The following is a 112,222-nucleotide window of genomic DNA, read 5'->3' as shown; positions in this document are numbered from 1 at the left end:
ATAGCGTGGCGCTGGGCCGCAGCATCCTTGGCGGCAACGGAATCGTGACCGACTTCGAGATGGCCAAGATCTTCGCCGACGCAGAGGCCATCTACTCGTACGAGGGCACGGCTGAAATCAATACCCTGGTGACGGGCCGGGCCATCACGGGCATCTCCGCCATCGTCTAGCTTCGATCCTGGGTCCGCTGCGTCACGGCGGGCCCGGCAGCGGAAGCAGGACGGACGGGCGAAGGTCCAGGACGAACTGCAGCGGATTGACGTATTCGTCCCCGTTGCGGACCCCCCAGTGCAGGCACTGGGCCGCGGGGCAATGTCCCGGCAGCACCGTCCCGACCACCTGGCCCGCCGCAACGGCTTCGCCCACCGTCAGGGTGCTGTCCACGGGTTCGAAGCTGCTGCGCAGCCCGCCGCCATGGTCAATGGTGATCACAGGCCTGTCCACCACGACGCCGGCGAAACTCACCGTTCCCGCCGCAGGCGACATAACGGGGGCTCCGGGTGCGCCGAAACCCAGGTCAACGCCGCGGTGCCCGCCGAGCCAGGGCTTTGGCGGGGGATCGAAACCGCGCAGCACCGGCGGGCGCGGCGCCAGCGGCCACTGCCAGGAAGGCGCTGCACCCGCTGCGGCAGCCGCCGTCGTACTGTTTCTCTGGGAGACGGTGCTGTGCGTGACGGTGCTGTGTGTGACGGTGCCATAAGGGAGGGCCGGACCGGCGGAGGCAACGGATGCCGGCAGGAGCAGGAGCGAGGCCAGGAGAACTGGTGGTTTCATGTCACCAGCCTGCAGGGCTCCGTACGGTACCGGCAGGGGCGGTTCCTCCTATGTGCACAACCATCGGGACGGGCAGGCCGGCAGCCGCAGCAGTGTCCGGCGGGCGGGGGCGCCTGTAGTACACTTGATGGAGCAGTTTGCTGCGCCCTCAACGTTTCCCGTCCCAGTGGTCTACCCCCGCGGTAGATGGCCCTGTCCGGATTGCGTCGGCACATCTCATTCAGGAGTGTGGGGGAGCGGCGGCTGACTACGCGCATCCAGCCCTCCGGCAGGCGACGCCCCGGCGCCGTCCATGGAGGATCGCGCTTCCTTCGGTCAGGCTTCGATCCTGATGGGAAGTGCGGGGGATGCCAGGAGCACGGCCCGTCCGGGCCACGCTGATCAACCGTCAACTATTGGCAGGGTAAGAAGCCTTCGGGTTTTCTCATGAATGACCTGCCGGAAAATAAGGAGCGCCGGAATGCCCGTCGTAACCATGCGCCAGCTGCTTGACAGCGGCGTCCACTTTGGACACCAGACCCGCCGTTGGAACCCGAAGATGAAGCGCTTCATCTTCACCGAGCGCAACGGCATCTACATCATCGACCTTCAGCAGTCGCTGTCCTACATCGACCGTGCCTACGAGTTCGTCAAGGCCACTGTTGCGCACGGCGGCACCGTGCTCTTCGTCGGCACCAAGAAGCAGGCCCAGGAAGCCAATTGCCGAGCAGGCAACCCGCGTGGGCCAGCCCTACGTCAACCAGCGCTGGCTCGGCGGTATGCTGACCAACTTCCAGACGGTCGCCAAGCGCATCCAGCGCATGAAGGAACTCGAAGAGATCGACTTCGACGACGTCGCCGGTTCCGCGTACACCAAGAAGGAACTGCTGCTCCTCAAGCGCGAGCTCACCAAGCTGGAGTCCAACCTCGGCGGTATCCGCAACCTGACCAAGGCTCCGTCCCTGCTCTGGGTCGTGGACACCAAGAAGGAACACCTCGCCGTTGACGAGGCCAAGAAGCTGAACATCCCGGTTGTGGCCATCCTGGACACCAACTGCGATCCGGACGAAGTCGACTTCCCGATCCCGGGCAACGACGACGCCATCCGCTCCGTGAACCTCCTGACCCGCGTTGTCGCCGACGCCGTTGCAGAGGGCCTGATCGCCCGCAACAACCGCGGCGCGGGCGCCACCGAAGCTCCGGAAGAGCCGCTGGCCGAATGGGAGCGCGAGCTCCTCGAAGGCAGCAAGGCCGAGGAAGCTGCTGCAGCCCCCGCTGCTCCGGCTGAAGAAGCCGAAGCTCCGGCCGCCGCCGAGGCTCCCGCCGAAGACGCCAAGTAACACACTTCAATCCGGATTTTCCGCGCTGTCAGCAGCCGGAACTGCTGACAGGATGGCAGCCCACCTGCGTGGGCGGCCGTCCTGTCAGTCCGTACACCACCACACATTTTCTAGACAGAGGGGTTCACATGGCGAACTACACTGCCGCGGACATCAAGGCCCTGCGCGAGCGCACCGGCGCCGGCATGATGGACGTCAAGAAGGCTCTTGACGAAGCCAACGGTGACGCCGAGAAGGCCATCGAGATCATCCGCATCAAGGGCCTCAAGGGCGCTACCAAGCGTGAAGGCCGCTCCACCGCTGAAGGCCTGGTGGCCGCCAAGGTCAGCAACGGCGTCGGCGTCATGATCGAGGTCAACTGCGAGACCGACTTCGTTGCCAAAGCTGACAAGTTCATCCAGCTGGCAGACAAGGTCCTGGCCGTCGCCGTCGAGTCCGGCGCTGCCGACCTCGAAACCCTGCTCGCCACCGAGGTGGACGGCAAGCCGCTGTCCGAGGTTGTCGTCGAAGAGGGCGCCGTCCTGGGCGAGAAGGTTGTTGTCCGCCGCATCTCCCGCATCGAGGGCGCAACGGTCGACGCGTACCTGCACAAGACCTCCAAGGACCTCCCGGCCCAGGTTGGCGTGCTGTTCGCTGTCGACGGTGAAGGCGAAGCCGCTGCCACCGCCGCCCACGACGTCGCCGTCCACATCGCCGCCATGGCTCCGAACTACCTCACCCGTGAGGACGTTCCCGCCGAGCTCGTCGAGTCCGAGCGCCGCATTGCCGAGGAAACCGCCAAGGCCGAGGGCAAGCCCGAAGCTGCCCTCACCAAGATTGTGGAAGGCCGCGTGACGGGCTTCTACAAGGGCGAGGTCCTGGTTGACCAGGCATTCGCAAAGGACGCCAAGAAGTCCGTGGCACAGGTCCTCGAAGAGGCCGGTGTCAAGGGAACCGCGTTCACGCGTTTCCGCGTCGGCTCCTAGTCGATTCTGCATGGGGGTGGCCACTTCGGTGGCCGCCCCTTTTGCATGCGCACAGTCCACATGGAGCGCGGCCGGTTCCGACCAACGGATCCGGCAGGATACCCTTTTTTCAGAGTCACCAACCGGAAGGCATCATGGAAGCCGTCAACACTGTCATCCATTCCGAGAAGAACAAGCGGCGGGTCCTCCTGAAGCTCTCCGGCGAGGTCTTCGGCGGCGGAAAACTGGGTGTCGACCCCGAGACCGTCCGCGACGTCGCCAAGCAGATCGCCGCAGCCGTCCCGCAGGTGGAAGTGGCCATCGTAGTGGGCGGCGGAAACTTCTTCCGCGGCGCTGAACTCTCCCAGAGCGGCATGGACCGCTCCCGCGCCGACTACATGGGCATGCTGGGAACGGTCATGAACTGCCTGGCACTGCAGGATTTCCTGGAGCAGGCAGGCGTGGAAACCCGCGTCCAAAGCGCCATCACCATGGGCCAGGTGGCCGAGGCCTACATTCCGCGCCGCGCCATCCGCCACATGGAAAAGGGCCGCGTGGTCATTTTCGGCGCCGGCGCCGGCCTGCCCTACTTCTCCACCGACACCGTGGCAGCACAGCGGGCCCTGGAAGTCCACGCCGACGTGGTGCTGATGGCCAAGAGCGGGGTGGACGCCGTCTACACCGCTGACCCCAAGAAGGACCCCACCGCGGAACGCCTGGAAACCCTCAGCTACGACGACGCGCTGCGCCGGGACATCCGCGTCATGGACCAGACCGCCATGACCATGTGCAAGGACAACAACCTTTCCATGGTGGTCTTCGGCATGGAGGGTGAAGGCAACGTCACCCGCGCCATCCTCGGCGAAAAGCTGGGCACGCTGGTCACTGCCTAGCTGCGGCTAGGATGAATCCAGGACAGTTCCGTTCCTGCCCTTCCCGGCGGGAACGGAAACGGCAACAAAGAACCACGTGAGTGCAGGGAACCGGCGCCCCGGACTGCACCAGAACCGTCAGGAGAGACCGTGATCGAAGAAACCTTGCTCGAGGCCGAAGAAAAGATGGACAAGGCGGTTGAAGTAGCCAAGGAAGACTTCGCTTCCATCCGTACCGGCCGCGCCAATCCCGGTCTCTACAACAAGGTCCTGGTGGACTACTACGGCTCGCCCACCCCGCTGCAGCAGCTCGCGTCCTTCGCCATCCCGGACGCCCGGACCATCCTGATCACCCCGTTCGACAAGACCGCCATGCGGGACATCGAACGCGCCCTGAGCGACTCCGAGGTTGGTGCCAACCCGTCCAACGACGGCAACGTCATCCGGATCACCATTCCGGAACTGACCAAGGAACGCCGCAAGGAGTACGTCAAGATCGTCAAGACCAAGGGCGAAGACGCCAAGATCTCCATCCGCAACATCCGCCGCAAGGCCAAGGAAGCCCTGGACCGCCTGGTCAAGGACGGCGAGGCCGGCGAAGACGAAGGCACGCGCGCCGAGAAGGAACTGGACAGCCTCACCAAGGCCCACGTGGACGGCATCGACGAGCTGCTCAAGCGCAAGGAAGCAGAGCTGCTCGAAGTCTGATGGGCCAGGCAGATCAGGCCCCCGCACCAAGGGCGCGCACACGGGGGAAGCAGCCCAGGAGCAATCCGACGCCAAAGGCGGGGCGGAACCTGCCCGCCGCCGTCGTGGTGGGCCTGGCCATGCTGCTGGCCGTCCTGGGCGGGCTGCTGTTCCTCCCGCTGGCTTTCGTGGCAATCGTCACCGCCTTCGCGGTATTCGGCGTGTGGGAGATCTACCGGGCGCTGGAGCACAACGGAACCAGGATGCCCATCGTGCCGGTCATGACCGGCACGGTGGCCATGCCGTTCGCCGCTTACTTCGGCGGCATCGAGAGCCAGCTCTTTGCGCTGCTGCTCAGTGCCGTGGCGGTCCTGCTGTGGCGATCGATCGAAAGTGCGGCGGGATCGGCCAACAGCATCTTCGCCGGCGTCTTCACCCTGGGCTGGGTACCGTTCTTCATCAGCTTCGCCGCACTGCCGCTGCATGCCGCCGGCACTACACCGCTGGGGCTATGGCCCGGCGGCGTAGCCCCGATCGGGGCATGGGAGATTGCCGTGATGCTGCTGCTGGTGGTGTCCAACGACACCTTCGGCTACCTGGTGGGCGCGTCCATTGGCAAGCACCCCATGGCGCCGAAGATCAGCCCCAAGAAATCCTGGGAAGGTTTCGCGGGGTCCGCAGGAGGAGCCATGCTGATCGGCGTCCTGGCTGCCCTCTTCGTGCTGGATAAGCCCTGGTGGGTTGGCGTGGTGCTGGCAGTGGGAACCGTAGCCGCGGCCACGGCGGGGGACCTCGGCGAATCCATGGTCAAGCGTGAACTGGGCGTCAAGGACATGAGCAGCATCCTGCCGGGACACGGGGGAGTCATGGACAGGCTGGACTCCATTGTCTTCGCCTCGCCGGTGGCCTTCATCCTGTACGGGCTCGTGGCCAGCGCATAACCCTGTCCGGCCCGGCGCAGCCCGGCATCCGACACAAAAAAGGCCCGGGCGGCTGGACCAGCCCCGGCATCCTAAACTGGTGCGCAAGCACTACGGCTGAAGAGCATCGAAGGAATCGAAGTGGCATTGGACATTCATCGGCAGATCCCTGCGTCCTTTGAGCGCGTGCAGCGCAATGAGTACGGGTACAACGCCAAGCAGGTGGACCAGTTCCTGCAGCGGGCACGGGTCTCCCTGGAAACGCCGCAGGCCGCCACCGACCCCGTCAGCAGCGCCGATGTCAGGGCCGTGTCCTTCGACCCCGTCAAGGGCGGCTACTCTGCCGCCGTGGTGGACGCGGCCCTTGACCGGCTCGAGGACGCCTTCGCCCGCCGGGAACGGGATGAACTGATCGCGGCCCACGGGGAAGAAGCCTGGCTGCGCGAAATCGGCAACCTCTCCGGCATCCTCCGGGGGCGGCTGCACCGGCCCGACGGAGACCGCTTCCGCCGGCCCACCGGCAGGAAAGCCCGCAGCTACAACACGGACGACGTCGACCGGCTGTGCCACGAACTCATTGCCTACCTTGAGCAGGACAAGCCGTTGAGCGTGGACAGCGTCCGCCGTGCAGTCTTCCGCCCGGCGGTTGGCCGGGACGGGTATGAGGAATCACAGGTGGACGCCTTCCTGGACCGTGTCGTTGAACTGATGGCCGCCATCGACTGACGGTCCGCGGCCGGAAGCGGCGCTTATTCCGCTGCCGGCGGAGTGGGGGAGAGGGGCGTGAAATGGCGCCACAGAGCGCGGTAGCGCCGACCCCCGCGCACGACGGACACGGCGAGGAACCCAGCTCCGCACCCCGCGCCCGCCACGAAGGCAACTGCCGTGCCCGCCCCCGCCAGCGTCACCAGCAGGCCCGCAAGGATGGCAATCAAGGCAGCGTTCGCCGTCGTCATGAAGATCATGCTGCTGCCGGCCACTTGGCTGAAGTTGCCACGGCTTCCAAAGAAATAATAGGTTTGGTGGGCGCCGGCCTCGTCGTCGTGGTGTGCGGCCATGAGGTAGGGAGCCACGCCCGGGTCAAGGTCCACGTACGCACTCCGCAGCCGGTTCATGGCGGTGACGTACATGAGGTCCTCGTAGGCAACGTTCATGACGCGGAGCTGGGTCAGCAGTCCGATTGCCACATCGATGAACAGGACCACCACGGCCAGCAGGACAAAGGCATCCGAAAACCCCGTGGCCTGCCCCACCAGCGCCACGCTGACCAGGCTTGCCGACGTGAAGGTAAGGAACATGCTGATCCGGGTCAGCACCTCGCCTTGGGCCGTACTGCGCGATGCCAGCAGGCCCCAGTGTTCCGTGGCGAGCAGCTGGGCCCGCACGGAGGCCGGGACCGCACCCTGCCGGTGGGACATACCGCCGTCCTCGATGGACATGGCGTTATTGTCCTCCCGATCCCCGTTCGGTCGCCAGCGGCCGCTCCGGAGTATGGAGGCGGGACATGGTCCGTGGCATGGTGGCGGGGATCCGGTGGGCGGTGGCCCGGGACACGATGACCATGACGGCGAAGGCGGCAGGAACGCTCCACGCCGCAGGCTGCGCGAGCCAGGCAGGGGTCTGGCCTAAGCCGGACATGCCTAAACCGGACAGGCCGGCACCGGACAGGGAGCCCACAATCATCGCCCCTCCGCAGAGCATGCCGCCGGTCAGCATGCCGGCAATGGCCCCCGCGTCCGTCAGGCCGCGCCACCAGATGCCGAGCAGCAGGACCGGGCACACCGTGGAGGCCGTGAAGGCGAACACCAGGCCGACGCTGCCGGCCAGTGCCAGGGAGCCGGTCATGAAGGCAAAACCCAGGGGGACGACGGCGGATACGACGGCGGCGAGGCGGAACCCGCGGACGCTGCCGCCCAGGACGTCCTGGCTGATGACGCCGGCGAGGGACACCACCAGGCCGGAAGTCGTGGACAGGAACGCGGCGAAGGCGCCCGCCACCACCAGGGCGGAGAGCAGGTCCCCCGGCAGCCCGCCCACGAGTTCGCCGGGCAGCCGCAGGACCATGGCGTCCGGCTGTCCCGATCGGGCCAGGCCCGGCGCGTACATTCGGGCCACCAGGCCGTAAGCGGTGGGGAAGAGATAGAACACGGACAGCAGGCCCAGGACGATCAGCGTGGTGCGCCGGGCCGACTGCCCGTCCGGATTGGTGTAGAAACGCACCAGCACGTGGGGCAGCCCCAGGGTGCCGAACAGCAGCGCCACCAGCAGGGACACATTCTGGTACAGCCCGGCCGGCGCCAGGTCCGTGGGATTGACCGCCGGCAGCGACTGCGGCTCGGCACCGTTCCCGGCGAGCACGAAGATGATGAACAGGATGGGCACCGCCAGGGCCGTGAGCTTGAGCCAGTACTGGAACGCCTGGACAAAGGTGATGGACCGCATCCCGCCCGCCACCACCGTCAGGCACACCACCACCACGACAGCCACGGAGCCCACCCAGGGCGGCAGACCCGTGGCGATCTGGATGGTCAGCGCGGCTCCGTGGAGCTGCGGAACAATATAGAGCCACCCGACCAGGACCACCACCACGCTGGTGACCCGGCGGACCGTCCTGGACGAAAGCCGGGATTCGGTAAAGTCCGGGATGGTGTAGGCGCCCGAACGGCGCAGCGGGGCGGCGACGAAGAGCAGCAGCATCAGGTAGCCGGCCGTATATCCCACGGGGAACCAGAGCGCGTCGGTCCCGGACAGCAGGATGAGCCCGGCCACGCCCAGGAAGCTGGCGGCGGACAGGTACTCGCCGCCGATCGCGGACGCGTTCCACCACGGGCGCACAGTGCGCGAGGCAACGTAGAAGTCTCCTGTAGTGCGTGAGATCCGCAGCCCGTAGAAACCGATAATGGCAGTGGCGAGGGACACCACCGCCACTGCTGTTATGGCGACCCCGGCATTCATGGGCGCCTCACTGCTCACCGGCAAGGTCGCGGTACCGGGCCTCGTTGCGGGCCGCCGTCCTGACGTACAGCCAGGCACTCAGTCCGATCACGGGGTACATCCCGGCACCCAGCAGGAGCCAGCCGAAGGGGACACCGGCGATCCGGGCTTCGGCCAGGCCGGGCACCATCACCAGGATCAACGGGAACGCGGCAAGGATCAGCAGGAAGCCGCCAGCCACCACCAGGGCCAGCCGCAGCTGGGACCTGATCAGGGAGCGGACGAATACCTGTCCCACTTCGGAATCCTGCGCCGCTTCGCGTGACTCGAGCGGACGCCGCCCGCCCGGCACCGGGGACCGGGGGGACGCGTGCGGGGCGGTGACCCGGACGCGGGTCATGCGTGTGGCCTGATCCTGGTGGCCTCCAGCTTCTCCCGCACGGTGGGCAGATGCCGCCGGCTGATGGGAAGGCCCGCGCCGGCCACCGTGACGCGCGGCCCGTCAGCCGCCAGCTTCATCGAGGACACATGCTTCAGGGCCACCAGGTAGGAGCGGTGGGTGCGGATGAATCCGGCGTCCGCCCACTGCTGTTCAAGATCTGCCAGCGGCACCCGGATGAGGTAGCTGGCGTCGGCGGTGTGCAGCCGCGCGTAGTCCCCCTGGGCCTGGACGTAGGTGACGTCGTCCCGGCGGATCATCCTGGTGGTCCCGCCCTGGTCAACGGTGATCATCTCAGGTGCCGCACCGCCGTCGCGCAGTTCGCAGATCCGCCCCACGGAACGGGCCAGCCGTTCGGCGCGCACCGGCTTGAGAAGGTAGTCCACGGCGGCGAGTTCGAACGCCGCCAGGGCGTGGTCCTCGTCGGCGGTGACAAAGACAACGGCCGGGGGATTGCTGTTCCGGGCGATGGCGCCGGCGATGTCCAGGCCGGACACGGCGGGCATGTGGATGTCCAGGAAGACGGCGTCGATGCTTCCGGCAGAAAGGGCCGTCAGTGCTTCAGCGCCGGACGTGGCCCGCAGCACCTTTCCGATGCGATCGTCCCTGCCCAGCAGGAAGGCCAGTTCCTCAACGGCGGGCAGCTCATCATCAACGACGAGGACGTTAATCATTCTCCTAGGGTACTTCCAGCTGGGGTGCCGGCCTCACGCATCGTGCCCGGGCTGGGACTTTGGCACCCGCATGGTGATCAGCGTTCCCTCGCCCGGCGCCGTCTCCACCACCAGTCCGTGGTCGTTGCCGTACACCTGGCGGAGGCGGGCATCCACGTTCCTCAGCCCCACGTGGTCCCCGTCGGCGTGTCCCGCCAGCACCGACCGGAGCTGCTCCGGATCCATCCCCACGCCGTCGTCCTCGATGGTGACCTCCGCGAAAGCGCCGGTGTCCTCGGCGGTGATGGTGATGTGGCCGGGCCCGGCCTTGGCCTCAAGCCCGTGCCGGACGGCGTTCTCCACCAGCGGCTGCAGGCTGAGGAAGGGGATGACGGTGCTGAGTACCTCGGGCGCCACCCGCAGGCTGACCTGGACCCGCTCACCGAACCGGGCCCGTTCCAGGAGCAGGTAGCGGTCAATGCAGCGGAGCTCCTCGGCGAGGGTGGTGAAGTCGCCGTGCCTTCGGAACGAGTACCGGGTGAAATCGGCAAACTCCACCACCAGCTCCCTGGCCCGCTCCGGATCGGTGTTGATGAAGGACGCGATGGCGTTGAGCGAGTTGTAGATGAAGTGCGGGCTGATCTGGGCGCGCAGGGCCCGGACTTCCGCCTCCATCAGCAGGGTCCGGGAGGCGTCCAGTTCGGCCAGTTCCACCTGGACCGCCACCCAGTCAGCCACTTCCCCCGTTGCCCTGACCAGGCCTGCCCCCGCGGAAGGGGCGAAGGCGGCCACAGCGCCCACGATCCGGGTGCCCGCCCGTACGGGGGCAATGACGCCGGCGAGGCGGCCGCCGGTCCCATCGCCGCCCGCGGACAGGACGGCGGTCCGGCCGGAGGCAAGGACCCCTGCGGCAAGTTCCATCAGGCGCGGCCTGATGTCCTCGGCTCCGCCGTCCCAGGCGAGTACGCCCGAGGTGTCCGTAATGGCCAGGGCATCGCAGGCCAGGAGGGCGCGCAGCTGACGGCTCGCTTTCGCCGCCCCGGCGGGGTTCAGGCCGCGGCGCAGGTGCTGCCCGGCCTGGGAGGCCGCGTGGAGCGTGTGGTAGGTGGCGCGCTCGGCGTCAGTGCCCAGGTCCCGGAAGGAGCGGAGCACCTTCAGTCCCACGCCGACGACGACGGCGATGGCCATGGCGATCACCGCAACGGCCGCAGCGGTGAGGAGGGGGGAGTCCGGCATGGTGCCCAGCGTAGCGGCGGGTGCCGTTTGCCGCAGCATCGCAACCGTTGAGCGACCGTGGCGGCCAGGTTATGGAATGGACAGGGCAACGGACGGCAGAGTGATTGGTGTCACATCTCAATGAGGAGGAACGATGGGTCACGATGCCCATACTCCGGACGCAGCGGCGTCCGTGGACTTCGAACAAGTCCAGTCGACCGGGCAGTTCCAGGAATTGCGCAAGCGACACCGCAGCTTTGTCTTCCCCATGGCAGTGGCCTTCCTGCTGTGGTACTTCGCCTACGTCCTGCTCGCCGACTACGCGGTGGGCTTCATGTCCACCAAGGTATGGGGCAACATCAACGTCGGCCTGATCCTGGGCCTGCTCCAGTTCATCTCCACCTTCGCCATCACCGGCTGGTACGTGCACTACTCCAACCGGAAGCTGGACCCCATCGCCTCCGAAATCAGGCATGAGATCGAGGGCCACGAATTCGATAAGGACGGAAACCGAGTGGGCGGAACCAACAAATGATCACAATTCCAGCTGCGGTGGACGTCGCCGCCCTCAAGGACACCACCCTTTTGAACATGGGCATCTTCGGCCTGTTTGTGGCCGTGACCATGGTGATCGTGTTCCGGGCCAGCCGCAACAACAAGACCGCCGCCGACTACTACGCCGCCGGGCGCTCCTTCACGGGCTCTCAGAACGGAACCGCCATTGCCGGCGACTACCTGTCGGCGGCATCCTTCCTGGGCATCACCGGCGCCATCGCCATCAACGGCTATGACGGGTTCATGTACTCCATCGGCTTCCTGGTGGCCTGGCTGGTGGCGCTGCTGCTGGTGGCCGAACTGCTGCGCAACACCGGCAAGTTCACCATGGCGGATGTGCTCTCCTTCCGGCTGAAGCAGCGCCCCGTGCGGATCGCGGCAGCCATCTCCACGCTGGCCGTCTGCTTCTTCTACCTGCTGGCCCAGATGGCCGGCGCCGGCAGCCTCATTTCGCTCCTGCTGGGCATCAGCGACTGGGGCGGACAGGCGCTGGTGATCATCGTCGTCGGCGCCCTCATGATCATGTACGTCCTGATCGGCGGCATGAAGGGCACCACCTGGGTGCAGATCATCAAAGCCATGCTGCTGATCGCGGGCGCCGCCGTCATGACCCTGTGGGTCCTTGCCATCTACGGCTTCAACCTTTCCGCCCTGCTGGGCGGCGCCGTGGAAACCGCCAACAACCCTGCTGTCCTCAACCCGGGCCTGCAGTATGGCAAGTCGGACACCTCCAAGCTGGACTTCATGTCCTTGGGCCTCGCCCTGGTCCTGGGTACGGCAGCCCTGCCGCACGTCCTGATGCGCTTCTACACCGTTCCCACGGCCAAGGAAGCCCGCAAGTCAGTGGTCTGGTCCATCTGGCTCATCGGCCTGTTCTACCTCTTCACGCTGGTGCTGGGCTACGGCGCCGCCGCGCTGGTGGGTGCCGACACGATCAAGAGCGCCCCCGGCGGAGTTAACTCGGCCGCGCCGCTGTTGGCCTTCCACCTGGGCGGCCCGCTGCTGCTCGGCTTCATCTCCGCGGTGGCGTTCGCCACCATCCTGGCGGTGGTGGCAGGCCTGACCATCACGGCCGCCGCTTCCTTTGCGCATGACATCTACGCCAACGTCATCGCCAAGGGCAAGGCCGACGCCGCCACGGAAGTCCGGGTGGCCCGGCGCACCGTGGTGGTGATCGGCATCCTGGCCATCCTTGGCGGCATCTTTGCCAACGGCCAGAACGTGGCCTTCCTGGTGGCACTGGCCTTCGCCGTCGCTGCATCAGCCAACCTGCCCACCATCATCTACTCCCTGTTCTGGCGGAAGTTCACCACCCAGGGCGCCGTGTGGAGCATGTACGGCGGCCTGGCCTCGGCGATCCTGCTCATCGTGTTCTCCCCGGTGGTTTCCGGAGCCAAGACCTCGATGATCCCGGGCGCCAACTTCGCCCTCTTCCCGCTGAGCAACCCGGGCATCGTGTCCATTCCTCTGGCCTTCTTCCTGGGCTGGCTGGGGACCACCCTGGACAAGAAGAAGGAAGATCCCGCCAAGCAGGCCGAAATGGAAGTCCGCTCGCTTACGGGCATCGGGGCCGAAAAGGCCGTGGACCACTAACAGGTGGACCACTGACCGATATGCCGGCTTTACCGGCGTAGACGGAAGGAGCCTCCAGCCGCAGAGACCGCGGTTTGGAGGCTCTTTCCGTGCCCCCTGGCTTCCAGGGAGGAGGTTCAGCGCCGGTGGTGGTCGTCCGGCCCGAGGTTCCCGTGGCTGCCGTGCGGGACGGCGTGCTGGCCGGCCGTGGAGGCGGCGAGGCCCGGCGTCGTTATTCCTGCCACCAGGACGGCGCCGGCGAAAGCTGCCAGCAGGAGCCGGCCAGGCCGCATTCCGGTCCCCGCCGGAGCAGTGGGAACCGGCTGCCGTTCCCTGTACTGCAAATCACCGCGTTGCCGGACGGCGACCCGCCGGAGCCACCCGAGCGATGCAATGATCATGAGCGTGAGCAGCAGCGCCGAAAGCTGCGTAAGGCTGAGGTTGGCGGCGGCGGGGGCAACCGGCGTGAATGCTATCGCGGCCAAGTGGACGGCGGCGGCGCTGGCCAGTACATACCGCGCCCAGGGCCCGCCGGCCAGCCGGTCCCTGGCCAGGAACATCACGGCGCCGGCCAGCAGTGCCAGTCCCCAGGCGCCGGCCACCGTGCCGGCAAAAACGGCCGGTGGCGCCGCAGGTCCCGCTGATGCCGCAAAGACACTGGACGAGATGGCAAGGTTGAGCGATCCTGCTCCGAAGCCCGCGAATCCGGTGAGCAGGCGAACGGCAGGGCCCGCTTGGGACGTCTGGGCCTCCGGCACGGCTGTCAGAGCTGTTGGTGCGCTCCGGCCAGCCGGGGCAGCCGGCCGGAGCGATGCCATTCCCGGCGACGCCACGGCTAGGCCCGGGCGGCGGCGGGGGACTTGTCCAGGGACAGGCCCACGCCGAGGAGGAGTACGGCGCTGGCGAGGTGGAGGACGTTGTCGGCGCCGTTCAGGGCGATGATGTTCAGCGGCGAGTTCAGCAGGAACAGTCCAACGATGCCCACCAGGAAGTAGACGGCGCCCACGGTCGCGTTAACCGTGCGGGCACTGTCCGTCCCGCGAAGCCCGGCAAGGAGCAGCGCGGCGCCGATAGCCAGGTGGATGACGTTGTGCAGTGGGTTGACTTCGAAGATGATCAGGTTCGCGCCCTCGGTGGCGACGAACCCGACGCCGGACGTGACAGCGAAGCCCAGCAGGCCCACCAGGAGGTAGACGGCTCCGAAAATGGTGGCGACGAGGCGGTTGGGTGAGTTGCGCATGGCCAATTCCTTCCGATGGGGCGGGCAACAGTTCCCGCCGGACCAACAGGCCCCTGGGCGGGACCCTCGGAAGCAATTCGAATCATGGCCGTGGGTGGATGGGTAAAAAGATCAGTACCCTTTCCACTTTCCTGTCCGTCTATGCCGCCGGCCGCAGCTTGATGTTGGTCATGAGGGGCTTGTCCTTGCCTTCGAAGCGGTACGCCAGGTCCACTTTCTTGCCGGTGCAGCTGATCTGGCCCACCACATCCGCCGACTTGATCCCGTTCTCCGTGGAGACCTTAAGGTCGTTGTACGCGGGCTGGCAGGAGCTGTCCATTTCCAGGCTCTTCACCCCGGAGATGAAGGCTTCCTTGGAGAGCTGTTTCTGCAGGGCCGGGTCGAGGTATTCGTCGTAGGCGCGGGAGGTGTCGCCGGCGATGACCTTCCTGGTGAAGTCGTCCGCGAGTCCCCGGGCCTGGTTGGTTGCGCTCCCCACCACGTTCACCAGGATGACGACGCCGAGGATCACCAGGAGCAGCACCCCGCCGATGCTGCCAAGAATGATCCACAGCTTCCGCCGGTTCCGTTGCCTGGGCGGTTCCCCCGGCAGTCCGAACGGGGCGGGCTGCTCCGGCAGCGGCGGTAACTGCCGAGGTGTGTAGCCCGTCCGGCCCTGCTGGTACGGATCCTGGGAACTGCTCAAAAGTGGAGCCTTTCGGGAACTGGCGCGGCGGCGCCGGCGAACTGGCCCGGGCCCTTCCAGGCCCGGCGATGACTGCAACCAAGCCTATAACCCCGCCTGCCGCCGTCGTGCGTGCAGCATGTGTGGAAGGTCCGTTGGTGGCGTTAACCGCCTTCTGAACTATGTGCCTTTTGAACTATCCACCTTCTGAACCGCGGTCCAGCAGGGGCTGCACCCGGAAGGGGATCAGTTCGCCCATGGCCAATGCGGTGTCAGCCCGTTCCACGCCATCGCAGGCAAGGATCTTGCCGTTGATCCGGAACAGGTCCTCGGCATCCCTGGCCACCACGCGCAGCAGCAGGTCCGCTGAGCCCGTCAATCCGTAACCCTCCAGGACCTCGGGGATGGCTGCGATTTCCTCCGCCAGGTGCCCAAGCTTCTGCTGCTGCACGTGGACGGAGATGAAAGCCATGAGCGGATACCCCAGGGCGGCTGGATTGATGCGCCGTTCGAAGGACAGGAAGACGTGCTTTTTCTCCAGCTGGGCCATGCGCGCCTGGACCGTATTGCGGGACAGGCCCAGCTTCTGCGCCAGGGCCACCACCGTGCGGCGCGGATCCTGTGCCAGTGCTGCCAACAGGCGGGTGTCAGTGCCATCCAAAGCTCGCATAATGCGCAACGCTAGCACGGTCCCAGTGCCCCATATAGGGCACTCTGCTCAACTTGATCCGCAGTGGTTGTACCCGATGGCCATTGTGAGTAGGGTCACAGTATCTGGGGCAATGACGCCCGGAAGGCCGGTGGCGGCAGGGCCAAAAGCTTCGAAAACCACAGGTCAACGACGTACGAAGGTTGCGGCAATCGTGTCTACAGACGAAACGGGCCCTGGCGGCGCACAAACCCCCGAGATCGCAGGAAACCCCGGCGGAACGGGGCCGGATCTCCTCCAGCTGATCACCCCGTCGGGTGAGCGCATCAGCCACCCGGAATTCGATTTCTGGGTCAGGGACATTACCGACGATCACTTGTGCTCCCTCTTCGAGGACATGACCGTCATCCGCCGGATCGACGTGGAGGCCACGGCCCTGCAGCGGCAGGGTGAGCTGGCCCTGTGGCCCCCGCTCCTGGGCCAGGAGGCGGCCCAGATCGGGTCCGGCCGGGCGTTGCGGGCGGACGACTTTGTCTTCTCCAGCTACCGCGAAAACGGTGTGGCGTACTGCCGCGGTGTAGACCTGACGGACCTCCTGCGGGTGTGGCGTGGGAACGCGTCCGGCGGCTGGGACCCGTACGGCATCAACATGGCAACGCCGCAGATCATCATCGGCGCCCAGACATTGCACGCCACCGGCTACGCCATGGGGATCCAGAATGACGGCGCGGACGCGGTGGCCGTCGCCTACTTCGGTGACGGAGCCACCAGCGAGGGCGACGTCAACGAGGCCATGGTGTTCGCCGCCAGCTTCCAGGCCCCCGTGGTGTTCTTCTGCACGAACAACCACTGGGCCATCTCCGAACCCGTGCGCCTGCAGTCCCACATCCAGCTCGCGGACCGGGCCACCGGCTTCGGCATCCCCAGCCTGCGCGTGGACGGCAATGACGTCCTGGCAGTCATGGCGGCCACCCGGCTGGCACTTGACCGCGCCCGCCGGGGCGGCGGCCCCACCTTCATCGAAGCCGTCAGTTACCGCATGGGACCCCACACCACCGCCGATGATCCCACCCGCTACCGCGATGCCAACGAACTGGAGGACTGGGCCGCCAAGGACCCCATTTCCCGGCTCGCCGGCCTCCTGGGCCGGAGGGGGATCCTGACCGCGGAACTGCAGCAGCAGGTCAAGGACAAAGCCGACGCCGTTGCATCTGACATGCGCCGCGGCTGCACCACCATGCCGGAACCCCGGCCCATGGACATCTTCAAGCACGTCTACAGCACGCCCAATTCCTGGCTGGAACGCCAGCAGGACCATTACGCCCGTTACCTGGCGACCTTCGGGGACCCCGACGGAGCCGTTTCCAAGGAAGGTGCACGCTGATGACCCAGTTGACCTTTGCCCGTGCCATCAATGCCGGGCTGCGCAAGTCGCTGGAAAACGACTCCAAGGTGGTCCTCCTCGGCGAGGACATCGGTACCCTGGGCGGCGTGTTCAGGGTGACGGACGGCCTGCAGAAAGACTTTGGCAAACACCGCGTGGTGGACACGCCGCTGGCGGAGTCAGCCATTGTGGGCACCGCAGTGGGCCTGGCCTACCGCGGCTACCGTCCCGTGGTGGAAATCCAGTTCGACGGCTTCATCTACCCGGCGTTCGACCAGATCGTCAGCCAGGTGGCCAAACTGCACTACCGTACCCGCGGGGCCGTCAGGATGCCCATCACCATCAGGGTCCCGTTCGGCGGCGGCATCGGCTCGCCCGAGCACCACTCGGAATCGCCGGAAGCCTACTTCACCCACACCTCCGGCCTCCGGGTGGTCACCGTGGCCAACCCGCAGGACGCCTACACCGTAATCCAGCAGGCCATCGCCTGCGACGACCCCGTGCTGTACTTCGAGCCCAAGCGCCGCTACCACGACAAAGGCGACGTGGACGAGTCAGTGGACCCGCGTTCCGCCCTGCCCATGGACAAGGCCCGGGTCCTGACCGACGGCAGCGACGTGACCCTGGTGGCCTACGGCCCCCTGGTCAAGACGGCCCTGGACGCCGCCTCCGCCGCAGCGGACGAGGGCATCTCCATTGAAGTCATCGACCTGCGCTCGCTGGCCCCCGTTGATTATGAGCCCGTGGTGGCGTCCGTGCGGAAGACCGGGCGCCTGGTGGTGACGCACGAGGCCGCGCAATCCGGCGGGCTGGGGGCGGAAGTGGCCGCCAGCATCACCGAGCGGTGCTTCTACCACCTTGAGGCGGCTCCCGTGAGGGTGACGGGATTCGACATTCCCTACCCGTACTCCAAACTGGAGATGCACCACCTGCCGGGCCTGGACCGCATCCTGGACGGCGTGGACCGCGCCCTGGGCCGCCCCAATTCCCTGAGCGGGCTGGAAGGATGAGGGCAACCATGATCAAGGAATTCCGGCTCCCGGACCTGGGCGAGGGACTCACAGAGTCTGAAATCCTCAGCTGGAAAGTGGACGTTGGCGACACCGTCAGCCTGAACCAGGTCATCGCCGAAGTGGAAACCGCCAAGGCAGTGGTGGAGCTTCCGTCACCGTTCGCCGGCGTCATCAAGGAACTCCACGAACAGCCCGGTTCCGTTGTGGAGGTGGGCAAGCCGATCGTCTCCTTTGAGGTGGCGGACGACGACGGCGCGCCACCTTCACCACCGTCCGGCGCCTTTTCGCCCGGGGCGGGGGAGTCCGCCGGGGAAACGCCGAAGGCAGGGGAAAGCCTGAAGCGGGAACCCAACCTGGTGGGGTACGGCGCCGTCGTGGAAGCTTCCGGGCGGCCAACCCGGCGGCCGCGGAACCTTGCCCCCGTGGAGCCAGCCGCAATCCGGCCCCACGTGGTTGAGCACGTGGAAGACAAGCCCGTCCACTCCACCCCCATGGAGACCGGGCCAGCCGAAGACCACCACGCAGAGCGCCCCCGGTCCACGCCTCCTGTCCGGAAGCTGGCCAAGGACCTGGGCGTGGACCTCACGCAGGTAACCGGCACCGGTCCCGGCGGGTTGATCACGCGGGAAGACGTCCAGGGCTTTGCGGGGCATGCAGGAGAACCTGCCGGGGCCACGGCCGGGCAGGTGACCATCGCCAGCGGAACCCGGACGGGGGAGCGGGAGACCCGGACTCCCATCAAGGGCGTGCGCAAGCACACTGCGGCGGCAATGGTCCAAAGCGCCTTCACCGCGCCGCATGCCACCGAATTCCTCACCGTTGATGTCACACCCAGCCTTGAGCTGCTGGCAAAACTCAAGAACAGCAGAGACTTCGCCGGAACCAGGCTCAGCCCGCTGACGCTCGCCGCCAAGGCCGTCCTGGTGGCCCTGCGGCGGAACCCGGCCCTGAATTCCCGCTGGGACGAGGACAACCAGGAGATTGTCACCTTCAACTACGTGAACCTGGGCATTGCAGCGGCCACGCCCCGCGGACTCACGGTCCCCAACATCAAGGCCGCCGACGCCATGGCGCTCCCGCAGCTGGCGCAGGCGCTGACGGCGCTCGCAGATACGGCCAGGGCAGGCAAGACCACGCCCGCAGACCTTGCCGGCGGCACCATTTCCATCACCAATATCGGCGTCTTCGGGATCGATGCGGGTACCCCCATCCTCAATCCCGGGGAGGCGGCGATCCTTGGTCTGGGCGCGGTCCGGACCATGCCGTGGGAGTACAAAGGCGAGGTGGCGCTGCGCCAGGTGCTCACGCTCAGCCTGTCCTTCGATCACCGTCTGGTGGACGGCGAGCAGGGGTCCCGGTTCCTGGCCGACGTCGGAGCCATCCTGGCCGAACCGGGAATAGTCCTCGCGATGGTCTAGCGGCCTGCTCCAAGCTAGGGGGCGGGCGCGCTGTCCACCATCAGCGCTGCCAGTGCCATCCGCTCGAGCAGGGGGCGGGCCGCTCCGGCCGCCAGCCTCCTGCCATGGCTCCGGACCGAGTGCGGGGTGGAATTGATCAGGCCGAACGTGGCATGGGCACGCATCCGCAGCTCAGCGGCATCGGTCCCCGGGTGGACTTTGGCCAGGATGTCCACCCACACCTCCACGTAGCTGCGCTGCAGGGTACGCACCGCGGACTGGTCCTGCTCGGAGAGGTTGCTGAAGTCACGGTCCTGCACCCGGATCACGTCCGGCTTGCCGAGTGCGAAGTCCACCTGGAACTCCACCAGCCGGCGCAGGGCGGCCAGGGGATCCGGCGTGCTGTCCACCACCTGGCGGCCGCCGTCCAGCAGTTCCTGGCTCACGGTGACCAGGAGATCGGCCAGGACGGCCTGCTTTCCCGGAAAGTGGCGGTAGACCGCGGGGCCACTGACGCCTGCCGCCGCGCCGAGGTCCTCCAGCGAAACGCGGTTGAAGCCGTTCAGCGCGAACAGTGAAGCCGCAGCGGACAGCAAAGCCTGCCGCCGGTTCTCCTTCGCCTTGCCGCGCTGGGTCGTTGAAACGGAATGGGTTGTTGGAACGGGCTGGGCGGCAGGTACCGGCTGCACAGTATTGCTGGACACTTTTCCTCCTCGGACCGACGCAGATTCTACCAAGGCGGCCGTGTGTTGGACATCACAGTTAATCGAGACTAACCTGAATTTCAGTTATTAGTCACTAACCGAGTTGGCGGTAAAGCCGGCCGGGCACAGACAAGGACGGACCGTCAATGGAGACCCTGGCCACCCGGCTTGACCCCGCAAGCGAGGCCTTCCGCGCCAACCGGGAAGCGCAGTCGGCGCTCGCCGGCGAACTGCGGAAAAGGCTTGCGGATGCGGCGCTGGGCGGCCCCCAGAAGTCCCGGGACCGGCACGTGGCCCGGGGCAAACTGCTGCCGCGGGACCGGATCGACCAACTGCTGGATGAGGGCAGTCCGTTCCTGGAGATTGCACCCCTGGCGGCCAACGGGATGTACGGTGACGAGGCACCCGGCGCAGGAGTCATCGCCGGCATCGGCCTGGTGCACGGCCGCCAGGTCCTGGTCATCTCCAATGACGCCACCGTCAAGGGCGGCACGTACTACCCCATGACGGTGAAGAAGCACCTCCGTGCCCAGGAGATCGCCCTGGAGAACGGCCTTCCCTGCATCTACCTGGTGGATTCGGGCGGGGCCTTCCTGCCCAAGCAGGACGAAGTCTTTCCAGACAGGGACCACTTTGGCCGGATCTTCTACAACCAGGCGCGTCTGTCGGCCGCCAAAATTCCACAGATCGCTGCCGTGATGGGGTCCTGCACGGCCGGCGGCGCCTACGTCCCCGCCATGAGCGACGAAACCGTCATAGTCCGGAACCAGGGCACCATCTTCCTGGGCGGACCGCCGCTGGTGAAGGCGGCAATCGGGGAAATCGTCACCGCCGAGGAACTGGGCGGCGGCGAGGTGCACTCCCGGGTCTCGGGCGTGACGGACCACCTCGCCGAGAACGACGAACATGCCCTCCAGATCGTCAGGGACATTGTCTCCACCCTGCCGCCACCCGCCGCGCCCGCCTGGCAGGTGGAACCCGCCGTCGAACCCGCCGTGGACCCGGAAGCGCTCTATGGTGCCGTGCCTACGGACGTCAACGCGCCGTACGACGTCCACGAGGTTATTGCACGCCTGGTGGACGGCAGCCGGTTCCATGAGTTCAAAAAGGAGTACGGCACCACCCTGGTCACAGGATTCGCCCGGATCCATGGGCACCCGGTGGGGATCGTGGCCAACAACGGCGTGCTGTTCAGCGAGTCGTCGCTCAAGGGTGCGCACTTCATTGAGCTGTGCGACCAGCGGGGGATTCCGCTGGTCTTCCTGCAGAACATCTCCGGCTTCATGGTGGGCAGGGACGCCGAGCAGGGCGGCATCGCCAAGAACGGCGCCAAGATGGTGACGGCCGTTGCCACCGCGCGGGTGCCCAAGCTGACAGTGGTGATCGGCGGCTCCTTCGGGGCGGGAAACTACTCCATGTGCGGCCGCGCCTACTCGCCGCGGTTCCTGTGGATGTGGCCCGCAGCCCGGATCTCCGTGATGGGCGGCAACCAGGCCGCCAGCGTGCTGGCCACCGTGAAGCGGGACCAGTATGAAGCGGCGGGTGAGGACTGGCCGGCAGGGGACGAGGAAGCCTTCAAGGCGCCCATCCGGCAGCAGTACGAGGACCAGGGCAGCCCCTACTACTCCACCGCCCGGCTGTGGGATGACGCCGTCATCGATCCCGCCGATACCCGCACCGTCCTGGGCCTGGCCCTCGACGTCGTCTCCCGCACCCCCCTGCCGGAGACCTCCTTCGGCCTCTTCCGGATGTGAGCCAGGAATGACAATGGAAACCAACGCAGCCACAAGCAGCACGGCTTCCGCCGCGGTGGCACCCGGCAAGCCCCTCTTCGGTGCCGTACTGGTGGCCAACCGCGGCGAAATCGCCTGCCGCGTCATCCGCACGCTGCGGCACCTGGGCATCCGTTCGGTGGCCGTTTACAGCGATGCCGACGCCGGCGCCCGGCACGTGCGCGAAGCCGACACGTCCGTCCGGATCGGCCCCGCCGCGGCCACCGAAAGCTACTTGAACGCTGACGCAATCGTGGAGGCATGCCGGCAGTCCGGGGCCGAAGCGGTCCACCCCGGCTACGGTTTCCTGAGCGAGAACGTGGACTTCGCCAGGGCCCTGGAGAAAGCCGGCATCACGTTCATCGGCCCGGGCGTCGAAGCGCTGAATGTCATGGGTGACAAGATCCGCGCCAAGAACCACGTGTCAGGGTATGGCGTGCCCGTCGTCCCCGGCATCGCCAAGCCAGGCATGACGGACAGCGAACTGATCGAGTCCGCGGAGGCCGTCGGCTTTCCCTTGCTCATCAAGCCGTCCGCGGGCGGCGGCGGCAAGGGGATGCAGGCCGTCGGGAAACCGGCGGGCCTGCCCGCCGCCCTGGCCACGGCGCGCCGCGTGGCCGCCGCCGCGTTCGGTGACGACACCCTGTTCCTGGAACGCCTGGTGACCACCCCGCGGCACATCGAGGTGCAGGTGCTGGCGGACGGCCACGGCAACGTCATCCACCTCGGCGAGCGCGAATGCTCCCTGCAGCGCCGGCACCAAAAAGTCATCGAGGAAGCCCCGTCACCCCTGCTGGAGGGCCTTCCCAACGGGCCCGAAGTGCGGGCCCGCATCGGTGAGGCCGCCTGCAATGCGGCCCGCAGCGTCAATTATGTGGGTGCGGGGACCGTTGAGTTCCTGGTCTCCGATGACGCGCCGGACGAGTTCTTCTTCATGGAGATGAACACCAGGCTGCAGGTGGAACACCCGGTTACCGAAATGGTCACCGGCATCGACCTGGTGGAATGGCAGGTGCGGATCGCCGCGGGTGCGGAGCTGACCGTCCGGCAGGCTGACGTGGAGCTGTCCGGCCACGCCGTGGAGGCCAGGGTCTACGCCGAGGTGCCAGAGAAGAACTTCCTCCCGTCCACCGGGACCGTGCTGGTGCTCGATGAACTGCCGGGCCCGGCGCAGCGGCCCAGCGCCCCCGCACGCAACGAAACCGGGACAGCACAGGGCCGGGTCCGGGTGGACTCCTCACTGGTGGAAGGCCTGGAGCTGTCGGCACACTACGATCCCATGGTTTCCAAGGTGATCGCCTGGGCCGGGGACCGCGCTGCGGCGCTGTCCATGCTGGACCAGGCTTTGTCCGGCTACACGGCGCTGGGCATCGAGACCAATGTGGAGTACCTTCGGCTCCTGGTCAACGACCCCGACGTCCAGGCAGGGCATCTGGACACCGGCCTGATCGAACGGAAGCTGCCCGGGCTGGATTTCCGCCGCATCGACAACCCCGAGCTGGTGGCCGCTGCGCTCTACGCGCTGTCCCTGGACGCGCAGGACAACCCTTCCCAGGGGAGCGGGCCCTGGCAGGACAGGAATGGCTGGCGCCTCGGCGCGCCGGCGCCACGCCGCGTCAGCCTGGGAACGCCCGACGGCGGCGTGGTGACGGTGCAGGCCACCGGCAGTCCCAATGCGGGGGACAAGGCCGTGGTCGCCGTCGACGGCGGCCCGCGGCAGACAGCCTCGCTGCAGTGGTCCGGCCGGAAAAGCATCGAACTCGACCTGGACGGCGGGCGCCACGCCTACAGGCTGGCACCGGTGTATTCCGGAGCCGCCGCCCCAACCTGGGACAACCCTGTGCCCGCCGGCCCCGCACAGCTCTACCTCGGCAACGACGGCTGGTCCTGCCGGCTCGATGTCCTGACCCGCGAAGCACGGCTGGAACGCCTGCTGGCAGCCATCCAGCGGCAGGAAGGGGCAGCCGACCCGGAGGTGCGCTCGCCGATGCCCGGAACCGTCGTGGCCGTCCCGGTGGCTGACGGGGACACGGTCCAGGCAGGGGACGTCCTGGTGTCCGTGGAAGCCATGAAGATGGAGCACCACCTGGTGGCCCCGCTGGCAGGGACCGTGCACCTGGCGGCCCGTACGGGAGACCTGGTGAAGGCCGACCAGGTGCTGGCCACCATCCATCCCGCTGCCGCCGGCACAAAAATTCCCAGTACAGAAACAGCAACAGGCACAGCATCAGACACTGCTGCAGACCAAGGCGAAGGAGCCTGAAATGTCCGGATTTGAACTCAGTGAGGAATACCAGGACCTCAGCAACACCGTCCGGGAATTCGCCGACGAAGTAGTCGCCCCGGTATCGGCCAAACACGACGAAGAGCACAGCTTCCCCTACGAAGTGGTGAAGCAGATGGCGGAGATGGGCCTGTTCGGACTGCCCTTCCCTGAGGAATACGGCGGCATGGGCGGGGACTACTTCGCCCTGGCCCTGGCGCTGGAGCAGCTTGGCCGGGTGGACCAGTCCGTGGCCATCACCCTGGAAGCAGGCGTTTCCCTGGGCGCCATGCCCGTCTACCGCTTCGGCACCGAGGCGCAGAAGCAGGAGTGGCTGCCCATGCTGGCGTCCGGCCAGGCGCTCGCCGGCTTTGGCCTCACCGAGCCCGAGGCCGGTTCGGATGCCGGCGGGACCAAGACCCACGCCCGGCGCGAGGACGGGAACTGGGTCATCAACGGCAACAAGGAGTTCATTACCAACTCCGGAACGGACATCACCCGGTTGGTCACTGTCACCGCCGTCACCGGGCAAAAGGAGCGCGCGGATGGCAGCGTGCAGAAGGGGATCTCCACCATCCTGGTGCCTACCGACACGCCGGGTTTCAAGGCGGAAAAGCCGTACAACAAGGTGGGCTGGAATGCTTCGGACACCCACCCCCTCACATTGAAGGACGTGCGGGTCCCGGAAGCGAACTTGCTTGGTGCTGAAGGCCGCGGCTATGCCAACTTCCTTTCCATCCTCGATGAGGGCCGCATCGCCATCGCCGCGCTGGCCACGGGCGCCGCCCAGGGCTGCGTGGATCTCTCGGTCAAATACGCCAGCGAGCGCAGGGCATTCGGCCAGGAAATCGGCAAGTACCAGGCCATTTCCTTCAAGATCGCCCGCATGGAAGCACGGGCCCATACCGCCCGCCTGGCGTACTACGACGCCGCCTTCCGGATGCTTGCCGGCAAGCCGTTCAAGACCCAGGCGGCCATCGCTAAGATGGTCGCAGGCGAGGCGGCCATGGACAATGCGCGGGATGCCACCCAGGTATTCGGCGGCTATGGCTTCATCAACGAGTTCACCGTGGCACGCCACTACCGCGACTCCAAGATCCTTGAAGTGGGGGAGGGCACCACGGAGGTCCAGCTGATGCTGATCGCCCGCGAACTGGGTCTTTAGAAACTGGGACTGTAGCCGGCCTGAGAGGATCACTGATGATTGACAAGGTTGTTGCCAGCGCTGACGAGGCGGTTGCAGACATCCCGGACGGCGCCTCCCTGGCGGTGGGTGGATTCGGCCTCTGTGGAATTCCCGTTGCCCTGATCGACGCCCTGCACCGCGCGGGCACCTCCGGCCTGGAAACCGTCAGCAACAACTGCGGCGTCGACGACTGGGGTTTGGGCATCCTGCTGCGGGACGGGCGCATCCGCCGCACCATCAGCTCCTACGTGGGCGAGAACAAGGAATTCGCACGCCAGTACCTCGCCGGTGAGCTCGAAGTGGTGCTCACCCCGCAGGGCACGCTGGCCGAAAAGCTGCGGGCCGGCGGGGCGGGCATCCCGGCGTTCTACACCAAGGCGGGGGTGGGCACGCAGGTGTCCGACGGCGGCCTGCCGCAAAAGTACGACGCCAACGGCGGCATCGCGGTTGCCTCCGCCCCGAAGGAAGTGCGGTCCTTCGGGGGAGTGGACTACGTCCTGGAAGAATCCCTCACCCCCGACTTCGGGCTGGTCCATGCGTGGAAAGGAGACCGCCACGGCAACCTGGTGTTCCACGCCACCGCCATGAACTTCAACCCCCTGTGCGCCATGGCAGGCAGGATCACCATCGCCGAGGTGGAGGAACTCGTGGAGCCCGGTGAGCTGGACCCCGAACACATCCACACGCCCGGCATCTTCGTCCAACGCGTGGTCCTGGCCGCGCACGGGGAGAAACGGATCGAAAAGCGGACAGTGGCGCTGGCCCCGGCACAGGAGCGCGGCACCAACCAGCAGGCAGGAGCTTAGCCATGGACCCGAACAGCCCCTTCGCACCGCGGCCCGAAGGCGTCCGCCCTGAATACCGCCGGGCGGCAGGACAACAGCATGAGACGCCGCCTGACGGGACCGGCGCCAAGGGCTGGACGCGCAACGAACTCGCCGCACGGGTGGCCAGGGAGCTCCGCAACGGCCAGTACGTGAACCTTGGCATCGGGATGCCCACCCTGATCCCCAACTACATTCCCGCCGGAGTGGAGGTGGTGCTGCACTCCGAGAACGGGATCCTCGGCGTCGGCCCCTACCCCGCTGAGGACGCGGTGGATCCGGACCTGATCAACGCCGGCAAGGAAACCGTGACGGTCAACCGGGGCGCCGCGTTCTTCGATTCGGCAACATCCTTTGGCATGATCCGCGGCGGCCACGTGGACCTGGCCGTCCTGGGCGCTATGGAGGTTGCGGCCAACGGGGACCTGGCCAACTGGATGATCCCGGGCAAGATGGTCAAAGGCATGGGCGGGGCCATGGACCTGGTGTTCGGTGCCAAGCGGGTCATTGTGATGATGGAGCACGTGGACCGCAACGGCAATCCGAAGATCGTCCAGCAATGCTCACTCCCGCTGACCGGCAAGGGCTGTGTGGACCGGATCATCACCGACCTCGCCGTCATTGATGTCGTGAAGGACAACGGCGACTCACGCCTGGTGCTGCGCGAACTGGCCCCCAACGTCTCTGCCGAGGACGTCGTGGCGGCCACCGGCGCGGACCTGTTCGAGGAAGACCGGGAACTCACCGTATGACTGACGGAAACGGTCCGGCGTCCCGGCAGGAGGACGACGGCGGCAGGAGGGTCATCGAACAGCGCGGGCTGTACTTCGATGAGCTGGAGGAAGGCGTGCTGTACGCCCACCGTCCCGGACGCACCGTGACCGAAACCGACAACGTCCTCTTCACCACGCTCACCATGAATACCCAGGCGCTGCACCTGGACGCGGCCTGGAGCGCCGGGCAGCCCTTTGGCCAGCGGCTGGTGAACTCGATGTTCACCCTTGCCACCATGGTGGGCCAGTCCGTCACCCAGCTCACGCAGGGGACCATCATCGCCCAGCTGGGCCTGACGGACGTCACGTTCCCGCACCCGCTGTATCACGGCGACACGCTGTACACGGAGACGGCCGTCACCGGCAAGCGGCTTTCGTCCTCACGCCCCGGCCAGGGCATCGTGACCATGGAGCACACCGGGCGCAACCAGGACGGAACCGTGGTGGCCCGGGCCACCCGAAGTTGCCTGATGTGGACGCGTGAGGCCCACCGCAAGGCGCAGGACGCCGGACAGGAGACAATGCCGGTATGACTTTCGTAATGGGCCCCGCGCTGCTGTTCTGCCCCGCCGACCGGCCGGAGCGCTACCAGAAAGCCGCCGCGAGGGCGGACGCCGTGATCCTGGACCTTGAAGACGCCGTGGCGCCGGCGGACAAGCAGCGCGCCAGGGGTGCCATCCTGGCGCAGTTGGGAACCACCGGCGTGGAACCGGAGCTTGAACCCAGCTGCACCATCGTGAGGGTGAACCCCGTGGGCACCGAGGAGTTTGAAAAGGACCTGCACTGCCTGGCCCATACGCCGTACCGCACGGTGATGCTGGCCAAGGCCGAATCGGCCGAACAGCTCAAGGCGCTGGAGGGCTACCAGGTGATTGCCCTCTGCGAAACGGCGCTCGGCGTACTCAATGCGCCGGCCATCGCCGCCGCTCCCAACGTGGTGGGCCTGATGTGGGGCGCCGAGGACCTGCTGGCCAGCCTGGGAGGTACATCCAGCCGTAAGGATGACGGCGGCTACCGGGCCGTGGCCCTGCATGCCCGCTCCGCCGTCCTGCTGGCGGCCCGCGCCTACGGCAAGGAAGCGGTGGACGCGGTGTACACCAACATCCCCGACCTCGATGGACTGGCGGCCGAAGCAGCCGATGCTGTGGCTTCGGGCTTCAGCTCAAAAGCCTGCATCCATCCCAGCCAGGCGGCGGTGGTCCGCAAAGCCTACGCACCCTCGGAAGGCGAGGTGGCGGCAGCTGCTGCCCTCCTGGAGGCCGCAGCGTCAGCCGGATCGGGAGTGTTCCAGTACCAGGGGAAGATGATCGACGGACCCATCCTCAAGCACGCCCAGGAGATCGTCCGCCGCGCCGCTGCCAAAGCATAGCGGGACGGTCCGGCTACCGTTGCCGTCCGTGCTGCCGGCGCAGGGACGTGGGCGGGATGGGCTCGTAGAGCAGCGTCCGTACCCAGCGGTTCCCTATCTCCCGGAACTCCTTCCGGGTGGCGAAGCGGTAATGGAAGGTGCGAACGCGCACCCAGCGCGGCGCGGCGCCGTCGAACGGGTCATGCCTGAGGAGGCGAAGCATCTGCCGGTCCGCCGCCAGCAGCTTGGCAAGGAACGCGTAGAACCATTCCTCATGAACGGTGCGCAACGGCAGGAACCACATCAGCCAGTCCAGCCGCAGGTGGTAGGGGGCCCACTGCCGGGGAATCCGGCGCACATCACCGGGCTTGCCCTTGAAGCCGTACTCCCGCCAGCCGGAGCTGTCATCAGGGTCATCATCCAGGGTGCCTTCCACCACCACCTCGATGCGCTGCTTGGTCACCGTGCCGAACGCGCCGTAAGCGTTCACCAGCTGCCACCTGTTGAAACTGGCATTCATCAGCTGCCGCCGGGAGAACAGATTCCGAAGTGGCCAATAGCTCAGCACCAGCAACAGGACGGACGCCGCCAGCGTGATGGCCAGCCACCACAGCGGCGTCTCCTGCCGGCCTCCCATGGCGGCGTCCCAGTCCGCCGGGATGGCCGGTATCACCGCGTGCGCCACAGGATCACTGACCGCGGCGAACGCCAGCACGATGGCCATCCAGTTCAGCCAGGCGAAGTTGCCGCTGGCCACCAGCCACAACTGGGTAACGATGACCACCCCCGCCGCCACACCGGCCACGGGCTGCGGAGCGAAGAGCAGGAACGGCACCACCAGCTGGGCAATGTGGTTGCCCACCACCTCGATGCGGTGCAGCGGCTTGGGCAGGAGATGCGCCTGCCGGCTGAGGGGACCGGGCATGGGCTGGGTTTCATGGTGGTAGTACAGCGCCGTCAGGTCCCGCCACTCCCGGCCACCGCGGATCTTGATCATTCCCGCACCGAATTCCAGCCGGAACACCAGCCACACGATCAGGATCAGGATGGTCCGCGGCGGCTCCGTTTGGTTGGAACCCAGGAACGCGACGGTGAAGCCCGCCTCAAGGAGCAGCATTTCCCAGCCGAACCCGTAGAACGTCTGGCCCACGTTCACCACCGACATATACAACAGCCACAGGACCAGGAAAGCGATCAGTGGAACCCACGGCGGGCCCGTTTGCGGTATCCCGGCCACGAGCAGCGCAGACACCACCAAACCGGCAGCGCAGACGCCGCGAAGCAGCCGGTCCGAGTACCGCCAGCGGAACAGGGTGGGGCGACGCAGGCGGGTGAACGCCGCAAGGAAATCGGGTACCGGAAGGAGGCCGCGCTCGCCGAGCAGGGCGGGAAACTGGTTCAGCGTTGACAGGAACGCAACAAAATACAGTGCAGCGACACCCCGCTGCAGCACCTGCCGGGCGAATTCGTACTCCGGCGCATCAAACCAGGTGAGCCAGTCCACGCAATCCACGTTACGCCCGGCCACCTCCCGGTCAAGGGCGGCCACGGTATTGCAGCAGGCCACGGGCGCAAACAGGCAGGGCGGGGTGCGGGATACTTAACCAATGCAGCCACGCAGAATCGTCCTCCTCGGATCCACCGGTTCCATCGGCACCCAGGCGATGGACGTCGTCGACGCCGCCCCGCACCTGTTCGAGGTGGTGGCACTCAGTGCCGGCGGCGGCAACCTGGAACTCCTGGCCAAGCAGGCTGTCCACACCGGTGCGGCGGCGGTGGGAATCGCCGGTGGAGATCCCGGGCGGCTGGAAGCGCTGATCCGCGAGGCCGCTGCCGCTGCGGGCCGTCCAGGGTACCGGCCGGAGATCGTGGCCGGCCCTGACGCCTCCGCGCGGATCGCAGCCGTCGGGGCGGACGTGGTGCTCAACGGCATCACCGGTTCCATCGGCCTGGCACCTACGCTCGCTGCCCTCAAATCCGGAGCCACCCTCGCCCTTGCCAACAAGGAGTCGCTGATCGTGGGCGGCAGCCTGGTCAAGGCGGCAGCGCAAGAGGGGCAGATCGTGCCGGTGGACTCCGAACATTCCGCAATCGCCCAGTGCCTGCGCTCAGGAACCGCGGATGAGGTGGATAAGCTCATCCTCACCGCTTCCGGCGGTCCGTTCCGGGGCATGAGCCGGGAGGAACTGCACGCCGTCACCCCGCAGCAGGCGCTGGCCCACCCAACCTGGGACATGGGCCCCATGGTCACCACCAACTCCGCCACTCTGGTGAACAAGGGCCTGGAGGTCATCGAGGCCCACCTGTTGTTCGATATCCCGCTGGACCGGATCGACGTCGTGGTGCATCCCCAGTCCATCGTCCACTCCATGGTCCAGTTCGTCGACGGCTCCACCATCGCGCAGGCCTCGCCGCCCGACATGCGGCTGCCCATCGCTTTGGGTCTCGGCTGGCCGGCCCGGGTGCCCGGTGCCGCACGCCCCTGCGACTGGACGCAGGCCGCCACCTGGACCTTCGAACCGCTCGATGCTGGAGCCTTTCCCGCCGTTGGCCTGGCCAAGGACGCCGCCCGGCAGGGGAGCACCTTCTCCGCCGTGTTCAATGCGGCCAATGAAGAGGCGGTCACCGCCTTCCATGCCGGCCGCATCCGGTTCACCGACATCGTCGATACCGTGGACAGCGTGCTCAGCGAACACTCAGGTTCCTCGGGGCTGACGGTGGAATCAGTACTGGATGCTGAAAGCTGGGCACGCACCCGCGCCCACGAACGTTTAGCAGTCAGCAGTCTCTAGGAAGCAGTAGCACCTTCATGACCCCTGTCCTACTTTTCATCCTCGGCGTCGTCTTTGTCGCCGTGGGCATCGCCGTGTCCATCGCGCTCCACGAGGTGGGGCACCTGGTCCCGGCCAAGCTCTTCAAAGTCCGCGTCACCAAGTACATGATCGGCTTCGGGCCCACGCTGTGGTCACGCCGGAAAGGTGAAACCGAGTACGGCGTGAAGGCCGTGCCGCTGGGCGGCTACGTGTCCATGATCGGCATGTACCCGCCCAACAAGGAGGACGGTTCGGTCCGGCCCTCCAGCACCGGCATGTTCCAGACGCTTGCCACCGAGGCCCGTTCCATGGCCCACGAGGAAGTGGGGCCGGGCGACGAAAACCGGGTCTTCTACCGCCTGCCGGTGTGGAAGAAGGTGATTGTGATGCTGGGCGGCCCGGCCATGAACATGATCCTTGGCGTGCTGCTCACCGCCGTGCTGCTGATGGGCTTCGGTATTGCCACAGCCACCACCACCATCTCGGACGTGTCCAAATGCCAGGTGACCGCCGGCCAAACGGTCGATCCTGACTCCGCGGACTGCCGTCTGACGCCCGCTGCCGCCGCCGGGTTGAAACCAAACGACACCATCACCTCCTTCGACGGCAAACCCGTCACCAGCTGGGAGCAGCTGACGGAGTGGATCCGCGCCTCCGCCGGCAGGGAGGTGGCCATCACAGTGCAGCGGGACGGCAATCCCGTCTCCACCGCCGTGACCCCGGTGCTGTCGGCCCGGCCCGTGATGGGAGCCGACGGCCGGCAAGCCACCGACGCTGCCGGCAACCTCCAGTACCAGGACGTAGGATTCCTGGGCATCGGCGCCCAAACGGCGCTAAAGCCCCAGCCGGCGTCGTCCGTCCTGCCCATGGCGGGGGAGAACATCCGCCAGGTGGCCGGCGTCATCTTTAACCTCCCGGCGCGTGTGGTGGGCGTGGCCAAGGCTGCGTTCAGCGAAGAGCCCCGCGACCCCAACGGCCCCATCAGTGTGGTGGGCGTGGGCAGGGTGGCCGGCGAGGTGGCGGCCATGGAAGCCGTACCGCTGCAGTCCCGGGTGGCCACGCTCATTGGCCTGATGGCGGGACTGAACTTTGCGCTGGCAGTGTTCAACCTGGTCCCGCTTCTGCCCCTTGATGGCGGACATGTGGCCGGGGCCCTGTACGAGGGAATTCGTCGCCGCGTGGCAAAGCTGCGCGGACGGCCCGATCCCGGCGCGTTCGACATCGCCAAACTGCTTCCCGTCACGTATGTGGTCGCAGCGCTGCTGATGGGGATGAGCGTGCTGTTGATCTACGCGGACATCGTTAAGCCCGTGAATCTGTTCGGATAGATCCGATATTGGCTGACTTCAGAAGATCAGCCAAATGTGATTGATAAATGAGCATCAACCCTCTATGGTTGATGAATGTTCGTCATGACCATCGACCAGCGCGGAAGCACCGGTGACCAGGACCGGGTCCCGGCGCTGCTCGGACAGGTTTCGCGCCTCGAACTTCCCGAATCCGGACACCCGCTGTTCGACCGATCCGTCGGGGATGAGGTTCAGGGAGTGGTGCGGGACCCTTCCACTGTGGTGGAGATAGCGCTGCACGCCCTCCGGGAAGGCCGCTGGTACGTGGGGATCGGCGTCGGAAGCGTTTCCTTGCCCCCGGGCGCCAGCCCGCGCGAAGGGACCGGAACTGCTTTTGTTGCCGCCCGCAAGGCGGTGGAGCTCGCCAAAGGCGCCGGTTCCCAAGTGCCGCTGTCAGTGGTGGCCGGCATCATGGCAAGGGAAACCCGCGGGGGAACCCCTGCGGGGGAAGGGGCGCAGGCGTGTGCCAATGCGGAGGCGGTTCTTCGGTTGCTCGGCCGGCTTGTCCAGGATCGGACGGAAGCCCAGTGGCGAGTGGTCGATGCCCTGCGTCGCCTGGCTGCGGACGGGCAGGGTGCCGGCCGGCACGGAAGCCAGAAGCAGGTGGCCCTTGAACTTGGAATCTCGGAGCAGTCGGTGAGCCGGACCGTGCTTCGGGCCGGCTGGCAGGAAGAATGGGCAGCCAGGCCGGCTGCTTCCATGCTTCTCGGTTTTGCCGACTCCCGGGTTGCCCAGGCACTCGAGGATGGCCGGGAATAAAAGGTCCAGCCCCCGAAGGAGCCGGATGGCCGGATTGACGACGACCCGAATGAAGGAGACAGGTGACGGCACTTTGGGTGGCAGCGGCACTGGTGGTGGCGGGCTTCGCCGGCTGGCCGGTCACCGCGCTGGTGTTCAGGCTCGCCCGGACCATCGACGACAAAGCAGACGCCGCCAAGGCTGCGGAGGAAGCCCGCAGGGTCGAACATGACCCCTCTGCTGACGTCACGGTGGACGATCCTTCCGGCGGCGCAGCCAACCAGGCAGTGGACGGTGAACTGACCGCCCCTCCTGCCGTACCGGCGTCGGACGGGACGGCCGCCGGACCCGCCCTGGCCAGCCAGCGCATCCTGCGCGGCGGGGCCATCATCGGCGTGCTGGAGCGGTTGGGGGTGTGCCTCGCCATCCTGACCGGCCAGCCCGTGGCCATTGCCTACATTGTCGCCATCAAGGGCCTGGGCAGGTTCGCCGAGCTAAAGGAGACGCCCGTGGCCGCTGAACGCTTCATCATTGGGACCCTCACCTCCATGCTTTGGGCTGCCGGAACGGCTGCCGCAGTGAAAGTGCTCTTCCTGCACTGAAGCTTTATCCCTCCGCCGGCGCTGTTCCTGCATGGGGGATGGGTACGGTACCAAGCCGGCCATGGCGATAGGGTAGCGGTATGACAGTTTTTGCCGTTGAGTACGTTTATGCCGCCAACTCCACTGAAACCCGCAATGAGGTCCGCCCCGCACACCGGGAATGGACGGGCAGCCTGGCGCAGGACGGTGTCATCGTGGCCAGCGGACCCTACGGCGACGGTGCGGGTGCCCTGTTGATCTTCAGCGCATCGGATGAAGCCGCCCTCAACTCGATCCTCAAGCAGGACCCGTTCGCCGCGGCCGGCGTGATCGCCGGAACCCGCATCACGGAATGGTCTCCGGTAACCGGCATGCTGGCCGGGATTGCCGCGTAGCCGCCTTTTCACCCTTTCAACTCAAGGAGTCCACGTGACCTCGGTCAGCCTGGGAATGCCGTCAGCACCACCGCCCGTCCTTGCCCCCCGCCGCAAGACGCGCCAGATCAAAGTCGGCTCAGTTGGCGTTGGATCTGATTTCCCCATCAGCGTGCAGTCCATGACCACCACGCCCACCACGGACATCAATGCCACGCTGCAGCAAATCGCTGAACTCACGGCATCCGGCTGCGATATTGTCCGCGTCGCCTGCCCCTCCGCTGACGACGCAGAGGCGCTGCCCATCATCGCCCGGAAGTCCCAGATCCCGGTCATCGCGGACATCCACTTCCAGCCCAAGTATGTGTTCGCAGCCATCGAAGCCGGCTGCGCTGCCGTGCGCGTGAACCCTGGAAACATCCGCAAATTCGATGACCAGGTCAAGGAGATCGCCGCCGCCGCCAGGGACCACGGCACCTCCATCCGCATCGGCGTCAATGCCGGCTCCCTTGAACCGGGCATCCTGAAAAAGTACGGCAAGGCCACCCCTGAAGCCCTGGTTGAATCGGCTGTCTGGGAAGCGTCGCTTTTCGAGGAGCACGGCTTCCACGACTTCAAAATCTCGGTGAAGCACAACGACCCCGTGATCATGGTGGCGGCCTACGAAATGCTCGCGGAAAAGGGCGACTGGCCACTGCACCTCGGCGTCACCGAGGCAGGGCCTGCGTTCCAGGGCACCATCAAGTCCGCCACCGCCTTCGGTGCGCTCCTGTCCCGCGGGATCGGTGACACCATCCGCGTGTCCCTCTCCGCACCGCCGGTGGAGGAAATCAAGGTGGGCAACCAGATCCTCCAGTCGCTGAACCTGCGGCCCCGGAAGCTGGAAATCGTGTCCTGCCCGTCCTGCGGCCGTGCCCAGGTTGACGTGTACACTCTGGCTGAACAGGTCACGGCCGGGTTGGAAGGGATGGAGATCCCCCTCCGCGTGGCGGTCATGGGCTGTGTTGTGAACGGACCCGGCGAGGCCCGCGAGGCCGACCTTGGTGTCGCCTCAGGCAACGGCAAGGGCCAGATCTTCGTTAAGGGCGAGGTCATCAAGACTGTTCCCGAGAGCGCAATTGTTGAGACACTGATCGAAGAGGCTATGCGTATCGCCGAAGAGATGGGGGACGCCGATGGCGAAGATGCTGTCAAGGGTAGCCCCGTGGTTAGCGTCTCGTAGGGACGCTCCAGACCCTGCGGGGCTTTCTGTCCGCACGCTGGACGGCCAGGATACCCCCGCGCTGTTATTGCTGGCCCAGCAGGACCGGGTGGCCAACGTCTTCATCCTGGCCCACCTGCGCGCCACGGGGACGGCAGCGCCCACCAGCGGCGGTGCCGGTGTCATCGGAGTCTTTGACGACGGCATCCTGACGGGTGCCTGCTGGGCCGGAGCCAACCTGGTTCCGGTCCAGCTCGATCCCGCCCTGGCCCCCCTGGTAGCGGAGGCGGCCAACAGCTCCGGCCGCCGGTACGCATCTGCCTTTGGCCCCGCCGCAGCCGTGCTGGCGCTTAACGCCGAACTTGCCGGGTTGGGGCACCGTGCACACGAGGTCCGGGCTGACCAGCCACTGATGATCATCGACGGACCGCCCCTGGTCCAGCCCAACCGTGGCCTGGAGCAAGGGAACCTCGCGGACTTTGACCGCATCCTTCCCGCCTGCGCCGCCATGTTCGAGGAAGAAGTGGGGTATTCGCCCTACCTGGGCGGCAGGGAGTTCTACAGCCGCCGGGTGGAGGGACTCATCAGGCAGGGGCACTCCCTGGTCCACCTCAACAACGCCCGCGACGTGGTGTTCAAAGCTGAGCTCGGCGCAGTCACCGACGACGTCACCCAGGTCCAGGGTGTTTGGATGAACCCGGTCTTCCGCGGCCAGGGGCTGAGCGCCGGCTACATGTCGGCGGTGGTGGAAAAGGCCCAGGAGATCGCCCCCGTGACCAGCCTCTATGTGAACGGCTTCAACACCCGGGCCAGGTCCACTTACGAACGCGTTGGCTTCCGCCAGGTGGGGACGTTCGCTACAGTTTTGTTCTAGCCGGGCAGTGGCCGCGGCCAGCTGAATATTGGGGGAAAAATTGAAGAAGTCCGTGCTGGGAACTTTCGGGGCTTCCGCCCTGTTGGCCATATCCGTTTCTGCCTGCGGCGGGACGGCAGCGCCTCCCGCTGCGGAGTCTTCGTCTGCCCCGCCTGCCACGGCCCAAACTTCGGCCGCAGCCCCGGCGCCAACAGTTACGCCCGTTCCCACCGGCACGCCAACCCCCACCGCCAAGGCGTACACCAGTGGCGAACTCGCTGCCCTGGTGGGGCAGGTGCGGGACGCAGCCGACCGCAGGCTTTCGGTCCTGCCGGGCGGTGACATCGCCGCGGCCTTGGAGCAAACCAAGGCCATGATCTCCTCCATTGACGTTGAGCCGGCGGAGTGCAGGGAACTCGCTGCCGCAAGCACGGTCCCCTCGGTGGAGGATGCAGCCATGGCGATCGGCATGAGCACTGACTCTGCTACGGGCGCGGTGACCGCACTGTCGCTGGTGGCGGGCCTGGACCAGGGCGTCCTGGCCCAGGTTTCCGATCCTTCGGAGCAGTTGGCGAAGTGCTCCTCCATGACCATGACGGCGTCGGGCATCAACGTGGCAGTCACCATTACGCCGGTGGAGGGGGCCAGCGGGCTGCCCGGCGCCGTCGCCTACCGGACCGACACCGTATTGCCGGACGGCAGCACGCAATCCATCGTCAGGGCGCAGGTGGTCCACCACGGCATGCTGATCACCTCGGTGGCGTCCGGCGGTGAAAGCGGAGCCGACGCCGTCCGGCGGGCAGGTGCGCTGCTGGACTCCGCCGCCGCGCAGGTCCAATAACCATCCGTTGGGTCATAAAGTAAAAACACTTGTCAAACGTGTTCACGATCACATAAGTTCGATCTAGCTGCGCTGGAAGTGGGGTGGGCGGTCTCACCAGTCCTCACCAGTACTTAGGCGATAACGGCGTTGGGCCACGCCCGGATACGATGACCAGCCCTATTGGGGGGCCAGGGGCTTTGTATTCCCGGGCGTGGCCCTACTGTGTCCGGCATGAAAGGCGGCCCTACTGTGTCCGGCGTGAAGGAAGGTCGCCGCTGCTGCCCGCCCCGCCAGTCCGTGCCGCAGGCCGTGTGCCGGTAGATTAGTACCCAGACGAATTGTCCGGCCCTGCTGACCCAGCACTTCCCCAGAAACGGATACCACCCGTGGTCCTACGACTGTCCCAGCTTTTCCTGCGCACGCTGCGCGAAGACCCCGTCGATGCCGAGGTCGCCAGCCACAAGCTCCTGGTCCGTGCCGGCTACATCCGCCGCGCGGCCCCTGGCATCTACACCTGGCTTCCGCTGGGGCTGAGCGTGCTGCGCAAGGTCGAGGAAATCATCCGGGAGGAAATGGCTGCCATCGGCGCACAGGAAGTTCACTTCCCGGCCCTGCTGCCCCGTGAGCCCTACGAAGCCACCAACCGCTGGACTGAGTACGGTGAAGGCCTGTTCCGGCTCCAGGACCGCAAGGGTGCCGACTACCTGCTGGCCCCCACGCATGAGGAGATGTTCACGCTCCTGGTCAAGGACCTGTACTCGTCGTACAAGGACCTTCCGCTGAGCCTGTACCAGATCCAGAACAAGTACCGTGACGAGGCACGCCCGCGGGCAGGGCTCCTCCGTGGCCGCGAATTCATCATGAAGGATTCCTACTCCTTCGACGTCGATGACGCAGGGCTGGACGCGAGCTACGCAGCCCACCGAGGCGCCTACCTGAAGATCTTTGAACGCCTGGGGCTTGAGGTTGTTCCCGTTGCAGCCACCGCGGGTGCCATGGGCGGGTCCAGGAGCGAGGAATTCCTGTTCCCCACCGAGATCGGTGAGGACACCTTCGTCCGCTCTGCCGGCGGTTATGCAGCCAACGTCGAGGCCGTCACCACGGTGGTCCCCGACGAGATCGACTTCAGCAATGCACCGGCCGCAGAGGTCCTGGACACCCCGGACACTCCCACCATCGACACCCTTGTTGCCGCCGCAAACCAGATTGCCCCGCGGGCAGAGGCCGACGGCGGCGCCTGGACTGCCGCGGACACGCTCAAGAACGTGGTCCTCGCCGTCACGCTGCCCACCGGTGAGCGGCAGTTGGTAGTCATCGGCGTTCCCGGGGACCGCGCAGTGGACCTCAAGCGCGTTGAAGCGAACATCGGCGCCTTCCTGCCCATCGCGGGCGAGATCGGACTCGAGCAGGCAGGCGAGGAGGACCTCAAGAAGCAGCCGCTGATTGTCAAGGGCTACCTGGGCCCGGGACTGTCCCTGGACCAGCCGCTCCTGGGCTCCGACAGCGCCACCAAGCTGCTCTACCTTGTGGACCCGCGCGTCGTCAGCGGAACGGCATGGATCACCGGTGCCAACGAGGCCGGCAAGCACGTCTTCGGCCTGGTGGCGGGCCGCGACTTCGCGTGGGACGGCGTCATCGAATGCACCGAAGTGCGCGCGGGCGACCCCTCCCCGGACGGGTCGGGTCCCCTGGAAACCGCCCGCGGCATCGAGATGGGACACATCTTCCAGCTCGGCCGCAAGTACGCAGAGGCCCTGGACCTCAAGGTGCTGGACCAGAACGGCAAGCAGGTGGTGGTCACCATGGGCTCCTACGGTGTCGGCGTCACCCGCGCCGTGGCCGCCCTGGCAGAGGCCAACCACGATGACCGCGGCCTGGTCTGGCCCCGCACCGTGGCCCCCGCCGACGTCCACGTGGTGGCAGTTGGCCGGGGCGAGGAGATCTTCCAGGCCGCGGAGAAGCTCTCGGCAGAGCTTGAGGACGCCGGCCTGTCCGTCATCTACGACGACCGCCCCAAGGTTTCCCCGGGCGTGAAGTTCGGCGATGCGGAACTGGTGGGCGTGCCCACCATCCTGGCCGTGGGACGCGGCCTGGTGGACGGTGTGGTGGAGATCAAGGACCGCCGCAGCGGTGAAGCCGAAAACATCGAGGTCGATAAGGCCGTGGACTACGTGGTCAACGCCGTCCGAAACCAGTGATCTCCGGCTTCGAATCGATCCAACTCACCACCATCGTCCTGATCGTGGTGGCTGGATTCGCAGCCGGATGGGTTGACGCTGTGGTGGGCGGCGGAGGACTCATCCAGCTTCCGGCGCTGCTCCTGGTTCCGGGCATCGCACCCGTCCAGGCACTGGCCACCAACAAGATGGGCTCCATTTTCGGAACCGCCACCAGCGCCGCCACCTACTACCGGCGGGTGGGGCCGGACCTCCGGACTGCCGTGCCCATGGCGGTGATCGCCCTGGCGGGAAGTTTCGGCGGGGCCAGCCTGGCGGCCACCCTCCCCGCCGGGGTTTTCAAGCCCATCATCGTTGTGGCGCTGGTGGCCGTCGCGCTGTTCACCGCACTGAGGCCCAGCGTCGGTGAACTGACGGCGCTCCGCCACAAAGGCCACAGGCATTACGTCGTCGCCTGCCTCATCGGGGCCGTGATCGGCTTCTACGACGGCCTCATCGGCCCCGGAACAGGATCCTTCCTGGTCATTGCCCTGGTGTCCGCCATGGGTTATGCGTTCCTGGAAGCCAGCGCCAAGGCCAAGATCGTGAACATGGCCACCAACGCCGGAGCCCTGCTGTTCTTCCTGCCGCACGGGTCCATCCTGTGGGGCATCGGCCTGCTGCTGGGGGCAGCCAACATGGCAGGCGGATACCTTGGCGCCCGCACCGCCGTGCAACAGGGGAGCAAGTTCGTCCGCATAGTCTTCCTGGTGGTCGTTGCGGCCCTGATCGTCAAGCTCGGCTACGACGTCTGGCAGGAAAACTTCGCCTGATCCGCCACGGAAACTGCTCCTCGTAGCGGGCACCGGCCCGGCGTAGCATGCAGGTATGGCACACGGCGAAGACGGGTATGCCGCCGCTCTGGCGGCCGCAGCACGGCACGCGCAGGCCTGGCTGGACAGCCTTGCGGACCGCCATGTGGGACCCAGCCTGCACGCCACCGAGCTCGCTCCCGTTTTCGGCGGGCCGCTGCCGGCCGCGGGCATGCCTGCCGATGAGGTGATCGACTTCCTGGCCGGTGCCGCCGAACCCGGACTCATGGCCATGCCCTCCGGCCGGTTTTTCGGCTGGGTTATTGGCGGGACCCTCCCGGCGGCCATGGCGTCGGACTGGCTGGTCAGTGCCTGGGACCAGAACGCCGGTCTACGTTATGCCACTCCGGCCACCGCCGCCATCGAGGAAGCCGCCGGGCAATGGGTGCTGGAGTTGCTGGGCCTGCCGTCCACTGCCGACGTCGGATTCGTCACCGGGGCCACCATGGCAAATTTCACCTGCATGGCGGCCGCCCGCTGGCGGCTGCTCGCCGACGCAGGGTGGGACCTGGACCGGGACGGCCTCTTCGGCGCGCCCCGGATCCGCTGTTTCGTGGGACGGGAACGGCACGACACCGTGGACCTTGGCCTGCGCTATCTGGGCCTGGGACAGCCGACGCAGGTCGACGCCGACGGGCAGGGCCGCCTGGTGCCCGCCGCGCTGGACGCTGCCCTTTCCGCCGGCACCGGCCCCGCCCTCGTATGCCTCCAGGCGGGGAACCTGCACTCCGGTGCCTTCGACCCCTTCACCGAGGCCATCGCCGTCGCACGCAAACATGGTGCCTGGGTGCACGTGGACGGCGCCTTCGGGCTGTGGGCGGCCGCCGCACCGGAGCTTAGCCACCTCATGCGCGGCTGCGGGGAGGCGGACTCCTGGGGCACGGATGCGCACAAAACCCTGAATGTGCCCTACGACTGCGGCATTGCCGTCGTCCGGGACCCGTCGGCCCTGCGCGCGGCGATGGGACTGCACGCGAGCTACCTCGTCCACGACGCTGAAGGTCCGGGCGACCCCTTCGAGAAGGTCCCGGAACTGTCCCGCCGGGCGCGGGGAGTGCCGGTCTGGGCCGCCCTGAAGAGCCTGGGCCGGGACGGGGTTGCAGCCCAGGTGGGTGGACTTGCCGCCGCCGCCACCGCAATTGCCGAGGGCATGGCGGGCCTGGACGGCGTGGAGGTGCTTAACGACGTCGGCTACACCCAGGTGTGCCTGGCTTTCGGCGACGACGACATCACCCGCGCGGTCACCGCACGCGTTATCGAGGAGGGAAAGGTGTGGATGTCCGGCTCACGCTGGCGGGACCGCGACATCCTCCGGGTCTCAGTGAGCAACTGGCAGACATCCGGCGGGGAAGTGGCCACGGCCGTGGACGCTGTCCGGTCAGCCCTGGCCGCCGTGCGGAACGCTTAACGGTTTTCACGACCTGCCGTTAGCCGCCCTGGCCTATCCACCCTGGCCGGGTTCCGGCAGCGCATGGGGAAGCGGCAGGCCTTCCAGGGTGTCGCCGGCGAGGGTGCTGGCAACCCAGAGGGACCTGGCCAGGTCGCCGGGGTGGCCATGGGCGGCGTACCACAGCGCGTTCTCCACCTCCCTGGCAATGCCCCATTGCCGGGCCACGTCAGGGTCCAGCCCGGCGGCAGTACTGAAGTCGTGGCAGCGACTGAGCAGCGCCGGCCCGGCCTGGACCGCCGGCAGCTCCCCAAGGCGGTTCCAGAGCAGCGGCGCAACTGCGAACTCGGGCTCGCCGATCATCGGCTGCGGATCGATGGCAGCGTAAGCAGCCGGTGCCGGCGTGCCGTCCAGTTCGGCTGTACCCGGGCGCGCCAGGATGTTCAGGAAATGCAGGTCCGTGTGTACCAGCAGGTCGCGGGCGGACCGGCGTCCCACCGCGCCTCGCGTCTGGCAGACCTCCAGCGCCGCCTCCAACAGCCACCTGGGAAACGGCCGGCCCAGCTGCTCCCAGTCGGCTGGAAGATCATCACTCCACTGTTCGGCGCGGGCGGCGATGTGGCCGAACTCCCGCCACTCCGGCCGCTGGTCAGGGGCAAGCCCCAGTTGCCGCACCAACCCGCCCCACACCTGCATGGCGTCGTCCATCCCCAGGTCCGCCAGGGTCCGGCCGGCATCGAGGCGTTCCAGGAGCATGGCACACGACCCGGGATCCGTGGCCAGCAGCGCAACAGCGCCGCGGCCACCCCAAAGGGCCAGGGCATGCCGCTCCACCTTGGCCTCGTCGTGGGGAAAAGCGATTTTGAGGGCTGCCGGCAACCCGTCCTGCCGCCGCACCGGCACCACCAGGCCGCCGTGGCCGCTCCACGGCATGGTCCCCGGCGCCAGGTCCACCTCGAGGTGCCACTGCTCCAGACGCTCCTGCAGCAGGCCCGGGAGCTTGCTGAGCCACGCCCTTCCTTCAACGCTGCGGGCGTAGCGGGCCGAAAGATCCGGCGGGATGGGCACGGCCGCCACAGGGCCACTCATGAGGCTGCCACCCACGCCGGTGCCGGGCACTGCCGGTCCGGAACTGTCGAGTCAGGAATCATCGGATCAGACAACGCCGGAGGCGCCGAGCAGGTTGCCGATCAGGAAGGTTGCAGCGAGCGCCAGGGCACCGCCAACCACCACGCGCACGGCCGCCCGGGCTTTCGAACCGCCGCCGATCCACGCACCGAGGGCACCCGTCAGTGCCAGGGCCACCAGGACTGAAACGAAGGTCAGCGGAACGCGGACCTCCGGTGGCGGAAGCAGGATGGCCAGCATGGGCAGGATGGCCCCAATAGTGAAGGCGATGGCGGAGGCAAAAGCCGCGTGCCAGGGGCTGACGATGTCCGCCTCATCGATATTGAGTTCGGCGGACAGGTGCGCGGCCAGCACATCGTGGGCCGTCAGTTCCTCGGCAACTTTGGCGGCTGTTTCGGGGCTGAGGCCTTTGTCCTGGTAGATCGCCGTCAGTTCTGCCAGTTCCGCTTCCGGTTCTTCCTCGAGTTCGCGCCTTTCCTTCTCGATCAGGGCCCGCTGGCTGTCGCTTTGGCTGCTGACCGATACATATTCGCCCAGGGCCATGGACACCGCACCGCCCACGAGTCCGGCAGCACCCGCCGCCAGGATAGGTCCGGTCTCGGCAGTGGCCCCGGCCACGCCCACCACAATCGCGGCGACGGAAACGATGCCGTCATTGGCACCCAGGACGCCGGCACGCAGCCAGTTCAGCCGGTGCGCGACGTCGTTGCCGTGTGGTTCGGTCTCGAGATGGCTGTTCAATCCCTGATTGGCTGCACTGGCTGCACTGGCTCCCGGTGCATCGGCCGGATCGTCCGCGTTCATCCCCTCAGCAAACCATCCCCGCCTGCCCAGTGCCAGCCTCAAGGTGGCCTTACTTGGTGGCCGGGGTTCGGGGGAGAGCCGCTGACCACCGGGGTTCAGGGCGCAGCAGGTGACTGTGGTGCGCCGTCTCGGGCAGGCAGGGCAGCGCCGGCAGGAAGGGACGGCAGTTGGTCAACATCCAGGCGCAGCCCTGGAACGGGTCCGGGATCTGCACCCCACCGCTGGGCCCGGCCCGCGGCGGACTGCAGCGCTGACAATGCCCACCTTCGGTCCTGGCCCTGGGATACGGCGATAACGTCTCCGTAGGCCGCCACGGTGGCTGCCTCGAGCTTGCCCAAACCGGACGCCGGTGCAGCCAGGAAGCCTGGCTCAAGCACATACCCCGGCTGTTGCGGCAGGGGCGCCCCGCAGGCGGACCGGAGGTGTTCCGCCGCGGCTGCGGCCTGTTCCTTGTGCCGGAGCAGGAATTCCGACGCCGGGCCCGCCTCCGCGGGCGCCAGGCGGGGGAGTGCCGCCTGGTACCCGTAGGCGGCCTGTTGCTCCGCGGTGATGACTGCGGCCAGTGCCTGGCCCACGCTTGCGGCAGCATCCGGCCCGGTGGTCTTCGGGGCGGCAGCCGGATCTGAAGGCGACGGGCAAGCGGCAGCAGTTGCTTCAGCCGCGGAAGCCTCTTCCTGGGTTCCTGCCGGTCCCTTCGGTGCCGGTACCCCCGTTGCAGCGGCAAGGCGTCCGGCGGCGAGGAGCTGTGCGGTGCCGGTGCCCGCGAGGAGGCGCGCCATGCCGCCGTCGGCCGTCTCCGCGTCCTCGACGCGGGCGGTGCCACTGTTGGCCAGCGCCTGGACCAGCGCGGCGGGGGTTTGAAGGCCCGCACCCGAAAGACCTGCACCGGGACGGCCCGCTACGGCGGATGGCGATAGCGATGGCGACGCCGACGCCGGGCCGGAGTCCGAAGCAGGGACGGACAGTGCCCTGGCCTGGATGGTCAGCAAGGTCACAACCGGTTCCAGTGCGGTGGATTCGGCCGCGCCGGCGGAGGCCAGCTCCAACCCGGCAGCGCGCAGGTCCATCGCCTCGCTGAACGCCGCCGCCCGGGCGCGCTCGGAGAACGAAGGCGGGGCAGGTGCCGGCTTTTCCGCGGGATTCAGGGCGAAACCGAGGCTCAGGACAACCAGCACGGCAAGGCCGAGGACGGCAAAACGGAACGGGCGCATGCGCGGGCTGCTGTCCTGGCGGCGGTCTTTCACAACAGACCATGGTGTCACGGTAACGGGGCAACCGGGTGCACCGCTGGGCCGGTAAAATAGCTACGCTAGTAAACACCACATCATCTATAGGGAGGCGGCCGGCATCGTGAGCAATGCAGAAGCCACGGCTTCACCAGACCATACCGGTACGGGAAGCGGATCCGCGCCGGCCCACAACCCCGAAGCTGCCCGGCTGCGGGCCCTCCTGGAACCCGCCGTCCAGGCCAACCGCCTGTACCTGGAGGACGTGGCCATCATCCCCGGCTCGCACCGCGTGGTCCACGTTGTGGTGGACCTGCCCCAGGAGGAAAGCGGAGGGGTCAGCCTGGACGTCATTGCGGACATCTCCAGGGTGCTCTCGGATGTGCTGGACAACGATCCCAACGACGACGGCCGTCCCTACGACCTCGAAGTGTCCTCACCCGGCGTCGGACGCCCGCTAACGGAACCCCGGCACTGGTACCGCGCCCGGGGCCGGATGGCCAAGGTGAACGTCATCCAGGGCGATAACATCACCGGACGCATCCAGTCCGTGGACGATGGGGGAGTCACCCTGGTCCCCGAGGTCGCCGTCAAGAAGGGCATGAAGCCCCGCCAGGGCGAACCCGTAAAACTTCCTTTCGACAGGATCCGCAACGGAAAAGTCGAGATCGAATTCAGCCACCTCCCCGAGGACGGTCTGGAACCTGAACACAATGGACCTTCTGAGGAGGCCTGATGGATATTGACATGAGCGCACTGAGACTTTTGGAGCGTGAGCGTGAAATCCCGCTGGACCTCCTGATCCCCACCATCGAGCAGGCGCTCCTGGTGGCGTACCACAAGTCACCCGGCGCCTTCGAGAAAGCGCGCGCCGAGCTGGACCGCAAGAGCGGCCACGTCACCATTTGGGCCGTTGAGATTGACGACGACGGCGCCCCCATCGGTGAATTCGAGCACACCCCGGAAGGGTTCGGCCGGATCGCCGCCAGCACCGCACGCCAGATCATCCTGCAGCGCCTGCGCGATGTTGAGGACGATAACGTCCTGGGCGAATTCAAGGGCCGCGAGGGCGAGTTGGTGTCCGGCACCATCCAGCAGGGCAACAACCCGCACATGATCCAGGTCAACCTCGGCTCGCTCGAGGCCCTCCTGCCGCCGCCCGAGCAGGTTCCCGGTGAGAAGTACATCCACGGCAACCGGCTGCGCGCCCTGGTCATCGATGTGCACCGCGGCACCAAGGGTCCGTCCGTCACGCTCTCCCGGTCCCACCCCGGCCTGGTCCGCAAGCTCTTCGAACTCGAAGTCCCCGAGATCGCCGACCACTCCGTGGAAATCGTTGCCCTGGCCCGCGAAGCCGGCCACCGCACCAAGATCGCCGTCAAGGCGAACACCCCGGGGATCAACGCCAAGGGTGCCTGCATCGGTGAGATGGGCTCACGCGTCCGCGCAGTCATGACCGAGTTGAACGACGAAAAGATCGACATTGTCGACTTCAGCGAAAACCCGGCCACCTTCATCGCCAGCGCACTCTCGCCGTCGCGCGTGAATTCCGTCACCATCACGGACGAAGCCACGCGTTCGGCCCGGGTGGTGGTCCCTGACTACCAGCTGTCCCTGGCCATCGGCAAGGAGGGCCAGAACGCCCGACTGGCGGCGAAGCTGACCGGCTGGCGGATCGACATCGTCTCCGACGCCGCGGTGGCCCGCGACAAGTAAGGTCCCCGGAGGGGTGGCTTCCGCAACGCGGCAGCCACCCGGTTTCGGGCAGAACGGCCCAAAGGGGCTAGAATAGACAGGACCGCGCCTAACGGCCGGTAGCCGTGTGCCTTGGGCGTGCTCGTTTCCGTGACTGCGGAGGCGGTAAACCTGCGGCCAGCAGAATGAACGTCAGGACGATGACCGTGGCAGAAGTGCTTTCCACCGGAAGTCAGCCTGAACGTACCTGCATCGGATGCCGGAAAAAGGGCCCGCGGTCGCAGTTGCTCCGGCTCGTCGCCGAAGGCAGCGGGTCAACCGCTGTCCTGGTGGATGAACGACGCCGGATGTCTGGCCGGGGTGCATGGCTGCACCCCAGCGAATCGTGCCTGGCTCTTGCGGTCAAGCGGCGAGCATTCGGACGCGCCCTCCCCGGCGCAACCGAAACAGCCGCCGTCGAACACTGGATCACGCGAGGCCCGAACGTTGACGCCGCCCCGGTGGCTGCAACACCAACCGTCCAACCTGAAAGCGGGTCAGAAATCTGATGGAAACCCGATGAGTTCCCAGCGATGAGTGCGTAACGATGACAACTTTGTTGCGCTCTGCAATGGGCCCTTCCGCTGTAGTCGCGGCTGGGGTCCGCAGTAAGAAGTAGACGGTTCGTGCCTGGCTCGGTGCGGACCGAGACAGGAGAAATGTGGCCAAGGTCCGCGTACATGAGCTCGCCAAAGAGCTCGGTATTACTTCCAAAGATGCAGTGACAAAACTGCAGGAACTGGGCGAATTTGTTCGCTCCGCCTCTTCCACCATTGAGGCCCCCGTTGTGCGTAAACTGCGCAACGCCTTCCCCGACGCCGCTGCCAAGTCAGCGGCACCGGCCGCAGCGCCTGCCGCTGCGCCCAAGGCACCTGCTCCCGCAGCAGAATCACGTCCTTCAGCACCGGCTCCCGGCCCTGCTGCGCCCAAGGCTCCGGCCCCCAAGGCACAGGCACAGGCTCCCGCTGCCCCCTCCGCGCCCGCACAGGCAGAAGCACCGGCCACGCCGGCCGCCGCGCCTGCCGCCCCTGCGGCTCCGTCCTCGGCTGCGCCCACCTCGGGTGCTCCGTCCACCGGTGCCAAGCCCGGTGCGCGTCCGGCGCCCAAGGCCGACACCCCGGCTCCGTCCACCCGTCCGGGTGGATCCGCACCGGGTGCGTCCGGCCCCCGTCCCGGCGGTCCCCGCCCGGGCAACAACCCCTTCGCCACCTCGCAGGGCATGCCCCGCGGCCGCGGCGGAGACGGTGAACGCGCCCCCCGTCCGGGCAACAACCCCTTCGCCACCTCGCAGGGCATGCCCCGTCCCGGTGGCAGCCGTAACGACGGCGACCGCCCCGGCGGCCCCCGTCCCGCAGCCGGTGCAGGCGGGCCCCGTCCCGGCGGGCCGCGTCCCGCAGCCGGTGCCGGTGGGCCCCGTCCCGCAGCCGGTGCAGGCGGACCCCGTCCGGGTGCACCCCGCCCCGGAGGTCCCCGTCCTACTCCCGGCATGATGCCCAACCGCACTGAGCGTCCCGCACCCGCAGGTGCAGGCCGTCCCGGTGGCGGCGGCCGCGGTCCCGGACGCCCCGGCGGCGCACCCGGCACCGGCGGTCCCGGTGCCGGCGGCGGTGCTCCCGCCGGTGGTGGCTTCGGCAAGGGCGGCCGCGGCCGCGGCGGCACCCAGGGTGCCTTCGGCAAGGGCGGCGCAGGCCGTGGCAAGCAGCGCAAGTCCAAGCGTGCCAAGCGCCAGGAACTTGAGCAGATGAGTGCCCCGTCGCTGGGTGGCGTGAGCGTACCCCGCGGCGACGGCAACACCGTCATCCGGCTCCGCCGTGGTTCGTCCATCACGGACTTCGCCGACAAGATCGAGGCAAACCCGGCCGCACTGGTGACCGTGCTGTTCCACCTTGGTGAAATGGCCACGGCAACGCAGTCGCTGGACGAGGAGACCTTCGCCCTGCTGGGCGAGGAGCTGGGCTACAAGCTCCAGGTCGTGTCGCCGGAAGACGAGGAGCGCGAGCTGCTCTCCGGGTTCGACATCGACTTCGACGCCGAGCTGGAAGCCGAAGGCGACGAGCAACTCGAGGCACGTCCTCCGGTTGTCACCGTCATGGGCCACGTCGACCACGGTAAGACCCGCCTGCTCGATGCCATCCGCAAGTCCGACGTCATGGCCGGCGAACACGGCGGCATCACGCAGCACATCGGTGCCTACCAGGTCACGCACAACCACGAAGGCGACGACCGCAAGATCACCTTCATCGATACCCCGGGCCACGAGGCGTTCACCGCCATGCGTGCCCGTGGTGCGAAGGTCACCGACATCGCCATCCTGGTGGTCGCAGCGGACGACGGCGTCATGCCGCAGACCGTTGAAGCGCTCAACCACGCCCAGGCGGCCAACGTGCCGATCGTCGTGGCAGTGAACAAGATCGACAAGGAAGGCGCCAACCCGGAGAAGGTCCGCGGCCAGCTGACCGAATACGGCCTGGTTCCCGAGGAATACGGTGGCGACACCATGTTCGTGGAGGTCTCTGCCCGCCAGAACCTCAACATCGACGAGCTGCTCGAGGCCGTCCTGCTCACCGCGGACGCCGCCCTGGACATGCGCGCCAACCCGAACAAGGACGCCCGCGGTATCGCGATCGAAGCCAACCTGGACAAGGGTCGCGGTGCCGTTGCCACCGTCCTGGTGCAGTCCGGTACGCTGCGCGTCGGCGACACCATCGTTGCAGGCACGGCCCACGGCCGTGTCCGTGCGATGTTCGACGACGACGGCAGCGCCCTGACCGAGGCCGGCCCGTCCCGCCCCGTCCAGGTGCTGGGTCTGTCCAACGTGCCGCGCGCCGGTGACACCTTCTTCGTGACCGCTGACGAGCGCACCGCCCGCCAGATCGCCGAGAAGCGTGAAGCCGCCGACCGCAACGCCGCCCTGGCCAAGCGCCGCAAGCGCATCAGCCTGGAAGACTTCGACCAGGCCGTCGCCGAAGGCAAGATCGACACCCTCAACCTCATCCTCAAGGGTGACGTGTCCGGTGCCGTGGAAGCCCTCGAAGACGCGCTGCTCAAGATCGATGTCGGGGAAGGCGTGCAGCTGCGCGTCATCCACCGCGGCGTGGGTGCCATCACCCAGAACGACGTCAACCTGGCAACGGTGGACTCCGCCGTCATCATCGGCTTCAACGTCAAGCCCGCCGAGCGGGTTGCCGAACTGGCAGACCGCGAAGGCGTGGACATGCGCTTCTACTCCGTCATCTACGCAGCAATCGATGACATCGAGGCAGCACTCAAGGGCATGCTCAAGCCGGAATACGAAGAAGTCCAGCTCGGCACCGCCGAGGTCCGCGAAGTCTTCCGCTCCTCCAAGTTCGGAAACATCGCCGGCTCGATCGTCCGCTCCGGCATCATCCGCCGTAACACCAAGGCACGGATCAGCCGCGACGGCAAGGTCATCGGTGACAACCTCACCGTTGAGACGCTCAAGCGCTTCAAGGACGACGCCACCGAGGTCCGCACGGACTTCGAATGTGGTATCGGTCTTGGGTCGTACAACGACATCACCGAAGGCGACATCATCGAGACCTTCGAGATGCGCGAGAAGCCGCGCGTCTAACTCTTGTTAGTCCGTGGCCGGGGCCGTTGGATTTTTCCGGCGGCCCCGCCCCTGGCCAGGTTGGGTGCCTCCGAGTTTTGGGGGCGCCCCGCCCCTACGCTGGGCGGCAAAGGATCTTGCGATCCTTTGCCGCCCAGCTCCGGTAGGCCCGATGCCACTCCCGGGCGCCCCCAAAACTCTCCGGCATCGTCGTTGGCCCGCCTTTGGTGCGTGGCCGAAAACTGAAGCGTCCGTCGTCAGCCTTGCGCCGCCGTCGTACGTCCCTAATTCTTTCTTCTTATAGGAGTTGTTCATGGCTGATCCGGCACGTGCTGCCAAGTTGGCGCAGCGGATTAAGGTTGTTGTTGCTGAGGCTCTGGGCCGGAAGGTCAAGGATCCCCGGCTGGAGGGCATTACTGTTACTGATGCCCGCGTGACCAATGATCTGCAGCATGCCACCGTTTATTACACCGTCTTTGGCGACCAGGCTGTCCAGGCTGATGCTGCCAAGGGGCTTGAGAAGGCCAAGGGTGTGCTCCGGCAGGAAGTTGGACGCAACATTACTGTGCGCCTGACCCCCACCCTTGAGTTCGTGGCTGACCAGATTCCGGTCAATGCCTCCAACCTGGAGGAACTGCTGCGCGAGGCCAAGAAGCGGGATGCAGAGGTTGCTGCCCTGGCCGCCAACGCCCGGCACGCCGGCGATGCCGACCCGTACAAGTCCGACGCCGTGGCCGACGTGGACATTGACGAGGACGACTTCGACGAAGAGGACCTGGACCTCAGCGACGACGAAGACCTCGACGAGGACGGCAACAAGTAGGCAACTGAGGCTGCCAGCATGACAACAGGACCCGGAGGCAGCTCCGGGTCCTGTTGCATTTGCGCTGCCGCCTGTCAGCGGTCGACTTCGATGACCCTGCCTGCAGGCTTGGGAGCCGAAGCGTCCGGTGCTGACGGGTCTGACAGCCCCATCAGTGCATCCACCGTGGCGAAGACATCCCCATCCCTGTACTCAACATCGGCGGGCTGGTTCACGGAAAGGAAACGTGAACGCTCGGCGTCGCCGGTGAACTTCAGGATCTCGCCACCAAACAGCGACGCCACGTAGACGTCCCCGTTGTCTGCCACAGCAAGCCCGGTGGGGCTCAGGATATGGTCCGCCCAAACAGTCGTGTCACCGTTCCACGGATTCACCTTGAAGACCGCACCGCGCGGACCCATTTCCGGTCCTTCCGGGCCACCAGGCAACGACGTGACGTACAGCCAGCCGTCCGGCCCGATTTCGACGTCGGTGGGAACGGGTTCGAAGGCGTACTTCTCGCCGACAACACATTCAGGAACCGGCACACTGTTGCCCTGCATGTCAACGGGGATCTGCAGTCCGGCAGGGACCTTGGCCGGCCTTGGCGGCAGGACCGCCAGCGTGGAAATGGCGCCTGACGAAAGATTCACCTTGAGGATCGCGTTCATGCCGGCATCAGCCACATAGGCAGTATTGCCCTTGATTGCCAGGGCGTACGGGTGGGAATCCACCGCTCCCGTGTACCGTGCCGGCGGGAAGGCCGGCCAGTCCGCCAGGCACGTGTCGCTGACATCGGGCTCGAAGCCGTAGTGCTGGTCACCGTCGGGGTTGTGCTTCCGTTCGTAGTCCGCAAAGTTGGCGATGGTGTCCACATCACCCTTGGAGTCAATGGACTTGAGGTAGCCCTGGAGAGCGGCGGGGTCACCTTGTCCGGCTCCAATACTTTCCAGGAAATACGTCATGCCATCGTGGATTTCCGCCCCGGCCACTTCCCAGCCCTTCTCCGCGGTATGGATGTCCTCACGATCGCCGTCGTGCTCCACCCGGGTGAGGATGCCGGCGAAATCCTGGCTGACGCGGACAGTTTCACCGCTGCCCACCGCGAGATGGAGGGGCGAGACCAGGCCGGTTGCCATGACCTCATAGTCGGGGTTGTGGCTGGATGCGAGTGCCGGTGCGGCCTGCACCATCGTGGCGGTGGCCACGCAGGCGATAAAGGTAAGTTGTCGTTTCATTGGGTACTCCGGGGTGCGAGATGCCCTTGCGGGCTGGATATGAAGCCTCCGCAGAGGCGAAATGATCCCCCGGGCGCAAGCGTAGGCCCCTACCAGCGGGTAGTCGTTGGGGGCATCCCCCCTTTCTGGCCCCCATTTCGTCCCCCAACGGGGCACCTGTGGCTAGGATCGTGCTATGACGTCCGCAGACCACGGCAACAGGGGCTTGCAGCACCCCGAATCTGCTCAGCACCCCGAATCTGCCCACCATCCCGGACAGGCTCAATACCTTGAACAGGCCGTGGAACTGGCCACGCACAACGTCGCTGAGGGCGGCGGGCCATTCGGAGCGGTCGTGGTGACGCCTGACGGACGCGTCCATACCGGAGTCAACAGGGTGACCAGGGATAACGACCCCACCGCCCACGCGGAAGTGGTGGCCATCCGGGCAGCGGCCGCCGCTGCAGCCGATTTCGACCTCACCGGTTCGGTCCTCTACGCAAGCTGCGAGCCGTGCCCCATGTGCCTGGCGTCCGCCTTGTGGGCCAGGATCGGACACGTCTACTACGCAGCAGACCGGCACGGGGCCGCGGCGGCAGGCTTCGATGACGCGCTCTTCTATGACTACTTCAGTGGCGCGGCGCCGGAGCTGATGCCGGTCACCAAGGGTGACATCCCGACGTCGGACGTCCCCTTTCAGGCATGGCGCGCCTTTGACAGCAGGAAGGAATATTAGCCATGGAACCCACACTCTTGAGCTGCCCGGCCTGCGGCAAGACCAACCGGGTTCCGGCCAGGGCTTCGGGCCACCCGCGCTGCGGCAACTGCAAGGCGGACCTGCCCTGGATCGTATCCGCAGGCGACAGCGACTTCGCGGCCGTGGCGGAGCAATCCCCGGTTCCGGTGCTGGTCGACTTCTGGGCGGCGTGGTGCGGACCCTGCCGGATGGTCAGCCCGGTCCTGGACAAGCTGGCCAGGGAACGGCCCGGGAAGATCAAGCTGGTGAAGGTGGATGTGGATACGTCTCCCGGCCTGTCGCAGCGGTTCGATGTGCAGGCCATTCCCACCTTGATGGTGCTTGTTGACGGAAAGGTGGCAGCGCGCCAGGCGGGCGCTGCGCCGGCGGAGGTCCTCCGTTCCTGGCTGGACAAGGCCCTCGCCGGCGCCCGCAGCTAGCTGGAAACGGAGCGCTCGGAACCCGGCACCAGCCGTCTACGGCCGGGCGTCCGGAAGCCGGGACAGCCCATCCAGCAGGTCCTGCTTCCGGCCACACAGCGCGATCCGGACCCACCCCTCGCCAATGGAGCCGAAGGCGGTCCCCGGAGCCAGCGCCACACCGGAGTCTGCGAGGAAACGCCGAACCCAAGCCCGCACATCCCCGCCGCTCACGTGGGACATATCAGCCCACAGGTAGAACGCGCCCTGCGCCGGAAGATACCGGATCCCCTTGGCTGCCAGCACCGCAGAGGCGGCGTCCCGGTTCTCCCGGTAGTGCTGGTGGGCGTGCCGGACGTAGTCCTGCGGCCCGGTCAGCGCCGCGAGCGCCGCGTACTGCGGCGCAGACGCCACGCACGAGACGATCGATTCCATGACGTTGTCCATCTTCTGTTCGAGCCCTGGCGGACAGACCAGGGCGCCGATGCGCAGCCCGGTCAGGCCGTAGGTCTTGGACAGTGTCAGCGACGTGAACACGCGCGCATCCGCCGCCGTGCCGCCGTCGAACCTTGCCGGGCTGACGTGGGGCACATCGTAGGTGAACGCCTCGTAGCACTCGTCCGAGACCACCCAGATGTCGTGCCGGCGGGCCAAATCCATCAGTTCCCGGACTACTTCCTCAGCCAGCACGGCGCCAAGGGGGTTGGAGGGGGAGTTGAGGACCAGCACCCGGGTGCGGCTGGTGATCAGCGCCTCCACATCGGCAACCCGGGGCTGGAAGCCGTGTTCGGGGTGCAGCGGATAGCCCACGGGGACGGCACTGAGCAGCCGGCTGGTCATGGCGAAGGTGGGGTAGCCCGGGTTGGGGATCAGGATTTCGTCCCCGGGGGAGAGCAGCAGGCTCATGGCGAAGTGCAGGCCCTGCTGCGCACCGGACACCACGTAGACACGGTCAGCGCCGACATCCACTCCCTGTTCCTCCCGGAACCTGGCAGCGAAGGCTTCACGAAGGGCGGGAATCCCGGCGTTGGGCGTGTAGTTGGTTTCATCACGGTCAAGGCAGGCGATGCCTGCGTCCAGGACGTGGCGGGGGAGCGGGAACCCGGGCTCCCCGATGCTCAGCACAATGGCGCCGGGAGTGCGCCACGCGGCCTCGGTGATCTCGCGGATCTGGTTGACGGGCACGTCGCGGACATGGGCGGCAAGCTCAGGCATGCCAGCCATCCTAACCGTCCCTGCGGGACTGCCGCCGAGCGTGCCGTGACGGGCCGCAGTGGGTGGGCAGGCGGGCCTACCAGCGCCGATATACTGGGAGGCGTGCTTTCTGGACTGGTGATAGTGGACAAGCCGCAGGGATGGACCAGCCATGATGTGGTTGGCCGGATGCGGCGCCTCGCAGGGACCCGGAAAGTGGGGCACGCAGGAACCCTGGACCCGATGGCCACCGGCGTCCTGGTGGTGGGCATCAACAAGGCAACGCGCTTGCTCACCTACATCGTGGGCACCTCAAAGACCTACACCGCCACCATCCGGCTGGGCCAGTCCACCGTCACCGATGACGCGGAAGGGGAGGTCACTGCCACCACCGGCACGTCCGGCGTCAGCGAGCAGGCAATTTACGACGGCGTCGCAGCACTCACGGGCGGCATCCAGCAGGTGCCCAGCAGCGTCAGCGCCATCAAAGTGAACGGCGAACGCGCCTATGCGCGCGTGCGGTCGGGTGAGGACGTGAAGCTGGCCTCACGCCCCGTCACCATCCACCGGTTCGAGGTGCACGCCATTGCGCGAAACCCCGAGGCGGATGTGGTTGACCTCGACGTCACGGTCGAATGCTCCTCCGGTACGTACATCCGCGCCCTGGCCCGGGACCTTGGCAATGCCCTTGGCGTGGGAGGCCACCTCACCGCCCTCCGCAGGACCCACGTGGGCCCCTATTCCCTCGATCAGGCGCGCACCCTTGAACAGCTGGCCGAGGAGCTCAACGTCCTGGAGATGTCTGAGGCTGCCCGCGCGCTGATGCCCAACCGCGAACTCAGCGCCGAGGAAACCACTGAGATCTCCTTCGGGCGGCGCATTGCTGCCGGGGCCGCCCCCGGCGCTCCCGGTGCTGCCACCGCCGAACATCCCGCCGCTGCCTTCGCCCCCGACGGAAGCCTGGTGGCCCTTCTTGCCGACGCCGGCAGCTACGCCAAGCCGGTGCTCGTCTTCGCCCCCGGCTCCGGCGCTGCCGCAACCGCCGCGGAGGCCTAAAGCGTGGACGCGTATTTTTGGATCATCCTCGTCGTCGGCCTGGTGTCCACGCTGCTATGCCTGGGTGCGGGAGTCCTGAAGAAGGCGCCCAACGATGCCACCATCCTCTCCGTCGTTGCAGTGGAAGTGGCCCTGGTGGTGTACCTGGTGGGTTCCATCGTCAGGGTCATTGCCGGCGAACCCATTGCCGGCGAGGCGTGGGAGTTCTGGGGCTATATGGCCACCGCCATGCTCCTGCCGCCGGCAGCCATCTACTGGTCCATCCTGGAGCGCACACGGTGGAGCAATTTTGTCCTGGCCGCAGTCGGCGTCACGGCACTCGTCATGGCTGCCCGAATGAACCAGATCTGGTACTGAAGTGGAAGAAGCAGCAGGAATGAAAGACAAGCAGGCCCAGGCGGCCACCGGTGAGGCACCCGTCCGCAATACCCGCAACACCGGCCCCGGCCGCCTCCTGATCGCCGTGTACGGGGTCTTCGCCATCTCGGCCACCGCCCGTGCCGGCTACCAGATCCTCACCAAGTTCTCCGAGGCTCCACTGGCCTACCTGCTCTCCGCCTTCGCCGCCCTGGTCTACGTGGTGGCCACAGTGTCGCTGGCCAAGGCCGGAAGCACCTGGTTCAAGGTCTCCGTTGCCGCAGTGCTGGTTGAACTGTTGGGGGTCCTGGTAGTGGGGACCCTGAGCATCCTGGATTCCGTGCAGTTCCCGCACGAGACGGTGTGGTCCCTGTTTGGCCGCGGCTACGGTTTCATCCCGCTGCTGCTGCCCATCCTTGGCCTGGTGTGGCTCTACCGGCGCCGGCCTTCGGCGGCTGGACCGCGCGTCCAGGCTTCCCGGTGAAGCCAAAGCAACCGCAGGGGCGCCGGGGGCGTCCGAGTGTCAAGGGCAGCACAATGAATCCGGGTAATCTTGAAGAGTTCCGCGGCCGGTATGGTTCCGGAACGTCGATGCAGGCAGCTTAAGGCGAGGGTGATGGTTTACATCTGGAACGATCCGTCCGATGTCCCGGCGGATTTCGGCCCATCCGTTGTCACGTTCGGCAACTTTGACGGCGTCCACCGCGGCCACCAGCAGGTGCTGTCCCAGCTGCTCCGTTCGGCCCGCCTCTCCCATGACAAAGCCGTTGCCGTGACGTTCGACCCCCACCCCGCGCTTATCCACCGGCCCGAGGCCGCCCCGGAGCTGATCATGGGCCTGGACGACAAGCTGGAGGCGCTGGGCGAACTGGGACTGGACGCCATACTGGTGGTCAAGTACTCGCTGGACCTCGCCAGCCTCACCGCAGAGGAATTCGTGGAGCAGTACCTGGTGGACTGCCTGCATGCCAGCCACGTGGTCATCGGCCACGACGCCCGCTTTGGACGGGGCAACTCCGGCGACCTGGACACCATGAAGGCGCTGGGCGACAAGTTCGGCTTCGACGTCCAGGTCATCAGCGAGTTCGGTGCCGAGGGCTACCCCCTGCATGACGACGACGGCACGGACCGGCGCTGTTCCTCCACCTGGGTGCGCGAAGCCCTGCAGGAGGGCGACGTGGCCACGGCCGCCTCCGTCCTGGGCCGCCCGCACCGGATGCGCGGCGAGGTGGTCCACGGGGCTGCCCGCGGCCGGGCCCTCGGCTTCCCCACGGCCAACCTCTCTTCGAACGCCTCAGGGCTGATTCCCGCTGACGGCATCTACGCCGGCTGGCTGGTGGACCAAGCCGGTACGCGGTGGCCGGCAGCGATCTCGGTAGGGTCCAATCCCACGTTCGACGGCGTGAGCCGCCAGGTTGAAGCGCACGTGATCGACAGGCCCAAGGAGGCCGTGGAGGACTTCGATCTGTACGGCCAGACAGTGATTGTTGAATTCGTGGCGCGGCTTCGCGGCATGGTGGCCTATCGTGGCCCTGAGGCCCTGGTGGAACAAATGCGGCTGGATGTGGCCCAGGCCCACCAGCTCCTCAGCGGCCGCTGATTCCAGCATCCGCCGGAGCTTCAGCAACCGGGTGAGCACAACGAAAGGCAGCACGTGTCCGTCGAAAAGAACACCCGCAAGCTGGATAAGGGGATCGTCCGCGACTTCAGCTCGCGGATGAGCTACGCCTCCTACCTGCAACTTCCCACGCTGCTCAGCGCCCAGCAGCCGGTCAGCCAGCCCGAACACCACGATGAGCTCCTGTTCATCATCCAGCACCAGACCACGGAGCTGTGGCTCAAACTGGTCCTGCACGAGCTGCGGAGCGCGGCCGCCTGGCTCCGGGAGGACGATCTCGGTTCGGCGCTCAAGGGCATTGCCCGGGTGAAGCACATCCAGAAGACCCTCACCGAGCAGTGGTCCGTCCTGGCTACCCTTACCCCCACCGAGTATTCGCAGTTCCGCGGGTTCCTCGGCAACTCGTCGGGGTTCCAGTCCGCCCAGTACCGAGCCGTCGAATTCGTTTTGGGCAACAAGAACCGCAAGATGCTTCCGGTCTTCGAATCCGACCCCGAAGCGCACGCCATGCTGGAGGAACTGCTTGCCGCACCCAGCATCTACGACGAATTCCTGGCCTACCTCGCCCGCAAGGGTTTCGACGTGCCCCGTTCGGTCCTGGACCGGGATGTAACCCGGGCGCACGAGTTCGCCCCGGAACTGGTCCCGCTCTTCAAGCACATCTATGAGAACGCGGCGGACAACTGGGCGGCCTACGAGGCGTGCGAGGAACTGGTGGACCTGGAGGACAACTTCCAGCTCTGGCGGTTCCGGCACCTGCGCACCGTCCAGCGGACCATCGGGATGAAGACAGGTACCGGGGGATCCAGCGGCGTCACCTTCCTGCAGAAGGCACTGGAACTGACGTTCTTCCCGGAACTATTCGCTGTCAGGACGGAGATCGGACAATGAGCATCCACCAGGAAAACCCCACCAGGGTGACCGCCGACGAACTCCGCGCGCGGGCCGAAGAGCTGGACCGCCGGGACCCCCTGGCCCGCTGCCGGGACCAGTTCATCGGCACGGACACGCCCCTGTCCTACCTTGACGGCAACTCCCTCGGCAGGCCGCTGAAGCGCACGGCCGACGACGTCGCCGCCTTCATCCGGGACGAGTGGGGCGGCCGCCTGATCCGCGGCTGGGACGAAAAGTGGCTCAGCATGCCGCAGGCCATCGGGGACCAGCTGGGCCGCGCCGTCCTCGGGGCAGCGCCGGGGCAGACCATCATCGCCGATTCCACCACTGTGGTCCTCTACAAGCTGATCCGCGCAGCCCTGGCCGCAGTGCAGGACCCCGACCGCAACGAGCTGGTGCTGGACACCGAAAACTTCCCCACCGACCGCTACCTGGTGGAAGGGATTGCCCTCGAGGAAGGCCTGACCCTCCGCTGGATCGAGCCCGACCCGGCGGCCGGGGTGACCCTTGAGCAGGTGCGCCAGGCCACCGGGCCGCGGACCGCCGTCGTCCTCCTCAGCCAAATTGCCTACCGCTCCGGCCACCTGGCCGACCTGCCCGCCATCACCGCTGCAGTACACGACGCCGGCGCCCTGGTGGTGTGGGATCTTTGCCATTCGGCGGGGTCCGTGGAGATCGACCTGGACGGCGCGGACGTGGACTTCGCAGGCGGCTGCACCTACAAGTACCTCAACGGCGGCCCCGGTTCGCCTGCCTTCGCCTACGTCAATGCCCGGCACCTGCCCTCGCTGAACCAGCCCATCTGGGGTTGGATGGGGCGCAAGGACGCCTTCGAGATGGCCGCCGGCTATGAACCGGCCGCCGGCATCCGCGGCTTCCTCAGCGGCACCCCCGCCATATTCGGCATGATCGCCATGCAGGGCACCCTGGACCTCATCGAAGAAGCCACCATGGCTGCCATCCGGGAGAAGTCCCTGGCGCTGACCGCGTTCGCGGTGGACGTCTTCGACGCCTGGCTGGCCCCGCTGGGTGCAGAACTGGCGTCTCCGCGGGACCCGGGGGAGCGCGGAGGACACATCACGGTGGATCATGCCGACTTCACCAAGGCCACTGTGGAAGCACTTTGGGAAGGGGACGTAATCCCGGACTTCCGCTCTCCGCACGGCATCCGGGTGGGATTGTCGCCCTTGAGCACCAGTTTCACGGAAGTCCTCCAAGGCATGGCGGCCATCAGGGACGGGCTCCAAGGCTGAGGAGCGCGCTGTTTCGACAAGGTTAGGCCGGGGCCGGTAAACTGGACGATGGATCCGGCTGCAGTCCGTGGCGGCTGGTTCCTGTTGCAGTCCGCCTGCTCCGGTTCGCCGGATCAAGGCGTACCCGGCAGACCCGGCAGTGATTTTCTGACCTGGGCCCTCACGGCACATTTTCTAGGAGTTATTGTGGCACTTGACGCCGCTGTAAAGCAGTCCATCATCAAGGAATACGCAACCGCCGAAGGCGACACCGGTTCACCGGAGGTCCAGGTTGCTGTCCTGACCCAGCGGATCAAGGATCTGACTGAGCACATGAAGGAGCACAAGCACGACTACCACACCCAGCGCGGTCTGCTGGCCATGGTTGGTCGTCGCAAGCGTATGCTGAGCTACCTCAAGAAGACTGACATCGCCCGCTACCGTTCGCTCATCGAGCGCCTCGGCCTGCGCCGCTAGTCTGGCTTCGGGCGGCCCTTTCCTTCCGGAACGGGCCGCCTTCTTCAAATAAAAACTAAACAGGAGGATCAACCGCATCACGCATTCGCGGTCCTCGGTAGTGATCCCCGGGAGCGGCTTCGTTGACTGAAGCCGGCGGCCCGTGGGTCTCGATCGATGACCGGGTGCAGGGCCAGTAGACAGATGCTGGCCGGGTTGATGCGGCTGGACTTCCGTCAAACAGAAACGGAGGTGACTCTCTTGGAGGGTCCCGAAATCCAGTTCTCGGAAGCAGTCATTGACAATGGCCGTTTCGGCAAGCGCGTAATCCGCTTCGAAACCGGCCGCCTTGCCAAGCAGGCAGCCGGCGCAGCCATGGTGTACATCGACGATGACACCGCACTGCTGTCCGCCACCACTGCCGGCAAGCACCCGCGTGAAGGCTTTGACTTCTTCCCGCTGACGGTCGACGTCGAAGAGCGCATGTACGCTGCCGGCCGCATCCCGGGCTCGTTCTTCCGCCGTGAAGGCCGCCCGTCCACCGAAGCCATCCTGGCCTGCCGCCTGATGGACCGCCCGCTGCGCCCCGCCTTCATCAAGGGCCTGCGCAACGAGGTCCAGATCGTGGTCACCGTCCTGGCCATCAACCCCGACGAGCTGTACGACGTGGTGGCAATCAACGCCTCCTCGATGTCCACCCAGCTGTCCGGCCTCCCGTTCTCCGGCCCCATCGGCGGCGTCCGCGTTGCCCTGGTCAACGACGAAAACGGATCGCAGTGGGTTGCCTTCCCCAAGCACTCGCAGCTGGAAAACTCCGTGTTCAACATGGTGGTTGCCGGCCGCGTTGCAGGTGACGACGTCGCCATCATGATGGTTGAGGCCGAAGCAACCGACAACTCCTGGAACCTCATCAAGGAACAGGGCGCCACCGCCCCCACCGAAGAGGTTGTGGCCGAGGGCCTCGAGGCTGCCAAGCCGTTCATCAAGGCACTCTGCGACGCCCAGGCCGATCTGGCCGCACGCGCTGCAAAGCCCACTGTCGAATTCCCGGTCTTCCTGGACTACGAGGACGACGCTTACGCCGCCGTCGAATCTGCCGCCGCCGAAAAGCTTGCCGCTGTCTTCCAGATCGCCGACAAGCAGGAACGCGACAACGCTTCCGACGCGCTCAAGGACGAGGTCCTCGCCAACCTGGCCGGCCAGTTCGAAGGCCGCGAGAAGGAACTGTCCGCTGCCTTCCGCTCGGTTACCAAGCACGTGGTGCGCCAGCGCATCCTCAAGGACCAGATCCGTATCGACGGCCGTGGCCTGACGGACATCCGCCAGCTCACCGCAGAGGTTGAGGTCCTGCCCCGCGTTCACGGTTCGGCCATCTTCGAGCGCGGCGAGACCCAGATCATGGGTGTCACCACGCTGAACATGCTCAAGATGGAACAGCAGATCGACTCGCTGTCGCCCGTCACCCGCAAGCGCTACATGCACAACTACAACTTCCCGCCGTACTCCACCGGTGAGACCGGCCGCGTGGGCTCGCCCAAGCGACGCGAAATCGGCCACGGTGCCTTGGCAGAGCGCGCCCTGGTGCCCGTACTGCCGTCCCGCGAGGAATTCCCCTACGCCATCCGCCAGGTATCCGAGGCCCTCGGCTCCAACGGTTCGACGTCGATGGGTTCCGTCTGCGCCTCCACCCTGTCCCTGCTGAACGCCGGTGTGCCCCTGAAGGCCGCCGTCGCCGGCATCGCCATGGGCCTGGTTTCCGACCAGGTTGACGGCCAGACCCGCTACGCGGCACTGACCGACATCCTCGGCGCCGAAGACGCCTTCGGTGACATGGACTTCAAGGTTGCCGGTACCGCTGAGTTCGTCACGGCCATCCAGCTGGACACCAAGCTCGACGGCATCCCCGCTTCCGTGCTGGCAGCAGCGCTGAAGCAGGCCCGCGAGGCACGCCTGCACATCCTCGAGGTCCTCAACTCGGCCATCGACACCCCGGACGAGCTCTCCGAGTTCGCACCGCGCGTCATCGCCGTCAAGATCCCCGTGGACAAGATCGGCGAGGTCATCGGCCCCAAGGGCAAGATGATCAACCAGATCCAGGAGGACACCGGCGCGGACATCTCCATCGAGGACGACGGCACGGTCTACATTGGCGCCACGAACGGTCCGTCTGCAGACGCAGCACGCTCCGCCATCAACGCCATCGCCAACCCGCAGGTCCCCGAAATCGGCGAGCGTTACCTGGGTACGGTCGTCAAGACCACCACCTTCGGTGCCTTCGTTTCGCTGACCCCGGGCAAGGACGGCCTCCTGCACATCTCCGAGCTCCGCAAGCTGGCCAACGGCAAGCGCGTGGACAACGTCGAGGACGTAGTCTCGGTGGGCCAGAAGGTCCAGGTGGAAATCACCAAGATCGATGACCGTGGAAAGCTCTCGCTCGCCCCGGTGGTAGCCGAGGAAGAAGGCGCGGAGGCCGACACCGAACGTGCCCACACCACGGAGCCCGCTGAAGGCGCTGAGGTCTAACAGCCCGGGCTTCCCGGCACAAGCACGAATCGGCGGGACCGGTGGATGATCCACCGGTCCCGCCGCTGTTACGATGGCAGCCAGATCCGGCTGCCCGTCCTGAAAGGCATCAATGACTGTTGTACCCCTGCCGCTTGAGCAGAACCACGCCGGCGACACCCTGGTCCATGGCTCCGACGGCGGGTCCGAGGTCCGGCGTTCAGTGCTGCCAGGTGGAGTGCGGGTACTCACGGAGGCGATGCCCGGCCAGCGGTCGGCAACCATCGGGTTCTGGGTGGGCGTGGGGTCCCGGGACGAGGCGCCCGGCCAGCACGGCTCCACCCACTTCCTGGAGCACCTGCTGTTCAAAGGCACCAGGCGCCGCACGGCCCTGGAAATCGCCTCCGCCTTTGATGAGGTGGGCGGCGAATCAAACGCGGCAACAGCCAAGGAAAGCACCTGCTACTTTGCCCGCGTCCTGGACTCCGACCTCCCCATGGCCATCGACGTCATCGCGGACATGATCACCGGCGCCGTGCTGGATCCTGACGAGATGGAGCAGGAACGGGACGTCATACTGGAGGAAATCGCGATGGACAGCGATGACCCCACGGATGTGGCGCATGAGCACTTCGTCGCCGCGGTCCTCGGCAGCCACCCCCTTGGGCGGCCTATTGGCGGCACCCCGGCCGCCATCAAGGCCGTGGCCCGCGATTCGGTGTGGGAGCACTACCGCCGGTACTACAAGCCTGAAGAACTGGTGATCACCGCTGCTGGCGGCCTGGACCACGATTTGGTGTGCGGACTGGTGGTGGATGCCCTGCAGACCGCCGGGTGGTCCCTGGAGGCCGACGCCGCGCCGGTGCAGCGGCGTTCCACCGAGCGGGCCCTGATTACGGGAACTGCCGGCCTGCATGTGGTCAAGCGCGCCGTGGAGCAGGCAAACATCATTATGGGATGCCCCACGATCGTTGCCACCGACGAACGGCGCTACGTCATGAGTGTCCTTAACGCGGTCCTGGGCGGCGGCATGTCCTCCCGGCTGTTCCAGGAGGTCCGCGAGAAGCGTGGACTGGTGTACTCCACCTACTCCTTTGCGTCGTCCTACGCCGACGCCGGCTATTTTGGAATGTACGCCGGCTGCACCCCGTCGAAGGTGCGGCAGGTGGTGGACCTGCTGGGTATCGAGCTCGATAAGCTCGCCGAACACGGAATTTCCGACGACGAACTCCGCAAGGCCGTGGGGCAGCTCGGCGGCGGAATTGTCCTGGCACTGGAGGACACCGGCTCCCGGATGTCCCGGCTGGGCCGCGCCGAACTGGTGTCCGGTGAATACCAGGACATCGATGAAACCCTGCGGCTGATCAAAGCCGTCACCACTGAACAGGTCCAGGAACTTGCAGCCGAACTCGCTGCCGCGCCGCGGACCATCACTGTCGTAGGTCCCTTCGACGAGACCGAGACCTTCGGGCTTTAGCACCCGGCGCTGCAGAACAGTTCTGCCGTGGACAGGGCTGCCATTGGCAGTGCTGCCGTGGGGCGCTGCTTCCAGAGGCCACTGGCGCCCCGGCCCTGCGGAGCCCATCCTGAGGGGGAATGATCTTCAACAGGAGGTGGCGGAACGGTGAACGGGCCAACTGTGGAGCGCGCACATCCAGCCTTATCTGACCTGCTGGGTCACTGGCGGGGCCGCACGCACGTGGCTTCCGGTCCCTGGGGACCGGAGCGCAGCGTGGACGCGGAGGTGACCTACCACCAGGTGGCGGGAGGCCTCGGTGTAGTGCAGAGCTACCGGCACGTTGAGCCGGACGGGAGCCACTTCGAAGGCCACGGCATCTTCACGGTTGATCCGGTCCGCAACGATGTGCTCTGGTATTACGTCGACAGCACCGGTGCGCCGCCAGGTACTGCCGCGCGCTGCACGTGGCGGAATGGCGTCCTGCGGGTTGAACGCCGCAGCGACGCCGGGTGGACACGCCATTCCATCAAAATCGAGGGAGACGTCCTTACCCACGTCACCGAGTTGCATGTGGTAGGCAAGGACGACGGCGGCGACGCGCCCGACGCTGGCACCAACGGCAAGGCTTCGCCCTACAAGCCGTTCATGCGCTCAGAGTTCCACCGGGTCTGACCATGTCAGCGTGCAGGTCACGCCGCGGACTTGATGATGCGCGTCCTGGGCGCACCGGCCAGCGCAGGGGCGTTGGCAGGGGAATGCCACACGTGTTCGCGCAGGTTCGAGAGCAATCGCTCCGCCTTGTCCAAATCCGCGAAGTCCAGCTCAACCACAATGTAGTGCGGGTCCCCGAGTGGTTGGCCAATCCGATGGGAGAGCACCCCCGAAGCCGCCCTGTTGACCGGGTCGCGGTCAAAAGCGGTCTTCCAGGTTTGGAAGTCCGTGATGGTGTGTTCGATCTGCAGGGTGTACATCGGAGTCTCCTCACTCGTCCGTGACGTGGGCGCTGCCCACGTCGCCAACATAGACGGCACGGTCCCTGGCCGGTATCCCAGAAATCTGGTGGCGGGTGCGTCGGGTCCAGTGGTGCCGGCGGGAGCATACTGGGGGAATGAAGAGGGCCTGGGCGATGGCCCGAAGCCTTGAACGCATCCGGGTTCTTGCTGGATCCATCCGGGACCACCAGGCTCTCCGAAAAACCGTGCTCACGGAAGTAAGCACCATGGTGCCCTTCGATGCATTCGTCTGGCCTCTTTGCGACCCCCGCACAACGGTAGGCATGGCACCTCGGGCCAGGATTCCCTGCCCGGAGGAACTGCCAGCACTCATCCGCCTCAAGTACCTTTCCGCTCCGGCGCGCTGGACCGGGTTGATGGCTTCTTCAGTCCCCGCACTGAGCCTCCAGCACGCAACCCAGGGTGATCCTGCCCGCAGCCTGTTGTGGAGGGGAGTGCTGAATCGCTACGACGTTCGGGACGTGCTGTCAGTCGTCTTCGCCGACCAGCACGGGTGCTGGGCTTGGCTTGATCTCTGGCGGACGGGAGAGACAGGCGACTTCACGGAAGAAGAAACCACTTACCTGGCTGAGCTGGCAGCGGCGCTGACACCGGGTTTGCGTCGTTCCGTGGGCAGGCAATTCCATGCAGGAACCACGCCCGACGTTATGGTTGGGCTGGATCTGGCTTCCCAGAAAGGCGACTCGGCGCTGCCCGGTGGACCTTCTGGACAGGACCTGGTCCCTGGGCCGGATACCGGGAGGCAGCGATTACCCGAGCAGGGTGTCCTGACCTTGAGCGAAGACCTCGCCGTGGTTGGCCGGACTGAATCGGTCAACGAATGGCTCCATCTGTTGCAGCCCGGTCCCGTCCCGCATCACCACGTTCCGGCCGAGGTGCTGAACGTTGCTGCGCAGTTGCTCGCGAGGGAGGCCGGAGTGGACCACCATGATGCAGAGAGCAGGGTGCATATTGGTTCCGGCAGATGGGCCCTGCTGCGAGCCAACCGGATTGCCCCTGCCGCAGAGGGTTCGACACCGCCGCTGGCCGTGACCATTCAGGGCTGTATGCCTTCCGACCGGGTAGAAGTCTTTGCCCGTGCATTCAGCCTTACGCCACGGCAGAGGCAGCTGTTGTGGTTGGCTGCCGCCGGTGCGGACACAGTAACCATGGCGGAGGCCCAGGGAGTGACGCCATACACCGTCCAGGACCAGTTCAAGCAGATTTTCCTGAACTGCGGAGTCCACAGCCGCGCAGCCTTGATGGCCCTGGCGCTTGGAACCGGCTCACTGGGGTAACAATGGCTGCGTGGAGCGACGGACGCTGGACAGTGGACCCCCAGCGTTGCCAGCACAAGGTACAGCAGGACTTTTCACGACAGCAGCAACTGCCAGCTCGATTCTGGATCCGGCGGCAAGCGGAAGGGCATGGCGTAGAACTCGTCCCATAGCGGATCAGCAGGCGACAATTCATCCGGGCCAATGAAGCGGTCATCGGGTGGCTCTCCACATAGCACTTCCGGCACGTCCGGCCAATCCGGCATCTCGGCTAGTGACTCCAGGATTCCTGGTGGCCAGTGGGTTGGTTCCCGGTCGAGGTGTTCGGGTTTGTAGTGGCGGCCGGTGGGTGAGGTCCAGCCGGGAGAGCCGTTCTCCGTCGCGGGGTCGGGGTTCCATGACCGGGCGTGCTTGAGCCGGTGATGTTTGGGGCAGAGTTGTGCCAGGTTGCTGGTGCCGGTGGTGCCGCCGTGGTCCCAGGCGGTGAGGTGGTCGATGTCGTTGTCCGGGGTGCGGTTGCTGCAGCCGGGGAAGGTGCATTTTCCGTCCCGCATCCGGATCCATTGTTTGATGGTCTCCGGCAGCCGGTAGCGGGTGCGGCCGATCTCCAGCGGGGCCCCGTCCCGGGGGTCGACCAGGACCCGGTAAAACGAGTCCGCCCCGTCCGCGACGAGTTTCCGGGCCATGGATGCCGGGATGGGGCCCAGGCCGTCCAGCACCGCCGGTTCGTCGGTGACACCGAGCAGGGAGAACACCGGCACCATGACCAGGACGTCGGCCCGCGGCGTGGGGACTCGTCCAATATCACTATTGCTCCCCGCAGCGCTCCCGGTACCGGAAACGCTGCCTGCGCCTGTTGCCGCAGCATCACCGGTCCTCCCTGCCGTCTCACCCGCAGCAGCCTCACGCGCAGGCGTTCCGGTGCCGAGGAGCAGTGATGCTGCGATGTCGGGGCGGAGTTGGGTGAGGGTGCGGGTTTCGTCGGGGCCTTGGAGGCCGCGGGCGGTGGCGGTGGTGCGGTTCCAGATGGCGCAGGCGGTGTCGCCGGGGAGGCGGAGCGAGATCCAGGCCATGCCGTCGCGGTCCGAGGTGTATTCCATCCGCCGGTCCGCGACGCCCCTGGCGTGGCGTTTCTCCAGGGTTTCGGGGTGGTGGCGCTCCCGCCACCCCCGGACCTTCGCCCGGAACCGGGACGGAACCAGCTCACCGGGTGCGGCGCCGCGGGCTGGGTTCGGGGCATCGGGGTCGAAGAAGTGTGCCACCAGGGCGGCGGCACCGTCCGGGGTGAGGCCTTCGGTTTCGTCCGCAACGATTTTGGCGTGCTGCCAGGAGAGGTCCCCGGCGGCCAAGGCTTCCATCACCGGCGGGAGGGAACACACCCGCTGGGACTGCTCCACGAACGCCCCGGCAGCGCCTGAGCTGATGGTCAGGACCCCTGCGATTTCCTCCACCGCTGACATCTCCGCATACGTCCGCTCATGCACAGGGGCCTCCGGAGGAAGCATGGCGTGCTGAATGGCAACGGCTTCGGCAACATCACCGGCTTTCACCGCGGCGAGCTGCGCCTCCAGCCGCTTCACCACCTCCAGCCGTTCCAGCCGGAGCCCGTACCGCCGCTGCAACACATCAACATCAGCCCCAATACCAACCCCGGCAGCCAGGAATGCATCCTCAGCAGCAAGCGCATCGAGGGCGGCCATAGAGGAGTGAACCCCCTCCAAGACCACCCCGCCACCGCTGCTGATTCCCATAAGAGCATCTTCCAACGGGGGTCTGACATTCCAAGTTGCGCCGGGCCATCAGAGGGCTGACCATCAAAAAGACCAGGGCAGCCTCAAGAAGCTGTTCCGCCTACAACCCGGATACTTACCCGCCGGCGAACGGAGGCAGCACGTCCACCACGTCGTCCGGACCAAGAACGGTCGAGTGGTCCCGCACGGCCACCTCGTTGAGCAGGAAGCTGCTGCGGGAAAGGATCCGGGGGAGCGGCGGGGTTCCGGCGGGGGGTACGGCACGCTCCACGGCCAGCACCGCCTCCAGCAGGTCCGCCACGGTAGCACCAGCCGGAAGTTCGAACTTTTCTTCCTCGAAGCCTGCGGCAGCGCGTGCGGCAGCAAAATAACGTACCAGCATTCCAGTCAGCCCCCGATAGCGCTCATGCTGCGGTCCGGCTGGACGAAGTCCGGAGCATCCAGTCCCACATGGTCCATGCCGTGGGCCTTTGGTTTGATCCACATGGCGTCCTGCCACCGCTGCGCCAGTTCCTGGTCGGTGGCGCCTGCCCGCAGCAGGCCCAGCAGGTCGAACTCCTCGCGCGAGAACAGGCAGCTCATGATCTTGCCCTCGGCAGTGATCCTGGTGCGCCGGCAGTCCGAGCAGAACGGCTCGGTGACGGAAGCGATAATTCCGACGGTTCCCAGCACCGGACCAGCCGGATTTGCCGAACCTGCCGCCCGCCGTCGTACTTCAAACCGCTCCGCAGGGGCTCCGTCACGCGCGCGGGGATCGGGGCTGAGGACAAAGTCGCGGGACAGCAGATCGCGGATCTCGGCGGCGGTGATCATGTTGCGTCGGGTCCAGCCGTGATCGGCATCCAACGGCATCTGTTCGATGAACCGCAGTTCGTAGCCGCGCCCCAATGCCCAGTCGAGCAGCTGCGGCGATTCGGCGTCGTTAATGCCGCGCATCAGGACAGCGTTCAGTTTGACAGGGCCCAGGCCGGCAGCCCACGCGGCGTCCACACCGGCCAGGACCTGGCCCAGGAACGGACGTCGGGTCAGCTTGGTGAACGTTTCTTCATGCAGGGAATCCAGTGACACATTGATGCGGGTCAGGCCGGCTTCCTTGAGGGCAGCGGCCTTCTTGGCCAGGCCAACACCGTTGGTGGTCATGGAGATCGGCAGGTCCGGGTGGTTGGCCCGCAGCGCCGCGATGATCTGCACCAGATCGTGCCGGACAAGCGGCTCGCCGCCGGTCAGCCGCAGCTCGCGGACACCCAGCTGCTCCACGCCAACCTTGACAATCCGCACGATCTCCCCGGCAGACATGACAGCCTGCTTGGCGAGCCATTCCAGGCCCTCCGCCGGCATGCAGTAGGTGCAGCGGAGGTTGCACTTGTCCGTCAGGGACAGCCTCATGTCGGTGGCGCGGCGGCCATACCGATCCACCAGCCCGGTCGGTGCATCGGCCGGGCGGCGCGCAGGAACGCCGGGCAGCGCCGACGCTGCTTCCTCCCGCGGCTGGGGCATGCCTAGCTGGACACTCATGAAATCAGGCTACGCCACGTTGAGCCGCCCATCACACCTGTGACCAGACTCAGCTGGGCAAGATATATGGGCGCACCGCCGCCGGCGACCCTTCGCAAACCTATGCTGGAAGTTGTGAAGAGTTCCCAGCACAGGCACACGGCGGACGACGACGGCGCCGGCCTTGGGGAGCGTATGGAGAGTCCCGTCCCGCTGCAGGCAGTCCCACGCGCCAGGGGCGGTTGGGCTGCCGCTGCCGGGATAGCCGCGGCAGGCGCCGGTGTGGCAGCGGGGGAGTTGGCCGCGGGGGTTGTCAGCCCATCCCTGTCACCGTTGACAGCCGTTGGCGGCGCCGTCATCGACGCCGTCCCTCCGGGCGTTAAAGACTGGGCGATCTCCGTCTTCGGCACGGCCGACAAGGCAGCGCTCCTCGTGGGCATGGCGTTGGTCATCGCTGCCCTGGCCGCGCTGGCCGGAGTCCTCGAGTACCGCCGGCGGTTCACAGGTGCTGCCGTCATGGGAATCTTCGGACTCGCCGGAGCGGCCGCCGTGCTGACCCGTTCCCAGATGACCCCCATGTCACTGATCCCGCCGCTCCTGGCCGCGGGCGCCGCCGTCGTGCTGTTGCGCGTCTTGGTGCAAAGGCTGCACGCGTGGGACGTGTCAGTGCCCGTCCACCCAAGTGCGAGCCAGCCTGCTGCCGCTGCCGGAACCACGGCCAGCCCCGTGGCCGCGCAATCCCGCCGCAGCTTCTTCCAGTTCCTCAGTGTCACCGCAGCGGCTTCCGCGGTGGGAGGAGTGCTGGCGGGAATCTGGCGCGGGGCCACCATGGCGGTCACCGAAGCCCGGGCACGCATCACCCTTCCCACAGCGGCATCCCCGGCCAAGCCCGTGCCGGCTGCTGCCGACTCGGGTGTTGCAGGGATGACGCCGCTGGTGACCCCAAACCGGGACTTCTACCGGATCGACACCGCGCTGTCCGTCCCGGCGGTGAACCCGGATACCTGGGTCCTCAAAGTAACCGGAATGGTGGCCCGGGAAGTCCAGCTCTCCTACGCCGACCTCCTGGCCAAGCCGCTGACCGAACGGCACATCACCATCGCCTGCGTCTCCAACGGCGTGGGCGGTGACCTGATCGGGAATGCCCGCTGGCTGGGCTGGCCGGTCCGGGAACTGCTGGCCCAGGCCGGTCCCCGGCCGGACGCCGACATGGTCCTCTCCCGCAGCGCCGACGGCTGGACCGCCGGGACGCCGCTGGAGGTCCTCACCGATAACCGGGACGCCCTGCTCGCCGTGGGCATGAACGGCGAACCGCTGCCGCTGGAGCACGGCTTCCCGGTCCGCCTGGTGGTTCCGGGACTGTACGGCTATGTCTCGGCCACCAAATGGGTCACCGAACTCAAAGTCACCCGGTTCGCCAACGACGCCGGATACTGGACCCCGCGTGGCTGGTCCGAGCGCGGCCCCATCAAGACGTCGTCCCGCATCGACGTCCCCCGCAGCGGCCGCCCGGTCAATGCGGGAACCGTTGTTTTTGCCGGCGTCGCGTGGGCCCAGCACATCGGCATCCGGAAGGTGGAACTGCGGGTCAACCGCGGACCGTGGCGGGAAGCGGATCTCGCCACGGGGATCTCAGCCGACACCTGGTACCAGTGGAAGCTGGCCGTAGACCTCACCCCGGGGCAATACGAGGTCCAGGTACGCGCCACCAACCTGGCTGGCCAACCCCAGGACGAAACCGCGCGCCCCCCTGCGCCCGACGGGGCCACCGGATTCCACACCGTTAGAGTGGACGTGAAATCCTGACGGCCCAGACCCCCTGACGGCCAGACTCCCGATGGCCCAGACCAAAGGCGTACCCATGACCAGCCACACCCAGCACGGCCGCGTCCAGCACACTGCGCGGTCCGTCGCCGAGCACGCCGCCGCCGTCGCTGACCTCCTCCAGCAGTTCGGCGCAGCAGACCGCACGGAGACCCTGCCGCTCAGCCAAGCGCTGGGACGCGGCCTGGTGCACGGATTCCTGGCGCCGCTCAGCCTTCCCCCCTTCGCGAATTCCCAGATGGACGGCTATGCCGTCCGTTCCGCTGACATTCCCGACGGCGGCACCGAGCTGCGCATCATGCCCCCGGTTCCCGCCGGGTCAAGCCCGCAACCGCTCGCGCCGGGAACAGCCGCGCCCATCATGACCGGTGCCATGATCCCGGCGGGTGCCGACGCCGTCGTACCCATTGAAAAGGCAAAGCCTGACCACTTCCTTCCGGAAGGCGATGGCGCCATTGTGACGTTGCCTGCCACCGCACGGGGAACATACGTGCGCGTTGCCGGCAGCGACATCGCGGCGGGGGAGCGGGCCCTCGCCGCCGGCACTTGCCTTGGTCCCGCCCAACTGGGGCTGCTGGCGGCGCTTGGAATGCCGGACGTTGAGGTCTACAAGGCCGTGACCGTCCTGCTGGTCACCACCGGGGACGAGGTGGTGGAACCGGGCCGGCCACTCCCGCCGGGCAAAATCTACGACTCCAACGGAACCCTCCTGGAAGCCGCCATGAAACAGGCGGGCCTGGCAGTCCGCCGCACCGGAATTTCCACCGACAACCCGGCAGCGCTTCAGGCGATGCTCAGAACCGAAGGCCAGGGGGCTGACCTGATCGTCACCACCGGCGGGGTCAGCAAGGGGGCCTACGAGGTGGTCCGGCAGGCGATGGCGGACCAGCCGGTGGACTTCCTGCACGTGGCCATGCAGCCGGGCGGGCCCCAGGGACTGGGAACGTTCGACGGCGTCCCCTTCCTCGGGTTTCCCGGCAATCCGGTCAGCTGCCTGGTGTCCTTCGAGATGTTCCTCCGCCCCGCACTGTCGGAGTTGCTGGGAACCCCGGCCCGAAGGCTGCCGCTGCGCGCCCGCCTTGACCTTGGCGAGGCGGGCGGGAAACTCACCTCGCCCGGGTACAAGCACCAGGTCCGGCGCGGCAACCTGCGGCCGGACGGAACCGTAAAGCTGGAGGGCGGCGAGAGCTCGCACCTGATGCACGCCCTTGCCGGATCGAATGTCCTGGTCCACGTCCCTGCCGGTGTAACGGAACTCGCCGACGGCGACGAGGTGGAAGTATGGATGCTGTGAACGCAGAAAATACCCCCGCACTGACGCACCTGCGCCAGGACGGCAGCGCCCAGATGGTGGATGTCTCCGCCAAAGCGGAGACTACCCGGGAGGCTACGGCCACCGCCACTGTCAGGACCACCGCCGAGGTGATGCAGCTCCTGGGCACGGGCGGGCTCCCCAAGGGTGACGCCCTGGCCGTGGCCCGAGTGGCAGGCATCATGGCCGCCAAGAAGACGCCGGACCTGATTCCGCTCTGCCATCCGTTGCCCCTTTCAAAAGTCACCGTTGACTTCGAGCTCGGCACTGACGCCGTGACGATCAGCTCCACTGTCAAGACCCGGGGCGTCACCGGAGTGGAAATGGAGGCCCTGACCGCGGTGTCGGTGGCAGCCCTTAGTGTCTACGACATGATCAAGGCAGTGGACAAGCATGCTGTCCTGACGGATATCAAGGTGCTGGCCAAGAGCGGCGGCAAGAGCGGAGACTGGGCACTGTGACCAACCCCAACATCCTGGACGTCTCCGAACCCCACCGGCACGGCGATGTGCTGGGGCGGAAGGCCGGTGTCGTGATCGCTTCCACCCGCGCCGCAGCAGGCATCTACGACGACGAAACGGGCCCGGTAATCACCGACTGGCTCACGGAACACGGCTTCGAGGTCTACCCGGCCATGGTGGTCCCCGACGGTGAGCCCGTGGGCGCTGCCATCAGGGCGCTCCTCACACAGCGACCCGCCGTCGTCATCACCAGCGGTGGCACCGGCCTCAGCCCGGACGACCGCACGCCTGACGTCACCCTGCCCCTGCTGGACCGGGAGATCCCCGGAATCATGGAAGCGATCAGGCGGGCAGGTGCGGCAAAAACCCCGCTGGCCGCCCTGAGCAGGGGCTACGCGGGCGCCGCGGGCCGGACCTTTATTGTTAACCTGCCCGGGTCACCGAAGGGGGTCATGGACGGACTCAGCGTCCTGGACCCGGTAATCGGGCACCTTTGCGACCAGCTGGAAGGCGGACATGGGCACTGAAGCAGCATTCGAGGTAGTGCGGGCGGTCCTGAGCGCGGATCCTATTTCCGTGGACCAGGCGATTGCCGCGGTGGAAAGCGACACTGCGGGCGCAGTGGTCAGCTTCAGCGGGGTTGTGCGCAACCACGACGGCGGCAAGGCCGTTGAGCGCCTCAGCTACAGTGCGCATCCCACGGCCCACCAGGTAATGGCCGACGTCGTCGCCCGGCTGGTTGCCGAACAAAACGCGGTGGGGGAGGAGGCTGCCGGGGAAACTTCCGGGGGCACGGCCGGCCAGCCGGTCCGGATCTGGGCCGCACACCGGATCGGGACGCTGGAGATCGGGGACCCGGCGCTGGTGTGTGCGGTATCCGCTGCGCACCGGGGGCAGGCCTTTGCGGTCTGCTCCGAACTGGTGGACCGCATCAAGGAGCAGGTGCCCATCTGGAAGGAACAGTTCTTCGCGGACGGCACCGTGGAATGGGTCGGCGCCGGCGGCTGATGCTGCGCCCGCACTATGCCCAACTGCGAGGTAACGCACGCTGCCCGGTTCCTGCACCAACCTGTCCCGCCGGTAGGGTTAACGCTATGACCGAACAACACCCCGTTTCCAAGCTGGTGGCCGTCCTTGGTGCCAACGGACGCATGGGCGCCGAGGCTGTCAAGGCCATTGATGCCGCGCCCGACATGAAGCTCGTCGCAGCCCTGGGACGGGGTGACTCACTGGAGCAGCTGACCGCCTCCGGTGCCCAGTACCTGGTGGACCTGACAGTCCCCGAAAGCACCGAAGCGAACGTCCGCTTCGCCGTCGAGCATGGAATCCACGCGGTGGTGGGCACCACCGGCTGGGACGCCGACCGCCTGTCCGCGCTGGAATCCCTCCTTGCCGGGCATCCGGAAACAGGTGTACTCATTGCGCCGAACTTTGCCTTGGGATCGGTGCTGGCCTCCGCCTTCGCCGCGAAGGCGTCCAAGTATTTCGAATCCGTGGAAATCATCGAACTCCACCATCCGGACAAGGTGGACGCCCCCTCCGGCACCGCCGTCCGCACCGCAGAACTCATTGCCGCTGAACGCAAGGCTGTGCAGGTGCCGCCCAGCCCCGATGCCACCACCACCGAACGTGCCGGCGCGCGCGGCTGCGAGGTGGACGGCGTCCGCGTCCACAGCGTCCGGCTCCGCGGCCTGGTGGCACACCAGGAAGTCCTGCTGGGCGGTCCCGGCGAGCAGCTGACCCTCCGCCATGACTCCTTCGACCGAGCATCGTTCATGCCGGGCGTGCTCCTGGGCGTGCGCAACGTCGCCGCGCACCCCGGCCTGACCGTAGGCCTGGACGGTTACCTGGACCTGGGGCTCTAGGCCGTGAACGCTTTCGCCGCAGGCTTCCGCAAGAACCGCACCAAGATCTGGGTGGGAGCGGTGACCCTGCTGCTGGTCTTCTACCTGGTGGTCTCCTTCCAGCGCTCCCTCCTGCTCCTGGCGGACAGCAACCTGACGGCCAAGGCCATCGGCGCCGCCTACCTGGTGCTGCCTATCGTCGGCGCGTGGGCCCTGATCCGCGAGCTGATGTTCGGCGCCCGCACGGAGCAGATGGCCAAGGTCCTGGAAGCCGAGGGCGGGCTGCCCGTGGATGACCTTCCCCGCACACCCGGCGGCAGGATCGTCCGCGCCGCTGCCGACGCTGAGTTCGAAAAGTACAGGGTGGAAGCCGAGGCTGCTCCTGGCGACTGGCGCTCCTGGTTCCGGCTGAGCTGTGCCTATGACGCGGCAGGGGACCGCAAGCGGGCGCGCGCATCCATGCGTGACGCCGTCAAGCTCTTCACCGCGGCGTCCTAGTTGTCCTGACCCCGCGTTGCTGCCGCGGCGGACGGCCGACGTCTGGCGGCTGGTGCGGCAGGTTCAGGCCAGGGCCTTAAAGCCGCCACGCCCCACCAGGCTCGCGCCGTGGCCCACCCACTCCAGCGGGCCCCGCCACCTCAGCCGTGCGAACACGATGCCCACACCGATGGCAAGGGCGGCGTGGGCAAAGTACATCCCGTCCTCGGCCCATCCTGCCGGCAGGGGCTTGAGGTAGAAGCCCGAGACCACCCACACATGGACGGTGTACAGGGTCAGCGTCATGGCACCGGGGCCCCGCAACGGCAGCAGCAGGTCCAGGTCCACCCATTCGGCAAGGCGCTCCAGGAGCAGGCACGTACCGATGACGGCCGCCGCCACGGCCGAGGTATGCAGCAGGTCAAGCGGGGTGCCGGAATGCGGTGCGGCCGATGCCAGCCACCACCACGAACCCTCCTGGGGCAGTCCGGCCAGGTTCACCTGCAGTATGCTGCCCAGCGGGTATCCCGGTGAGTTGAGGACCTTCTCCAGCGCCTCCCGGCCGCCCCAATCCTCCATCGCCGTCACTCCCAGGGTCTTGGACACCACAGCCACCACTGTTCCGCCCACCAGCAGCAGCACGGGCACCACTGCCTTGGCCAGGGCCAGTCGGCCGATGGCCAGCCCCACCAGCAGGTAGGCCAGCCACTGCAGGACGGGGTAGTAGCCCGTGAGGAACAGGTCGGCGAGCAGCCCGGACGGTGTTCCGAGGTCCTCCCAGCGGGGGTTGTGGCCCAGCCTCAGGGGCGGCTCCGGGGCAAGGAGCCAGGGCCGCAGCAGGTAGGCCAGCACCGGTGACACCAGGATCCACCCGGCAGCCCACGCGCACAGGCGCTTCACGCCCAGTCCCAGGAAGGGAAGGACGCACAGGAACAGCACGGCGTAGTGGACCAGGATGATGGCCACATTCACTTCCAGGCCCCCCAGGGTCAGCCCGACGGCGGCAATCACCAGGGCGCGCAGTGCCACGCCGCGGCGGGCCGCCGAGAGTTCGGGGCCCTGCAACGGCTTGTCCTTCCCCGTGGACAGGGCAAGTCCCACGCCCGCCAGCACGGCGAACAGGGCGGCGGCGCGTCCGGAAAACGTCAGGCCGATCCAAGTCGGCGTGAGGCCCGCATTCGATTCGAATGTCGGCAGCAGGTGGGTGGCCATCATGCCCAGCAACGCCAGGCCGCGGGCAGCATCGACGCCGCGAAGGCGGCCCGGTTGGTGACGGCTTGCGGTCTTCCGGGGCCGGGTGGCCGGGGTGCGGGACGTCATGACCAGATCGTCTCACATGCGCCCGGGGCGTTGCTGTCGCAGCGGAGGACCCAGTACAACCCACCCTTGTATTCGAATATATGTTCGAATACGATGGGGGCCATGGAGATGCCACCACCAGAAGCCGTTGGCCCGCAGGGATTCACCCTTCCACCGGTGTCCGCCGACGGGAACGCCGGAGGCGGGCTGTTGAAAGCCATGAGCCCGGGCGTGGTGGACTACCTGTTCCGCCAGCTTGTCTCCGGGCGCCCCGCCGAGGACGTCCAGTGGGAACGGGAAGGCGTCAGCCTGGCCGCCCAGCCGGAAGGGGCGGAGCTTGCGCGCCGGCTGGCGGAAACGGACATTGACGCCCTGACCCCCACCGAGCTGTTTCACTACGTACGGGCGGCGCAGCGGCTCGCCTCCTGGGCGGAGGACCTCCGGCAGGCCGCCGTCGGCCGCTATTGCCATGCCGGAACGGACGCGCGGCAGTCCGGCCGGAACCGTATTTGACGCTTGTCACGCCCGTGGCATTGTCCTAACCAGCCGGGGACAAGGTAACGTTTTTTCCATGGCTGACTCTTCCGCGCATATCCCTGCCCTCGGTACCCTCCTGACCGCCATGGTCACGCCGTTCACCAAGGACGGCGCAGTGGATTACGACCAGGCGGCAGCGCTGGCCAGCAAGCTGGTCGACGACGGCTGTGACGGCCTGGTGGTCACCGGCACCACCGGGGAAACCTCCACGCTGACGGACGACGAGAATCTTGGCATGTTCCGCGCCGTGAAGGACGCCGTGGGCGGCCGTGCGGCCATCATTGCCGGTACCGGTACCAACGACACCGCGCACTCGGTCCACCTTTCCCAGCAGGCTGCCGCCCTCGGCGTCGACGGCCTCCTCCTGGTGACCCCTTACTACAACAAGCCCAGCCAGGCCGGTGTCCGCGCCCACTTCGAGACCATCGCCTCTGCCGTGGACGTACCCGTCATGCTGTACGACATTCCCGGACGGTCCTCCATCGCGATTGAACCCGACACCATGATCCGGCTGGCGCAGCACCCCAACATCGTGGCCGTCAAAGACGCCAAGGCCGACTTCATGGCAGCCACCCGTGTCATGGCGGAAACGGACCTCCTGTTCTACTCGGGCGACGACGGATTGACTCTTCCCTGGATGGCGCTGGGCGCCGTCGGCCTGGTGGGCGTTACCACCCACGTGGCCACCCGCCGCTTCCGCGAACTCATCGACGCCATCAACGCCAACGACCTCGGCACCGCGCGCAAGATCAACTTCGAGCTGCAGCCGGTGGTCCGCGCCACCATGACCCGGGTCCAGGGCGCCGTGGCGGCCAAACAGATTCTTAAATGGCAGGGAGTCCTGCCCAACTCGATTGTCCGTTTGCCCCTCGTGGAGCCGGACGAAACCGAGATCGAAACCATCCGCGGGGATTTGGCGGAAGCGGGGCTGGTCTTCTCCTGAGGCTAAGACCGGCACCCTTCCGCCTGGAAAGTAGTGCACTATGACCCAATCTGCCCTTACCGGCCTTGTCACCCCTCCGCGCCTGCCCCAGGGCACGCTTCGGATCGTTCCGCTTGGCGGCCTGGGGGAGATCGGCCGGAACATGGCCGTGTTCGAAATCGACGGCAAGCTGCTGATCGTTGACTGTGGCGTCCTCTTTCCAGAGGAGACCCAGCCCGGCGTTGACCTGATCCTGCCCGACTTCTCGTACATCGAGGACCGGCTGGACGACGTCGTGGCCGTCATCCTGACGCACGGCCACGAGGACCACATCGGCGCCGTGCCGTATCTGCTGCGCCTGCGCAATGACATTCCGCTGGTGGGATCCCAGCTGACCCTCGCCCTGATCGAGGCGAAGCTGCAGGAGCACCGCATCCGGCCCTACACGCTGACCGTGGAAGAGGGCCAGGTGGAGAAGTTCGGGCCCTTCGAATGCGAGTTCGTGGCCGTGAACCACTCCATCCCGGACGCCCTGGCCGTGTTCATCCGCACCGCTGGCGGTACGGTCCTGCACACCGGCGACTTCAAGATGGACCAGCTGCCGCTGGACGGACGCATCACCGACCTCCGGCACTTCGCCAAGCTGGGCGAAGAAGGCGTGGATCTCTTCATGTCCGACTCCACCAACGCCGACGTCCCCGGTTTCACCACCGCGGAGAAGGAAATCGGCCCCACGCTGGAGCGGTTGTTCGGCCAGGCCACCAAACGCATCATCGTGGCCTCCTTCTCCTCCCACGTCCACCGCGTGCAGCAGGTCCTGGACGCCGCGGCCAAGCACAACCGCAAGGTGGCCTTCGTGGGCCGCTCCATGGTCCGCAACATGGCCATTGCCGAGAAGCTGGGCTACCTGGACGTCCCCGCCGGGCTGATCGTGGACATCAAGAACATCGACAACCTCCCGGACAACCGCGTGGTACTCATGTCCACCGGATCGCAGGGCGAGCCCATGGCCGCCCTGTCCCGGATGGCCAACGGCGACCACCGGGTGGTGGTGGGTGACGGCGACACCGTCATCCTGGCCTCCAGCCTCATCCCCGGCAACGAAAACGCCGTGTTCCGGATCATCAACGGCCTCCTGAAGCTTGGCGCCGACGTGATCCACAAGGGCAACGCCAAGGTCCACGTCTCCGGCCATGCCGCCGCCGGTGAACTGCTGTACTGCTACAACATCCTTGAGCCGCTCAATGCCATGCCGGTGCACGGCGAAACCCGGCACCTGATTGCCAACGGCAAGATCGCCATTGAGTCCGGCGTCCCGGATGCCAGCGTCATCCTTGCGGACAACGGCACCGTCATCGACCTCCGCGACCACCAGGCGGACATTGTTGGCCAGGTGGAGGTTGGCTTCGTCTACGTGGACGGCTCCAGCGTGGGCGAGATCACCGACGCCGACCTCAAGGACCGCCGCATCCTGGGCGATGAGGGCTTCATCTCCATCATCACGGTCATCCACCGCGCCACCGGCAAGGTGGTGTCCGGGCCCGAGATCCACGCCCGCGGCGTTGCCGAGGACGATTCGGTGTTCGATGACATCATCCCCAAGATCAACGCTGCCCTGGAGGAAGCGGTCCAGAACCACGCCGACCACACCAGCCACCAGCTCCAGCAGGTGGTGCGCCGTGTCGTGGGCACCTGGGTGAACCGCAAGCTGCGCCGCAAGCCCATGATCATTCCCGTGGTGCTCGAGGCCTGACACCAGGCGCACCGCGTCAGTGGATCCCCGGAGGGGCCCGGTTCTTCATGGACCGGGCCTCCGCCGCATCCGGGCGGTCCTTCGGTGGGTACCGGTGGCCCCGATATCCCGGGAATCACAGCATGCTTCCGGTACCGTGGCAGTATGGCCACACGTACTACTTCCGCGCCCAAAGGTACCGGCAGGGGGAGCTCCGCCAGCAAAGCGGGCAGCTCCACAGGCCGCGGAACCGGCTCCACCGCCAGCAAGACGGGGCGCGGCGGCTCATCCAGCACCGCACGCACCCGCCAGCTTCCCGCCGTCGAACACCACCAGCCCTGGCTCCTGCGCGTCGTCGGCGGAGCGTGGCTGGGAGTGGGCCACCTGGTGGGCGGGGGAGTGCGCCGCATCGGCCACGACGTCAGCGACATCCCCGCGGAGGAACGCCGCGACGGCGCCGCCCTGTTCAACCTGGCCCTGGGCGTCTTCATCGCCACCTTCGCCTGGTGGGGCCTGACGGGCTGGTTCCCGGACGCCGTCTACGCAGTGGTCAACGGCACCTTCGGCTGGATCTCCCTGCTGCTCCCGCTCATGCTGTTCGTGTGCGCCTTCCGGCTGTTCCGCCAGCCCTCAGACGGCCGGGGCAACAACCGGGTGGGCATCGGCTTCCTGATCATGACGTTCGCCGGCTGCGGGCTGGCGCACATCCTTGGCGGCCAGCCCACGGTTGCCGACGGCTTCGACGGCCTCCGCAAAGCCGGCGGCATGCTCGGCTTCCTGGCTGCCACTCCGCTGGCCGCCATCCATCCCGCCGTGCCCGTGGTCCTCTACGCACCGCTGGCCTTTGTGTCATTGCTGATCATCACCGCCACCCCGTTCACGGCCATCCCGCGCCGGATCCGCGGAGCTTACGAACATCTCATGGGCATCGACCTGATGGACCAGGAACATTCCGGGGACGCCCACGACCGCAGCTACCTGGAACGGTCAGCACCGGCGGCGCCCAAAAAGAAGAAGCGAAAGCTGTTCGGCAAGGACCAGGAATCCGACGCCGGCCTTGAGGGCTACGTGGGCGACGAGGCCTTCGAGCATGCCGTCATTGACGACGACGAGCGCGAACCCGCCCGCCCGGCGCCCGGAGTGCGGCGGCCCACCCAGGCCGAGATCGCCGTCGAAAAGATCAAGGCGGCGCAGGGCCTGGGTGCCGGCGCCCAGGCGCCTCCCGCGGAAAACGCCACCGAGGCCATCCCGCTGGTCATCCCCGGTGCCGCGGCTCCGGGCAAAGCAGGTGCCGCGCCTGCCGCGCCCACCGTGCCGTCGAATCCCGTGGCCCCCGCGCCGCCGCCGGTTCCCATTCCGCAGCGCACCGAACAACTGTCCCTGGCCGGAGACGTCACCTACACGCTCCCTGCCTCGGACTACCTCACCCCGGGATCCATCCCGAAGGAACGCACGGAAGCCAATGACGCCGTCGTCGCTGCCCTGACGGACACCCTGCAGCAGTTCAACGTCGATGCCACCGTCACCGGCTTCAGCCGCGGCCCCACCGTGACCCGGTACGAGATCGAACTTGCCCCGGGCACCAAGGTGGAACGGGTCACCGCGCTGTCCAAGAACATCTCCTACGCCGTCGCGTCCAGCGATGTGCGTATCCTCAGCCCCATCCCGGGCAAGTCCGCCATCGGTATCGAAATCCCCAACACGGACCGCGAGACGGTCTCCCTGGGCGATGTCCTGCGGAGCCAGAACGCCCGGCGCACGGACCACCCGATGGTCATGGGCGTGGGCAAGGACGTTGAGGGCGGCTACGTCGTGGCCAACCTGGCCAAGATGCCCCACCTGCTGGTGGCCGGTGCCACCGGTGCCGGTAAGTCGTCCTTCGTGAACTCGATGATCACCTCCATCCTGATGCGCGCCACGCCCGATGAGGTGCGCATGGTCATGGTGGACCCCAAGCGCGTGGAACTGACCGCCTATGAAGGCGTCCCGCACCTCATCACGCCCATCATCACCAACCCCAAAAAGGCCGCTGAGGCACTGCAATGGGTGGTGCGTGAAATGGATGCGCGCTACGACGACCTCGCCAACTACGGGTTCAAGCACATCGACGACTTCAACAAGGCGGTGCGGGCCGGCAAGGTCCAGCCGCCCGTGGACTCCAAGCGCGTTATCCGCCCCTACCCCTACCTGCTGGTGATCGTCGACGAGCTCGCCGACCTGATGATGGTGGCGCCGCGCGACGTCGAAGACTCGATCGTCCGCATCACCCAGCTCGCGCGAGCCGCCGGCATCCACCTGGTGCTGGCCACCCAGCGTCCGTCAGTGGACGTCGTCACCGGCCTGATCAAGGCCAACGTGCCCTCGCGCATGGCGTTCGCCACGTCATCCGTCACCGACTCCCGCGTGGTCCTCGACCAGCCGGGCGCGGAAAAGCTGATTGGCCAGGGTGACGCGCTCTTCCTGCCCATGGGTGCCTCCAAGGCTATGCGCGTCCAGGGAGCCTGGGTTACCGAGTCGGAAATACATAAAGTGGTGGAGCACGTCAAGGGGCAGCTCCAGGCAAGCTACCGCGACGACGTGGCCGCCGAGGCGCCCAAGAAGCAGATCGACGACGACATCGGGGACGACCTCGAGGTGCTGCTGCAGGCTACCGAACTGGTGGTCACCACGCAGTTCGGCTCCACGTCCATGCTGCAGCGCAAGCTCCGCGTCGGGTTCGCCAAGGCCGGGCGGCTCATGGACCTGCTCGAATCCCGCGGCGTGGTGGGCCCCTCCGAGGGCTCCAAGGCCCGCGATGTGCTGGTGAAGCCGGACGACCTCGCCACCGTCCTGGCCGCCATGAAGGGCCAGGAGGCGCCCGCCGCCGCAGACTCCCAAACCGCTGCGCTCAGCGACAATGCCAACGCCAACATCGCCCAGGGCGGCTACGCCGAGGACCTTGTGGCCGCCGACCTGGACAAGAGGAACCAGAACGTCGAATATTACGACGGCGCCGATTCCGCTCCGGGCGGGTACGGCGATGATGACGACGGATCCGAGGACGCCTGGTCCCTCACCGGGCGCTAGGCCGGTAGCCTAGGAACGTGACTAGCACCGATGCAACCGCCGCCGGCCAGGGCCGTGCCGGGGTCTGGAACCTTCCCAACATCCTGACCATGATCCGCATCGCGCTGGTCCCGTTTTTCGTCTGGTTCCTCGTGGCGGACGCGCCCGGGCTGCACAGTACCTCCGGACCGTGGCGCTGGGCAGCAGTGGCGGCGTTCGCCGTTGCCATCTACACGGACAAGCTCGACGGCGACATCGCCAGGAGCCGGAACCTCGTCACGGACTTCGGGAAGATCGCCGACCCCATCGCGGACAAACTCCTGACCGGTTCCGCGCTGGTGATGCTCTCCCTGCTGGGCGAGCTGCCCTGGTGGGCAACCCTGGTGATCCTGGTCCGGGAATGGGGAATCACGGCACTGCGCTTCTTCGTGATCCGCTATGGGGTCATTCCCGCCTCCCGCGGCGGCAAGCTCAAGACCGTCGTGCAGACGGCGGCGATCTTCCTCTACCTCCTGCCGTTCGGGGCCTTCGCGCCGTGGATGTCCTGGGTGGCGTTCGCCGTCATGATGGCCGCCGTGGCCATCACCTTGTGGACCGGCGTCGAATATGTCGTCGAAGCACTGCGCCTTCGGGCGAAGGGCAAGCGGCAGTCAGGGACCGCCCCCGGTCAGGAAACAGCGACAGGGCAGGACCAGGCATGAGCAACCTCCACCTTTTGGCCGGGCAGGCTGTCCGCCAGGCGCTCGAGTCCGGGCGGACCGTGGCCACCGCGGAGTCGCTGACGGCCGGGATGGTGTCCGCTGTCCTTGCCGATACCCCCGGTGCCTCCGGCATGCTGCAGGGCGGGGTCATTGCCTACCAGAACTCCGTGAAGGAGTCGGTGTTGCACGTCCCGGCCGACCTCCTGGCCAGTGCCGGCTCCGTGGACCCGGACGTTGCCCGTGCCATGGCAGCCGGGGCGCGCACGGTCCTGGGCGCCGACGTCGGAATTTCCACAACCGGGGTGGCAGGTCCGGACGCCCACGACGGCAAGCCCGTGGGGCGGGTCTACGTTGGGATTGCCACGGCGGCTGGAGCCTCAGCTTTCGAATACTCCTTTACCGGCAGCAGGCCCGACATCAGGGGCGCGGCCTGCGCCGTCGCCCTGGAACGGCTCCTTGAAGCACTGTCCGGCTGACACTTGGCCGACCCCAAGTTACCGGGCGTAAAGTTGACGGGAACAAAAGCCGGTACCGATTAGTTATTACATTGTGTCGCTTCCGGATAGCGGAGGCGCCTAGGATGAAATGACCACGACGGTTCGCCACGGCGGACCTGACCAATGAGGGAGCAAGGCGATACAGATGGTAAAGCAGCCCGTATCCGTAAACGGCGTTGTCCGCTGGAAGGATGTGGGCCTCGCCGAACAGGCTAAGAGCGAACAGAAGGAGCGCAAGATGGTAGTACTTCGTCACGAAATCGGTGATGTGCTGCGCGATGTCCGCCAGCGTCAGGGACGCACGCTCCGTGAAGTTTCGCACAGCGCCCGCGTCTCCCTGGGATACCTCAGCGAAGTGGAGCGCGGCCAGAAGGAAGCATCGTCAGAGCTCCTGTCCTCGATCTGCTCGGCACTGGATGTTCCGTTGTCAAGCATGCTCCGCGAGGTTAGCGACCGTGTGGCAGTAGCCGAAGGCGTCGCAGTTCCGGACACCGTTCCGCAGGAATTCTCCCAGCGTTACGGCCGCGACCTGGAACGCGACCTCAACACTGAACTGAACGACGAACTCTCCACAGGCCTTCTCTCCGGCGCCCGGTAAAGGCAGCCCCCACCGCAGGTGGGCCTTTGAACGCAGAAGCCCCCGGCCACGCCGGGGGCTTCCTGCATGCCACACCCGCGGTTGAGCTTCCCGTTGTTGCGCGTGCGGGCTATTCCTCCTCTGCCGTGGATCCGCCCGCACCTTCCCTGGGGAACCCGTCACGCTCATAGGTGGAGTTCAACTTGGCCATGTAGCGGGCCAGTTCCTGCAGGTCCTCCACCGGCCACTCACGCAGCCGCTCCTGGAAAACCTGGCGCCTCGCGTCCTGGACCTGGTGCATCTTCTCTTCGCCCTTAGGCGTCAGCCGGATGGACTGTGCGCGGCGGTCCTGGGGATCCGCTTCCTTTGACACCAGCCCCAGGCTTTCCAGGAAAGCAATCTGCCGGCTGACCGACGGTTTGCCCACCCCGATGTTCATGGCGAGCTCGGTCAGGCGGATGGGGCCTTCCCTCCGGATCACCGTCAAAAGTCCGTAGGCCGCAGGCTCCATGTCGGGGTGGACTTGGCGTGAGAGCTGGTTGGAGATGGCCCTGGCCCGCCGCCAAAAGAGGCTGATCTGGTGTTCGACGTTCTGCAGCGCGGTGTCGGCCGCATCATCGCCGGCGTCCTGCCGCGGCGGAAGATCAGGGGAGTTGCTCATGGCAACAATTCTAGGGTCCGCGATCATGAGAGGATTTACCGATGCGAATCAGCGAGTACTGGCGCCTGATGGATGACGAGTTCGGTGCGGGATACTCCCGCGTGCTGAGCAGCACCCTGGTCCTTGGGAGTGTGGGCGGCCGCACCGCCGACCAGGCCCTGGCTTCGGGCGTCGACCCCCGCAAGGTGTGGCTGGCAGTCTGCGACGTCCAGGACGTGCCGGCCGAACGGCGGCTGGGCCGGGACATCGCCCCGCGCCGCGATTAGGGCGCCTGACACGCCGCACGGCCGGCACTCTTCGAATACCTGTTCGGATAACGCTATGCTTTTTCTATTGGGCTTATCCACATAGCCGTTGTCCTCAGGCCGGAATGTCAGTGGGTCCGATTAGCGTCAGAGATGACCAATACAACGGCCGCGAAGGCCACCATCGAGAAAGCATTAGAGGTGTCAACCATGGCGGCAGCCCCGGATCGTGCAAAAGCGCTGGAAGCAGCGCTTGCCCAGATTGACAAGCAGTTCGGCAAGGGCTCGGTCATGCGCCTGGGCGACGAAGTCCGTGCCCCGATCGAAGTCATCCCCACCGGCTCCATCGCCCTGGACGTCGCCCTCGGCATTGGCGGGCTCCCGCGCGGCCGAGTCATCGAAATCTATGGTCCTGAGTCCTCCGGTAAGACCACCGTTGCCCTGCACGCCGTGGCCAATGCCCAGCGCGCCGGCGGAATCGCAGCGTTCATCGACGCCGAACACGCCCTGGACCCCGATTACGCCGCCAAGCTGGGCGTGGACACCGACGCCCTCCTGGTCTCGCAGCCGGACACCGGTGAGCAGGCGCTTGAGATCATGGACATGCTGGTCGGCTCCGGCTCGCTGGACGTCATTGTCATCGACTCCGTCGCCGCCCTGGTGCCGCGCGCTGAAATCGAAGGCGACATGGGCGACAGCCACGTGGGCCTCCAGGCACGGCTCATGAGCCAGGCCCTCCGTAAAATCACTGGCCGCCTGAGCCAGACCAAGACCACCGCCATCTTCATCAACCAGCTTCGCGAAAAGATCGGCGTCTTCTTCGGGTCCCCCGAAACCACCACCGGTGGTAAGGCCTTGAAGTTCTACGCGTCGGTCCGCATCGACGTCCGGCGGATCCAGACCCTCAAGGAGGGCGCGGATTCCGTCGGCAACCGGACCAAGGCCAAGATCGTCAAGAACAAGATGGCTCCGCCCTTCAAGGTCGCTGAGTTCGACATCATCTATGGCCAGGGCATCTCCCGCGAAGGCGGCATCATCGACATGGGCGTGGAGCACGGCATCATCAAGAAGTCCGGCTCCTGGTTCACGTACGACGGCGACCAGTTGGGCCAGGGCATGGAGAACTCGCGCCGCTTCCTGCGCGACAACCCCGAGCTTGCGGCGGAACTGGAGCGACTGATCAAGGAGAAGCTCGGTGTCGGCGTAAAGCCCGCCGAGGACGAATCCAAGGACGCACCAAAGCTGAAAGCCGTCGACGGGTTCTAACCCTTGACAGGACCACGTTCACGACGCGACCGTACCGGCGGCCCTTCTTCAGGGCCGCCGGACGGCTTTAACGTTCCAGAGGATCCGCAGGCTGTTGACGACGAACCGGACCCCTTCACGGTGGCGCAGGCCATTGTGTACCGGCAACTCACCGCAGCCCCCAAGAGCAGGCTCCAGCTTGCCCGGAAGCTGGCCGAGCGGAATATCCCGGAACACGTCGCCGAGGCGGTGCTGGACAAGTTCCAGGAGGTCCGCCTGATCAACGACGCCGAGTTCGCGGACATGTGGGTCAGGAGCCGGTCCCAGTCCCGCAAGCTTGCCAAGGGCGCCCTCCGGCGTGAACTCGCCGAGAAAGGCATTGACCAGGAAACAGCGGCTGCTGCCCTGGAGCAGCTGACCGACGCCGACGAGGAATCCGCTGCACGCACGCTGGTGGAGCGTAAACTCCGGCCCGGGACGGACTTATCCGACCGGGCGGAACGTGACAAGGCTGTCCGGCGGCTGGCCTCCATGCTGGCAAGGAAGGGGTACCAGCCCTCCCAGGCGTTCAGGATCGTCAATGACGTCCTGGATTCCCCGCACGATCCCGACGGCGGCATGCTCTAAAGCCGGTACCCTTAACTGGTGAGTTTGACCATTCCTTCCCCCCATTCCGGCGCTGCCCCCTCCGTTGAGCCCGATGCTGTCCCGCTGTCCGGTTCCGTTCCAGCCGGCGGAGCGCAGCCGCGTACGTACCAGGTCCGCACTTTCGGTTGCCAGATGAACGTGCACGACTCGGAGCGGATGGCCGGCATGCTCGAGGACGCGGGCTATGTTCCGGCGGACGGCGAACATGCTGACGTCGTGGTGTTCAATACGTGCGCTGTCCGGGAAAACGCCGACAACAAGCTGTACGGCAACCTCGGTATCCTGGCCCCCGTCAAGGCAGCCAACCCGGGCATGCAGATCGCCGTGGGCGGTTGCCTGGCCCAGAAGGACCGCGAAACCATCCTCAAGAAGGCACCGTGGGTGGACGCAGTCTTCGGTACCCACAACGTCGGTGCCCTGCCCGCGCTCCTGGACCGGGCACGGCACAACAATGAGGCCCAGCTGGAAATCCTGGAGTCCCTGGACGTGTTCCCGTCCACGCTGCCCACAAAACGCGACTCCGTCTACTCCGGCTGGGTGTCCATCTCGGTTGGTTGCAACAACACCTGCACGTTCTGCATTGTGCCCGCCCTCCGCGGCAAGGAGAAAGACCGCCGGCCAGGCGACATCCTCGCCGAGATCCAGGCGCTCGTGGATGACGGCGCCATCGAAGTGACCCTCCTTGGCCAGAACGTCAACTCCTACGGGGTCGAATTCGGGGACCGGCAGGCCTTCTCCAAGCTCCTTCGCGCCTGCGGCGACATCCAGGGCCTTGAACGCATCCGCTTTACCAGCCCGCACCCGGCCGCCTTTACCGATGACGTCATCGACGCCATGGCCGAAACGCCAAACGTGATGCCACAGCTCCACATGCCGCTGCAATCCGGATCGGACCGCATCCTCAAGGCCATGAAGCGTTCCTACCGGTCAACCAAGTTCCTGGGCATCCTGGACAAGGTCCGCGACAGGATTCCGCACGCCGCCATCTCCACCGACATCATCGTGGGGTTCCCCGGCGAAACCGAGGAGGACTTCCAGGCCACGCTGGACGTGGTGGAAAAGTCCCGCTTTGCCACCGCTTTCACCTTCCAATATTCAAAGCGCCCCGGCACGCCCGCCGCCGATCTGCCTGACCAGCTGCCAAAGGCTGTTGTCCAGGAGCGGTTCGAACGCCTCACCGCCCTCCAGGACCGGATCGCTGCCGAGGAAAACCGGAAGCAGCTCGGCCGCAGGCTTGAGGTCATGGTCACCGCACAGTCCGGACGGAAATCCGGGGAAACCCATCGGTTGTCCGGCCGCTCGCAGGACCAGCGGCTGGTGCACTTCTCGGTTCCGGACGGCGCTCCGGCCCCCAGGCCCGGGGACCTGGTTACCGTCACCATCACCGAGGCCGCGGCCTTCCACCTGGTGGCCGATCCCACCCTGGAGGACTACAACCTGCGCCGCTCACGGGCAGGGGACGCCTGGGACAGGTCCCAGGCCGATTCCTGTGGTGCGCCTGCCCCGGGCGCCGCCGGCGCCGGACCCAAAGGCGTCTCCCTGGGCATGCCCTCGCTGCCGCTGCGCACCCGCTGAAGGTGGCTGCCCCGCCCGTCATCGCCGTCGTCGGCCCCACCGGCTCCGGTAAATCCGACCTCGCCGTCAACCTCGCCCTGGAACTGGACGGCGAGGTCATCAACGCCGATGCCATGCAGTTCTACCGCGGGATGGACATCGGCACCGCCAAGATCACGATGGCCGAGCGCAGGGGCGTGCCGCACCACCTCCTGGACATCCTGGACGTAACAGAGGAAGCCAGCGTCTCCGACTTCCAGCAGCAGGCCCGGGAAGTCATCGAGGACATCCATGCCCGCGGCAAACGGGCAATACTGGCCGGCGGCTCCGGGCTGTACGTGCGGGCTGCCCTGGATGTCCTGGAATTCCCGGGGACGGACCCAACACTGCGTGCCCGGCTGGAGCGGGACCACGCGCAACTGGGCACCCAGCCGCTCCTGGACAGGTTGAGGGCCGTGGATCCCGATTCCGCTGACAGGGTCTCGGACGCACGGCGGATTATCCGTGCCCTTGAAGTCCACGAACTCACCGGGCGGCCCTTCAGTTCCTTCATGCCCCGCCGGGAGTACCACCAGCCCGCGGTGCAGGTGGGCCTGGGCGTGGACCGGGAGGTCCTGCGGCAGCGCCTGGCGGAGCGGGTTCACCGGATGGTGGAGGCCGGCCTGCTCGAGGAAGTCCGGCTGCTTGATGCCCGGGGCCTGCGGCGGGGCAAAACCGCCTCCCGTGCACTTGGATATGCACAGTTCCTGCAGGTGGTCGACGGCACGTCCACCGTTGCAGACGCCGCGGAGGAGACCATCGTGGCCACCCGGCAGTTCGCCCGCCGTCAGCTGACCTGGTTCCGTGCCGATCCCCGCATCACCTGGCTGGACTGGCAGGATCCGGGACTCGTGGGCAAGGCGGCGGAGTTGTGCCGGTAGCTGCGGTTTCAGCGCCGGCGGCATGCGCCGCTACGCTTGGGACCATGAATGCAACCCCCGCCGAAACCACTGGGCCCGTCCTGCACACGCTGAGCGGGCTCCGCTTTTCCAAGGGGCACGGGACCGGCAACGATTTCGTCCTGGTGGCCGACCCTGAGGGCATCCACGCCATCGGTGCGGACCAGGCTGCCGCGCTGTGCGACCGGCACCGGGGGATCGGCGCCGACGGCCTGATCCGTGCCGTCCCGTCCCGTTTCCTGCCCGAGGGCCGGGAACTGCTCACCGAAACCCCGGACGCGGAATGGTTCATGGATTACCGCAACGCCGACGGCTCGTTGTCTGAAATGTGCGGCAACGGGGTCAGGGTGTTCGTCCACTTCCTCCGGTCCGAGGGCCTGATCGATCTGTCCGACGGCGGGTCGCTCACCATCGGCACCCGCGGCGGGGTAAAGACCGTGGTCCGGACAGGAAACGGTTATGCCGTGGACATGGGCCCCTGGGAGTTCATCTTCCCCGGGGAGGCAAGCGCCAAGGCCATGGATTCCCTGGTCACCGCCGAGGGGCTGGAAGTTCCCCGGCCTGCCCTCTCCGTGAGCATGGGCAACCCGCACACGGTGGTGGCCCTCGCGGAACTGGGCGAACTCGAAGGTACCCGGCTCTTCACCGCACCCAAGGTCGACCCGGTACCCGTCAACGGGACCAACGTTGAGTTCGTGGTCCCCGCGGAGCCGCTGGTCAATGGCGGCGTGGGCTCTGTGACCATGCGGGTGCACGAGCGGGGTGTGGGGGAGACCCAGTCCTGCGGAACCGGCGCCTGCGCCGCCGCCGTGGCCATCCGGCACTGGGCCGGCCCCGAAGCGCCGGACGCCTGGCGTGTCCACGTTCCGGGGGGAGTGGTGGGCGTGAAGTTCTTTGCCGGCCCCGCCGGCCACGAGCACGTGGAGCTCAGCGGCCCCGCCGTTATTGTGGCGAGCGGGACGCTTTCGTAACCTTCAGGATCCGGAAGGACTTTGACGTTGACTCGCGCGTCACGCTGAAGGAAGCATCGAGTTCACCGGCCAGCCAGCGCTGCAGGGAATCCGAGCCCAGGTTCTTCTGCACCACCAGCCATGCCGTCCCGCCGTCCGCCAGGCGTGGAAGCCACAGCTTGAGCAGCGCGTGCAGTTCGTCCTTGCCGATCCTGATGGGCGGGTTGGACCAGATGGTGTCGAACCGGACACCAGGGTCTACCTCCTGGGGAGTACTGGCCACGACGTTGGACAGTCCCAGCGAAGCCGCGTTTTCGTTGGTCAGGGTGACGCAGCGTTCGTTGACATCCACTGCGTAGACCTTTGACCCGGGCGCCAGCAAGGCCATGGTGAGTGCGATGGGACCCCAGCCGCATCCGATATCCAGCAGGTTGCCCTGGGGGTGCGGCGCCGGAACTTCGGCCAGGAGTACCGCTGTGCCCTTGTCGATCCCGTCCGGGCTGAAGATGCCCGTGGAGGTCTGGAGTCTCCGCGTTTCACCGGCCAACTCCACGGTAAGGGGCTTCCGCGTGAAGGGGCCGGCGGGGGACGTGCTGAAATAGTGTGCGGACTCCATAACTGGCCAGAGTAGTTCCCCTTGCAGCGTAATGGGAAACCGTGCTAAATCCGCTCTGCTACGCTGGATGGCATGTTCCTGATCTTCGAGTAGCCGGCACGGGCCACGCCCGTCCCGCAGCCTGTCCTCCAGCGACAGCCCGTCCCGCAGCGATGCAGGCCCCCAGCCTTCCGCTTGTGCACCGGCCAGACCCAACTGTCTGTCCCGGCCGCCGGACGATACTCGAAAGTCAGCCTCCCGCTGCCCTTCCCGCTATTTTCCGGCCCTTTTTTGCCTTGCCGCCGTCCCGACGCGGCATCCCCGGCCCCGGCACCGCAGCCGGCCGCCACAAAAACAGGAGAATTGCATGACCGCAGGCCGTCAGCCCAGCGCGAATACGTTCCAACTTCCAACCAATCAGCACTATTCTGGAATTGCCGAATCTTCAAAGGAGACCATGACCAGCCAGCCCAACACCGGTTCAGATCCAGCCGCCCAGGACATGAGTCCGCAGGAGATCCAGGCTGTTATCGACCGGATCCTCGCGAAGGACGTCCCGGCCAAGAATGTCAGCACGCCCGCCGGTGAGGGCAGCGGCAATGGAAAACCGGTGCTCGGCAAGGCACAGGCTATTTCCCGCCTTGACGAAGAGCACTCAACCTACGACGGCGACCAGCAGGACCTCGAGGAACGGCGCGCGCTGCGCCGAAGGGCAGGTCTGTCCACCGAACTCGAAGACGTCACCGAAGTCGAGTACCGCCAGCTCCGCCTGGAGCGGGTGGTCCTGGCAGGGCTTTGGTCCGAGGGGACCCTTGCGGACGCCGAAAACTCACTGCGTGAACTGGCAGCCCTCGCCGAGACCGCCGGTTCGGAGGTCCTGGACGGGCTGGTGCAGCGCCGCGACAAGCCGGACCCCGGAACGTTCCTGGGTTCAGGCAAGGCACTCGAACTCAAGGACATTGTCATGTCCACCGGTGCGGACACCGTGGTGGTGGACGCTGAACTGGCGCCTTCCCAGCGCCGTGGCCTTGAGGACATCGTCAAGGTCAAGGTCATCGACCGTACGGCCCTGATCCTTGACATTTTCGCCCAGCATGCCAAGAGCCGCGAAGGCAAGGCCCAGGTGGAGCTGGCGCAGCTGGAGTACCTGCTTCCCCGCCTGCGTGGCTGGGGTGAGTCGATGTCCCGCCAGGCCGGTGGCCAGGTGGGCGGCGCAGCCGCCGGCATGGGCTCACGTGGCCCCGGTGAGACCAAGATCGAACTGGACCGGCGCCGGATCCGAACCCGCATGGCGAAGCTGCGGCGTGAAATCGCCGCAATGAAGCCGGCACGGGAGACCAAACGGGCCAACCGCCGTCGTAATGAAGTGCCGTCAGTGGCAATTGCCGGGTACACCAACGCCGGCAAGTCCTCCCTCCTCAACCGGCTTACGGACGCCGGCGTCCTGGTGGAGAACGCGCTGTTCGCCACCCTGGATCCCACCGTGCGCAAGGCGGAAACCGCCGACGGCCTGGGCTACACCTTGGCCGACACGGTCGGATTCGTCCGTTCGCTGCCCACCCAGCTGGTGGAGGCCTTCCGCTCCACCCTCGAGGAGGTGGCGGACTCGGACCTGATCCTGCACGTGGTGGACGTTTCGCATCCCGACCCGGAAGGACAGATCGCTGCCGTCCGGAAGGTCTTCAGCGAAGTTGATGCCCGCAAGGTGCCGGAGATCATCGTGCTGAACAAGGCCGATGCGGCCGACCCCTTCGTGGTGGAGCGTTTGAAGCAGCGCGAGCCACGCCATGTGGTGGTCTCCGCCCGCACCGGCGAGGGCATTCCGGAACTGCTGAAGGCCATCAGCGAATCGATTCCCCGGCCTTCGGTCAAGATGGACGTGCTCATCCCTTACGACCGCGGAGACCTGATCAGCAAGCTCCACGAGTCCGACGCCGAAATCCTCAACGTGGACCACGTTGAGGCCGGGACCAGGGCTGAGGTGAAGGTCCGCGAGGGCCTGGCGTCCGAACTGGAACCATTCGTCGTCAATGAGTGATCCCGCGGCCGGCGAAGCCGCACAGACGGACGGCGAGCAGTTCGTTATCGAACTGCTCGACCGTGCCGTCGCCGGCATGGGCGGACAAAGCCGCACCGGACAACACGAAATGGCCCGGCAGGTGGCCCGGGCCATCGAAACCGGCAACCACCTGCTGGTCCAGGCCGGCACTGGCACCGGCAAGTCGCTGGCCTACCTGGTGCCGCTCATCGCGCACGCCCTGGAGAGCAACAAGCCGGCGTTGGTGTCCACGGCAACGCTGGCACTGCAAACCCAGATTGTCGGAAGGGACCTGCCGCGGCTGCTGAAGAACATCACACCGTCCTTGGAACGGCCGGTCAAGGTTGCCCTGGTGAAGGGGCGGTCCAACTACGTCTGCCGCCACAAACTCGAAGGCGGGTTCCCCTCAGAGGAGCCTGCCGAAGGGCAGCTCTTTTCCCTGGGCGAGGACACCAGCGTCCCGCACTTCGCCGCGTCCGTGGGCGGCCCCTCCTCCCAGCTTGGGAAGGAAGTAGTTCGGCTCCGCGAATGGGCAGAGAAAACGGCCACCGGTGACCGGGACGAACTGCTCCCCGGCGTGACAGACCGTGCCTGGCGACAGGTGTCCGTCACCTCCATGGAATGCCTGGGAGCGCAAAAATGCCCCATGGCCGCCGAGTGTTTCAGCGAGCTGGCGCGGCAGGACGCAGCCGAGGCAGACGTGGTGGTGACCAACCATGCCATGCTTGCCGTCAGCGCCTTCGAAGGGCTTGCAGTCCTGCCCGAGTATGACGTCGTGGTGGTGGACGAAGCCCACGAACTCCAGGACCGGGTTACCGGAGCCGTGTCCGGGCAGCTGTCTGTGGCCATGGTCCACGCTGCCGCGTCCGGCGCCCGCAAACATACCGCCATCACCGTCGATGCCTTGAACGCCGCAGCCGACAATCTTGAGCTGGCCCTTGCCGGCGCGCCAAACGGCCTGCTCCCCAACGGCCTGAATGATGAACAGCTGGACTGCATCGACCAGCTTCGGGAGGCGTGCCGCGCCGCATTGTCGGATTCCAAGGGGGACAGCAACACCACTGCGGACGGCGGCCGGCAGCTGGCGCGGTCCCGCCTCATGCTCATCCTCGAACTGTGTGAGCGTCTGATCGCTGCCAGGGAAAACCGGGAAGTCGTCTGGTTATCCCGCGCCGGCACATTCGACCCAGGCCAGGGATACACGCAGCCCGACGACAACGCACCCGTGCTGATCAACATCGCACCGCTTTCCGTTGCGGGCAGGTTGCGGGAAGGGCTCTTCGCCGGGCACACCGTCGTCTTGACGTCCGCGACGCTGGCGATTGGTTCCGCTTTCGAGCCCGCGGCCGGTGGACTGGGCCTCATCGGTGAAGGTGCACCCAGCTGGACGGGCGTGGATGTCGGCTCGCCCTTCGATTACCCCAAACAGGGCATCCTCTATGTGGCCGGCCACCTGCCAAAACCCGGCCGCGGCGTTTCCCCCGAGGCGCTGGAGGAACTGGAGGCGCTTATCAAAGCGTCGGGCGGCGGGGCTCTGTGCCTGTTTTCATCGCGCCGGGCGGCCGAAGAGGCCGCCGACGCCCTCCGGCCCAAGCTCGACGTGACTGTCCTCTGCCAGGGTGAATCGACCATGACTGCCCTGGTCAAGCAGTTCGCCGACGAACCGGACACCTGCCTTTTCGGGACGATGTCCCTGTGGCAGGGGGTTGATGTTCCGGGAGGCTCCTGCCGCCTTGTAGTGATCGACCGCATACCGTTCCCCAGGCCGGACGATCCGCTGATGACGGCGCGTTCACGTGCCGTGGCGCAGGCCGGCGGGAACGGCTTCATGTCGGTGTCGGCCACGCACGCCGCCATCCGGCTGGCCCAGGGCGCCGGCCGGCTGATTCGGTCCACCGGAGACAAAGGTGTGGTGGCCGTCCTGGACTCCCGGCTGGCCACTGAACGCTATGCCGGCTTCCTGCGGGGAGCGCTCCCGCCGTTCTGGGCCACCACGGACCGCAGCAAGGCGCTGGCCGCATTAACCAGGCTCGGAGCGGACGCGGCCAGATAGTTGACGCCCAGGGACAACTTCCCAGTAAACGTCCGGACCGCTGGCCAAGGATGAACGTGGCCGGCGGATCCTTGGCTCAAGGAAACGGCTAAAGGGAACGCAGGACCGAGACCACTTTGCCCATGATGGTGGCGTGGTCTCCCAGGATGGGTTCGTACTGGGTGTTCTGGGGGAGCAGCCAGGTGTGGCCGTCACGCTGGCGGAACGTCTTGACGGTCGCCTCGTCATCGAGCAGGGCCGCAACGATGTCCCCGTTGGCAGCGTCCGCCTGGCGCCTCACCACCACCCAGTCACCGTCACAGATGGCCGCGTCCACCATGGAATCGCCTGCCACCCTGAGCATGAACAGTTCGCCCTGTCCAACGAGCTGGCGGGGGAGCGGCATGACGTCCTCGACGAGTTGCTCGGCAAGGATGGGGCCGCCGGCAGCAATCCGGCCAACCAGCGGAACCATGGCCGTATCAAGAGCGGTGGGCAGTTCCGTCACCGTGGCTCCGCTGCCCTGGGCCTGAGGTGCAGGAGATGTGCCTGCTGCCTTGCCGCCGCCGCCGTCCAGCGTGAGGGGCATCAGGACTTCCATGGCGCGCGGCCGCTTGGGGTCGCGCCGCAGGTAACCCAGCTTTTCCAGTTGCGAGAGCTGGTGGGTCACGCTGGAGAGGCTCGCCAGGCCCACGGTGTCGCCGATTTCGCGCATGGAGGGCGGGTACCCGTTTTCATTGACTGAGCGCTGGATGGTTTCGAGGATCTTCTTCTGCCGCGGCGTCAAACCCTTGGCCGTCTTCTTCGATTGCGGGGCGGTCCTGCCCCCGGCGGCTGCTGCTGCCATATTCGCCAATGCCTTTCGCTTGCCGCCGGATCTTCCAGGAGCACTGTTTCCCAGCACCCCCTGAAGGACTGCCACTGTCATTGTCAGACCCTGCTGTTCAACTTCAGTGGTGGTTGTTCTGTGATTTCAAAGCTAGGCCAGCCACATGGGTTTTTCAAACATTTGTTCTAGCGAGTCTCGACATTATTCGTTGATAGGTGCTAAAACTAAACAAGCAAAGTTCGAACATGTGTTCTAACCAGTGCCTGCCCTATTCGAAGACGCAGCCGGAAGAAGTAAGCGGCGCGGAACGAATCGAGGGGCGGTTGGCTGGGTGGACACCCGGGCAGCACGGCAGGTCCAGGAGGGCTCAGTTCATGTCAGCTATATCTCTTCACCAGGTTTCACTCCCGCAGGCGGTTTCCCTCCAGGGGCGGAAGACTTCAAAGCGCTCGATTTCTTCAAGCAGCGCCCGCCCCTCAGCAGCACCTTTGCGGCTCACACGGCGGGGGCAGGTCGTCCTGATCGGAGTTCCGCTTGTACTACTCGCCGTCCTCCTGATGTCCCTGGCCGGACTCTTCAACTCGCCGGCCAAGGCTTCCGATTCCGCTGCGGACCTGGCCGTGACGCCCACGGTTACGGTAACGGTGCAGGCCGGGCAGTCGCTGTGGTCCATCGCCGGGGCCGTTGCTCCGGACCGGGATGCCCGGGACGTGGTGGCAGATATCGTCCAGCTCAACAACCTTTCCGCCGGCGCCGTCCTGCCTGGCCAGCAACTGTTCGTCCCTACGCGCTAAGGGGATGCGGGCGTCAGTCCTGGTAGAAACCCCGGCAATTGGCCGCCACGCCCTTGGCGAACAGCACCCGTCACATTTTCCGGTGGTTGTCCCGGCAACTAAACTGTTCAGGTGAACGACCAGCTAGAACGTCTGAACCGGCTTCCCCTCCGCAGCAATCTTCGTGGGCTGACCCCTTACGGGGCACCCCAACTGGACGTCCCCATCCTGCTGAATGTCAATGAGAACACCCATGGTGTTCCGGCGGACGTGCGTGCCGCCATCAGTGCCGCCGTCACGGAGGCTGCTGCAGGGCTCAACCGCTATCCTGACCGGGAGTTTACTGAACTGCGGAAGGCATTGGCGGAATACCTGGGGCACGGGCTCGACGAAACCAACCTTTGGGCAGCCAATGGCTCCAACGAGGTGCTGCAGCAGATCCTGCAGGCCTTTGGCGGGCCGGGACGCACCGCCCTCGGCTTCCCGCCCACGTACTCCATGTACCCCCTGTTGGCCAGCGGAACGGACACCGGGTACATCACGGGTCAACGTGCGGAAGGCTATGACCTGAGCGCAGAGTCCGCCGCCCGGCAGGTCAAGGAACTGCAGCCGAACATCGTCTTCCTCTGCTCGCCCAACAATCCCACCGGGACCGGCTTGGGACTGGACGTCGTGGAGGCTGTCTATGAGGCCGGCGAGGCAAGCCAGGCCATTGTGATCGTCGACGAGGCCTACCACGAGTTCGCCCACGACGGTACTCCCAGCGCCCTGAGCCTGCTGCCCGGACGGGAGCGGCTCATCGTTTCCCGGACCATGAGCAAGGCGTTCGCACTGGCCGGCGCCCGGCTTGGCTACATGGCGGCCGCCCCGGAGGTCACCGACGCGCTGCGGCTGGTGCGCCTGCCGTACCACCTGTCCGCGATCACCCAGGCAACGGCCCTGGCCGCCCTCCAACACCGTGAAGCGCTGATGGCTGATGTCCAGGACATCAAGGAGCAGCGCGACCGCATCGTGACGGAACTGACCCGGATGGGCCTCACCCCGGCCGCGTCGGACTCCAACTACGTGTTTTTTGGGGGCCTGGAAAACCCGCACCAGGTCTGGCAGGAGCTCTTGGATGCCGGCGTCCTCATCCGCGACGTGGGAATCCCCGGCCACCTTCGGGTCACGGCAGGCACTGAGGCGGAAACCACAGCCTTCCTTACGTCCCTGGAGCGCATCCTTGCGGGCCAGGCCGCGCTTCCCGCCTAGACTTGATACAGCGGCGCTGGACGCCTTGAACCACTTCCTCTCGCACAAAGGATCCTCACCATGAGTCCCACCGGATCGAATACGGCTGCGGCCCGGACCGCCCGCATGGAGCGTGCCACCAGCGAGTCCTCCGTACTCGTGGAGATCAACCTCGACGGCACCGGCGTATCGGACATCGATACCTCCGTGCCGTTCTACGACCACATGCTCACGGCCCTGTGCAAGCACTCCCTGATCGACATGACGGTCAAGGCCACGGGCGACACCCACATCGACGTCCACCACACAGTGGAGGACGTGGCCATCACCTTCGGTGAGGTGCTGCGGACCGCCCTGGGTAACAAGGCCGGGATCCGCCGGTTCGGCGAAGCCACCGTGCCGCTGGACGAAGCGCTTGCCAACGCTGTGGTGGACGTCTCCGGCCGCCCATACCTGGTGCACGGCGGCGAGCCTGCCGGCCAGGAGTACCACCTGATCGGCGGCCACTTCACCGGTTCCCTGACCCGCCACGTTTTCGAGGCCATCACGCTGCACGCCGGCATCTGCCTGCACATGAACGTGCTCGCCGGCCGGGACCCGCACCACATCGTCGAGGCGCAGTTCAAGGCCTTCGCACGCGCCCTCCGTGCCGCCGTGGAACCCGATCCCCGGGTCGAGGGCATTCCCTCCACCAAGGGGGCGCTGTGAGCGGACAGGTCCTGAAGGACGGCGCCATCATCGACCCGTCAGCTTCGCGCAAACTGCCTTCACCGGAGGGCAAGCCCACCGTCACCGTGCTCGACTACGGCTCCGGGAACGTCCGGTCCGCCGTGCGCGCACTGGAACGTGCCGGAGCGGAAGTGATCCTCAGCGCCAAGCCTGAAGATGTACTGAACGCTGACGGCTTGGTGGTCCCGGGTGTGGGTGCGTTCGAAACCGTCATGCGCGAACTCAAGGCCGTTGACGGTATCCGGCTCATCGGCAGGCGGGTGGCAGGCGGCCGTCCCGTGCTCGGCATCTGCGTGGGCCTCCAGGTCCTCTTCGAAGCCGGAGTGGAACACGGCACCGAAGCCGAGGGCATCGGCGAGTGGCCCGGCAAGGTCGAGGCCCTCCCGGCCGAGGTGGTTCCGCACATGGGCTGGAACACCGTCAAGGTGCCCGAAGGCTCCAAGCTCTTCGCCGGCGTCGAAAACGAACGGTTCTACTTCGTGCATTCATATGGCGTGCAGGAATGGAACTTCGACGTCATCCAGCCCCGGATGGCGCCGCCCCTGGTGACCTGGTCAGAGCACGGCGGCCCGTTTATCGCGGCGGTCGAGAACGGCCCCCTCTGCGCCACCCAGTTCCACCCGGAGAAGTCCGGCGACGCCGGCGCGCGGCTCCTGCGCAACTGGGTGGAAGGCCTGCGCAAGCCCGCTGGCGGCCAACCTGCTGCAGCGCCGGCAGACGCTGGCAGCGACGCCTAGATGTGGTCCGTACTCCTGATGGGCCTCGCCGGCATCCTCATCGGTGGCGGCATCTCATTCCGGCAGCAGCACAAGCCGCTCTGGACCCAGGTTGCGTTCTACGTCCTGGCGGGCATGTCACTGCTCGCCGCCTATCTGCTGACGCTGCCGGCCGGCTGACCACCAGCCGCCGGCGGCGCGATGGCGGCCTGCACGCCCTGCCCCACCAGCGTCGCAGTCCCGGCGCCCTGCTTTGCCCGAAACGAAGAACCAACACCGAGGATGAGTATGACCACCGCACATGACCTGCCGGTACTTGAACTTTTGCCAGCCGTCGACGTCGTCAACGGCCAGGCCGTCCGGCTGGTCCAGGGCGAGGCCGGCAGCGAAACCAGCTACGGAACACCCCTTGAAGCTGCACTGAACTGGCAGCAGCAGGGCGCCGAGTGGGTGCACCTGGTGGACCTGGACGCCGCTTTCGGCCGCGGCTCCAACGCTGACCTGCTCCGTGAGGTTGTGGGCCGGCTGGACATCAAGGTGGAGCTCTCCGGCGGCCTCCGGGATGACGAGACCCTGGAAGCCGCCCTTGACCTGGGCGTGGCCCGGGTCAACCTGGGGACGGCTGCGCTGGAGAATCCGGAGTGGACCCGGCGGGCCATCGAGCGGTTTGGCGACAAGATCGCCGTCGGCCTTGATGTCCGCGGAACAACCCTGGCCGGCCGGGGCTGGACCAAGGAAGGCGGGGATCTCTGGGACGTGCTGGGCCGCCTCGAGGAGGCCGGCTGCTCCCGGTACGTCGTGACCGACGTGACCAAGGACGGCACGCTGCAGGGACCCAACGTCGAGCTCCTGCGCCAGATGGTGGAAAAGACCGGCAAGCCCGTGGTGGCTTCCGGCGGCATCTCCAGCCTGGATGACCTGAAGGTCCTCCGGTCCCTGGTCCCCCTGGGCGTCGAAGGCGCCATCGTGGGCAAGGCCCTGTATGCCGGCGCCTTCACCCTGCCCGAAGCCCTCGACGTCGCCGGCCGTCGCTAAGCCCGGCGGCCTCTCCACCCATGCCTAACCTCGAAGAGCCGGGGCGCCCGGCCCCCCGCCCACTGCCTGGCCACATCGCGGCAGCGTTGGCCAGCGCCGGCGGCGCCACGGATTCCGCCGGCCAGCCGTGGGCAGGACGCAGCCTTGCCGGTGACGACGCGAAGATCCACAACTTCGAGGACGACGACGGCACGGCCGACGCCGGTTACCTCGCCGCAGTGGCAGCGCTCCGGCAGGGGACAGGAGATGAAGCGGGCGTCGTCGCCGCCCTGGCAACCGCACGGGTTTTCATTCCGATTGTGGCGCAACTGGCCGAAGAAGCTGAATCAGCCCACGGGCTGCACGCGGACAAGCAGGCAGACATGGCGCTGGTGACGCTGAAGGCGGCCGATGGCAGGACCGCCCTCCCCGCATTCACCTCGGCGGCGGCGCTGGCCGCCTGGCATCCCGAGGCCCGGCCCGTTGCCGTGTACGCCGCGCGGGCGGCCCTCTCGGCAGTCGCGGAAGGCGCCGAACTCCTGGTCCTGGACCCGGGAGCAGACGTGACGTTCGTGCTGCGGCGCCCCGGCGTCTGGGCACTGGCACAGCAGCACGACTGGATCCCTTCGTACGACGACCCCGAACTGGCCGATGAGATGGCCCGCGCCGCCTCCGGTTTCGCCGCCATCCGCAGCATCGGGCTGTTGCCGGGCAGGGGAGTAGCGTCCCGTGCAGCAGACGGCGCCGTGCTCCCGGGCGGCGGCGCCGGGCCGGAACTCCAGGTGGTGCTGTACCTCGAGGACGGCCTGGACGCCGCCGGTGTCCAGGAACTGGTGGCCGGTCTGCAGTCGGAGTGGTCGCGGAATGTATTGTTTGGGGAGCGCGTCGACTCCCTGGAAATCAAACTGAGGCGCGCTCCCGACTAGCCGGCAGCCGGATGGGTGATCCCCGCCAGCGCTGCGGCATACCCTGAAGGACCGCTTCGTGAATTTCGCTCTCTACCGGGAGTTGCTCGCCATCCGGCCGATCCGCCGGCTGCTGCTGGTGGGCATGATTGCCCGCATCCCGCACTCGGCCGCCGGGGTGCTCCTGACCCTGCATATCGTCCTCACCCTCGGCCAGGGCTACGCCGCCGCGGGTGCCGCGGCAGCCGTCATGACCATCGGCATTGCCTTGGGCGCTCCATGGCGTGGCAGGCGCGTTGACACCGTGGGACTGCGGACCGCACTCATCCCGTCCGTGGTCTCGGAGACGGTGATCTGGTGCGTCGTGCCGCACGTGTCCTACCAGTGGCTCCTCCCGTTGGTCTTCGTGGGCGGCCTGCTCACGCTGCCCATCTTCAGTGTGGTCCGGCAGTCCCTTGGCGTCCTGGCGGAAGGCGACCAGCGGCGCACCGCATTCGCCCTGGACGCCATCACCACGGAAATGGTCTTCATGATTGGCCCTGCCGCCGGCGCTGTGGTGGCCACCAGCGGATTTACCATCGCCGGGTTGACTGTAGTCGGCGTCGCCACGTCCCTCGCAGGGCTGTTCCTCATGTGGTTCAACCCGCCCACCCGCAGCCCGGGACAAACCGTCGAATGCGCCGAGGATGAGCAGCACGCAGCGGAAGTTGCCGTCGTCGCCACCGCGCCGGCCCACGTCCAGGAAGCGGCCGCGGAGCTGGCGCCCGCCGGAGCGGCCACCAGTGCTGCACAGGGACTGCGCGGAAGGCTGGCAGGTGGCTTCGCCTGGTTCACCGCAACGGTCGCGGCACTCTTTGCCGTTGCTGCCGGCGCCGGAATGGTGTTGAGCGGCACCGACGTCGGCATTGTTGCGGCGCTGCAAACCGGCGGACGCCAGAGCGAAATCGGTATCGTCTTCGTCTTCTGGTGCGCTGCGTCAGTGGTGGGCGGCCTCATCTACGGCGCCATGCACCGGCCCATCCCGCCTGTCATCCTGCTGCTGGGCATGGCGGCGCTGACCCTGCCCATGGCTTTTGCCCACGACACCTGGACCCTGGCGTTCGTCTCCGTCCTGCCGGGCCTGCTCTGCGCTCCCGTACTCTCCGCGGCCTCCGAGAAAGTCGCGGACCTGGTGTCCGAGGAGCGGCGGGGGGAGGCCATGGGCTGGTATGGCTCAGCCCTGACCGCGGGTGTTGCCCTCGGTTCGCCGCTGGCCGGCATCTTCATCGACGTCATGGGGCCGTCCGGGGGCTTCGTTTCCGTCGGCACCGCTGGCGTCGTGCTGTGCCTGGTGGGCCTGGTCCTCCAGCAGCGCCGCCGGAAAGCCGCCGCCTGATACCCGGCCTGCCCATCGATTGCTCCGCAGTTGTCGTTCTGGCTCCGCTAAACGGCAGGTACGGAGCAATCGATGGAGTTAAAGCGCGACGGCGGGACGACCTTGAAAGGCCGTCCCGCCGTCGGACGCTGCTGGGGTGGGTTCTTCCTTAGTTCACTGCCCCGGTGTACTTTTCGCCCGGGCCCTTGCCCGGGGCGTCCGGAATCAGCGACTCCTCGCGGAAGGCCAGCTGAAGGGACCGCAGTCCGTCGCGCAAGGGACCGGCGTGCTGTGAGCCGATTTCGGGGGCGGCGGCGGTGACCAGGCCGGCCAGTGCGGTGATCAGTTTCCGGGCCTGGTCAAGGTCCTTCAGCTCGGCGGCGTTGTCCTCTGCGGCCAGGCCAAGCTTGACGGCGGCGGCGCTCATCAGGTGCACGGCGGCCGTGGTGATGACCTCGATGGCGGGGACTTCGGAGATGTCGCGGATCTGTTGTGAAACGTCTGCGCCTGCGTCGCCGGGCTCGAAGACGTACGAATTACTGTCTGGGGTGCTCATACTGGTAAGCTTGACACAGACCGACTGGATGTCGTTATTTCAGAGATTGTCCCAAACGATCAGGTTCCCAGCAGCGCTTCCGGCGTTGACGGGAATTTTTTCTGTAGAATGGCTTCCAGTTTGCAAGCGGAGCTCTCTCCCACCCGCGTCAGCCGCTGTCCCAGGCGTTCCCTTCGGAACCTGCAGGGGGCGCAAGGTTGCCGGGTACCTGGTTGGGCACGGACCGGCATTCGCCGGGACTGTGCACGTGCAGCCCTTTCGGGGTTGCTGAGCCAACCTATCTGAGGCCTTCGATTGCTCCGGCAATTGGGGGCCTTCTCTATTTGCCGGGACTCAACAACAAACACAGGAGCTTTAACATTAGCGAGCCAAGAATCAATGAGCGTATCCGCGTCCCCGAGGTGCGGCTGGTCGGCCCTGCAGGTGAACAGGTAGGAATCGTCCGTATTGAGGATGCCCTGCGACTGGCTGCCGAGTCCGACCTTGATCTCGTTGAAGTTGCACCTCAGGCGAAGCCTCCGGTGTGCAAGCTGATGGACTTCGGCAAGTACAAGTACGAGGCCGCGGTCAAGGCACGTGAAGCCCGGAAGAACCAGACGAACACTGTTCTGAAGGAAATCCGCTTCCGGTTGAAGATCGACACCCACGACTACGAGACCAAGCGCGGCCACGCCCTCCGCTTCCTCGGTGCCGGGGACAAGGTCAAAGCCATGATCCAGTTCCGCGGCCGTGAGCAGCAGCGTCCGGAGATGGGCATCCGCCTGCTCCAGCGCTTCGCCGACGACGTCGCTGAAGTTGGCGTAGTGGAGTCCAGCCCCCGCATTGACGGCCGCAACATGGTCATGGTGGTTGGTCCCCTGAAGAACAAGGCTGAGGCCAAGGCCGAAGCCCGGCGCGCCACCCAGCGTGCGGAGGCGAAGGCGCAGAACGAAGCCAAGGCTTCCGGCCGCGTTGATACCTCAGGCCAGGACCAGGCCCCCATGACGCAGTCACTGGCGGACCTGCTGCCGGAGGGTTTCACCGTCTCCACCGAGCCGGACGCCGTCGCTGAGGACAACGCCCCCGCCGAGGCGCCCGCCGCTCCGGAACAGGAAGCTCCGAAGCAGGAGGCTCCAAAGGCTGCTGCACCGAACCAGGAAGCTCCGAAGCAGGAAGCCCCCAAGGCTGCTGCACCGAAGCAGGAAGCCCCCAAGGCTTCTGCTCCGAAGCAGGAGGCCCCCAAGGCTCCTGCACCGAAGGCTGCTCCGGCGCCCCGGCCTGCAGCTGCCGCCAAGCCGGAAGCCGCCGCGCCTGCGGCGCCCAAGTCGGCCGCTGTGCCTGCACCGCCCAAGCCGGTGGCCAGGCCTGCTGCGCCGAAGCCTGCTGCACGCCCTGCCCCCAAGGCAGCGCCGAAGCCGGCCGGCAAGAAGACCAACTAGTTCACAGCTGCCGGGGTACGCACCCGGCAGTCAGCAACCAGCATGCTGCCCGCAGGGGCGGCTGCGCGATAGAACTGCGGCCCCAGGGCCCGCAGAAACGTAAGGAGATCGGTTCCCATGCCGAAGATGAAGACCCACAGTGGTGCTAAGAAGCGATTCAAGCTGACCGGCAGCGGCAAGCTGCGCCGCCAGCAGGCCAACCGCCGCCACTACCTGGAGCACAAGTCCTCCCGCCTGACCCGCCGCCTTGCCGGCGACAAGATCGTCTTCAAGGGCGACGCCAAGGTCATCCGGAAGATGCTCGGCATCTAATTTCCAAGTTCTATGAGGGGCTGCCACCTGGTGGTCCGTCACCTGCCAAACAGCATTCTCAGGCCGCCGGAACTCCGGCAGTAGATGCTTGGGATCAGATTTTCGAAGGAGTACGCACGTGGCACGTGTGAAGAGGGCGGTCAACGCCCACAAGAAGCGCCGGGTTGTTCTTGAACGCGCAAAGGGTTACCGCGGACAGCGTTCGCGCCTGTACCGCAAGGCCAAAGAGCAGCTGCTGCACTCGTTTGTGTACAGCTACGGCGACCGCAAGAAGAAGAAGGGTGACTTCCGCCGCCTGTGGATCCAGCGCATCAACGCTGCTTCCCGCGCCAACGGCCTCACCTACAACCGCCTCATCCAGGGCCTGAAGGCCGCCGAGGTCGAGGTTGACCGCCGTATGCTGGCCGAGCTTGCCGTCTCTGACGCCAACGCTTTCGCCGCACTGGTCCAGGTGGCCAAGGACTCCCTGCCGGCAGACACCTCCGCCAAGAAGGCAGCAGCCTAGGCAAGCCGCTTCCGCCCCTCGCCTGAGGGGCCCGTTCAGGAACAGGTGGCAGCAGCTACTACAGTTCTTATATGAACGAAACCGGGCGCCCGCAAGATTTTCCACTGTCCAACCCCCGAGCCGATCGGGTGAAGGACGTGGCAAAGCTTGCAGGGCGCCCGGCCCGTTTAAAGCGTGGCCAGTTCCTGGCTGAGGGGCCCCAGGCCGTGCGTGAAGCACTCAAACTCCACCAACAGCGGATCGCGGCGGGAGCACCCGGAATAGTCACCGAGGTCTTCGCCAGCGAAAGCTGCCTTGACCGATTTCCGGAATTCGAGGAGCTTGCCGACGGCACCAACGCCCGGCTGGCCACGGAAGAAGTCCTGGCAGCCATGGCGGACACCGTCAACCCCCAGGGGATCGTTGCCGTCTGCAGGTTTGTGGACGTGCCCCTTGAAGAGGTGCTCGACGCCGGGCCCCGCCTGATTGCCGTGCTGTGCCAGGTGAGGGACCCGGGGAACGCAGGAACTGTCCTGCGCGCGGCTGATTCCGCCGGTGCCGACGCAGTGGTTTTGACCACCTCCAGCGTCGACATCTACAACCCCAAGGCTGTCCGCGCCACTGCAGGGTCGCTGTTCCACCTTCCCGTCGTACTTGCTGCCGATCCCGTTGAACTGGCCCAGGCCTGCAAGGCGCGCGGCATCGGCATTCTCGCGGCTGACGGCTACGGGCAGCTGGACCTGGATGTCCTGCAGGACGAGAACGCCCGGCGCAGGCTCACCGGTACCGGGCCGGACTCCGTCTACGATCTCGCCGCGCCTACCGCCTGGTTTTTCGGGAACGAGGCGCAGGGACTGTCCGATGAGGAGCTGGAACTGGCGGACCACCGGGTGGCTGTTCCGGTCTACGGTGCCGCCGAAAGCCTCAATCTGGGGACCGCGGCCACGGTATGCCTCTACGCCAGCGCCCGCTCCCAGCGCCGGGGCCAGGCTCCGATGGAACCAGCAACATAAGCAGGCACGACGGCGGGCGGAGCCTTCGTCAGCAGCCCCGTCCCTCACGGAGGCTTCGGGGCAGGGGATCCGGCGACAAAGACCGGGGCGCAGAGACCAGGCACAAAGACCGGGCACAAAGAAAAGGCCCCGGAAATCCGGGGCCCATCGGGTAATTGTAGACAGAGCGGTTATGGTGCGCGGCTGGTCCGTCCGCGTCCGGTGACTGCTCCGTAGATGCCGGCGACAACGAGGCCACCGACGATAGCGAGAATCCAGGTGCCGAGGTCGAAGAAGGCAAGATCGCCCTTGTTGAACAGCAGGCTGCCAATCCAGCCGCCAACAATGGCGCCAACAACACCGAGGATGAGGCTGGTGACCCAGCCGCCGCCGACCCGTCCGGGCATAACGGCCTTAACGATGGCCCCGACTATGAGGCCCAAAATAATCCAAGCAAGAAAACCCATGTCTCCTCCTTATTGTGACCGGGATTAATAGTCCCGATGAGGCTCAAGCTAACATAAGCCCCCCGCAAAGTCAGTAGCTCCAGGGGCGGCGTTGCGGCATCGTTAGGACCCGGCGGACCGCCCGGTTCATCGGAATTGCGGCGAGCCGGGAAGGGGTCAGGCGGCCAGCGGCCTTTTGCGCTCGAGCAGGCCGCTGAGGAGGGCGACGCCGAAACCAAGGATGGCGAGCACGGCGCCCACCAGGGCCGGGGCAACGAAGCCCCAGCCGAGGGCGATGACAACGCCGCCGAGGAAGGCGCCCAGGGCGTTGGCAACGTTCAGCGCGGCATGATTGAGGGAGGAGGCCAGCGACGGGGCATCGGGTGAGGCGTCCAGCAGCCGGGTCTGCAGGGCAGGAATGAGCATCGAGCCGGAGGCTCCCACCACAAAGACCATGACCATGGCGCTCCAGGGCCAGTGCGCCGCAATTGCGTAAACCACCAGGGCCACGGCGATGGCCGGGAGGACCCGGTACAGGGTGCCCATGACGGATTTGTCAGCGAGCCTGCCGCCCACGATGTTCCCGGCCACCATGCCAAGGCCGTAGAGCGCCACCACCAGGGGGATCAGGGCGGACGGGATGCCGGCTACCGCCGTCATGGTGTGGGCGATATAGGTGTAGGTGGCGAAAAAGCCGCCGAAACCCACAATGCCCACCAGGAGAGCCAGCCACACCTGGAGCCGTTTGAGGGCCCCGAGTTCGCGCCGGATGCTCGCGTCCGGGTGCGCGTGCTGGAAGGGGACGAATTTCCACACCAAGGCCAGTGCCAGCAGGCCGATGGCACCGACCAGGACAAACAGCAGGCGCCAGCCGAAAGTCTGGCCCAGCCACGTGGCGGCCGGTACCCCCACGACGTTGGAGACGCTGAGTCCGGCCATGACCATCGAGATGGCCCATCCCCGTTTGGTCGCCGGAACAAGGGATGCGGCAATGACGGCTGCCACCCCGAAAAAGGCGCCGTGCGGCAGGCCTGCGGCAAAGCGGGACACCAGCATGGAACCGTAGTCAGGCGCAATGAATGACGAAAGATTGGCCACTGTAAAGAACAGCAGCAGCCCCAGCGCGAGATTCTTGCGGGGGAGTTTGGCGCCGACGGCGGCCAGCAGGGGAGCACCCACCACCACGCCCAGCGCATAGGCGGAGATGAGGTGCCCGGCTTCAGGAGTGCTGATCCCCAGGCCCTCTTCCACTTCCTTCAGCAGGCCCATCATGGTGAACTCGGTGACCCCGATGCCCACGCCGCCCATGGCCAGGGCAAAGATGGCCATCCCGATGTTGTGTGTCTTGGTGCGGGTAGCCGTGGACGGGGAAAGAACGCTGCTCATATGCCTGCTTCTCGAAACGTGGATCGTATATAAAGGGCGGATGCCACGGCGGTGGGGCAGGACGGTCCGGACAGTGTGGCAAACCCATGCTGGGCAGGACCTATTCCCGCGGGATCACATTCCCCGGCGGGACTGCTGTTCCCGGACACTCCATTGTGGCCCATAGAATGAGCCGGTGACTGGACTGATTCAGGTTGTGGGCGGAGCTGTAGTGGACCGGCTGGCCAATCCGGCGGTGCTGCTGGTGGCCCGGCGAAGCGCGCCGGAGCACCTGGCGGGACTATGGGAGTTCCCGGGCGGCAAGGTGGAACCCGGGGAGGAACCCGAGGCGGCGTTGGTACGGGAGCTGGCTGAGGAACTGGGGATCGGCGTGCACCTGGGACAGGAGCTGCCGGCGGACACCCCGGGTGGCTGGCCGCTGAATGAAAGGGCCAGCATGAGGGTCTGGTTCGCGGAGGTGACGCGCGGAGAACCGATGCCCCTGGAGGACCACGATGAACTGCGCTGGGTTGACCTGGGGGACCGGGAGGCGGTCCTGGCCCTGCCGTGGATCCCGGCCGATTATCCGATCGTCCACGCACTGCTGGATTCTGTTGCCCAAGGTTCTGATCCCATGGATTCTGATGCGCTGCTTGCAGAGGCCCCGGGCAGGACAAAGGCCTGACACATCAGGACAGCCTGGTGTGGTGGGCCGGTTAGAACAGCGATTCCTGCACAGCATCCCGGGATGCTGCCGAAACTGGCGCCGGAGGATGATCAGCCGGGGCGCCGGGAACCGCAGTGGGAATGATCCCGGCCGGATATTCCGCTTCCTCCACCCTGGGGTCCTCCAAGTTCCGGTGGCTGAAACCGGCGGAATGTGAAAAGCCGTGCCGGGCCTTGAAATACCTGACCCTGCCGGCAAGCCAGGTGCGGTACTCCTTGGAGGCGTAGGAACCTGTCCCGTACAGCCGCCGGTACCGGCCGGCGAGTTCGGGGTGGTGGGTGGCGATCCATTTCATGAACCATTCCCTGGTGCCCGGTTTCAGGTACAGTGCGCCCGCGCTGACTCCGGTTGCCCCGGCTGCCGCCAGGGAACCGAACAGCGCATCCAGGGCTTCATCACTGTCTGACAACCACGGCAGGATGGGCATGGCCATGACGCCGCAGGGCAGTCCTGCCTCACGCAGGCGGGACACGAGTTTGAGCCGGGCCCTGGGTCCGGGCGTGCCGGGCTCGATGGCCTCCGACAAGGCTTCGTCGGTCATGGCCAGGGAGATGCCCAGCCCCACGGGTACCTGCGTGGCAGCCCTCTTGAGCAGCGGAATGTCCCTGGCCAGCAGGGTTCCCTTGGTGAGGATGGACAGGGGAGTGCCGGACTCCGCCAGTGCGGCAATAATGCCGGGCATGAGCCGGTACCGGCCCTCGGCCCGCTGGTAGGGATCGGTGTTGGTGCCCAGCGCCACCTGATGGCGTCCCCAGGAAGGCTTGTTCAGTTCCTTGCGGAGGACCTCCGCGACGTTCACCTTGACCACCACCTGGCTGTCAAAGTCCATGCCGGCGTCGAAATCCAGGTAGGTGTGCGTCTTCCGCGCAAAGCAGTAAACGCAGGCGTGGCTGCAGCCGCGGTAGGGATTCACTGTCCATTCGAACGGCATCTTTGACCCCGCCGGGACCCTGTTGAGCGCGGACTTTGCCGTGACCTCATGGAACGTAATACCGGCGAACTCCGGAGTGGTGATGGAGCGGACCAGTCCCGCCAGTGGAAGGAGCGCCGGAGCTGCCCCGGTTGCGGTGTCCGGTGGATTGGGCACCAGTGCCTGCGCTTCCCATCTCATGACTCCATTCGAAAACATGTTCGAATGGAAGTCAAGGCGCCGCGCAGCAGACCGTGCCAGCGGAAGAGGCTATTGTTCCAGTGCCCACGTGGCAGTGACGGTGGCCTCAAGCCGATTGGTACCCGGTTCGACTGCCACGCCCTCCGACGCGGACGTCCGCTGCATGCCTGCAAGTGGAACCGGTCCTGCTTGAGGCGGCCGGTCCGTCACGGACAGCACCCGGCCCAGGGTGGCGGAGGCCAGGGCTGCATACTGCATGGCGATGCGCAACGCGTCATGCCAGGCAGCTTCCCTGGCCTCTGCGCGGACCGCGGCGTCGTCAGAGAGGACCAGCTGCAGGTTGTTCAGCCGCACATTGTCCCCGGCCGCACCCACTGCCGCGGAAATGATGGCGGACGCGCTGCCAATATCCCGCAGCCTGACCGTGAGGCTGCTGGACGCTACGTACCCCACGAGTTTCTGGCCTTCGCCGTCCCGCCAGGCGAGATCGGCGCGGACGGCTAAACCCGCTGAGCGGATATCGGCCGGGGCAACGCCGTGGCTGCGGAGAGCGGAGCCCACCGCAGCCAGTCCCTCCGCGGCTGCCGCGTACGCGCCGTCACAGATGCGGCGCGGCACTCCACTCCCAGCGAAACCAGCATCAGGTCAGGGGCCGCCTCCGCCCATCCGGTACCCGTGACGGTGACTGTCCGCGCATTCCCGTCTCCGCCGGGTTCCTGTCCCATCACTTTCGCCTCCCCGCCGCGAGCGGGTAGCCGCCGGCTGCCAGCCCTGCCCGGCGTTCAAAGATGTTCCCCGTGCCCGGATTTCCGGTTCGCAGCACGGACCAGCCCGCGGCTGCGAGGTACAGCGGGATGAAGGGCAACCCCAGGCACCACGCGTACTGGGTGCAGTGCCTTTCCTCGTGCCCCAGGAGCCCCGGCCGGGACAGCAGTTCCCCGGCCGTGCTGCGGCACAGCACCACGTTGCCCAGGGTGTAGGCGTGGGCGAACGGCAGCCGCCAGCGGTAGTCCGCGGCGATGATCAGTCCGCGCGGCCCCCGGCTGATCCGGGTCCGGGCGGCGAGGGCGACGGCGAGCCCGGCCAAGGTGCTCCCGTTCAGGAGGTTCGCTGCCCGCCTCAGCCGCTGGGCCGTCGTCGGGCCGTGAAAGGCACCTGCGCGCTGCCGCAAAGTCATGAGGCCATGGTAACCGGAGGGTTCAACTAGACTGGAGGGCAGTGGCCGCCGGTCCTGCCGGCGAGCCCTGACCTGGTCATTGAATGCACCTGACGTTCAGCGCATTCATCCATGACCTGCCGGCGACGGACGCGCCGGGCGGGAAACCGCCAACGGCTGCCCCGGCCGCCGGCAGCCACGACTCGTAGCTAAGAACAGTAGATGACTGAAACTTTGCCGGGCGGCGCCATCCCGAACCCCACGGATGAGGCCGCCATCAACGCCGCTGTAGACCAGGCCATCACCGCCATCGCCGGTGCGGCCACCCTTGACGAGCTGAAGGCGGTGCGGCTTGCCCACAGCGGCGAGAAGTCCCCGCTGAGCCTTGCCAACCGCGAAATCGGCAAACTGCCGAAAGACCAGAAAGCGCTCGCCGGAAAGCTGATGGGCGCCTCCCGCGGCCGGGTCAACAAGGCGCTCGCCGACCGTACCGCGGTACTTGAGGCTGAAAACGACGCCAGGATCCTGGTCGAGGAAACGGTGGACGTCACCGCAGCGCCGCGCCGCCGCCGCGCCGGTGCCCGCCACCCGCTCTCCACGCTGCAGGACCGCGTGGCGGACATCTTCGTGGGCATGGGCTGGGAAATTGCCGAAGGCCCCGAGGTGGAATCGGAGTGGTTCAACTTCGATGCCCTGAACTTCAAGCCGGACCACCCGGCCCGCGAAATGCAGGACACCTTCTTCGTGGAACCACCCGAGGCCCACTTGCTGATGCGGACCCACACCTCTCCGGTGCAGGTCCGG

The 112,222-nt window shown here is 66.6% G+C and carries 114 protein-coding genes and 1 pseudogene (2 of these 115 only partly in view); 84 read left to right on the top strand and 31 right to left on the bottom strand.

The genetic code is table 11. The annotated features are described in order from the left end of the window. Window positions 1–170 carry the 3' end of an acyl-CoA dehydrogenase family protein gene (locus QFZ60_RS13635; protein ID WP_307091075.1) on the top strand. Its footprint begins 1,021 nt before the window's first position, so only the last 170 of its 1,191 coding nucleotides appear in the window; its start codon lies beyond the left edge, outside the window; the stop codon is at window positions 168–170. Between the two features lie 22 nt (window positions 171–192). On the opposite strand, the gene QFZ60_RS13630 is transcribed toward QFZ60_RS13635, so the two are convergent. Then, window positions 193–774 (bottom strand): M23 family metallopeptidase, encoded by a 582-nt coding sequence (locus QFZ60_RS13630; RefSeq protein ID WP_307091074.1) that lies wholly within the window; start codon window positions 772–774, stop codon window positions 193–195. Window positions 775–1,234: 460 nt separating this feature from the next. Between QFZ60_RS13630 and rpsB the strand changes: the two are divergent. The 6 genes and pseudogenes from rpsB to QFZ60_RS13600 all read left to right on the top strand — a co-directional run bounded on the left by rpsB (window position 1,235) and on the right by QFZ60_RS13600 (window position 6,242). After that, window positions 1,235–2,093: pseudogene (rpsB, locus tag QFZ60_RS13625) on the top strand (30S ribosomal protein S2). A gap of 128 nt (window positions 2,094–2,221) precedes the next feature. After that, complete coding sequence (gene tsf, locus QFZ60_RS13620) at window positions 2,222–3,058, top strand: translation elongation factor Ts (RefSeq protein ID WP_142120961.1); 837 nt, start codon at window positions 2,222–2,224, stop codon at window positions 3,056–3,058. 134 nt (window positions 3,059–3,192) lie between these two features. Beyond that, on the top strand, window positions 3,193–3,930 hold the full coding sequence (gene pyrH / locus QFZ60_RS13615; protein WP_018771653.1) for a UMP kinase: 738 nt from the start codon (window positions 3,193–3,195) through the stop codon (window positions 3,928–3,930). Between the two features lie 129 nt (window positions 3,931–4,059). Beyond that, on the top strand, window positions 4,060–4,617 hold the full coding sequence (gene frr, locus QFZ60_RS13610) for a ribosome recycling factor (RefSeq protein WP_056338542.1): 558 nt from the start codon (window positions 4,060–4,062) through the stop codon (window positions 4,615–4,617). Next, window positions 4,617–5,537 (top strand): phosphatidate cytidylyltransferase, encoded by a 921-nt coding sequence (locus QFZ60_RS13605; protein ID WP_307091071.1) that lies wholly within the window; start codon window positions 4,617–4,619, stop codon window positions 5,535–5,537. The genes frr and QFZ60_RS13605 overlap by 1 nt, the downstream gene beginning before the upstream one ends. A 120-nt stretch (window positions 5,538–5,657) precedes the next feature. Continuing rightward, window positions 5,658–6,242, top strand: a complete 585-nt coding sequence (locus tag QFZ60_RS13600) for a DivIVA domain-containing protein (protein ID WP_307091070.1) — start codon at window positions 5,658–5,660, stop codon at window positions 6,240–6,242. Between the two features lie 23 nt (window positions 6,243–6,265). Here QFZ60_RS13600 and QFZ60_RS13595 read toward each other — a convergent pair whose 3' ends face one another. Genes QFZ60_RS13595 through QFZ60_RS13575 form a run of 5 tightly spaced genes read right to left on the bottom strand, consistent with a single transcriptional unit; the run spans window position 6,266 to window position 10,778 of the window. Next, window positions 6,266–6,955, bottom strand: a complete 690-nt coding sequence (locus QFZ60_RS13595; RefSeq protein ID WP_307091068.1) for a hypothetical protein — start codon at window positions 6,953–6,955, stop codon at window positions 6,266–6,268. A gap of 4 nt (window positions 6,956–6,959) precedes the next feature. Beyond that, entirely contained in the window at window positions 6,960–8,471 is a 1,512-nt protein-coding gene (locus tag QFZ60_RS13590) for a cation acetate symporter (protein WP_307091066.1), read from the bottom strand. Between the two features lie 7 nt (window positions 8,472–8,478). Next, a complete protein-coding gene (locus QFZ60_RS13585) occupies window positions 8,479–8,850 on the bottom strand; it encodes a hypothetical protein (RefSeq protein ID WP_307091065.1) in 372 nt (123 codons plus the stop codon). Next, window positions 8,847–9,563, bottom strand: coding sequence for a LytTR family DNA-binding domain-containing protein (locus QFZ60_RS13580; RefSeq protein WP_142120972.1), 717 nt, complete (start codon window positions 9,561–9,563; stop codon window positions 8,847–8,849). The genes QFZ60_RS13585 and QFZ60_RS13580 overlap by 4 nt, the downstream gene beginning before the upstream one ends. Before the next feature lie 33 nt (window positions 9,564–9,596). Then, window positions 9,597–10,778: a sensor histidine kinase gene (locus tag QFZ60_RS13575; RefSeq protein WP_307091063.1), complete on the bottom strand. Its 1,182-nt coding sequence runs from the start codon at window positions 10,776–10,778 to the stop codon at window positions 9,597–9,599. 133 nt (window positions 10,779–10,911) lie between these two features. Here QFZ60_RS13575 and QFZ60_RS13570 point away from each other — a divergent pair, with 133 nt between their 5' ends. Together QFZ60_RS13570 and QFZ60_RS13565 are read left to right on the top strand one after the other, a co-directional pair. Next, a complete protein-coding gene (locus QFZ60_RS13570) occupies window positions 10,912–11,292 on the top strand; it encodes a DUF485 domain-containing protein (protein ID WP_142120976.1) in 381 nt (126 codons plus the stop codon). Continuing rightward, complete coding sequence (locus QFZ60_RS13565) at window positions 11,289–12,905, top strand: cation acetate symporter (protein WP_307091062.1); 1,617 nt, start codon at window positions 11,289–11,291, stop codon at window positions 12,903–12,905. The genes QFZ60_RS13570 and QFZ60_RS13565 overlap by 4 nt, the downstream gene beginning before the upstream one ends. 116 nt (window positions 12,906–13,021) lie before the next feature. Here the strand turns inward: QFZ60_RS13565 and QFZ60_RS13560 are convergent, their stop codons facing one another. The 4 genes from QFZ60_RS13560 to QFZ60_RS13545 all read right to left on the bottom strand — a co-directional run bounded on the left by QFZ60_RS13560 (window position 13,022) and on the right by QFZ60_RS13545 (window position 15,458). Further along, window positions 13,022–13,642: a hypothetical protein gene (locus tag QFZ60_RS13560; protein ID WP_307091060.1), complete on the bottom strand. Its 621-nt coding sequence runs from the start codon at window positions 13,640–13,642 to the stop codon at window positions 13,022–13,024. Window positions 13,643–13,719: 77 nt separating this feature from the next. Beyond that, window positions 13,720–14,124: a DUF4383 domain-containing protein gene (locus QFZ60_RS13555; protein ID WP_307091059.1), complete on the bottom strand. Its 405-nt coding sequence runs from the start codon at window positions 14,122–14,124 to the stop codon at window positions 13,720–13,722. A gap of 139 nt (window positions 14,125–14,263) precedes the next feature. Then, window positions 14,264–14,809: a hypothetical protein gene (locus QFZ60_RS13550; RefSeq protein WP_307091057.1), complete on the bottom strand. Its 546-nt coding sequence runs from the start codon at window positions 14,807–14,809 to the stop codon at window positions 14,264–14,266. A gap of 175 nt (window positions 14,810–14,984) precedes the next feature. Then, a complete protein-coding gene (locus QFZ60_RS13545; RefSeq protein WP_307091054.1) occupies window positions 14,985–15,458 on the bottom strand; it encodes an Lrp/AsnC family transcriptional regulator in 474 nt (157 codons plus the stop codon). 193 nt (window positions 15,459–15,651) lie between these two features. Between QFZ60_RS13545 and pdhA the strand changes: the two genes are divergently transcribed. The 3 genes from pdhA to QFZ60_RS13530 are packed head-to-tail and all read left to right on the top strand — an operon-like array spanning window position 15,652 to window position 19,252. After that, window positions 15,652–16,821, top strand: a complete 1,170-nt coding sequence (pdhA, locus tag QFZ60_RS13540) for a pyruvate dehydrogenase (acetyl-transferring) E1 component subunit alpha (protein ID WP_307091053.1) — start codon at window positions 15,652–15,654, stop codon at window positions 16,819–16,821. Beyond that, on the top strand, window positions 16,821–17,831 hold the full coding sequence (locus tag QFZ60_RS13535) for an alpha-ketoacid dehydrogenase subunit beta (RefSeq protein WP_307091052.1): 1,011 nt from the start codon (window positions 16,821–16,823) through the stop codon (window positions 17,829–17,831). The genes pdhA and QFZ60_RS13535 overlap by 1 nt, the downstream gene beginning before the upstream one ends. Window positions 17,832–17,839: 8 nt before the next feature. Continuing rightward, complete coding sequence (locus tag QFZ60_RS13530; RefSeq protein ID WP_307091051.1) at window positions 17,840–19,252, top strand: dihydrolipoamide acetyltransferase family protein; 1,413 nt, start codon at window positions 17,840–17,842, stop codon at window positions 19,250–19,252. 14 nt (window positions 19,253–19,266) lie between these two features. Here QFZ60_RS13530 and QFZ60_RS13525 read toward each other — a convergent pair whose 3' ends face one another. Next, window positions 19,267–19,920 carry a TetR/AcrR family transcriptional regulator gene (locus tag QFZ60_RS13525; protein ID WP_307093315.1) on the bottom strand — a complete coding sequence of 218 codons (654 nt, stop codon included), beginning with the start codon at window positions 19,918–19,920 and terminating at the stop codon, window positions 19,267–19,269. Window positions 19,921–20,081: 161 nt separating this feature from the next. Between QFZ60_RS13525 and QFZ60_RS13520 the strand changes: the two genes are divergently transcribed. From QFZ60_RS13520 to QFZ60_RS13490, 7 genes are read left to right on the top strand one after another with little or no spacing between them, the layout of a single operon-like run. Further along, window positions 20,082–21,689 (top strand): carboxyl transferase domain-containing protein, encoded by a 1,608-nt coding sequence (locus QFZ60_RS13520; protein ID WP_307091050.1) that lies wholly within the window; start codon window positions 20,082–20,084, stop codon window positions 21,687–21,689. Window positions 21,690–21,702: 13 nt separating this feature from the next. Continuing rightward, a complete protein-coding gene (locus tag QFZ60_RS13515) occupies window positions 21,703–23,970 on the top strand; it encodes a biotin carboxylase N-terminal domain-containing protein (protein ID WP_307091049.1) in 2,268 nt (755 codons plus the stop codon). 1 nt (window position 23,971) lies between these two features. Beyond that, a complete protein-coding gene (locus QFZ60_RS13510; protein WP_307091047.1) occupies window positions 23,972–25,135 on the top strand; it encodes an acyl-CoA dehydrogenase family protein in 1,164 nt (387 codons plus the stop codon). Between the two features lie 35 nt (window positions 25,136–25,170). Next, window positions 25,171–25,962 carry a CoA transferase subunit A gene (locus tag QFZ60_RS13505; protein ID WP_142030796.1) on the top strand — a complete coding sequence of 264 codons (792 nt, stop codon included), beginning with the start codon at window positions 25,171–25,173 and terminating at the stop codon, window positions 25,960–25,962. Between the two features lie 2 nt (window positions 25,963–25,964). Then, entirely contained in the window at window positions 25,965–26,732 is a 768-nt protein-coding gene (locus QFZ60_RS13500; protein ID WP_307091045.1) for a CoA transferase subunit B, read from the top strand. Beyond that, window positions 26,729–27,286, top strand: coding sequence for a MaoC family dehydratase (locus QFZ60_RS13495; protein ID WP_307091043.1), 558 nt, complete (start codon window positions 26,729–26,731; stop codon window positions 27,284–27,286). The genes QFZ60_RS13500 and QFZ60_RS13495 overlap by 4 nt, the downstream gene beginning before the upstream one ends. Further along, window positions 27,283–28,122: a CoA ester lyase gene (locus tag QFZ60_RS13490; RefSeq protein WP_307091042.1), complete on the top strand. Its 840-nt coding sequence runs from the start codon at window positions 27,283–27,285 to the stop codon at window positions 28,120–28,122. The genes QFZ60_RS13495 and QFZ60_RS13490 overlap by 4 nt, the downstream gene beginning before the upstream one ends. Window positions 28,123–28,135: 13 nt before the next feature. Here the strand turns inward: QFZ60_RS13490 and QFZ60_RS13485 are convergent, their stop codons facing one another. Next, on the bottom strand, window positions 28,136–29,605 hold the full coding sequence (locus QFZ60_RS13485) for a lipase maturation factor family protein (RefSeq protein WP_307091041.1): 1,470 nt from the start codon (window positions 29,603–29,605) through the stop codon (window positions 28,136–28,138). Between the two features lie 103 nt (window positions 29,606–29,708). Between QFZ60_RS13485 and dxr the strand changes: the two genes are divergently transcribed. The 11 genes from dxr to QFZ60_RS13430 all read left to right on the top strand — a co-directional run bounded on the left by dxr (window position 29,709) and on the right by QFZ60_RS13430 (window position 41,269). Next, window positions 29,709–30,893: a 1-deoxy-D-xylulose-5-phosphate reductoisomerase gene (gene dxr / locus QFZ60_RS13480; RefSeq protein WP_307091038.1), complete on the top strand. Its 1,185-nt coding sequence runs from the start codon at window positions 29,709–29,711 to the stop codon at window positions 30,891–30,893. Between the two features lie 17 nt (window positions 30,894–30,910). Further along, window positions 30,911–32,242, top strand: coding sequence for an RIP metalloprotease (locus QFZ60_RS13475; RefSeq protein ID WP_307091037.1), 1,332 nt, complete (start codon window positions 30,911–30,913; stop codon window positions 32,240–32,242). A 75-nt stretch (window positions 32,243–32,317) separates the two neighbouring features. Then, the gene (locus tag QFZ60_RS13470; RefSeq protein ID WP_307091035.1) at window positions 32,318–33,022 is read left to right on the top strand and encodes a MarR family transcriptional regulator; all 705 of its coding nucleotides are present in this window, start codon (window positions 32,318–32,320) and stop codon (window positions 33,020–33,022) included. Window positions 33,023–33,084: 62 nt separating this feature from the next. Then, on the top strand, window positions 33,085–33,603 hold the full coding sequence (locus QFZ60_RS13465; RefSeq protein WP_307091033.1) for a hypothetical protein: 519 nt from the start codon (window positions 33,085–33,087) through the stop codon (window positions 33,601–33,603). Window positions 33,604–33,683: 80 nt separating this feature from the next. Then, on the top strand, window positions 33,684–33,977 hold the full coding sequence (locus QFZ60_RS13460; protein WP_307091031.1) for a YciI family protein: 294 nt from the start codon (window positions 33,684–33,686) through the stop codon (window positions 33,975–33,977). 34 nt (window positions 33,978–34,011) lie between these two features. Continuing rightward, a complete protein-coding gene (gene ispG, locus QFZ60_RS13455; protein WP_142121022.1) occupies window positions 34,012–35,178 on the top strand; it encodes a flavodoxin-dependent (E)-4-hydroxy-3-methylbut-2-enyl-diphosphate synthase in 1,167 nt (388 codons plus the stop codon). Beyond that, window positions 35,141–36,031 carry a GNAT family N-acetyltransferase gene (locus QFZ60_RS13450; protein WP_307093314.1) on the top strand — a complete coding sequence of 297 codons (891 nt, stop codon included), beginning with the start codon at window positions 35,141–35,143 and terminating at the stop codon, window positions 36,029–36,031. Before ispG ends, QFZ60_RS13450 begins: the two co-directional genes overlap by 38 nt. A gap of 40 nt (window positions 36,032–36,071) precedes the next feature. Further along, on the top strand, window positions 36,072–36,851 hold the full coding sequence (locus QFZ60_RS13445; RefSeq protein WP_307091030.1) for a hypothetical protein: 780 nt from the start codon (window positions 36,072–36,074) through the stop codon (window positions 36,849–36,851). 368 nt (window positions 36,852–37,219) lie between these two features. Beyond that, window positions 37,220–39,031, top strand: a complete 1,812-nt coding sequence (locus tag QFZ60_RS13440) for a proline--tRNA ligase (RefSeq protein WP_307091028.1) — start codon at window positions 37,220–37,222, stop codon at window positions 39,029–39,031. Beyond that, entirely contained in the window at window positions 39,028–39,822 is a 795-nt protein-coding gene (locus tag QFZ60_RS13435) for a TSUP family transporter (protein WP_307091025.1), read from the top strand. The genes QFZ60_RS13440 and QFZ60_RS13435 overlap by 4 nt, the downstream gene beginning before the upstream one ends. 55 nt (window positions 39,823–39,877) lie before the next feature. Beyond that, window positions 39,878–41,269, top strand: coding sequence for a pyridoxal-dependent decarboxylase (locus tag QFZ60_RS13430; RefSeq protein ID WP_307091023.1), 1,392 nt, complete (start codon window positions 39,878–39,880; stop codon window positions 41,267–41,269). 33 nt (window positions 41,270–41,302) lie between these two features. Here the strand turns inward: QFZ60_RS13430 and QFZ60_RS13425 are convergent, their stop codons facing one another. The 3 genes from QFZ60_RS13425 to QFZ60_RS13415 form a co-directional block, all read right to left on the bottom strand. Next, window positions 41,303–42,337: an aminoglycoside phosphotransferase family protein gene (locus QFZ60_RS13425; protein ID WP_307091021.1), complete on the bottom strand. Its 1,035-nt coding sequence runs from the start codon at window positions 42,335–42,337 to the stop codon at window positions 41,303–41,305. 66 nt (window positions 42,338–42,403) lie between these two features. Further along, window positions 42,404–43,180 carry a VIT family protein gene (locus tag QFZ60_RS13420; protein ID WP_307091020.1) on the bottom strand — a complete coding sequence of 259 codons (777 nt, stop codon included), beginning with the start codon at window positions 43,178–43,180 and terminating at the stop codon, window positions 42,404–42,406. 95 nt (window positions 43,181–43,275) lie between these two features. Beyond that, window positions 43,276–44,424 carry a DUF4439 domain-containing protein gene (locus tag QFZ60_RS13415; protein WP_307091018.1) on the bottom strand — a complete coding sequence of 383 codons (1,149 nt, stop codon included), beginning with the start codon at window positions 44,422–44,424 and terminating at the stop codon, window positions 43,276–43,278. A 106-nt stretch (window positions 44,425–44,530) separates the two neighbouring features. On the opposite strand from QFZ60_RS13415, the gene rimP reads away from it, so the two are divergent. From rimP to rbfA, 5 genes are all read left to right on the top strand, one after another. Continuing rightward, window positions 44,531–45,142, top strand: coding sequence for a ribosome maturation factor RimP (gene rimP / locus QFZ60_RS13410; RefSeq protein ID WP_307091015.1), 612 nt, complete (start codon window positions 44,531–44,533; stop codon window positions 45,140–45,142). Next, window positions 45,142–46,122: a transcription termination factor NusA gene (gene nusA, locus QFZ60_RS13405; RefSeq protein ID WP_142121037.1), complete on the top strand. Its 981-nt coding sequence runs from the start codon at window positions 45,142–45,144 to the stop codon at window positions 46,120–46,122. The genes rimP and nusA overlap by 1 nt, the downstream gene beginning before the upstream one ends. A 164-nt stretch (window positions 46,123–46,286) precedes the next feature. Further along, entirely contained in the window at window positions 46,287–46,649 is a 363-nt protein-coding gene (locus tag QFZ60_RS13400) for a YlxR family protein (protein ID WP_307091012.1), read from the top strand. Between the two features lie 152 nt (window positions 46,650–46,801). Then, window positions 46,802–49,732 carry a translation initiation factor IF-2 gene (gene infB / locus QFZ60_RS13395; protein WP_307091010.1) on the top strand — a complete coding sequence of 977 codons (2,931 nt, stop codon included), beginning with the start codon at window positions 46,802–46,804 and terminating at the stop codon, window positions 49,730–49,732. 292 nt (window positions 49,733–50,024) lie between these two features. Next, window positions 50,025–50,534, top strand: coding sequence for a 30S ribosome-binding factor RbfA (gene rbfA, locus QFZ60_RS13390; protein WP_056338417.1), 510 nt, complete (start codon window positions 50,025–50,027; stop codon window positions 50,532–50,534). A 74-nt stretch (window positions 50,535–50,608) separates the two neighbouring features. On the opposite strand, the gene QFZ60_RS13385 is transcribed toward rbfA, so the two are convergent. After that, window positions 50,609–51,751, bottom strand: a complete 1,143-nt coding sequence (locus QFZ60_RS13385) for a ScyD/ScyE family protein (protein WP_307091007.1) — start codon at window positions 51,749–51,751, stop codon at window positions 50,609–50,611. A 175-nt stretch (window positions 51,752–51,926) separates the two neighbouring features. Here QFZ60_RS13385 and QFZ60_RS13380 point away from each other — a divergent pair, with 175 nt between their 5' ends. Together QFZ60_RS13380 and trxA are read left to right on the top strand one after the other, a co-directional pair. Beyond that, window positions 51,927–52,466 carry a nucleoside deaminase gene (locus QFZ60_RS13380; protein WP_307091005.1) on the top strand — a complete coding sequence of 180 codons (540 nt, stop codon included), beginning with the start codon at window positions 51,927–51,929 and terminating at the stop codon, window positions 52,464–52,466. A gap of 2 nt (window positions 52,467–52,468) precedes the next feature. After that, window positions 52,469–52,906 (top strand): thioredoxin, encoded by a 438-nt coding sequence (gene trxA / locus QFZ60_RS13375; RefSeq protein ID WP_142121045.1) that lies wholly within the window; start codon window positions 52,469–52,471, stop codon window positions 52,904–52,906. A gap of 36 nt (window positions 52,907–52,942) precedes the next feature. Here trxA and QFZ60_RS13370 read toward each other — a convergent pair whose 3' ends face one another. Then, window positions 52,943–54,100, bottom strand: a complete 1,158-nt coding sequence (locus QFZ60_RS13370) for a pyridoxal phosphate-dependent aminotransferase (protein WP_307091002.1) — start codon at window positions 54,098–54,100, stop codon at window positions 52,943–52,945. A gap of 102 nt (window positions 54,101–54,202) precedes the next feature. Between QFZ60_RS13370 and truB the strand changes: the two genes are divergently transcribed. The 10 genes from truB to QFZ60_RS13320 all read left to right on the top strand — a co-directional run bounded on the left by truB (window position 54,203) and on the right by QFZ60_RS13320 (window position 64,325). Beyond that, entirely contained in the window at window positions 54,203–55,135 is a 933-nt protein-coding gene (truB, locus tag QFZ60_RS13365; RefSeq protein WP_307091000.1) for a tRNA pseudouridine(55) synthase TruB, read from the top strand. Window positions 55,136–55,138: 3 nt separating this feature from the next. Continuing rightward, window positions 55,139–55,492, top strand: a complete 354-nt coding sequence (locus QFZ60_RS13360; RefSeq protein WP_142121052.1) for a hypothetical protein — start codon at window positions 55,139–55,141, stop codon at window positions 55,490–55,492. A 19-nt stretch (window positions 55,493–55,511) separates the two neighbouring features. Next, window positions 55,512–55,976 (top strand): hypothetical protein, encoded by a 465-nt coding sequence (locus tag QFZ60_RS13355; protein ID WP_307090998.1) that lies wholly within the window; start codon window positions 55,512–55,514, stop codon window positions 55,974–55,976. Window positions 55,977–56,108: 132 nt separating this feature from the next. Then, window positions 56,109–57,092 carry a bifunctional riboflavin kinase/FAD synthetase gene (locus QFZ60_RS13350; protein ID WP_307090996.1) on the top strand — a complete coding sequence of 328 codons (984 nt, stop codon included), beginning with the start codon at window positions 56,109–56,111 and terminating at the stop codon, window positions 57,090–57,092. A gap of 54 nt (window positions 57,093–57,146) precedes the next feature. Further along, a complete protein-coding gene (gene kynA, locus QFZ60_RS13345; RefSeq protein ID WP_142121058.1) occupies window positions 57,147–58,001 on the top strand; it encodes a tryptophan 2,3-dioxygenase in 855 nt (284 codons plus the stop codon). After that, window positions 57,998–59,257 carry a kynureninase gene (locus QFZ60_RS13340; RefSeq protein WP_307090993.1) on the top strand — a complete coding sequence of 420 codons (1,260 nt, stop codon included), beginning with the start codon at window positions 57,998–58,000 and terminating at the stop codon, window positions 59,255–59,257. The genes kynA and QFZ60_RS13340 overlap by 4 nt, the downstream gene beginning before the upstream one ends. 186 nt (window positions 59,258–59,443) lie before the next feature. Then, window positions 59,444–59,713, top strand: coding sequence for a 30S ribosomal protein S15 (gene rpsO / locus QFZ60_RS13335; protein ID WP_043452786.1), 270 nt, complete (start codon window positions 59,444–59,446; stop codon window positions 59,711–59,713). Window positions 59,714–59,953: 240 nt separating this feature from the next. Beyond that, complete coding sequence (locus QFZ60_RS13330; RefSeq protein ID WP_307093311.1) at window positions 59,954–62,215, top strand: polyribonucleotide nucleotidyltransferase; 2,262 nt, start codon at window positions 59,954–59,956, stop codon at window positions 62,213–62,215. Between the two features lie 112 nt (window positions 62,216–62,327). Continuing rightward, window positions 62,328–63,671: a pitrilysin family protein gene (locus tag QFZ60_RS13325; RefSeq protein ID WP_142121063.1), complete on the top strand. Its 1,344-nt coding sequence runs from the start codon at window positions 62,328–62,330 to the stop codon at window positions 63,669–63,671. A gap of 147 nt (window positions 63,672–63,818) precedes the next feature. Beyond that, window positions 63,819–64,325, top strand: coding sequence for a DUF1579 family protein (locus QFZ60_RS13320; RefSeq protein WP_307090990.1), 507 nt, complete (start codon window positions 63,819–63,821; stop codon window positions 64,323–64,325). 17 nt (window positions 64,326–64,342) lie between these two features. On the opposite strand, the gene QFZ60_RS13315 is transcribed toward QFZ60_RS13320, so the two are convergent. Next, window positions 64,343–64,624: a hypothetical protein gene (locus QFZ60_RS13315; RefSeq protein WP_307090988.1), complete on the bottom strand. Its 282-nt coding sequence runs from the start codon at window positions 64,622–64,624 to the stop codon at window positions 64,343–64,345. Window positions 64,625–64,761: 137 nt separating this feature from the next. Between QFZ60_RS13315 and QFZ60_RS13310 the strand changes: the two genes are divergently transcribed. Beyond that, window positions 64,762–65,943 (top strand): LuxR family transcriptional regulator, encoded by a 1,182-nt coding sequence (locus QFZ60_RS13310; protein ID WP_307090986.1) that lies wholly within the window; start codon window positions 64,762–64,764, stop codon window positions 65,941–65,943. 74 nt (window positions 65,944–66,017) lie between these two features. Here the strand turns inward: QFZ60_RS13310 and QFZ60_RS13305 are convergent, their stop codons facing one another. The 3 genes from QFZ60_RS13305 to moaA form a co-directional block, all read right to left on the bottom strand. Continuing rightward, window positions 66,018–67,673, bottom strand: a complete 1,656-nt coding sequence (locus QFZ60_RS13305) for an HNH endonuclease signature motif containing protein (RefSeq protein ID WP_307090984.1) — start codon at window positions 67,671–67,673, stop codon at window positions 66,018–66,020. A gap of 115 nt (window positions 67,674–67,788) precedes the next feature. Further along, a complete protein-coding gene (locus QFZ60_RS13300) occupies window positions 67,789–68,055 on the bottom strand; it encodes a MoaD/ThiS family protein (protein WP_307090982.1) in 267 nt (88 codons plus the stop codon). A 5-nt stretch (window positions 68,056–68,060) separates the two neighbouring features. Continuing rightward, a complete protein-coding gene (gene moaA / locus QFZ60_RS13295) occupies window positions 68,061–69,188 on the bottom strand; it encodes a GTP 3',8-cyclase MoaA (RefSeq protein WP_307090981.1) in 1,128 nt (375 codons plus the stop codon). A 174-nt stretch (window positions 69,189–69,362) separates the two neighbouring features. Here moaA and QFZ60_RS13290 point away from each other — a divergent pair, with 174 nt between their 5' ends. From QFZ60_RS13290 to QFZ60_RS13260, 7 genes are all read left to right on the top strand, one after another. Then, on the top strand, window positions 69,363–70,973 hold the full coding sequence (locus tag QFZ60_RS13290) for a molybdopterin-dependent oxidoreductase (protein ID WP_307093309.1): 1,611 nt from the start codon (window positions 69,363–69,365) through the stop codon (window positions 70,971–70,973). A 55-nt stretch (window positions 70,974–71,028) separates the two neighbouring features. Beyond that, window positions 71,029–72,285, top strand: a complete 1,257-nt coding sequence (glp, locus tag QFZ60_RS13285) for a gephyrin-like molybdotransferase Glp (protein ID WP_307090979.1) — start codon at window positions 71,029–71,031, stop codon at window positions 72,283–72,285. Continuing rightward, complete coding sequence (gene moaC / locus QFZ60_RS13280; RefSeq protein WP_307090977.1) at window positions 72,273–72,764, top strand: cyclic pyranopterin monophosphate synthase MoaC; 492 nt, start codon at window positions 72,273–72,275, stop codon at window positions 72,762–72,764. Before glp ends, moaC begins: the two co-directional genes overlap by 13 nt. After that, window positions 72,761–73,291: a molybdenum cofactor biosynthesis protein B gene (locus QFZ60_RS13275; RefSeq protein WP_307090975.1), complete on the top strand. Its 531-nt coding sequence runs from the start codon at window positions 72,761–72,763 to the stop codon at window positions 73,289–73,291. Before moaC ends, QFZ60_RS13275 begins: the two co-directional genes overlap by 4 nt. After that, window positions 73,281–73,772, top strand: a complete 492-nt coding sequence (locus QFZ60_RS13270; protein WP_307090974.1) for a molybdenum cofactor biosynthesis protein MoaE — start codon at window positions 73,281–73,283, stop codon at window positions 73,770–73,772. Before QFZ60_RS13275 ends, QFZ60_RS13270 begins: the two co-directional genes overlap by 11 nt. Before the next feature lie 86 nt (window positions 73,773–73,858). Next, window positions 73,859–74,629: a 4-hydroxy-tetrahydrodipicolinate reductase gene (gene dapB, locus QFZ60_RS13265; protein ID WP_307090973.1), complete on the top strand. Its 771-nt coding sequence runs from the start codon at window positions 73,859–73,861 to the stop codon at window positions 74,627–74,629. Window positions 74,630–74,632: 3 nt separating this feature from the next. Next, window positions 74,633–75,106 (top strand): hypothetical protein, encoded by a 474-nt coding sequence (locus QFZ60_RS13260; protein ID WP_307090972.1) that lies wholly within the window; start codon window positions 74,633–74,635, stop codon window positions 75,104–75,106. A gap of 63 nt (window positions 75,107–75,169) precedes the next feature. On the opposite strand, the gene QFZ60_RS13255 is transcribed toward QFZ60_RS13260, so the two are convergent. Then, a complete protein-coding gene (locus tag QFZ60_RS13255) occupies window positions 75,170–76,405 on the bottom strand; it encodes a heparan-alpha-glucosaminide N-acetyltransferase domain-containing protein (protein WP_307090970.1) in 1,236 nt (411 codons plus the stop codon). 102 nt (window positions 76,406–76,507) lie between these two features. Between QFZ60_RS13255 and QFZ60_RS13250 the strand changes: the two genes are divergently transcribed. The 7 genes from QFZ60_RS13250 (at window position 76,508) to QFZ60_RS13220 (ending at window position 84,416) form a co-directional block, all read left to right on the top strand. Beyond that, window positions 76,508–76,897, top strand: a complete 390-nt coding sequence (locus QFZ60_RS13250; protein WP_307090968.1) for a hypothetical protein — start codon at window positions 76,508–76,510, stop codon at window positions 76,895–76,897. 58 nt (window positions 76,898–76,955) lie between these two features. After that, window positions 76,956–77,864, top strand: coding sequence for a 4-hydroxy-tetrahydrodipicolinate synthase (gene dapA / locus QFZ60_RS13245; RefSeq protein ID WP_307090965.1), 909 nt, complete (start codon window positions 76,956–76,958; stop codon window positions 77,862–77,864). Between the two features lie 40 nt (window positions 77,865–77,904). Further along, a complete protein-coding gene (locus QFZ60_RS13240) occupies window positions 77,905–79,596 on the top strand; it encodes a ribonuclease J (RefSeq protein ID WP_056338346.1) in 1,692 nt (563 codons plus the stop codon). A gap of 144 nt (window positions 79,597–79,740) precedes the next feature. Beyond that, window positions 79,741–82,641, top strand: a complete 2,901-nt coding sequence (locus tag QFZ60_RS13235) for a DNA translocase FtsK (protein WP_307090962.1) — start codon at window positions 79,741–79,743, stop codon at window positions 82,639–82,641. 17 nt (window positions 82,642–82,658) lie between these two features. After that, on the top strand, window positions 82,659–83,321 hold the full coding sequence (gene pgsA, locus QFZ60_RS13230) for a CDP-diacylglycerol--glycerol-3-phosphate 3-phosphatidyltransferase (protein ID WP_307090960.1): 663 nt from the start codon (window positions 82,659–82,661) through the stop codon (window positions 83,319–83,321). Next, the gene (locus QFZ60_RS13225; RefSeq protein WP_307090958.1) at window positions 83,318–83,797 is read left to right on the top strand and encodes a CinA family protein; all 480 of its coding nucleotides are present in this window, start codon (window positions 83,318–83,320) and stop codon (window positions 83,795–83,797) included. Before pgsA ends, QFZ60_RS13225 begins: the two co-directional genes overlap by 4 nt. A gap of 166 nt (window positions 83,798–83,963) precedes the next feature. Then, entirely contained in the window at window positions 83,964–84,416 is a 453-nt protein-coding gene (locus QFZ60_RS13220; RefSeq protein WP_018771597.1) for a helix-turn-helix domain-containing protein, read from the top strand. 109 nt (window positions 84,417–84,525) lie between these two features. On the opposite strand, the gene QFZ60_RS13215 is transcribed toward QFZ60_RS13220, so the two are convergent. Next, window positions 84,526–85,056 carry a MarR family winged helix-turn-helix transcriptional regulator gene (locus tag QFZ60_RS13215; RefSeq protein WP_307090956.1) on the bottom strand — a complete coding sequence of 177 codons (531 nt, stop codon included), beginning with the start codon at window positions 85,054–85,056 and terminating at the stop codon, window positions 84,526–84,528. Window positions 85,057–85,097: 41 nt separating this feature from the next. Here QFZ60_RS13215 and QFZ60_RS13210 point away from each other — a divergent pair, with 41 nt between their 5' ends. The 6 genes from QFZ60_RS13210 to dapF all read left to right on the top strand — a co-directional run bounded on the left by QFZ60_RS13210 (window position 85,098) and on the right by dapF (window position 90,657). Then, window positions 85,098–85,322: a DUF3046 domain-containing protein gene (locus QFZ60_RS13210; RefSeq protein ID WP_307090953.1), complete on the top strand. Its 225-nt coding sequence runs from the start codon at window positions 85,098–85,100 to the stop codon at window positions 85,320–85,322. A 189-nt stretch (window positions 85,323–85,511) separates the two neighbouring features. Further along, on the top strand, window positions 85,512–86,567 hold the full coding sequence (gene recA / locus QFZ60_RS13205) for a recombinase RecA (RefSeq protein ID WP_056338727.1): 1,056 nt from the start codon (window positions 85,512–85,514) through the stop codon (window positions 86,565–86,567). A 120-nt stretch (window positions 86,568–86,687) separates the two neighbouring features. Then, window positions 86,688–87,173, top strand: a complete 486-nt coding sequence (locus QFZ60_RS13200) for a regulatory protein RecX (protein WP_307093307.1) — start codon at window positions 86,688–86,690, stop codon at window positions 87,171–87,173. An 18-nt stretch (window positions 87,174–87,191) separates the two neighbouring features. Further along, complete coding sequence (gene miaB, locus QFZ60_RS13195) at window positions 87,192–88,769, top strand: tRNA (N6-isopentenyl adenosine(37)-C2)-methylthiotransferase MiaB (RefSeq protein WP_307090951.1); 1,578 nt, start codon at window positions 87,192–87,194, stop codon at window positions 88,767–88,769. 2 nt (window positions 88,770–88,771) lie between these two features. Continuing rightward, window positions 88,772–89,668 (top strand): tRNA (adenosine(37)-N6)-dimethylallyltransferase MiaA, encoded by an 897-nt coding sequence (gene miaA, locus QFZ60_RS13190; protein ID WP_307090949.1) that lies wholly within the window; start codon window positions 88,772–88,774, stop codon window positions 89,666–89,668. Window positions 89,669–89,712: 44 nt separating this feature from the next. Further along, window positions 89,713–90,657 (top strand): diaminopimelate epimerase, encoded by a 945-nt coding sequence (dapF, locus tag QFZ60_RS13185; protein ID WP_307090947.1) that lies wholly within the window; start codon window positions 89,713–89,715, stop codon window positions 90,655–90,657. Here dapF and QFZ60_RS13180 read toward each other — a convergent pair. Further along, window positions 90,629–91,252: a class I SAM-dependent methyltransferase gene (locus tag QFZ60_RS13180; protein ID WP_307090945.1), complete on the bottom strand. Its 624-nt coding sequence runs from the start codon at window positions 91,250–91,252 to the stop codon at window positions 90,629–90,631. The genes dapF and QFZ60_RS13180 overlap by 29 nt on opposite strands. A 436-nt stretch (window positions 91,253–91,688) precedes the next feature. Here QFZ60_RS13180 and hflX point away from each other — a divergent pair, with 436 nt between their 5' ends. Next, entirely contained in the window at window positions 91,689–93,269 is a 1,581-nt protein-coding gene (gene hflX, locus QFZ60_RS13175; RefSeq protein WP_307090944.1) for a GTPase HflX, read from the top strand. Then, entirely contained in the window at window positions 93,262–95,322 is a 2,061-nt protein-coding gene (locus QFZ60_RS13170) for an ATP-dependent DNA helicase (protein ID WP_307090942.1), read from the top strand. The genes hflX and QFZ60_RS13170 overlap by 8 nt, the downstream gene beginning before the upstream one ends. A gap of 88 nt (window positions 95,323–95,410) precedes the next feature. Here QFZ60_RS13170 and lexA read toward each other — a convergent pair whose 3' ends face one another. Beyond that, window positions 95,411–96,148 (bottom strand): transcriptional repressor LexA, encoded by a 738-nt coding sequence (gene lexA, locus QFZ60_RS13165; RefSeq protein WP_142121117.1) that lies wholly within the window; start codon window positions 96,146–96,148, stop codon window positions 95,411–95,413. Between the two features lie 434 nt (window positions 96,149–96,582). On the opposite strand from lexA, the gene QFZ60_RS13160 reads away from it, so the two are divergent. From QFZ60_RS13160 to QFZ60_RS13125, 8 genes are all read left to right on the top strand, one after another. Continuing rightward, window positions 96,583–96,924, top strand: coding sequence for a LysM peptidoglycan-binding domain-containing protein (locus QFZ60_RS13160; RefSeq protein ID WP_373427722.1), 342 nt, complete (start codon window positions 96,583–96,585; stop codon window positions 96,922–96,924). A gap of 111 nt (window positions 96,925–97,035) precedes the next feature. After that, window positions 97,036–98,154 (top strand): histidinol-phosphate transaminase, encoded by a 1,119-nt coding sequence (locus QFZ60_RS13155; protein WP_307090937.1) that lies wholly within the window; start codon window positions 97,036–97,038, stop codon window positions 98,152–98,154. 60 nt (window positions 98,155–98,214) lie between these two features. Next, a complete protein-coding gene (gene hisB / locus QFZ60_RS13150) occupies window positions 98,215–98,841 on the top strand; it encodes an imidazoleglycerol-phosphate dehydratase HisB (RefSeq protein WP_018771583.1) in 627 nt (208 codons plus the stop codon). Then, entirely contained in the window at window positions 98,838–99,599 is a 762-nt protein-coding gene (gene hisH, locus QFZ60_RS13145; protein WP_307090935.1) for an imidazole glycerol phosphate synthase subunit HisH, read from the top strand. Before hisB ends, hisH begins: the two co-directional genes overlap by 4 nt. Next, window positions 99,600–99,758 (top strand): hypothetical protein, encoded by a 159-nt coding sequence (locus QFZ60_RS13140; protein WP_307090933.1) that lies wholly within the window; start codon window positions 99,600–99,602, stop codon window positions 99,756–99,758. It abuts the gene before it with no gap. 108 nt (window positions 99,759–99,866) lie between these two features. Next, window positions 99,867–100,613, top strand: a complete 747-nt coding sequence (gene priA / locus QFZ60_RS13135) for a bifunctional 1-(5-phosphoribosyl)-5-((5-phosphoribosylamino)methylideneamino)imidazole-4-carboxamide isomerase/phosphoribosylanthranilate isomerase PriA (RefSeq protein WP_307090932.1) — start codon at window positions 99,867–99,869, stop codon at window positions 100,611–100,613. A 20-nt stretch (window positions 100,614–100,633) separates the two neighbouring features. Beyond that, entirely contained in the window at window positions 100,634–101,518 is an 885-nt protein-coding gene (locus QFZ60_RS13130; protein WP_307090930.1) for an SseB family protein, read from the top strand. A 58-nt stretch (window positions 101,519–101,576) separates the two neighbouring features. Next, entirely contained in the window at window positions 101,577–102,872 is a 1,296-nt protein-coding gene (locus QFZ60_RS13125; protein WP_307090928.1) for an MFS transporter, read from the top strand. Between the two features lie 148 nt (window positions 102,873–103,020). Here QFZ60_RS13125 and QFZ60_RS13120 read toward each other — a convergent pair whose 3' ends face one another. Then, the gene (locus QFZ60_RS13120) at window positions 103,021–103,407 is read right to left on the bottom strand and encodes a DUF1844 domain-containing protein (protein WP_307090926.1); all 387 of its coding nucleotides are present in this window, start codon (window positions 103,405–103,407) and stop codon (window positions 103,021–103,023) included. Between the two features lie 401 nt (window positions 103,408–103,808). On the opposite strand from QFZ60_RS13120, the gene infC reads away from it, so the two are divergent. The 4 genes from infC (at window position 103,809) to QFZ60_RS13100 (ending at window position 106,634) form a co-directional block, all read left to right on the top strand. Beyond that, on the top strand, window positions 103,809–104,825 hold the full coding sequence (infC, locus tag QFZ60_RS13115) for a translation initiation factor IF-3 (protein WP_373427682.1): 1,017 nt from the start codon (window positions 103,809–103,811) through the stop codon (window positions 104,823–104,825). 117 nt (window positions 104,826–104,942) lie between these two features. Continuing rightward, the gene (gene rpmI / locus QFZ60_RS13110) at window positions 104,943–105,137 is read left to right on the top strand and encodes a 50S ribosomal protein L35 (RefSeq protein WP_009358635.1); all 195 of its coding nucleotides are present in this window, start codon (window positions 104,943–104,945) and stop codon (window positions 105,135–105,137) included. A gap of 118 nt (window positions 105,138–105,255) precedes the next feature. Continuing rightward, on the top strand, window positions 105,256–105,642 hold the full coding sequence (gene rplT, locus QFZ60_RS13105) for a 50S ribosomal protein L20 (protein ID WP_142121133.1): 387 nt from the start codon (window positions 105,256–105,258) through the stop codon (window positions 105,640–105,642). Window positions 105,643–105,713: 71 nt separating this feature from the next. Further along, window positions 105,714–106,634: an RNA methyltransferase gene (locus QFZ60_RS13100; RefSeq protein WP_307090921.1), complete on the top strand. Its 921-nt coding sequence runs from the start codon at window positions 105,714–105,716 to the stop codon at window positions 106,632–106,634. 170 nt (window positions 106,635–106,804) lie between these two features. Here QFZ60_RS13100 and QFZ60_RS13095 read toward each other — a convergent pair whose 3' ends face one another. After that, complete coding sequence (locus QFZ60_RS13095; RefSeq protein WP_142030858.1) at window positions 106,805–107,080, bottom strand: GlsB/YeaQ/YmgE family stress response membrane protein; 276 nt, start codon at window positions 107,078–107,080, stop codon at window positions 106,805–106,807. A gap of 156 nt (window positions 107,081–107,236) precedes the next feature. After that, complete coding sequence (locus tag QFZ60_RS13090; protein WP_307090919.1) at window positions 107,237–108,445, bottom strand: MFS transporter; 1,209 nt, start codon at window positions 108,443–108,445, stop codon at window positions 107,237–107,239. A 175-nt stretch (window positions 108,446–108,620) separates the two neighbouring features. Here QFZ60_RS13090 and QFZ60_RS13085 point away from each other — a divergent pair, with 175 nt between their 5' ends. Continuing rightward, window positions 108,621–109,109, top strand: a complete 489-nt coding sequence (locus QFZ60_RS13085; RefSeq protein WP_307090917.1) for a (deoxy)nucleoside triphosphate pyrophosphohydrolase — start codon at window positions 108,621–108,623, stop codon at window positions 109,107–109,109. 31 nt (window positions 109,110–109,140) lie between these two features. Here the strand turns inward: QFZ60_RS13085 and QFZ60_RS13080 are convergent, their stop codons facing one another. From QFZ60_RS13080 to QFZ60_RS13070, 3 genes are all read right to left on the bottom strand, one after another. After that, window positions 109,141–110,262, bottom strand: a complete 1,122-nt coding sequence (locus tag QFZ60_RS13080; RefSeq protein ID WP_307090915.1) for an Rv2578c family radical SAM protein — start codon at window positions 110,260–110,262, stop codon at window positions 109,141–109,143. A gap of 69 nt (window positions 110,263–110,331) precedes the next feature. Next, the gene (locus tag QFZ60_RS13075) at window positions 110,332–110,880 is read right to left on the bottom strand and encodes an SIMPL domain-containing protein (protein WP_307090913.1); all 549 of its coding nucleotides are present in this window, start codon (window positions 110,878–110,880) and stop codon (window positions 110,332–110,334) included. Window positions 110,881–110,986: 106 nt separating this feature from the next. Next, complete coding sequence (locus QFZ60_RS13070; protein ID WP_307090911.1) at window positions 110,987–111,439, bottom strand: hypothetical protein; 453 nt, start codon at window positions 111,437–111,439, stop codon at window positions 110,987–110,989. A gap of 201 nt (window positions 111,440–111,640) precedes the next feature. Here QFZ60_RS13070 and pheS point away from each other — a divergent pair, with 201 nt between their 5' ends. Next, window positions 111,641–112,222 carry the 5' portion of a phenylalanine--tRNA ligase subunit alpha gene (gene pheS, locus QFZ60_RS13065; RefSeq protein WP_307090909.1) on the top strand. It continues 480 nt past the right edge of the window, so the window shows 582 of its 1,062 coding nt (coding positions 1–582); its start codon is at window positions 111,641–111,643; the stop codon falls past the right edge of the window.

The sequence above is a fragment of the Arthrobacter sp. B2I5 genome (genome assembly GCF_030816735.1).
In the GTDB taxonomy this organism is placed as follows: Bacteria; Actinomycetota; Actinomycetes; order Actinomycetales; family Micrococcaceae; genus Arthrobacter.
Note: the sequence above shows the minus strand (reverse complement) of the source record. Positions and strands in the feature narration are given on the sequence as shown.

Bases quoted from the DNA above. Each gene is read 5' to 3' on its own strand.
- QFZ60_RS13120 (WP_307090926.1), bottom strand. From the start codon at position 103,407: ATGAGCACCCCAGACAGTAATTCGTACGTCTTCGAGCCCGGCGACGCA.
- QFZ60_RS13500 (WP_307091045.1), top strand. From the start codon at position 25,965: ATGGACCCGAACAGCCCCTTCGCACCGCGGCCCGAAGGCGTCCGCCCT.
- QFZ60_RS13305 (WP_307090984.1), bottom strand. From the start codon at position 67,673: ATGGGAATCAGCAGCGGTGGCGGGGTGGTCTTGGAGGGGGTTCACTCC.
- dapB (WP_307090973.1), top strand. From the start codon at position 73,859: ATGACCGAACAACACCCCGTTTCCAAGCTGGTGGCCGTCCTTGGTGCC.
- QFZ60_RS13555 (WP_307091059.1), bottom strand. From the start codon at position 14,124: ATGCGCAACTCACCCAACCGCCTCGTCGCCACCATTTTCGGAGCCGTC.
- QFZ60_RS13495 (WP_307091043.1), top strand. From the start codon at position 26,729: ATGACTGACGGAAACGGTCCGGCGTCCCGGCAGGAGGACGACGGCGGC.
- QFZ60_RS13170 (WP_307090942.1), top strand. From the start codon at position 93,262: ATGAGTGATCCCGCGGCCGGCGAAGCCGCACAGACGGACGGCGAGCAG.
- QFZ60_RS13250 (WP_307090968.1), top strand. From the start codon at position 76,508: ATGGAGATGCCACCACCAGAAGCCGTTGGCCCGCAGGGATTCACCCTT.
- QFZ60_RS13130 (WP_307090930.1), top strand. From the start codon at position 100,634: ATGCCTAACCTCGAAGAGCCGGGGCGCCCGGCCCCCCGCCCACTGCCT.
- QFZ60_RS13080 (WP_307090915.1), bottom strand. From the start codon at position 110,262: ATGAGATGGGAAGCGCAGGCACTGGTGCCCAATCCACCGGACACCGCA.
- moaA (WP_307090981.1), bottom strand. From the start codon at position 69,188: ATGAGTGTCCAGCTAGGCATGCCCCAGCCGCGGGAGGAAGCAGCGTCG.
- QFZ60_RS13100 (WP_307090921.1), top strand. From the start codon at position 105,714: ATGAACGAAACCGGGCGCCCGCAAGATTTTCCACTGTCCAACCCCCGA.
- QFZ60_RS13565 (WP_307091062.1), top strand. From the start codon at position 11,289: ATGATCACAATTCCAGCTGCGGTGGACGTCGCCGCCCTCAAGGACACC.
- QFZ60_RS13590 (WP_307091066.1), bottom strand. From the start codon at position 8,471: ATGAATGCCGGGGTCGCCATAACAGCAGTGGCGGTGGTGTCCCTCGCC.
- hflX (WP_307090944.1), top strand. From the start codon at position 91,689: ATGACCAGCCAGCCCAACACCGGTTCAGATCCAGCCGCCCAGGACATG.
- moaC (WP_307090977.1), top strand. From the start codon at position 72,273: ATGGATGCTGTGAACGCAGAAAATACCCCCGCACTGACGCACCTGCGC.
- QFZ60_RS13545 (WP_307091054.1), bottom strand. From the start codon at position 15,458: ATGCGAGCTTTGGATGGCACTGACACCCGCCTGTTGGCAGCACTGGCA.
- rbfA (WP_056338417.1), top strand. From the start codon at position 50,025: ATGGCTGATCCGGCACGTGCTGCCAAGTTGGCGCAGCGGATTAAGGTT.
- rpmI (WP_009358635.1), top strand. From the start codon at position 104,943: ATGCCGAAGATGAAGACCCACAGTGGTGCTAAGAAGCGATTCAAGCTG.
- QFZ60_RS13535 (WP_307091052.1), top strand. From the start codon at position 16,821: ATGACCCAGTTGACCTTTGCCCGTGCCATCAATGCCGGGCTGCGCAAG.
- QFZ60_RS13490 (WP_307091042.1), top strand. From the start codon at position 27,283: ATGACTTTCGTAATGGGCCCCGCGCTGCTGTTCTGCCCCGCCGACCGG.
- QFZ60_RS13315 (WP_307090988.1), bottom strand. From the start codon at position 64,624: ATGTACACCCTGCAGATCGAACACACCATCACGGACTTCCAAACCTGG.
- QFZ60_RS13520 (WP_307091050.1), top strand. From the start codon at position 20,082: ATGGAGACCCTGGCCACCCGGCTTGACCCCGCAAGCGAGGCCTTCCGC.
- QFZ60_RS13240 (WP_056338346.1), top strand. From the start codon at position 77,905: ATGACCCAATCTGCCCTTACCGGCCTTGTCACCCCTCCGCGCCTGCCC.
- hisB (WP_018771583.1), top strand. From the start codon at position 98,215: ATGAGTCCCACCGGATCGAATACGGCTGCGGCCCGGACCGCCCGCATG.
- QFZ60_RS13215 (WP_307090956.1), bottom strand. From the start codon at position 85,056: ATGAGCAACTCCCCTGATCTTCCGCCGCGGCAGGACGCCGGCGATGAT.
- QFZ60_RS13605 (WP_307091071.1), top strand. From the start codon at position 4,617: ATGGGCCAGGCAGATCAGGCCCCCGCACCAAGGGCGCGCACACGGGGG.
- QFZ60_RS13355 (WP_307090998.1), top strand. From the start codon at position 55,512: ATGAAAGACAAGCAGGCCCAGGCGGCCACCGGTGAGGCACCCGTCCGC.
- QFZ60_RS13210 (WP_307090953.1), top strand. From the start codon at position 85,098: ATGCGAATCAGCGAGTACTGGCGCCTGATGGATGACGAGTTCGGTGCG.
- QFZ60_RS13300 (WP_307090982.1), bottom strand. From the start codon at position 68,055: ATGCTGGTACGTTATTTTGCTGCCGCACGCGCTGCCGCAGGCTTCGAG.
- QFZ60_RS13510 (WP_307091047.1), top strand. From the start codon at position 23,972: ATGTCCGGATTTGAACTCAGTGAGGAATACCAGGACCTCAGCAACACC.
- QFZ60_RS13255 (WP_307090970.1), bottom strand. From the start codon at position 76,405: ATGACGTCCCGCACCCCGGCCACCCGGCCCCGGAAGACCGCAAGCCGT.
- QFZ60_RS13585 (WP_307091065.1), bottom strand. From the start codon at position 8,850: ATGACCCGCGTCCGGGTCACCGCCCCGCACGCGTCCCCCCGGTCCCCG.
- QFZ60_RS13460 (WP_307091031.1), top strand. From the start codon at position 33,684: ATGACAGTTTTTGCCGTTGAGTACGTTTATGCCGCCAACTCCACTGAA.
- QFZ60_RS13420 (WP_307091020.1), bottom strand. From the start codon at position 43,180: ATGAACGCGGACGATCCGGCCGATGCACCGGGAGCCAGTGCAGCCAGT.
- QFZ60_RS13575 (WP_307091063.1), bottom strand. From the start codon at position 10,778: ATGCCGGACTCCCCCCTCCTCACCGCTGCGGCCGTTGCGGTGATCGCC.
- QFZ60_RS13630 (WP_307091074.1), bottom strand. From the start codon at position 774: ATGAAACCACCAGTTCTCCTGGCCTCGCTCCTGCTCCTGCCGGCATCC.
- QFZ60_RS13180 (WP_307090945.1), bottom strand. From the start codon at position 91,252: ATGGAGTCCGCACACTATTTCAGCACGTCCCCCGCCGGCCCCTTCACG.
- tsf (WP_142120961.1), top strand. From the start codon at position 2,222: ATGGCGAACTACACTGCCGCGGACATCAAGGCCCTGCGCGAGCGCACC.
- QFZ60_RS13425 (WP_307091021.1), bottom strand. From the start codon at position 42,337: ATGAGTGGCCCTGTGGCGGCCGTGCCCATCCCGCCGGATCTTTCGGCC.
- QFZ60_RS13570 (WP_142120976.1), top strand. From the start codon at position 10,912: ATGGGTCACGATGCCCATACTCCGGACGCAGCGGCGTCCGTGGACTTC.
- dxr (WP_307091038.1), top strand. From the start codon at position 29,709: ATGCAGCCACGCAGAATCGTCCTCCTCGGATCCACCGGTTCCATCGGC.
- QFZ60_RS13220 (WP_018771597.1), top strand. From the start codon at position 83,964: ATGGTAAAGCAGCCCGTATCCGTAAACGGCGTTGTCCGCTGGAAGGAT.
- dapF (WP_307090947.1), top strand. From the start codon at position 89,713: ATGAATGCAACCCCCGCCGAAACCACTGGGCCCGTCCTGCACACGCTG.
- QFZ60_RS13340 (WP_307090993.1), top strand. From the start codon at position 57,998: ATGAGCATCCACCAGGAAAACCCCACCAGGGTGACCGCCGACGAACTC.
- QFZ60_RS13580 (WP_142120972.1), bottom strand. From the start codon at position 9,563: ATGATTAACGTCCTCGTCGTTGATGATGAGCTGCCCGCCGTTGAGGAA.
- glp (WP_307090979.1), top strand. From the start codon at position 71,029: ATGACCAGCCACACCCAGCACGGCCGCGTCCAGCACACTGCGCGGTCC.
- QFZ60_RS13370 (WP_307091002.1), bottom strand. From the start codon at position 54,100: ATGCCTGAGCTTGCCGCCCATGTCCGCGACGTGCCCGTCAACCAGATC.
- QFZ60_RS13450 (WP_307093314.1), top strand. From the start codon at position 35,141: ATGCTGTCAAGGGTAGCCCCGTGGTTAGCGTCTCGTAGGGACGCTCCA.
- QFZ60_RS13430 (WP_307091023.1), top strand. From the start codon at position 39,878: ATGGCACACGGCGAAGACGGGTATGCCGCCGCTCTGGCGGCCGCAGCA.
- QFZ60_RS13090 (WP_307090919.1), bottom strand. From the start codon at position 108,445: ATGAGCAGCGTTCTTTCCCCGTCCACGGCTACCCGCACCAAGACACAC.
- QFZ60_RS13325 (WP_142121063.1), top strand. From the start codon at position 62,328: ATGACTGTTGTACCCCTGCCGCTTGAGCAGAACCACGCCGGCGACACC.
- QFZ60_RS13400 (WP_307091012.1), top strand. From the start codon at position 46,287: ATGAACGTCAGGACGATGACCGTGGCAGAAGTGCTTTCCACCGGAAGT.
- QFZ60_RS13505 (WP_142030796.1), top strand. From the start codon at position 25,171: ATGATTGACAAGGTTGTTGCCAGCGCTGACGAGGCGGTTGCAGACATC.
- dapA (WP_307090965.1), top strand. From the start codon at position 76,956: ATGGCTGACTCTTCCGCGCATATCCCTGCCCTCGGTACCCTCCTGACC.
- QFZ60_RS13070 (WP_307090911.1), bottom strand. From the start codon at position 111,439: ATGACTTTGCGGCAGCGCGCAGGTGCCTTTCACGGCCCGACGACGGCC.
- QFZ60_RS13515 (WP_307091049.1), top strand. From the start codon at position 21,703: ATGGAAACCAACGCAGCCACAAGCAGCACGGCTTCCGCCGCGGTGGCA.
- QFZ60_RS13140 (WP_307090933.1), top strand. From the start codon at position 99,600: ATGTGGTCCGTACTCCTGATGGGCCTCGCCGGCATCCTCATCGGTGGC.
- QFZ60_RS13350 (WP_307090996.1), top strand. From the start codon at position 56,109: ATGGTTTACATCTGGAACGATCCGTCCGATGTCCCGGCGGATTTCGGC.
- trxA (WP_142121045.1), top strand. From the start codon at position 52,469: ATGGAACCCACACTCTTGAGCTGCCCGGCCTGCGGCAAGACCAACCGG.
- recA (WP_056338727.1), top strand. From the start codon at position 85,512: ATGGCGGCAGCCCCGGATCGTGCAAAAGCGCTGGAAGCAGCGCTTGCC.
- QFZ60_RS13225 (WP_307090958.1), top strand. From the start codon at position 83,318: ATGAGCAACCTCCACCTTTTGGCCGGGCAGGCTGTCCGCCAGGCGCTC.
- nusA (WP_142121037.1), top strand. From the start codon at position 45,142: ATGGATATTGACATGAGCGCACTGAGACTTTTGGAGCGTGAGCGTGAA.
- QFZ60_RS13310 (WP_307090986.1), top strand. From the start codon at position 64,762: ATGAAGAGGGCCTGGGCGATGGCCCGAAGCCTTGAACGCATCCGGGTT.
- QFZ60_RS13290 (WP_307093309.1), top strand. From the start codon at position 69,363: ATGGAGAGTCCCGTCCCGCTGCAGGCAGTCCCACGCGCCAGGGGCGGT.
- QFZ60_RS13385 (WP_307091007.1), bottom strand. From the start codon at position 51,751: ATGAAACGACAACTTACCTTTATCGCCTGCGTGGCCACCGCCACGATG.
- QFZ60_RS13095 (WP_142030858.1), bottom strand. From the start codon at position 107,080: ATGGGTTTTCTTGCTTGGATTATTTTGGGCCTCATAGTCGGGGCCATC.
- lexA (WP_142121117.1), bottom strand. From the start codon at position 96,148: ATGGCAGCAGCAGCCGCCGGGGGCAGGACCGCCCCGCAATCGAAGAAG.
- pyrH (WP_018771653.1), top strand. From the start codon at position 3,193: ATGGAAGCCGTCAACACTGTCATCCATTCCGAGAAGAACAAGCGGCGG.
- QFZ60_RS13470 (WP_307091035.1), top strand. From the start codon at position 32,318: ATGTTCGTCATGACCATCGACCAGCGCGGAAGCACCGGTGACCAGGAC.
- QFZ60_RS13475 (WP_307091037.1), top strand. From the start codon at position 30,911: ATGACCCCTGTCCTACTTTTCATCCTCGGCGTCGTCTTTGTCGCCGTG.
- QFZ60_RS13235 (WP_307090962.1), top strand. From the start codon at position 79,741: ATGGCCACACGTACTACTTCCGCGCCCAAAGGTACCGGCAGGGGGAGC.
- QFZ60_RS13380 (WP_307091005.1), top strand. From the start codon at position 51,927: ATGACGTCCGCAGACCACGGCAACAGGGGCTTGCAGCACCCCGAATCT.
- priA (WP_307090932.1), top strand. From the start codon at position 99,867: ATGACCACCGCACATGACCTGCCGGTACTTGAACTTTTGCCAGCCGTC.
- QFZ60_RS13270 (WP_307090974.1), top strand. From the start codon at position 73,281: ATGGGCACTGAAGCAGCATTCGAGGTAGTGCGGGCGGTCCTGAGCGCG.
- QFZ60_RS13530 (WP_307091051.1), top strand. From the start codon at position 17,840: ATGATCAAGGAATTCCGGCTCCCGGACCTGGGCGAGGGACTCACAGAG.
- QFZ60_RS13595 (WP_307091068.1), bottom strand. From the start codon at position 6,955: ATGTCCATCGAGGACGGCGGTATGTCCCACCGGCAGGGTGCGGTCCCG.